At 64.4% G+C, this 113,607-nt stretch carries 104 protein-coding genes and 1 pseudogene (1 of these 105 only partly in view); 56 read left to right on the top strand and 49 right to left on the bottom strand.

The features are described 5' to 3' along the window. Positions 1-1,251: the 3' portion of an ExeM/NucH family extracellular endonuclease gene (locus FVD38_RS10345; RefSeq protein WP_147934740.1), read on the top strand. It extends 1,704 nt beyond the left edge of the window; the window shows 1,251 of its 2,955 coding nt (coding positions 1,705-2,955); the start codon falls outside the window, past its left edge; the stop codon is at positions 1,249-1,251. 11 nt (positions 1,252-1,262) lie between these two features. Further along, on the top strand, positions 1,263-1,859 hold the full coding sequence (locus FVD38_RS10340) for an NF038129 family PEP-CTERM protein (protein ID WP_147934739.1): 597 nt from the start codon (positions 1,263-1,265) through the stop codon (positions 1,857-1,859). A gap of 1 nt (position 1,860) precedes the next feature. On the opposite strand, the gene FVD38_RS10335 is transcribed toward FVD38_RS10340, so the two are convergent. Beyond that, positions 1,861-2,169, bottom strand: a complete 309-nt coding sequence (locus FVD38_RS10335) for a hypothetical protein (protein ID WP_147934738.1) — start codon at positions 2,167-2,169, stop codon at positions 1,861-1,863. A gap of 303 nt (positions 2,170-2,472) precedes the next feature. On the opposite strand from FVD38_RS10335, the gene FVD38_RS10330 reads away from it, so the two are divergent. Further along, positions 2,473-2,886: a hypothetical protein gene (locus tag FVD38_RS10330; RefSeq protein WP_147934737.1), complete on the top strand. Its 414-nt coding sequence runs from the start codon at positions 2,473-2,475 to the stop codon at positions 2,884-2,886. Between the two features lie 82 nt (positions 2,887-2,968). On the opposite strand, the gene FVD38_RS10325 is transcribed toward FVD38_RS10330, so the two are convergent. Next, positions 2,969-6,115 (bottom strand): S8 family peptidase, encoded by a 3,147-nt coding sequence (locus FVD38_RS10325; protein WP_147934736.1) that lies wholly within the window; start codon positions 6,113-6,115, stop codon positions 2,969-2,971. 51 nt (positions 6,116-6,166) lie between these two features. Beyond that, complete coding sequence (locus FVD38_RS10320; protein WP_187271538.1) at positions 6,167-6,910, bottom strand: NF038120 family PEP-CTERM protein; 744 nt, start codon at positions 6,908-6,910, stop codon at positions 6,167-6,169. A gap of 394 nt (positions 6,911-7,304) precedes the next feature. Here FVD38_RS10320 and gspG point away from each other — a divergent pair, with 394 nt between their 5' ends. Genes gspG through FVD38_RS10265 form a run of 11 tightly spaced genes read left to right on the top strand, consistent with a single transcriptional unit; the run spans position 7,305 to position 16,665 of the window. Continuing rightward, on the top strand, positions 7,305-7,748 hold the full coding sequence (gene gspG / locus FVD38_RS10315; protein ID WP_147934734.1) for a type II secretion system major pseudopilin GspG: 444 nt from the start codon (positions 7,305-7,307) through the stop codon (positions 7,746-7,748). Positions 7,749-7,804: 56 nt separating this feature from the next. Next, a complete protein-coding gene (locus FVD38_RS10310; protein ID WP_147934733.1) occupies positions 7,805-8,992 on the top strand; it encodes a type II secretion system F family protein in 1,188 nt (395 codons plus the stop codon). Continuing rightward, complete coding sequence (locus FVD38_RS10305) at positions 8,989-10,674, top strand: GspE/PulE family protein (protein WP_147934732.1); 1,686 nt, start codon at positions 8,989-8,991, stop codon at positions 10,672-10,674. The genes FVD38_RS10310 and FVD38_RS10305 overlap by 4 nt, the downstream gene beginning before the upstream one ends. Then, entirely contained in the window at positions 10,667-11,482 is an 816-nt protein-coding gene (locus tag FVD38_RS10300; protein WP_229493566.1) for a hypothetical protein, read from the top strand. Before FVD38_RS10305 ends, FVD38_RS10300 begins: the two co-directional genes overlap by 8 nt. Then, positions 11,479-12,024: a PilN domain-containing protein gene (locus FVD38_RS10295; RefSeq protein WP_147934731.1), complete on the top strand. Its 546-nt coding sequence runs from the start codon at positions 11,479-11,481 to the stop codon at positions 12,022-12,024. The genes FVD38_RS10300 and FVD38_RS10295 overlap by 4 nt, the downstream gene beginning before the upstream one ends. Then, entirely contained in the window at positions 12,021-12,581 is a 561-nt protein-coding gene (locus FVD38_RS10290) for a hypothetical protein (protein WP_147934730.1), read from the top strand. Before FVD38_RS10295 ends, FVD38_RS10290 begins: the two co-directional genes overlap by 4 nt. After that, positions 12,578-13,141 (top strand): hypothetical protein, encoded by a 564-nt coding sequence (locus FVD38_RS10285; protein ID WP_147934729.1) that lies wholly within the window; start codon positions 12,578-12,580, stop codon positions 13,139-13,141. Before FVD38_RS10290 ends, FVD38_RS10285 begins: the two co-directional genes overlap by 4 nt. 29 nt (positions 13,142-13,170) lie before the next feature. Next, a complete protein-coding gene (locus FVD38_RS10280) occupies positions 13,171-15,168 on the top strand; it encodes a secretin GspD/PilQ domain-containing protein (RefSeq protein WP_229493564.1) in 1,998 nt (665 codons plus the stop codon). Then, complete coding sequence (locus FVD38_RS10275; protein ID WP_147934727.1) at positions 15,165-15,653, top strand: type II secretion system protein; 489 nt, start codon at positions 15,165-15,167, stop codon at positions 15,651-15,653. The genes FVD38_RS10280 and FVD38_RS10275 overlap by 4 nt, the downstream gene beginning before the upstream one ends. 5 nt (positions 15,654-15,658) lie before the next feature. Beyond that, positions 15,659-16,033, top strand: coding sequence for a type II secretion system protein (locus tag FVD38_RS10270; RefSeq protein ID WP_370660634.1), 375 nt, complete (start codon positions 15,659-15,661; stop codon positions 16,031-16,033). Further along, entirely contained in the window at positions 16,033-16,665 is a 633-nt protein-coding gene (locus FVD38_RS10265; protein WP_147934725.1) for a type II secretion system protein, read from the top strand. The genes FVD38_RS10270 and FVD38_RS10265 overlap by 1 nt, the downstream gene beginning before the upstream one ends. Before the next feature lie 6 nt (positions 16,666-16,671). On the opposite strand, the gene FVD38_RS10260 is transcribed toward FVD38_RS10265, so the two are convergent. The 3 genes from FVD38_RS10260 to FVD38_RS10250 form a co-directional block, all read right to left on the bottom strand. Then, on the bottom strand, positions 16,672-17,304 hold the full coding sequence (locus tag FVD38_RS10260; protein ID WP_147934724.1) for a response regulator: 633 nt from the start codon (positions 17,302-17,304) through the stop codon (positions 16,672-16,674). Then, complete coding sequence (locus FVD38_RS10255) at positions 17,301-18,560, bottom strand: sensor histidine kinase (RefSeq protein ID WP_187271537.1); 1,260 nt, start codon at positions 18,558-18,560, stop codon at positions 17,301-17,303. Before FVD38_RS10255 ends, FVD38_RS10260 begins: the two co-directional genes overlap by 4 nt. Before the next feature lie 74 nt (positions 18,561-18,634). Then, positions 18,635-19,210: an outer membrane beta-barrel protein gene (locus FVD38_RS10250; protein ID WP_187271536.1), complete on the bottom strand. Its 576-nt coding sequence runs from the start codon at positions 19,208-19,210 to the stop codon at positions 18,635-18,637. A gap of 246 nt (positions 19,211-19,456) precedes the next feature. Between FVD38_RS10250 and FVD38_RS10245 the strand changes: the two genes are divergently transcribed. Then, the gene (locus FVD38_RS10245) at positions 19,457-21,517 is read left to right on the top strand and encodes a protein-disulfide reductase DsbD family protein (protein ID WP_229493562.1); all 2,061 of its coding nucleotides are present in this window, start codon (positions 19,457-19,459) and stop codon (positions 21,515-21,517) included. A gap of 21 nt (positions 21,518-21,538) precedes the next feature. Further along, a complete protein-coding gene (locus tag FVD38_RS10240) occupies positions 21,539-22,174 on the top strand; it encodes a redoxin domain-containing protein (protein WP_222706913.1) in 636 nt (211 codons plus the stop codon). Here the strand turns inward: FVD38_RS10240 and murJ are convergent, their stop codons facing one another. After that, positions 22,175-23,731 carry a murein biosynthesis integral membrane protein MurJ gene (gene murJ, locus FVD38_RS10235; RefSeq protein ID WP_147934720.1) on the bottom strand — a complete coding sequence of 519 codons (1,557 nt, stop codon included), beginning with the start codon at positions 23,729-23,731 and terminating at the stop codon, positions 22,175-22,177. It lies immediately after the preceding gene. 259 nt (positions 23,732-23,990) lie between these two features. Here murJ and rpsT point away from each other — a divergent pair, with 259 nt between their 5' ends. Together rpsT and FVD38_RS10225 are read left to right on the top strand one after the other, a co-directional pair. Further along, complete coding sequence (gene rpsT / locus FVD38_RS10230) at positions 23,991-24,257, top strand: 30S ribosomal protein S20 (RefSeq protein WP_005669248.1); 267 nt, start codon at positions 23,991-23,993, stop codon at positions 24,255-24,257. Between the two features lie 393 nt (positions 24,258-24,650). Beyond that, a complete protein-coding gene (locus tag FVD38_RS10225) occupies positions 24,651-26,882 on the top strand; it encodes an NADP-dependent isocitrate dehydrogenase (protein ID WP_147934719.1) in 2,232 nt (743 codons plus the stop codon). 51 nt (positions 26,883-26,933) lie between these two features. Here FVD38_RS10225 and FVD38_RS10220 read toward each other — a convergent pair whose 3' ends face one another. Continuing rightward, complete coding sequence (locus FVD38_RS10220) at positions 26,934-27,479, bottom strand: pseudouridine synthase (protein ID WP_147934718.1); 546 nt, start codon at positions 27,477-27,479, stop codon at positions 26,934-26,936. A 128-nt stretch (positions 27,480-27,607) separates the two neighbouring features. On the opposite strand from FVD38_RS10220, the gene icd reads away from it, so the two are divergent. Beyond that, positions 27,608-28,861 (top strand): NADP-dependent isocitrate dehydrogenase, encoded by a 1,254-nt coding sequence (gene icd, locus FVD38_RS10215; protein ID WP_147934717.1) that lies wholly within the window; start codon positions 27,608-27,610, stop codon positions 28,859-28,861. Positions 28,862-28,890: 29 nt separating this feature from the next. Then, positions 28,891-29,199, top strand: a complete 309-nt coding sequence (locus FVD38_RS10210) for a hypothetical protein (RefSeq protein ID WP_147934716.1) — start codon at positions 28,891-28,893, stop codon at positions 29,197-29,199. Positions 29,200-29,251: 52 nt separating this feature from the next. On the opposite strand, the gene cspE is transcribed toward FVD38_RS10210, so the two are convergent. Continuing rightward, positions 29,252-29,455, bottom strand: a complete 204-nt coding sequence (gene cspE / locus FVD38_RS10205) for a transcription antiterminator/RNA stability regulator CspE (protein ID WP_005669258.1) — start codon at positions 29,453-29,455, stop codon at positions 29,252-29,254. A gap of 319 nt (positions 29,456-29,774) precedes the next feature. Between cspE and clpS the strand changes: the two genes are divergently transcribed. From clpS to FVD38_RS10180, 5 genes are all read left to right on the top strand, one after another. After that, the gene (gene clpS / locus FVD38_RS10200) at positions 29,775-30,077 is read left to right on the top strand and encodes an ATP-dependent Clp protease adapter ClpS (RefSeq protein ID WP_020653505.1); all 303 of its coding nucleotides are present in this window, start codon (positions 29,775-29,777) and stop codon (positions 30,075-30,077) included. Beyond that, on the top strand, positions 30,074-32,374 hold the full coding sequence (clpA, locus tag FVD38_RS10195) for an ATP-dependent Clp protease ATP-binding subunit ClpA (protein WP_123068716.1): 2,301 nt from the start codon (positions 30,074-30,076) through the stop codon (positions 32,372-32,374). Before clpS ends, clpA begins: the two co-directional genes overlap by 4 nt. A gap of 190 nt (positions 32,375-32,564) precedes the next feature. Next, positions 32,565-32,918: a type II toxin-antitoxin system RelE/ParE family toxin gene (locus FVD38_RS10190; RefSeq protein ID WP_147934715.1), complete on the top strand. Its 354-nt coding sequence runs from the start codon at positions 32,565-32,567 to the stop codon at positions 32,916-32,918. Next, entirely contained in the window at positions 32,908-33,222 is a 315-nt protein-coding gene (locus tag FVD38_RS10185) for a helix-turn-helix domain-containing protein (RefSeq protein WP_147934714.1), read from the top strand. The genes FVD38_RS10190 and FVD38_RS10185 overlap by 11 nt, the downstream gene beginning before the upstream one ends. A gap of 149 nt (positions 33,223-33,371) precedes the next feature. Further along, entirely contained in the window at positions 33,372-34,967 is a 1,596-nt protein-coding gene (locus FVD38_RS10180; protein WP_147934713.1) for a methyl-accepting chemotaxis protein, read from the top strand. A gap of 7 nt (positions 34,968-34,974) precedes the next feature. Here FVD38_RS10180 and FVD38_RS10175 read toward each other — a convergent pair whose 3' ends face one another. The 3 genes from FVD38_RS10175 to prpR form a co-directional block, all read right to left on the bottom strand. Next, on the bottom strand, positions 34,975-36,156 hold the full coding sequence (locus tag FVD38_RS10175) for a trans-sulfuration enzyme family protein (protein WP_187271535.1): 1,182 nt from the start codon (positions 36,154-36,156) through the stop codon (positions 34,975-34,977). Next, a complete protein-coding gene (locus FVD38_RS10170) occupies positions 36,153-37,532 on the bottom strand; it encodes a pyridoxal-phosphate dependent enzyme (protein WP_147934712.1) in 1,380 nt (459 codons plus the stop codon). The genes FVD38_RS10175 and FVD38_RS10170 overlap by 4 nt, the downstream gene beginning before the upstream one ends. Before the next feature lie 154 nt (positions 37,533-37,686). Further along, a complete protein-coding gene (gene prpR / locus FVD38_RS10165) occupies positions 37,687-39,288 on the bottom strand; it encodes a propionate catabolism operon regulatory protein PrpR (protein ID WP_147934711.1) in 1,602 nt (533 codons plus the stop codon). Between the two features lie 164 nt (positions 39,289-39,452). Here prpR and FVD38_RS10160 point away from each other — a divergent pair, with 164 nt between their 5' ends. Further along, positions 39,453-39,761: a DUF485 domain-containing protein gene (locus FVD38_RS10160; RefSeq protein WP_147934710.1), complete on the top strand. Its 309-nt coding sequence runs from the start codon at positions 39,453-39,455 to the stop codon at positions 39,759-39,761. Continuing rightward, on the top strand, positions 39,761-41,419 hold the full coding sequence (locus FVD38_RS10155; protein WP_147934709.1) for a cation acetate symporter: 1,659 nt from the start codon (positions 39,761-39,763) through the stop codon (positions 41,417-41,419). The genes FVD38_RS10160 and FVD38_RS10155 overlap by 1 nt, the downstream gene beginning before the upstream one ends. A gap of 49 nt (positions 41,420-41,468) precedes the next feature. Here FVD38_RS10155 and FVD38_RS10150 read toward each other — a convergent pair whose 3' ends face one another. The 3 genes from FVD38_RS10150 to FVD38_RS10140 all read right to left on the bottom strand — a co-directional run bounded on the left by FVD38_RS10150 (position 41,469) and on the right by FVD38_RS10140 (position 43,180). Continuing rightward, positions 41,469-41,795, bottom strand: a complete 327-nt coding sequence (locus FVD38_RS10150) for an antibiotic biosynthesis monooxygenase family protein (protein WP_147934708.1) — start codon at positions 41,793-41,795, stop codon at positions 41,469-41,471. A 29-nt stretch (positions 41,796-41,824) separates the two neighbouring features. Beyond that, on the bottom strand, positions 41,825-42,814 hold the full coding sequence (locus tag FVD38_RS10145; RefSeq protein ID WP_147934707.1) for a zinc-dependent alcohol dehydrogenase family protein: 990 nt from the start codon (positions 42,812-42,814) through the stop codon (positions 41,825-41,827). Positions 42,815-42,877: 63 nt separating this feature from the next. Further along, positions 42,878-43,180, bottom strand: coding sequence for an ArsR/SmtB family transcription factor (locus FVD38_RS10140; RefSeq protein WP_123071318.1), 303 nt, complete (start codon positions 43,178-43,180; stop codon positions 42,878-42,880). Between the two features lie 270 nt (positions 43,181-43,450). On the opposite strand from FVD38_RS10140, the gene prpB reads away from it, so the two are divergent. From prpB to FVD38_RS10115, 5 genes are all read left to right on the top strand, one after another. After that, positions 43,451-44,341 carry a methylisocitrate lyase gene (gene prpB, locus FVD38_RS10135; RefSeq protein ID WP_147934706.1) on the top strand — a complete coding sequence of 297 codons (891 nt, stop codon included), beginning with the start codon at positions 43,451-43,453 and terminating at the stop codon, positions 44,339-44,341. A 12-nt stretch (positions 44,342-44,353) separates the two neighbouring features. Further along, positions 44,354-45,514 carry a bifunctional 2-methylcitrate synthase/citrate synthase gene (gene prpC / locus FVD38_RS10130; RefSeq protein WP_123071316.1) on the top strand — a complete coding sequence of 387 codons (1,161 nt, stop codon included), beginning with the start codon at positions 44,354-44,356 and terminating at the stop codon, positions 45,512-45,514. Between the two features lie 160 nt (positions 45,515-45,674). Continuing rightward, positions 45,675-48,281, top strand: coding sequence for a Fe/S-dependent 2-methylisocitrate dehydratase AcnD (acnD, locus tag FVD38_RS10125; RefSeq protein ID WP_147934705.1), 2,607 nt, complete (start codon positions 45,675-45,677; stop codon positions 48,279-48,281). 14 nt (positions 48,282-48,295) lie between these two features. Next, a complete protein-coding gene (gene prpF / locus FVD38_RS10120; RefSeq protein WP_147934704.1) occupies positions 48,296-49,486 on the top strand; it encodes a 2-methylaconitate cis-trans isomerase PrpF in 1,191 nt (396 codons plus the stop codon). Positions 49,487-49,629: 143 nt separating this feature from the next. Beyond that, positions 49,630-52,245, top strand: coding sequence for a bifunctional diguanylate cyclase/phosphodiesterase (locus tag FVD38_RS10115; RefSeq protein WP_147934703.1), 2,616 nt, complete (start codon positions 49,630-49,632; stop codon positions 52,243-52,245). Positions 52,246-52,362: 117 nt separating this feature from the next. Here the strand turns inward: FVD38_RS10115 and xth are convergent, their stop codons facing one another. Together xth and FVD38_RS10105 are read right to left on the bottom strand one after the other, a co-directional pair. Then, positions 52,363-53,130: an exodeoxyribonuclease III gene (gene xth, locus FVD38_RS10110; protein ID WP_147934702.1), complete on the bottom strand. Its 768-nt coding sequence runs from the start codon at positions 53,128-53,130 to the stop codon at positions 52,363-52,365. A gap of 185 nt (positions 53,131-53,315) precedes the next feature. Beyond that, entirely contained in the window at positions 53,316-53,711 is a 396-nt protein-coding gene (locus FVD38_RS10105; RefSeq protein ID WP_147934701.1) for an SEN1984 family lipoprotein, read from the bottom strand. A 484-nt stretch (positions 53,712-54,195) separates the two neighbouring features. On the opposite strand from FVD38_RS10105, the gene FVD38_RS10100 reads away from it, so the two are divergent. From FVD38_RS10100 to FVD38_RS10090, 3 genes are all read left to right on the top strand, one after another. Then, the gene (locus FVD38_RS10100; RefSeq protein ID WP_147934700.1) at positions 54,196-54,540 is read left to right on the top strand and encodes a phiTE_015 family protein; all 345 of its coding nucleotides are present in this window, start codon (positions 54,196-54,198) and stop codon (positions 54,538-54,540) included. Positions 54,541-54,550: 10 nt separating this feature from the next. After that, positions 54,551-54,757 carry a DUF1653 domain-containing protein gene (locus tag FVD38_RS10095; RefSeq protein ID WP_147934699.1) on the top strand — a complete coding sequence of 69 codons (207 nt, stop codon included), beginning with the start codon at positions 54,551-54,553 and terminating at the stop codon, positions 54,755-54,757. 142 nt (positions 54,758-54,899) lie between these two features. Further along, complete coding sequence (locus FVD38_RS10090; RefSeq protein ID WP_147934698.1) at positions 54,900-55,286, top strand: hypothetical protein; 387 nt, start codon at positions 54,900-54,902, stop codon at positions 55,284-55,286. Between the two features lie 209 nt (positions 55,287-55,495). Here the strand turns inward: FVD38_RS10090 and FVD38_RS10085 are convergent, their stop codons facing one another. Then, positions 55,496-56,989, bottom strand: a complete 1,494-nt coding sequence (locus FVD38_RS10085) for a leucyl aminopeptidase (protein ID WP_147934697.1) — start codon at positions 56,987-56,989, stop codon at positions 55,496-55,498. A gap of 64 nt (positions 56,990-57,053) precedes the next feature. Here FVD38_RS10085 and lptF point away from each other — a divergent pair, with 64 nt between their 5' ends. The 3 genes from lptF to FVD38_RS10070 are packed head-to-tail and all read left to right on the top strand — an operon-like array spanning position 57,054 to position 59,772. Next, positions 57,054-58,211: an LPS export ABC transporter permease LptF gene (lptF, locus tag FVD38_RS10080; protein WP_147934696.1), complete on the top strand. Its 1,158-nt coding sequence runs from the start codon at positions 57,054-57,056 to the stop codon at positions 58,209-58,211. After that, complete coding sequence (lptG, locus tag FVD38_RS10075) at positions 58,208-59,392, top strand: LPS export ABC transporter permease LptG (RefSeq protein WP_123071084.1); 1,185 nt, start codon at positions 58,208-58,210, stop codon at positions 59,390-59,392. Before lptF ends, lptG begins: the two co-directional genes overlap by 4 nt. After that, complete coding sequence (locus FVD38_RS10070; protein WP_147934695.1) at positions 59,392-59,772, top strand: sirohydrochlorin chelatase; 381 nt, start codon at positions 59,392-59,394, stop codon at positions 59,770-59,772. Before lptG ends, FVD38_RS10070 begins: the two co-directional genes overlap by 1 nt. Positions 59,773-59,786: 14 nt before the next feature. Here the strand turns inward: FVD38_RS10070 and FVD38_RS10065 are convergent, their stop codons facing one another. From FVD38_RS10065 to FVD38_RS10030, 8 genes are all read right to left on the bottom strand, one after another. Next, on the bottom strand, positions 59,787-60,218 hold the full coding sequence (locus tag FVD38_RS10065) for a MarR family winged helix-turn-helix transcriptional regulator (protein ID WP_147934694.1): 432 nt from the start codon (positions 60,216-60,218) through the stop codon (positions 59,787-59,789). Then, positions 60,215-61,120, bottom strand: a complete 906-nt coding sequence (locus FVD38_RS10060) for an alpha/beta hydrolase family protein (RefSeq protein ID WP_147934693.1) — start codon at positions 61,118-61,120, stop codon at positions 60,215-60,217. The genes FVD38_RS10065 and FVD38_RS10060 overlap by 4 nt, the downstream gene beginning before the upstream one ends. Before the next feature lie 93 nt (positions 61,121-61,213). Further along, positions 61,214-61,933 (bottom strand): uroporphyrinogen-III C-methyltransferase, encoded by a 720-nt coding sequence (cobA, locus tag FVD38_RS10055; protein WP_147934692.1) that lies wholly within the window; start codon positions 61,931-61,933, stop codon positions 61,214-61,216. Positions 61,934-61,951: 18 nt separating this feature from the next. Further along, complete coding sequence (locus FVD38_RS10050) at positions 61,952-63,268, bottom strand: sulfate adenylyltransferase subunit 1 (protein WP_147934691.1); 1,317 nt, start codon at positions 63,266-63,268, stop codon at positions 61,952-61,954. Then, a complete protein-coding gene (gene cysD / locus FVD38_RS10045) occupies positions 63,268-64,203 on the bottom strand; it encodes a sulfate adenylyltransferase subunit CysD (protein WP_147934690.1) in 936 nt (311 codons plus the stop codon). Before cysD ends, FVD38_RS10050 begins: the two co-directional genes overlap by 1 nt. Positions 64,204-64,234: 31 nt before the next feature. Continuing rightward, positions 64,235-64,951, bottom strand: coding sequence for a phosphoadenylyl-sulfate reductase (locus tag FVD38_RS10040; protein ID WP_147934689.1), 717 nt, complete (start codon positions 64,949-64,951; stop codon positions 64,235-64,237). Positions 64,952-64,962: 11 nt separating this feature from the next. Then, complete coding sequence (locus FVD38_RS10035) at positions 64,963-65,520, bottom strand: DUF934 domain-containing protein (protein ID WP_147934688.1); 558 nt, start codon at positions 65,518-65,520, stop codon at positions 64,963-64,965. Beyond that, entirely contained in the window at positions 65,513-67,201 is a 1,689-nt protein-coding gene (locus tag FVD38_RS10030) for a nitrite/sulfite reductase (protein WP_147934687.1), read from the bottom strand. Before FVD38_RS10030 ends, FVD38_RS10035 begins: the two co-directional genes overlap by 8 nt. A gap of 182 nt (positions 67,202-67,383) precedes the next feature. On the opposite strand from FVD38_RS10030, the gene FVD38_RS10025 reads away from it, so the two are divergent. The 4 genes from FVD38_RS10025 (at position 67,384) to FVD38_RS10010 (ending at position 70,423) form a co-directional block, all read left to right on the top strand. Further along, positions 67,384-68,322, top strand: coding sequence for a CysB family HTH-type transcriptional regulator (locus tag FVD38_RS10025; protein ID WP_147934686.1), 939 nt, complete (start codon positions 67,384-67,386; stop codon positions 68,320-68,322). 17 nt (positions 68,323-68,339) lie between these two features. Next, positions 68,340-69,008, top strand: a complete 669-nt coding sequence (locus tag FVD38_RS10020; RefSeq protein ID WP_147934685.1) for a class I SAM-dependent methyltransferase — start codon at positions 68,340-68,342, stop codon at positions 69,006-69,008. Positions 69,009-69,019: 11 nt separating this feature from the next. Further along, positions 69,020-69,484 (top strand): YaiI/YqxD family protein, encoded by a 465-nt coding sequence (locus tag FVD38_RS10015; protein WP_147934778.1) that lies wholly within the window; start codon positions 69,020-69,022, stop codon positions 69,482-69,484. 273 nt (positions 69,485-69,757) lie between these two features. Further along, positions 69,758-70,423 carry a GNAT family N-acetyltransferase gene (locus FVD38_RS10010; protein ID WP_229493560.1) on the top strand — a complete coding sequence of 222 codons (666 nt, stop codon included), beginning with the start codon at positions 69,758-69,760 and terminating at the stop codon, positions 70,421-70,423. Positions 70,424-70,448: 25 nt separating this feature from the next. Here the strand turns inward: FVD38_RS10010 and FVD38_RS10005 are convergent, their stop codons facing one another. From FVD38_RS10005 to FVD38_RS09980, 6 genes are all read right to left on the bottom strand, one after another. Beyond that, entirely contained in the window at positions 70,449-70,922 is a 474-nt protein-coding gene (locus tag FVD38_RS10005; protein ID WP_147934684.1) for an RES family NAD+ phosphorylase, read from the bottom strand. Further along, complete coding sequence (locus FVD38_RS10000; protein WP_147934683.1) at positions 70,919-71,485, bottom strand: Xre family toxin-antitoxin system antitoxin; 567 nt, start codon at positions 71,483-71,485, stop codon at positions 70,919-70,921. The genes FVD38_RS10005 and FVD38_RS10000 overlap by 4 nt, the downstream gene beginning before the upstream one ends. Before the next feature lie 225 nt (positions 71,486-71,710). After that, entirely contained in the window at positions 71,711-72,739 is a 1,029-nt protein-coding gene (locus FVD38_RS09995; protein ID WP_147934682.1) for a porin, read from the bottom strand. Positions 72,740-72,901: 162 nt separating this feature from the next. After that, the gene (locus FVD38_RS09990; RefSeq protein WP_147934681.1) at positions 72,902-74,080 is read right to left on the bottom strand and encodes a PAS domain-containing sensor histidine kinase; all 1,179 of its coding nucleotides are present in this window, start codon (positions 74,078-74,080) and stop codon (positions 72,902-72,904) included. Between the two features lie 117 nt (positions 74,081-74,197). Next, complete coding sequence (locus FVD38_RS09985) at positions 74,198-74,965, bottom strand: LytR/AlgR family response regulator transcription factor (RefSeq protein ID WP_147934680.1); 768 nt, start codon at positions 74,963-74,965, stop codon at positions 74,198-74,200. 83 nt (positions 74,966-75,048) lie between these two features. Then, positions 75,049-76,332 carry a sensor histidine kinase gene (locus FVD38_RS09980; protein ID WP_147934679.1) on the bottom strand — a complete coding sequence of 428 codons (1,284 nt, stop codon included), beginning with the start codon at positions 76,330-76,332 and terminating at the stop codon, positions 75,049-75,051. Between the two features lie 256 nt (positions 76,333-76,588). Here FVD38_RS09980 and FVD38_RS09975 point away from each other — a divergent pair, with 256 nt between their 5' ends. Then, positions 76,589-77,527: an exopolyphosphatase gene (locus tag FVD38_RS09975; RefSeq protein WP_147934678.1), complete on the top strand. Its 939-nt coding sequence runs from the start codon at positions 76,589-76,591 to the stop codon at positions 77,525-77,527. Between the two features lie 112 nt (positions 77,528-77,639). Here the strand turns inward: FVD38_RS09975 and FVD38_RS09970 are convergent, their stop codons facing one another. The 3 genes from FVD38_RS09970 to FVD38_RS09960 all read right to left on the bottom strand — a co-directional run bounded on the left by FVD38_RS09970 (position 77,640) and on the right by FVD38_RS09960 (position 83,282). Further along, on the bottom strand, positions 77,640-80,000 hold the full coding sequence (locus tag FVD38_RS09970; protein WP_147934677.1) for a sensor domain-containing protein: 2,361 nt from the start codon (positions 79,998-80,000) through the stop codon (positions 77,640-77,642). A 94-nt stretch (positions 80,001-80,094) separates the two neighbouring features. Then, positions 80,095-80,976, bottom strand: coding sequence for a formate dehydrogenase accessory sulfurtransferase FdhD (gene fdhD, locus FVD38_RS09965; protein ID WP_147934676.1), 882 nt, complete (start codon positions 80,974-80,976; stop codon positions 80,095-80,097). Continuing rightward, positions 80,973-83,282, bottom strand: a complete 2,310-nt coding sequence (locus FVD38_RS09960) for an FdhF/YdeP family oxidoreductase (RefSeq protein WP_147934675.1) — start codon at positions 83,280-83,282, stop codon at positions 80,973-80,975. Before FVD38_RS09960 ends, fdhD begins: the two co-directional genes overlap by 4 nt. Positions 83,283-83,532: 250 nt before the next feature. Between FVD38_RS09960 and FVD38_RS09955 the strand changes: the two genes are divergently transcribed. Next, a complete protein-coding gene (locus FVD38_RS09955; protein WP_147934674.1) occupies positions 83,533-85,080 on the top strand; it encodes a catalase in 1,548 nt (515 codons plus the stop codon). A gap of 198 nt (positions 85,081-85,278) precedes the next feature. Here FVD38_RS09955 and FVD38_RS09950 read toward each other — a convergent pair whose 3' ends face one another. Then, entirely contained in the window at positions 85,279-86,547 is a 1,269-nt protein-coding gene (locus FVD38_RS09950) for a nitronate monooxygenase (RefSeq protein WP_147934673.1), read from the bottom strand. A gap of 176 nt (positions 86,548-86,723) precedes the next feature. After that, positions 86,724-87,209: a YajQ family cyclic di-GMP-binding protein gene (locus FVD38_RS09945; protein WP_123070872.1), complete on the bottom strand. Its 486-nt coding sequence runs from the start codon at positions 87,207-87,209 to the stop codon at positions 86,724-86,726. Between the two features lie 301 nt (positions 87,210-87,510). Here FVD38_RS09945 and murB point away from each other — a divergent pair, with 301 nt between their 5' ends. The 6 genes and pseudogenes from murB to blaOXA all read left to right on the top strand — a co-directional run bounded on the left by murB (position 87,511) and on the right by blaOXA (position 93,035). After that, positions 87,511-88,539, top strand: a complete 1,029-nt coding sequence (gene murB / locus FVD38_RS09940) for a UDP-N-acetylmuramate dehydrogenase (RefSeq protein ID WP_187271534.1) — start codon at positions 87,511-87,513, stop codon at positions 88,537-88,539. A gap of 10 nt (positions 88,540-88,549) precedes the next feature. Beyond that, positions 88,550-89,257 (top strand): SDR family oxidoreductase, encoded by a 708-nt coding sequence (locus FVD38_RS09935; protein ID WP_147934671.1) that lies wholly within the window; start codon positions 88,550-88,552, stop codon positions 89,255-89,257. 62 nt (positions 89,258-89,319) lie between these two features. After that, positions 89,320-89,703, top strand: coding sequence for a BlaI/MecI/CopY family transcriptional regulator (locus FVD38_RS09930; RefSeq protein ID WP_147934670.1), 384 nt, complete (start codon positions 89,320-89,322; stop codon positions 89,701-89,703). Next, the gene (locus tag FVD38_RS09925; protein ID WP_147934669.1) at positions 89,700-91,415 is read left to right on the top strand and encodes a M56 family metallopeptidase; all 1,716 of its coding nucleotides are present in this window, start codon (positions 89,700-89,702) and stop codon (positions 91,413-91,415) included. Before FVD38_RS09930 ends, FVD38_RS09925 begins: the two co-directional genes overlap by 4 nt. A gap of 21 nt (positions 91,416-91,436) precedes the next feature. Next, positions 91,437-92,279 (top strand): annotated as a pseudogene (gene bla, locus FVD38_RS27190) (subclass B3 metallo-beta-lactamase); the annotation flags it as partial. Then, positions 92,268-93,035 carry a class D beta-lactamase gene (gene blaOXA, locus FVD38_RS27185; protein WP_147934776.1) on the top strand — a complete coding sequence of 256 codons (768 nt, stop codon included), beginning with the start codon at positions 92,268-92,270 and terminating at the stop codon, positions 93,033-93,035. The pseudogene bla and the gene blaOXA, both read left to right, overlap by 12 nt. 9 nt (positions 93,036-93,044) lie before the next feature. Here the strand turns inward: blaOXA and FVD38_RS09915 are convergent, their stop codons facing one another. From FVD38_RS09915 to FVD38_RS09890, 6 genes are all read right to left on the bottom strand, one after another. Continuing rightward, positions 93,045-93,338: a GIY-YIG nuclease family protein gene (locus FVD38_RS09915; RefSeq protein WP_147934668.1), complete on the bottom strand. Its 294-nt coding sequence runs from the start codon at positions 93,336-93,338 to the stop codon at positions 93,045-93,047. A 264-nt stretch (positions 93,339-93,602) separates the two neighbouring features. Continuing rightward, on the bottom strand, positions 93,603-94,835 hold the full coding sequence (locus FVD38_RS09910; protein WP_123072145.1) for an argininosuccinate synthase: 1,233 nt from the start codon (positions 94,833-94,835) through the stop codon (positions 93,603-93,605). Between the two features lie 114 nt (positions 94,836-94,949). Then, positions 94,950-95,873: an ornithine carbamoyltransferase gene (argF, locus tag FVD38_RS09905; RefSeq protein WP_147934667.1), complete on the bottom strand. Its 924-nt coding sequence runs from the start codon at positions 95,871-95,873 to the stop codon at positions 94,950-94,952. Positions 95,874-95,951: 78 nt separating this feature from the next. Continuing rightward, positions 95,952-96,866, bottom strand: coding sequence for a ribosome small subunit-dependent GTPase A (gene rsgA, locus FVD38_RS09900; RefSeq protein ID WP_147934666.1), 915 nt, complete (start codon positions 96,864-96,866; stop codon positions 95,952-95,954). Beyond that, entirely contained in the window at positions 96,863-97,195 is a 333-nt protein-coding gene (locus tag FVD38_RS09895) for a 4a-hydroxytetrahydrobiopterin dehydratase (protein ID WP_147934665.1), read from the bottom strand. The genes rsgA and FVD38_RS09895 overlap by 4 nt, the downstream gene beginning before the upstream one ends. Next, entirely contained in the window at positions 97,192-98,454 is a 1,263-nt protein-coding gene (locus tag FVD38_RS09890; protein WP_147934664.1) for a M48 family metallopeptidase, read from the bottom strand. The genes FVD38_RS09895 and FVD38_RS09890 overlap by 4 nt, the downstream gene beginning before the upstream one ends. A gap of 60 nt (positions 98,455-98,514) precedes the next feature. On the opposite strand from FVD38_RS09890, the gene orn reads away from it, so the two are divergent. The 3 genes from orn to FVD38_RS09875 all read left to right on the top strand — a co-directional run bounded on the left by orn (position 98,515) and on the right by FVD38_RS09875 (position 102,790). Next, on the top strand, positions 98,515-99,099 hold the full coding sequence (orn, locus tag FVD38_RS09885; RefSeq protein WP_123072140.1) for an oligoribonuclease: 585 nt from the start codon (positions 98,515-98,517) through the stop codon (positions 99,097-99,099). A gap of 64 nt (positions 99,100-99,163) precedes the next feature. Next, complete coding sequence (locus FVD38_RS09880; protein ID WP_147934663.1) at positions 99,164-101,680, top strand: hybrid sensor histidine kinase/response regulator; 2,517 nt, start codon at positions 99,164-99,166, stop codon at positions 101,678-101,680. Between the two features lie 39 nt (positions 101,681-101,719). Next, positions 101,720-102,790: a glycoside hydrolase family 43 protein gene (locus FVD38_RS09875; RefSeq protein WP_147934662.1), complete on the top strand. Its 1,071-nt coding sequence runs from the start codon at positions 101,720-101,722 to the stop codon at positions 102,788-102,790. A gap of 203 nt (positions 102,791-102,993) precedes the next feature. On the opposite strand, the gene FVD38_RS09870 is transcribed toward FVD38_RS09875, so the two are convergent. From FVD38_RS09870 to FVD38_RS09855, 4 genes are all read right to left on the bottom strand, one after another. After that, positions 102,994-103,821 carry an HNH endonuclease family protein gene (locus tag FVD38_RS09870; protein ID WP_147934661.1) on the bottom strand — a complete coding sequence of 276 codons (828 nt, stop codon included), beginning with the start codon at positions 103,819-103,821 and terminating at the stop codon, positions 102,994-102,996. 202 nt (positions 103,822-104,023) lie between these two features. Further along, complete coding sequence (locus tag FVD38_RS09865) at positions 104,024-104,383, bottom strand: hypothetical protein (RefSeq protein WP_147934660.1); 360 nt, start codon at positions 104,381-104,383, stop codon at positions 104,024-104,026. 538 nt (positions 104,384-104,921) lie between these two features. After that, the gene (locus FVD38_RS09860; RefSeq protein WP_222706912.1) at positions 104,922-105,509 is read right to left on the bottom strand and encodes a Swt1 family HEPN domain-containing protein; all 588 of its coding nucleotides are present in this window, start codon (positions 105,507-105,509) and stop codon (positions 104,922-104,924) included. Continuing rightward, a complete protein-coding gene (locus FVD38_RS09855; protein WP_147934659.1) occupies positions 105,502-106,113 on the bottom strand; it encodes a DUF5343 domain-containing protein in 612 nt (203 codons plus the stop codon). The genes FVD38_RS09860 and FVD38_RS09855 overlap by 8 nt, the downstream gene beginning before the upstream one ends. A 332-nt stretch (positions 106,114-106,445) precedes the next feature. Between FVD38_RS09855 and FVD38_RS09850 the strand changes: the two genes are divergently transcribed. Then, positions 106,446-107,618 (top strand): HPP family protein, encoded by a 1,173-nt coding sequence (locus tag FVD38_RS09850; RefSeq protein ID WP_147934658.1) that lies wholly within the window; start codon positions 106,446-106,448, stop codon positions 107,616-107,618. Positions 107,619-107,754: 136 nt separating this feature from the next. Here the strand turns inward: FVD38_RS09850 and FVD38_RS09845 are convergent, their stop codons facing one another. Both FVD38_RS09845 and FVD38_RS09840 read right to left on the bottom strand, forming a co-directional pair. After that, positions 107,755-108,447 carry a UPF0149 family protein gene (locus tag FVD38_RS09845; protein ID WP_147934657.1) on the bottom strand — a complete coding sequence of 231 codons (693 nt, stop codon included), beginning with the start codon at positions 108,445-108,447 and terminating at the stop codon, positions 107,755-107,757. Between the two features lie 152 nt (positions 108,448-108,599). Beyond that, positions 108,600-109,640 carry an alpha/beta hydrolase gene (locus tag FVD38_RS09840; RefSeq protein WP_187271532.1) on the bottom strand — a complete coding sequence of 347 codons (1,041 nt, stop codon included), beginning with the start codon at positions 109,638-109,640 and terminating at the stop codon, positions 108,600-108,602. A 156-nt stretch (positions 109,641-109,796) separates the two neighbouring features. Between FVD38_RS09840 and FVD38_RS09835 the strand changes: the two genes are divergently transcribed. Continuing rightward, a complete protein-coding gene (locus FVD38_RS09835; RefSeq protein ID WP_147934656.1) occupies positions 109,797-110,804 on the top strand; it encodes a serine/threonine protein kinase in 1,008 nt (335 codons plus the stop codon). A gap of 104 nt (positions 110,805-110,908) precedes the next feature. Further along, positions 110,909-113,347: a coiled-coil domain-containing protein gene (locus FVD38_RS09830; protein ID WP_147934655.1), complete on the top strand. Its 2,439-nt coding sequence runs from the start codon at positions 110,909-110,911 to the stop codon at positions 113,345-113,347. Positions 113,348-113,607: the final 260 nt, after the last annotated feature.

The raw sequence follows: 113,607 nt of genomic DNA, 5'->3' as shown, positions 1-113,607 counted from the left end.
ACCTTCACGAATGGCGGCGATGCCTGGGGCAAGTCGGGGCAGGGTTGCCAACTGGGCAGCAATTCATCCGCCGGCAATTGCCGTGGCGCCGACAATGCGGCCGAGTTCGTCCGCCAGCGCGACAAGATCGTCGCCTCACTGGCCGCGCTGGACGCCGACGTGGTCGGCCTGATGGAAATCCAGAACAACGGCGATATCGCAGCCAAATACCTGGTCGACGAGATCAACCGCGTCACCGCGCCGGGCACCTACGCCGTGGTGCCGGCGCCGGTCGGACTGGGCACCGATGCGATCCGCGTCGCCATGATCTATAAGCCGTCGAAGCTGACCCTGGTGGGTGGCGCACTGTCCGACCCGCACGAGATCAACAACCGTCCGCCGATGGCGCAGACCTTCATGGCCGGCAACGGCGGCAAGTTCTCGGTCATCGCCAACCACCTGAAGTCGAAGGGTTGCGGCGGCGCCAGCGGCGGCGATGCCGACCAGGGCTATGGCCAGGGTTGCTACGACGCCACCCGCGTCCAGCAGGCCCAGCGCCTGACCAGCTTCTTCATCCCGCAAGTGGTGGCGGCGGCGAAGGATCCGGACGTGCTGGTGCTGGGCGACCTGAATTCGTATGCCTTCGAGCGCCCGATCAATCACCTGACCGGCGCCGGCGCGATGGTCAATGTGATCGAGCAGTTCGTGCGCCCGCATGCGATGCCGTATTCCTATGTGTTCAATGGCCTGGCCGGCTCGCTCGACCACATTCTGGCCAGCAGCTCGCTGGCGTCGCAGGCGGTGGGTGCGGCCGAATGGCATAACAATGCCGACGAGCCGAAAGACATCGACTACAACCTGGAAAGCACCGGCACCGATGTGTATCGCAAGAACGCCTATCGCGCTTCGGACCACGATCCGCTGGTGGTCAGCCTGAACCTGACCGGTTCGTTCACCGATGTCACGACCTCGAGCAAGATTGTGATCGGCGGCTTCAGCACCAACCGCGCGACCGGCAAGACCACCAGCAACGTCACCATCACCAATACCGGCGACAAGCCGCTGGCCGGCCTGCTGCACCTGGTGCTCAACGGCCTGCCGACCGGCATCACGCTCGACAATCCGGCCGGCATGCACGGTGGCGCGCCGTATATCACCTTGCCGCAGGCCGGCATTGCCCCCGGCGCCACAGTGGCCGTCGCCACCTCGTTCACCAATAGCGCCAAGCGGAACTTCATCTACACACCGCAGCTGGTCTCCGGCTCGTTCTAAAGGAAAGCACCATGACCCATTTCACCAATATGTTGTTCCGCGTACTGCTGGCGCTGTCGATCGCGATCGGCGCCCCGGCAGCCCTGGCCGGTCCGATGTTCCGCGTCTCGCTCGACACCGCGGCCCTGGCCGGCACGGTCGGTTATCTCGACCTGGGCCTGAACGGCCCGCTGGACGCGGCGCCGACCGTGGCCCGCGTCAGTAATTTCAGCGGCGCCTTCCTGGACGGCGGCATCCTGGCGCCGTCGGGCGACGTCAGCGGCGACATCGTCAACGGTGTCGTTCTGCGCAATAGCGCCGACCTCAACTACTTCGACCAGCTGGTCACCTTCGGCGGCCTGTTCAGCTTCGACGTCAGCTTCGACCTGGGCGGCGGCGATCATGGCACCTTGTTCAGTGTCGGCTTCATCGACGATGCGTATAACTTCCTGGGCGCCGTCGGCAATGTGATCGAGATGAACCTGGTCGCGGGCCAGCCTGTCGAGTTGCAGCTGGTGGATGGCGCGTTTGCCGGCGTGGCCGAGGTGCCGGAGCCGGGCGCCTGGCTGCTGCTCGCGAGCGGCCTGTTCCTGCTGGCCACGACACGCCGCCTGCGCCAGCGCCCTTGAATCAGGTCTGAGGCAGGCTGGCCTCGAGCGCGGCGCGGCGCTGGGCATCGATGCGCCAGGCCTCCGCATTGCCGTCGATGATGCGCAGGCTGGCGCAGCCTTCGGCGGCGCAGTCGGGCGCCGGCATCGTGGCCGAGGCGACGGTGGCGACAGTGGCGACGGTGGCCGCTGCTGCGCTCACCGAGGCTGGCCTAATTTCGATCATGGTGGTCGACGCGGTCTGGACGGTCGTGTCGATATCGTACTGGCCGCCGCAGGCAGCCAGGGCGGCGGTCAGGGAGAGGGCGAGGATGGTGCGCAGGAAGGTCATGTATGAACTCGAACAAGCTCGTCTGTAATGAAGCTATTGTAGTGAGTAAATTTTCCTACGCTCAATTTTTTACATTTGCGAACGTCCAAGTTTGCATTTGAAGTGGATAGGATGCGCGACGTTCACGCCATTTGTCTGCAAATGAGAAATATATCCATACGGAAACTTAAGATGTTCTGATGCAAGCTCGTCGGACATCTGCGTGTTCCGTAAGGTGGGCGCAACATGAGGTCGACACATTTGGTAACAGTTGGTTAATGTTATTCACTTGACCAGTCATAGCGTGCGCGCGAAGATGGCGGCATGAAAAAACTCATCCTCATCCTCCTGTTCGGCGCCACCGCCGCCTGCACCACCCAGGCCCACGATCCGGCCCAGCCGCCCGTGAAAGACGGCGCGCCGCCGGTGGTCGCGCTCCAGCCCGGCGCCACCGTCTCCGAGATCAAGCGCCTGATCGGCACCCCCGCCTGCAGCGACAATGCGCAATGCCGCTCGCTCCCGGTCGGCGCGCTGGCCTGCGGCGGCCCGCAGGAATACTTGCCGTACTCGACCGCGCAGACCGACGAGAAGGCCTTGCTGGCCCTGGCCGAACGCTCGAAGACCGAGCGCCAGGCCGAGATCCAGCGTACCGGCGAAATGTCGATCTGCATCCACCGCCCCGATCCGGGCGCCGTCTGCTTCGCCGGCGCCTGCCAGCTGGGTTTGCCGGCAGCCTGATCCTTTTTTCCTTCCCAAAAGACAAAGCGCGCCGAGGCGCGCTTTGTCGTTCACATCGGGGCTAGCGGCCCCGTCCTGTCAATTACACACCGACGTCCTTCGCCTTGACGCGCTGTGGACGCTCGGCCTTCGGCACCGGCTGGTTGGTTTCGACCTGCAGCACGGTGGTCGAGCCGACCGCACCGCTGGCGTCCAGCAGGCGCACGCCGCCCAGGAAGCGCTTGCCGGCCGGCAGGCCGGACCAGCTCACCGCCACGGTCGCCTTGCCGCCGGCATACACGTTGGCCGGCAGCATGGCCCGCAGGTTGCCGCCCTTGTCGCTGCTGTTCACGACCACGGCGTGCAGGCCAAACGAGGTGGCGCCACCGGAGGCGGTGCTGTAGCCCAGCGTGCAGACCTTGTAATTGCCGGCCGGCGGGGCCGCCAGCGCGATCGTCTCGTCCGAGCCGTAGGTGGCCGAGTAGGCGACCAGTTGGCCGGCCGCGTTCACCATCACCAGGTCGAGGTCGTCGCCACCATTGCCGCCCGTATCGCGGTCGAACAGCTCGAACTGCGCCGCCATGGTGTCCGCGGTGAAGGTCACCGGCAGCACGCGGGTGCCGTACAGGCCGCGGTGGCAGACGTCGGCCATCAGTTCCAGCGTGTCGAGGCTGCCGTCCGGCGCCGGGGCGATCGTGTTTGCGGTGCGCACGATTTCCTTCAGGCCGCCGACAGTCGAACCCATCTTGCCGGCGAAGCCGGTGGTGACGGACAGGGCCTTGCTGCCGCTGGCGCGGTCGCTGGAGAAGAATACCGGCGCGATGACCGGCTTGCCGGAGCGGGCCACGACCGGGCTGCGCACGGTATGGCCGCCGCCGGTCCAGGTCAGCGTGCCGTACTGCCAGGTGTTCTCGGACGCGCCGGCGTGGGTCAGCTTGACGGTGAACGACCTGGTCTGGCCCGGCTCGATCGCCAGCGTGGCCGGGGTCACCACGGCGTCATAGCCCGGCACCGAGATCTGCGCGTTGAAGCTCGAGGCGGTGGCGCTGACGTTGGTCACGGTACGGTTGATGACCACCGAGCCGAGCACGTTGCCGACGGTGATCGACGGCAGGTTCAGCTCGTAGCCGGGGATCTGGCCGCCCGCGCACTGGGAGCTGACGCCGGCGCCGCACAGGTATTTGCGGTAGTCGGCTTCGCCGATGTCGTACACCAGGCCCGGGTCGAGCGCGGCGGTCGGGTTGACGTGGCCGGCGCCCTGCGCGAACGGCAGGTGGCCGCGGATGTCGCCGGTCAGCGTGTCCGGGAAGGTGTTGGTCGCGGTCGTCATCAGGGCCGACTTGATCATCGCCGGCGTCCAGGTCGGGTGTTTCTGGCGCACCAGGGCGCTGACGCCAGCCACGTGCGGCGCCGACATCGAGGTGCCCTGCATCGACACGAACTCGACCGGCGGCACCAGGGTGCCGTTGAGGATGTCGGCATGCTGCTCTTCGGTCAGGCCCGGGGTGCCGCCGGCGATGATGTCCACGCCCGGCGCGGTCACGTCCGGCTTGAGCACGTTGGGGTCGGCGCGGTTCGGGCCGCGCGACGAGAAGTTGGCCATGATCGGGGCATTCAGCCGCGAAACGCCGACCACGAACTTGCTGATCGCGGCGGTGGCGCTGGCGGCGCCGGCAGCCGCATAGCTGCGGATCGCCTGGCCGTCGGCCTGGGTGACGTGGACCGAAGGCACCGAGTGCATGTCGGCCACCAGGCCGGTGCCGTTGTCGACCTGGATCATGCCGACGCCGCCGGCTTCGCGCACCGCGCGGCTCTTGTCGACGCGGTCGTTCTCGCCGCGATTGCAGATCACGACCTTGCCGGCCACCTTGGCCGGATCGAGCAGGGCCTGGCCGCCGTTGAACGAGGCGCTGTAGCAGAAGGCGAGGCGGGCGGCGTTGGCGCCCGCCAGGCCGACGGTCGATGCATCGACCACCGGTTCGGCCGGCAGCGGCGTGGTATTCATCGAGGCGCCGGTGTATTTCTGGTTATTGCCCAGGGTGACGGTCGCCTGGAACTCGCGGTTATGGGTCGAGGCGCCGACCGTGGTGTGCCAGGGGCTGATGTGGGCCACCTGGTTGCCGGGGCCGTCGTTGCCGGCCGAGGCCACGGCGATGACGCCGGCATTGGCGGCGCCAAAGAACGCTTGCTCGACCGGGTCGGTCAGGGTGGTGCCGCCGCTGATCGAGAAGTTGATCACGTGCACGCCGTCGGCCACGGCCTTTTCGATCGCGGCCACGCTGTCGCCGACGTAGCAGCTGTTGCGGCGGCCGATGGCCAAGCTGGGGTCGACATAGGTCCAGCACACCTTGTACGACGCGATGCGCGCGCGCGGGGCGACGCCCGACATCTCGCCGATGTTGACGCCGGCCATGGTCACGTCCACGCCGTAGTTGCCGCCGGCGGTGGTCGAGGTGTGGGTGCCGTGGCTGCCTTCGCCGGCGTCGCCGCCCAGCGAATCGCGCGGCGAGGAGCGGAATTCGCTCCAGTGGCTGGTGCGGCCGGTGGTCTTGTAGATGTCGTCGAAGTATTGCGCGCCGATCAGCTTGTTGTTGCAGTGGGCGGTGGTGAAGCCTTCGCCGGTCTGGCAGTCGCCCTGCCAGCGCGCCGGCGGCGCCGAATAGACCAGGCTGCCGCTGCTGTCGTGGGTCGGCTTGCCGTTGCTGTCCAGGCGATCGGCGTAGGACAGGTGCTCCGGCCACACGCCGCCGTCGACGATGCCGATGATGACGTCTTCGCCGGCCTCGGCCAGGCCGCCCAGCTTGGACCAGGCGCCGTTCGGGCCGGAGAGCTTGAGGAAGTCGCGGGTCGAGACGGTGGTCAGTTCGCGCGGCACGTCGGGCGTGACCGCCAGCACGTCGGTGCGGCCGATCAGGGCGCGCACTTCGGCATCGGTCAGCATGGCCGAGAAGCCGTTGAGCACCACCTTGTAGTCGTGCACCAGCGGGGCGCCGCCGATGGCGGCGCGCACGGCGGCCTTCTTCTGGTCCAGGTAGCCGCTGTAGAGCTGGACGCTGGCGCTGTTCAGGTCGAGGCGCTGGCCGGAGCGGGGTTGGGTGGCGGCGAGGCCGTTGACGCCGCCGTCATAGGAGGCGATCGGCTTGTCGGTCAGTTGCACGACGTAGGGGCGGCGGACGTCGTCGGCCTGGACTGCCAGCGACATGCCGGTCAGTGCGAACAGGATGGCTGCGGAAATTGGGCGGAGTTTCATGGATGCGTGTCCTTGGGTTCTGCGGAATTCGACTGTGATGGAGTGGCGTGCTCAGGCATTGCGGCGGCGGGCGCGGGCGGCCAGACCCAGGAAGCCGAGGCCGAACAGCGCGAGACTGGCTGGCTCAGGCACTTCGGCCAGCGCGTCATCCAGCACCAGGTTGTCGATCGCGAACTGGCCGCGGTTGTTGTCGAAGGCCACGCAGTCGCCCGCGTCGTCGCAGGTAAAGCCGAACATGGCCATGCTCACGAAGGCGGTGTTGGCGAAGGTCTCGAATGGCGAGTAGCTGCCGAACAGGAAGCCTTGCGAGCTGGGGCCGTCGAGCAGCAGGTCTTGCAGGATATAGCTGCCGTCGGCCAGGAAGCCCTGCATCCGCAGCAGGCCGGAATAGATCGGATAACCGCCCAGGGCGGCGTCGAGGCCGATGAAGCTGGCGTCGATCGACTTCACCATGAACGAGGCGCCGGCGGTCTCGGACTGGACCCACACGATGCTGTCGTTGAAGGCGCCGTAGTAGCCGCCCTGGCCGTTGATGGGGCACGCCATGTCGATGCAGTAAGTCGGATCGCTGGTGTCGACGATGGCGCCGACCAGGCTGTCCACGTCCGCCGGATCGTAGGCCTCGAAGGTCAGGTTGTACCCTTGCTCCTGCCAGCTGTCGCCGCTGCCGAACACCATGCCCGCGCCGGCGTCGAAATTGATCGTCGCGCCTTGGGCCGGCGCGGCGATGGCCGCGGCGCCAAGAGCCGCGGCCGCGAACTTGGCCAGCGGACTGGTCAGGGAGGGTAATGCCATCTGCGATTTCCGAGTCATGATTTGCCTTTGTGGTTGGGATTTCTCTCGCCTGGGTAGGGCGGGGCACTGCGCTTGGCACCTGAGTTTCAGGTTGCCAAGAAATATATCAATGGAATTAATAAAAGTGTAAAAAAGTTTAACAAGAAATATTTTGAGTTTTCACAACTTGCATTGATTAAATTTGGTTTTAGCTATGAACAATCATTATTTCTAGCAATTTGTCACCTGTTTGAAATATGCATCATTGCAATATGGGAAAGTTTGTTACATGTAATCAAAGTCCATGAGTCTTGCATCAGACGGTGTTTTTTTGAAAAGAAGAGTTGTCGTCGCGCTCAGCAGCGTGTTACCTTTCACGGGCAGCATTTCAAAGAAGCAATCTAGGAGTCGCTTGATGGTTTTTGCTATGAAACAGGGCGCCGTCGTCCCTGCCGGGCGCAGCGCGGGCTTCACGCTGCTGGAGCTGCTGGTGGTGATCGTCATCATCGGCCTGCTCGCCGCCTATGTCGGCCCCAAGTACTTCTCGCAGCTCGGCAAATCCGAAGTCACCGCCGCCCGCGCCCAGATCGACGCCTTCGACAAGACCCTCGACACCTACCGGCTCGACGTCGGCCGCTATCCGACCACCGACGAGGGCCTGGCCGCCCTCATGACGGCGCCACCGAGCGCCGGCGCCAAGTGGAACGGCCCCTATCTGAAGAAGGCGATTCCGCCCGACCCGTGGGGCAATCCCTACCAGTACCGTGCGCCGGGCGCCCGCGGCGACTACGAAGTGCTGTCCCTGGGTAAGGACGGGCAGCCTGGTGGCAGCGGCGACAACGCCGACATCACGAACTGACCGAACACGCAGCAAGCTTTCCCTTTTCGCTTCACCCCAACCTGGCCGGGCATCCCATGCAGTTCGCCGTTCGCACCCTTGCGCCCGATATGTCGATCTCCAACGTCGTCGTCGACGCGCTCGACGCCCAGGACGCGCGCCGCCAGGTCGAGGCGCGCGGCCTGTTCGTCAGCGCCGTCGAACCGGCGCGCGGGGCGGCGCTGGCGCGTCCCAAGGGCGGCAAGCTGTCCCTCGTGCTGTTCAGCCAGGAGCTGCTGGCGCTGCTCAATGCCGGCCTGGGCATCGTCGAAAGCCTCGAAGCCCTGCTCGAAAAGGAAGGCGCGCCGTCCACCCGCGGCGTGCTGGAACGGTTGTTGGGCGGCCTGCGCGAAGGCAAGCGTTTTTCCAGCGTGCTGGCGTCTCAACCGGCGCTGTTCCCGCCGCTGTACGTCGGCATCGTGCGCGCCGCCGAAGGCACCAGCGACCTGCCGCGCGCGCTGGCGCGCTACATCGACTACCAGCAGCGCATCGATACCGTGCGTTCCAAGATCGTCAGCGCCTCGATCTATCCGGTGATCCTATTGATGGTCGGCGGCGGCGTCAGCGCCTTCCTGATCGGCTACGTGGTGCCGAAGTTCGCCGAGGTCTACCACGGCGCCGGCCGCGACCTGCCGTGGATGTCGCAGCTGCTGCTGGACTGGGGCCAGTTCGCGGCCGGCCACGGCAGCGCGATCCTGGTCGCCGCGGCGTTGCTGGTCGCCGGCGCCGTTGCCGGCGTGCGCCATCTGCTGCGCAGCGGCGGCATGGCGCGCCTGCTGGCGAAACTCCCCGGCATCGGTGAACGGGCCCGCGTGTATGAGCTGTCGCGCCTGTACCTGACGCTGGGCATGCTGACCGAGGGCGGCATCACCATCGTGGGCGCGATCGAGACCGTGCAGCCAATGGTGACGGGCCACCTGGCGCGCAACCTGGCCGCGGCGCGCGCCGCGATCGAGGCCGGCCAGCCGCTGTCGAACGCCTTCGAGACGCATGGCCTGACCACGCCGATCTCGCTGCGCATGCTGCGCGTGGGCGAGCGCACCGGAGAAATGGGGCCGATGCTGACCCAGTCGGCCGCCTTCTACGATGGTGAGATCGGGCGCTGGATCGACCGCTTCACGCGCACCTTCGAGCCGCTGTTGATGGCGGCCATCGGCCTGGTGGTGGGCGCCATCGTGGTGCTGCTGTATATGCCGATCTTCGACCTGGCGGGAGACATGTCGTGAGTGCGGAACCCTTCGACACCGCGCTGCTGGCGCGCGCCCGCGCGGCCGCCACCGTCTCGCGGCGCGGCCTGGTGCTCGAGCTCGAGGCCCTGACCGGGCGCGATCCGCGCGAACTGGTGAACGAACTGGCCGCGCCCTTTGGCCTGGCGGTGATGGAGACCGGCGCCATGCTGGCGCTGGCGCCGGCCTTCGAACTGTTGCCGCTGGCCCAGGCGCTGTCGCGCCACTGCGCGCTGCTGCGCCATCCGGATGGGCGCCTGACCGGGGTGTTGTCCGATCCCTTCGACCTCGACCTGCAGACCTGGCTCGGGGCCCAGGCGCGCGCCAGCGCCAGGAACCCATTGGAGTTGTGCCTGGCGCTGCAATCCGACATCCAGGCCTATCTGTCGAAGCAGGAAGAGTCGGCGCGCGCCGTCGACTCGCTGGTGGGCGGCGCCCAGGACGCGCGGCGCGACGGCAAGTCGGGCACCGTGCTGTCCTTCGCCTCGGTGTCGGAAGCGGGCAGCCCGGCCGTCAAGCTGGTCAACTCGACCCTGTACGACGCGCTCAAGGCCGGCGCCTCGGACATCCACCTGGAGAGCACCGCCGGCGGCCTGGCGGTGAAGTACCGGGTCGACGGCGTGCTCGATCATGCCACCACCGTGGGCGGCATCGAACTGGCCGAGCACATCATCTCGCGCCTGAAGGTGCTGGCCGAACTCGACATCGCCGAGCGCCGCGTGCCGCAGGACGGCAGCTTCCGGGTCGAGGCGGGCGGGCGCGACATCGACCTGCGGGTCTCGATCATGCCCAGCATCCACGGCGAGGACGCGGTGATCCGTATCCTCGACAAGCGAGCCATGATCGAGGCCTATGGCTCCCTGACGCTGGAGGCGCTGGGTTTCGATGCGCCGTCATTGGTCACCTTGCGGCACCTGGCCCAGGAGGCGTACGGGATGCTGCTGGTGACCGGTCCCACCGGCTCGGGCAAGACCACGACCCTGTACGCGGCGCTGACCGAGATCCACAACGGGCGCGAGAAGATCATCACCATCGAGGACCCGGTCGAATACCAGCTGCCGGGCATCCTGCAGATCCCGGTGAATGAAAAGAAGGGCCTGACCTTCGCCAAGGGCCTGCGTTCGATCCTGCGCCACGACCCGGATAAAATCATGGTGGGCGAGATCCGCGACCGCGAGACCGCCGAGATCGCGGTGCAGTCGGCCCTGACCGGTCACCTGGTGCTCACGACGGTCCACGCCAATAATGTATTCGACGTATTCGGCCGCTTCACCCATATGGGGATCGATCCGTATGCCTTCGTCTCGGCCCTGAACGGCATCTGGGCCCAGCGCCTGATCCGCATGTGCTGCCCGCGCTGCGCCGAGCGCTATGAACCGGGCGAGCAGGAGCTGGCCTCGGTGCATCTGCGGCGCGAGGAAGTCGCGGACTACGTCTTCATGCGCGGCAAGGGGTGCGGCGACTGCCGCGGCACCGGTTACAAGGGCCGCCGCTCGATCGCCGAGATCCTGACCCTGAACGACGAGATCCGCGAGCTGATCGTCGACAAGCAGCCGATCCGCCAGATCAAGGCCGCGGCCCACGCCAACGGCACCCGCAGCCTGCGCCTGGCGGCGCTCGACCTGGTGCGGCGCGGCGCCACCACGATCGACGAGATCAAGCGGGTGACCCTGCATGCGTAGATTGCATTTCCCTCCCATCGGACAAGCCCTGCGCCTGGGCGTGGCCGCCAACGGCCTGGCCCTGGTCAAGCATCGCCGCCTGTTCGGCGGCGCGCCGCTGGCCCTGGCGGAGCAGCCGCTCGACCTGTTCGCCCCCGACGCGCTGGCGCCCGGCCTGCGCATGCTCTTCTCCGACCTGCCGGTCAGGGGCTGGCCTGTGAGCGTGGTGCTGGCCGACGAGCTGGTGCGCCTGTGGCAAGTGCCGCCGCCGCCCGGCGCCACCCGCATGGGCGACCTGGAGGCGGCCGCCGCGCTGCGCTTCCAGCACCTGTTCGGAGCCGCCGGCGCCGAGTGGAAGATCAGCGCCGACTGGGATGCGGTCGATCCCTTCCTGGCCGCGGCTGCGCCAGTGGCCTTGCTCGACGCACTGGCCGCTGCCGCCCGCGAACACGGCTTCCACCTGGTCGAAATCGGCCCGCAATTCGTCGCCGCCATGAACGCCTGGCGCCGTGAGCGCAGGAGCGGAGCCTGGTTCGGCCTGGTCCATGGCGGCGTGCTGTCGCTGGCGGCCTACGATGGCCGCAAGCTGGCGGCGGTGAGAAGCGCCCCGATCCCGGCGGGGGCCGACCGCGACTGGCTCGATTCGCATATTGCGCGCGAAGCGCTGCGGGTCGGGATCGCGCGGCCCGAGCGCCTGCAGTTGAGCGGCGCCGCGCCCGCCGCCTGGGCCAGCAGCCCGGGGCGGCTGAAATTCGCCTGCAGCCTGCTCGAGCAGGCCGACGAGTGGTCGGAACTGGCACGCCTGGCCCGCACCGGAGTGCCGGCATGAAGCGCACCCGCATCGACTTTGCGCCGCCCGGCCTGCGCCGCACGCTGTTCCGTGCGCCGCCGACCCTGATCTATGCCGTACCGGGCGTGCTGGCGCTGTGCATCCCGGCGCTGTTCATGACCCAGCGTTACTTCGAGCAGCAGGAAGAAGTGCGCGATCTGCAGGCCGCGCTGGCCGCGCGCAGCGCGCCGGCGCCCGTGGCCGCGCCGCCGGCGCCGAAAGTTGCCGTGGCGCCGGCCCAGGCCGGCGCCGTCAATGCCGCCATCCTGCAACTGAACCTGCCGTGGCGCGACGTGGCCGCGGCCCTGGGCGAAGCCACGCCGAACACGATCGCACTGCTGGCGCTGGAGCCGGACGCGAAACGGCGCACGGTGCGCATCAGCGCCGAGGCGCGCTCGAGCGACGAGATGCTGGCCTATATCACGCGCCTGCAGGCCGAGGAATGGTTCAGCAGCGTGGTGCTGCTGCGCCACGAGGTGATGGAGCAGGATCCGAACCGTCCGCTGCGGTTCCAGGTCAGCGTGCAGTGGGAGGCGTCATGAAGGCGGGCGCCTTCCTGCTGCGCGCGCGCCTGCTGCTGGCGCGCATCGATCCGCTGGTAGCCCTGGTGCTGGCGCTGCTGCTGGCCGGGGCCGCGGCCCAGGTAGCGCTGCTGCCGGCGCGCGCGCAACTGAATGAAGAATACGAGGCGGCGCGCCGGGCGGCACGTACGCCGCTCCCGCCGCAGCCAGTCCCGGCGGCGCAGCCGCCCAGCAGCGACCAGAATCTGCAGCACTTCTATGCCACCCTGGGCGAGCGCCGTGGGGTAGAGCGCCAATTGAAGGAAGTGTTCGCGCTGGCCGAGCGCCACGGGCTGGCGCTGCGCCAGGGAGAGTATCGGGCCACCAACGACCGCAACGCGCAGCTGATTGCCTACCAGGTCAACCTGCCGGTGAAGGGGAGTTATGGCGCGATCTGGCAGTTCGCGATGGACGTGCTGCGCGCGATCCCGCACGCCTCGCTGGACGACGTGGCCTTCCGCCGCGACAGCGTGGGCGAGGCCGGGGTCGAGGCGCGCCTGCGCCTGACTTTCTATTTAGCCGAAGGAAGCAAGCCGTGAAGCCGCGCCACATTGTCATGGGCGTGGCGCTGGCGCTGGCCGCCGGCCTGGTCGTCTTTGGCGACAGGACGCCAGAGGCGGAGCTGGCCGAGCCGGTCGAACGCGCGGCCGCCACGACTGCAATGACTGCGACGGCGGCCACCGAGCCGGTGCGCAGCCCTGCGCCATCCATCAGGAAAACCGGCGACGACGTCGCCATCGCGCGCCTGATCCCGCGCGAGACCTTGATCGGCGCCAGCGGCGAGCGCTTCGGGGAAGGCGACAATAGCCTGTTCGCGCGCCATGACTGGACGCCGCCGCCACCGCCGCCATCGAACGAGCCGCCACCCCCGCCGCCGCCGCCGAGCGCGCCGCCGCTGCCGTTCACCTACATCGGCAAGTCGCTGCAGGACGGCGTGTGGCAAATCTACCTGGCGCGCGGCGAACGCACCTATCTTGTGAACGATGGCGACACCATCGACGGCACCTACCGCGTGGACGCGATCCGTCCACCGGTGCTGACCCTGACTTACCTGCCGCTGGAACAACGACAGCAGCTCAATATTGGAGTATTCGACTGATGGTGCGAACCCGGATTCAAGGCTTGGCCATGCTGTTGCTGCCACTGCTGCTGGCAGGGTGCGCGGCCCAGCGCGCCTACCAGGAAGGCAATGCGCTGGTGGCCCAGGACCAGGTGGGCGCCGGCCTCGCCAAATACCAGGAAGCGCTGGCGTCCGAGCCGGACAATCCGGTCTACCGGGCGGCCTTCCTGCGCGCGCGCGACAACGCCACCGCGCGCCTGGTGGACCAGGCCGAGCGCGCGCTGGCGTCCGGCCAGGCCGAGCTGGCGACCCAGGATTTCCGCCGCGTGCTGGCGATCGACCCCGTCAACGACCGCGCCCGCGCCGGCCTGCGCCAGGTCGATGCCGAGCGCCGCCACGCGCTGGCCATCGGAGAGGCTCGCGCCGCCTTCGACAAGGACGAACTGGAAACGGCGCGCCAGAAGCTGGCGGCGGTGCTCACCGAACGCCCCGCGCACGAGGCGGCGCGCCAGCTGATGCAGGAAGTCGAAGAGAAGGCGGCGGCCGCGCCGAAAGGCCAGGCGGCGCTGGCGGCCAGCTACCGTAAACCCATCAGCCTGGAATTTCGCGAGGCGCCACTGAAACAGGTATTCGAGGTGATCGCGCGCCACTCGGGCCTGAACTTCATCTTCGACAAGGACGTCAAGGCCGATGCCCGCACCTCGATCTTCCTCAAGAACAGCACGGTCGAGGCGGCGGTGTACTACCTGTTGATGACCAACCAGCTCGAACGCCAGGTCATGGACGGCAACACGGTCCTGATCTATCCGAACGTGGCGGCCAAGGTGCGCGAATACCAGGAGATGACGGTCAAGACCTTCTTCCTGGCCAATGCCGAAGCCAAGAGCATCGCCAACACGTTTAAAACCATCCTCAAGGCGCGCGACGTGGTGGTGGACGAGAAGCTGAACCTGGTGATCCTGCGCGACAATCCGGAAGCGATCCGCATCGCCACCCAGCTGGTGGCCCTGCAGGACGTGCCCGAGCCCGAGGTCATGCTCGACGTCGAGGTGCTTGAGATCCGGCGCAGCAGCGTGATGGACCTGGGCATCGCCTGGCCGACCAACCTGTCGTTCGCGCCGCTGCAGACCCTGGACGGCTTCCCGCTGACGATCGACGACCTGCGCACTTTCAACAGCAGTAATATCGCGGTGAGCGACATCAGCGCCACGATCAACGCCAACAAGACCGACGGCGACACCAATACCCTGGCCAACCCGCGCATCCGCGTGCGCAACAAGGAGAAGGCGAAGGTCGTCATCGGCGACAAGATCCCGAACATCTCGGCCACCGTATCCTCGGGCATCGGCGGCTTCGCTTCCGAGAACATCAACTATATCGACGTCGGCCTGACCCTGAACGTGGAGCCGACCATCTACCTGAACAACGAGGTGGCGATCCGCATCGGGCTCGAGGTCAGCAGCCTGGGCGAATCGGTGCGCACCACCAGCGGCACCGTGGCCTACCGCATCGGCACCCGTTCGGCCACCACCCTGCTGCAACTGAAGGATGGCGAGAACCAGGTGCTGGCAGGCCTGATCAACCACGAAGACCGCAGCAGCGGCAGCAAGGTGCCGGGCATCGGCGACCTGCCGATCGTCGGCCGCCTGTTCGGCAGCCAGCGCGACCAGCGCGACCGCACCGAGATCGTGTTGTCGATCACGCCGCGCATCGTGCGCGCCATCCAGCGTCCGCCGGCATCGGCGTCGGAATTCGGCGCCGGTACCGAGGCCAGCTTCCGCCGCCGTCCCGACAACGGGGTGCGGGTACAGGTGACGGGATCGCCGATCCGCGCGCCAGCGCCGGCGCAGGCGGTCGAGACGACCCCGGTCGCGCCGCCGCCGGATGCCACCCCCAGTTTCTCGGTGCCGCCGTCGGCGCTGCCGGCCACGCCGCAACTGGGTTCGCCGCCATCGGCGCCGCCAGGCGCGCCGGCGCCACAGCCCGAACCGGCACCGGCGCCCGAACCCGAAGTCGTCCCGGCCGCCTATCCGCCGGGCGTCAATCCGCCGATCCCGCAGCGATGAACTTCCAGGCCCAGCGCGCGCGTACCGGCTTCACGCTGATCGAGTTGCTGGTCACGCTGGCCATCCTCGCGCTGCTGGGAACCCTGGTGCTGCCGGTGGCCGAGGTCACGGTGCAGCGCCGCGACGAGCAGGAGCTGCGGCGCGCGCTGCGCGAGATCCGCGCCGGCCTGGACGCCTTCAAGAAGGCTGGCGACGAGGGCCGCGTCAGCAAGGCCGCCGACGCCAACGGCTACCCGGAGCGGCTGGAGTTGCTGGTCGAGGGTGTACCCGACCTGCGCAGTCCCAAACAAGCCAAGATTTATTTCTTGCGGCGCCTGCCGCGCGACCCCTTCAATCCCGATCCCGAATTGTCGGACGCTGCCACCTGGGGCAAGCGCAGCTACGCCAGCGAAGCCGACGAGCCGAAGGAGGGCGACGACGTGTATGACGTGTACTCGACCTCGCAGCGGATCGGCCTGAACGGCATCCCCTACAACAAATGGTGAGCCCGATGAGAACACGACGCGGCTTCACGCTGATCGAACTGCTGGTGGTACTGGGCATCGTGGCCCTGCTGCTCACGCTGGCCGTGCCGCGCTTCTTCCCCAGCATCGACAGCGCGAAAGAGACCATCCTGGCCGACAATCTGCGCAACACGCGCGCCGTGGTCGACCAGTACCGCTCCGACACGGGGCGCTATCCGGAATCGCTCGAACAGCTGGTCGAGCAAAAATACCTGCGCGAGATTCCACTCGACCCGGTCACCGAAAGCCGCGAGACCTGGGTGCTGGAGGCGCCGCAGGACGGCGAGCAGGGGGGCTTTTCCAACCTGCGCAGCGGCGCGCCCGGCAACGACCGGCGCGGGCGTCCCTACCTGGAGTGGTGATGCGTGCGCGGCGCCAGGCCGGTTTTACCTATCTCGGCCTGATCATCTTCGTGGCCATCATCGGCCTGGTGGGCGCGGCCACGCTCAAGATCGGATCGCTCCTGCAGCGCGCCGCGGCCGAGGAAGAATTGCTGGAAATCGGCGCCGCCTTCAGCGCGGCGCTGGACAGCTATGCCGCGGCCACGCCGCGCGGCGCCTCGCCATATCCGCCGTCGCTGGCCGAACTGCTGAAGGACCCGCGTTCGCCCGCCGTGCGGCGCCACCTGCGCAAGGTCTACGTCGATCCGCTGACCGCCAAGGCCGAGTGGGGCATCGTCTACCTGGGCGACGGCGAGACCGGCGTGGTGGCCATCCACAGCCTGTCGACCGCAAAGCCGCTGAAGATCGCGAACTTCGACAGCCGCTTCAAGGGCCTCGACAACAAGGAGATGATCTCGGAATGGCGCTTCAGCGCGGGCGAGCGCAGCCTGGCGCCTGCCGTCACCAGCACACAGTCCGGCGGCCCCGGCGCGCCGCCCGTCCCGCAACCGGCGCCGGTCGTGGTGCCTCCTCCGCCCGAGCCAGACCCCGGGCCAGAACCCGAGCCCGAGCCAGAACCCGAGCCAGTGCAGGAGACCGCGCCGCCCGCCTAGGCGACGTCAGATGAGTTCGAGCTCGATGCCGCGCAGGACCGCGCGCACGCGGTCGCGTACGCCCAGCTTGGACAGGATGCTCGAGACGTGGTTCTTGACCGTACCCTCGCTCACGCCCAAGGCTGCGCCGATCTCGGCGTTACTGAGCCCGCCGGCCATCAGGGCAAGGATCTCGATCTCGCGGCGCGTCAGGCCGGCCGCACCGGCGGGCGCCGGCGCCGCCAGGGCGGGCTGGTAGGATGCGCGTACCCGCTCGGTCAGGCCGGGCCGGAACAGGGTGGCCCCGCCGGCCACGGCGCGCACGCCCTCGGCCAGCCGTTCCAGCGAAATGTCCTTCAGCAGGAAGCCGCGCGCGCCGGCGCGCATCGCTTCCAGCAGCGCCTCGTCGTCGTCGAAGGTCGTCAGCATGATCGTCGGCGGAAGCTGCGCGGGCGGACGGCGCAGCAATTCGAGCCCGTCGCAGCCGGGCATGCGCACGTCGAGCAGCAGCAGGTCGAGGCTGTGCGTGGCCAGCATCGCGCGCGCCGCTTCGGCGTCCGCTGCTTCCGCGACCACGCGGATGTCGGCGGTCAGGTCCAGCAAGCCGCGGATGCCGCTGCGCACCAGGGTCTGGTCGTCGACCAGGCCGACGCGGATCATGGGTTGCTCCAGGCCTGCGGCACGCGCATCTCGAGCGCGAACCCGCTGCCGTTCCCAGGCCCGCAGGTCAGCGTGCCGCCCAGTTCGGCCAGGCGCTCGCGCATGCCGCGCAGGCCGTTGCCTTCGGCGGCGCCGGGCCTGCCGCAGCCGTCGTCGGATACGCGGACAACCGTCATGCCGTCGTGGATACCGATGACGATGTCCAGTCGCCTTGCCTGCGCGTGGCGCAGCGTGTTCGTGATGGCTTCCTGGATGCAGCGGAACAGCGCGTGCGCCGCCGGTGTCGGCTGGCACGCGGCCCCGGCGTCGATGCGCAGGTCGACGGTCAGGGCGGGAAGCCCCGCGCACAGCATCCGCAGGGCGTGCCCGAGGTCGATCGGACGGTCGTCGCGCGTGCTGGTGACCACGCTGCGCACCTGGGCCAGCAGGTCCTGGCTGACAGTGCGCGCCGTCGGCAGGGCGGGTGGCACGGCGTCGCCGGCCTGGCGCAGCGCCAGGTCGAGATGCAGGTTCAGCGCCGTCAGGTGGTGGCCGATCGTGTCGTGCAGATCGCGTGCGATGCGCAGCCGCTCGCCGCTGCGCACGGTGTCGGCCAGCAGCGACTGGGTGGCCAGTACCTGGGCATGGGCGGCGGCCAGCGCCTGGCGCGTGCGGCGCTCGTACAGGACCAGGCGGCCGACGGCGGCGAAGCCGGCCACGACGACGGCGCGTTCGGCGCACAGGTAAGCCAGCAGCGGCCATTGCGGCGGCTGCGCCTGGCGCTGCGCGAAGTCGAGCACCAGCAGGAAATCGATGCCGGCCCCCAGCAGATACTGGATGGCCAGCCACGCCAGCGCCGTGCGCAGCGGCAGCAGCATGCCGATCTGCACGGCCACGAGCAGGTGGAAGGGCGTGGAATCGAGCGCCAGTGCGCACGCCATCTGCAGCGCCAGCAGCGCCGCGCGCCGCCGGGGCAAGCGGGTCGCACAGGCGGCGGCCGCCGCCGCCACCGCAATGAGGGCGACGGCGGTCTTCGCGATCGCATAGGACTGGAAAACCGCCGGCCGCTGCACGCTGCCAGTCCAGGCCTGCCAGTCCTGCATCCCGACGCTAGCTGCCAGCGCGGCCAGGCCGATCGGGTTATGCAGCGACACCCGGTCCACGCCGGCGCTCAGGACAGCGCCGATGTCGAGACCCGCGAACAGCAGTGCAGCGGCGAACGCGAACGTCCAGGGAGGGATGTGCGGCATGCGGTTGGCGGTGGGCGCGGGCGTCATGGTGTGCAGTGGGCGAGGGGAGCCGCATTTTCGCAGATGCATTGTGGAAAGTCTGCTCGTTCTTGCCGATCGCGTCAGAAGCCGAACTGGACGCCGACCTGCGCGCGGTTCTGGACGAAGCGGCGGTTCCCTTCGCGCACGCGGCCGTAGTGTTCCAGTTCGACCGTCAGCGCCACCTGCTCGGACACGCGCCAGGCGACGCCAGCCCCCAGCATCGGCTTGACGCCGGTCACGCGAAAGTCCTGGGCGCCGAGGCCGGACAGTTCGAAGCGGTTGCGCGCTACGCCGAGCCTGGCGAACAGGTCGACCGATGCGCCGACGGCGACCGTGCCGCGCAGCGCCGCATAGAAGGCGCTCATGTCGGCGCGCGGATCGGTGGCGGCGCCCAGGCGCGCGCCGTCGAAGCGGAGCTTGCCCGTCGTGCCCGCATAACCAGCCTCGATGGCGAAGTGCCGGTTCAGGGCGTAGCCGACATAGCCCTTGAACGCGACGACGTTGTTGTCCTGCCTGACCCGCTGGCCGTCGCCGTTCTTGATGCTGCCCTTCGAGGGCCCGAGGGCGAGGCCGATGTAGCCGCGCTCCTGGGCTTGCGCGGCGCCGGCGCCGGCGAGGATGACGATGATGGCGGCGGCATGGACGATCTTTTGCATGGTTGTTTTTCCGTTTCTGGTTGAATCGCGGCGCCCCCAAGGCGCTGCGAGTGGAGCGATTATCGGAAGCCGGGCCATTACGCGCATGTGCCGAAAGTCAGGATGCCGCCCGCTGTCTTTACGGCGCCCATAGTGATTGCCCGGGGATGCAGGAACGTGTTAGTTTTGTCACCGACCGTCGGACCTACTCATCTACCACTCATGCCCGGATCTTTTCCAACCGCCGCCTGGTCTTGCTGGCGCACCTTGACCACTGCACTGCTGCTCGTATTGACGCCGATGCTGGCCATGGCGGCCGAGAGCAATGTGCAGCAAAGCCCGCGCGCCACGGTGTCGCTGGTGAGCGAATACGCCGCCGTGAGTCCCGGGCAGCAGTTGCGCATCGGCCTGCGCCAGCGCCTGGCGCCGCACTGGCATACCTACTGGAAGAATCCCGGTGACGCCGGCTCGCCGCCGAGCATCGCGTTCAAGGCGCCGGACGGCGCCACGGTCGGCGAGATCGCCTGGCCGGGTCCTGACCGCTTCATCATTGGCCCGGTCGCCAGCTATGGCTACGAGAACGAGATCGTGTTCCCGATGGCCCTGACGGTGCCGAAGGATGCGCGGCCCGGCAGCCAGTTGGTGCTCGAGGCCGATGCCGACTGGGTGGTGTGCGAGAAGGAGTGCATTCCCGAGGAAGGCAAGTTCCGCCTGGCCTTGCCGGTCGAGGCGGATGCGCGTCCCGCAAGTGCGGAGATCCTGTCCGCCTTCAAGAACGCCGACGCGCGCCAGCCGCAGCCATCTCCATGGCGCGCCTCGGTGAGCGCCGGCGAATCGACCTTGCAACTGGCGGTCGAGGGCGAAGGCATCGCGCCGGCCTCCGTGCAATCGGCCCTGTACTTCCCGGACAGCTGGGGCATCGTCGATCACGTGGCGGACCAGATACTGACAGTGGAAGCGGGCAGGCTGACGCTGGCGACGACCAAGGGCCAGGGCTACACCCCCGGACCATCCGCCGGACTGCTGGCGATCACGGACGGCGGCGGACAGAAACGCTGGTTCGCGCTCGAACTCACGCCCGCTGCCACCACTGCGGCCACCACCGGGGCGCCGGCCACGCTGCCCCTGTGGCAGATGGCCTTGTTCGCCTTCCTGGGCGGCCTGATCCTGAACCTGATGCCCTGCGTGTTCCCGGTGCTGGCAATCAAGGCCACGGCGGTGGCCGGCATGTCGGGCGGCGACCGGCGCGAGGTCCGCTTGTCCGGCCTGTTCTACACCCTCGGCGTGCTGGCCGCCTTCATGGCGCTGGCCCTGGCCCTGCTGGCCGTGCGCGCCGGCGGCAGCGCGGTCGGCTGGGGCTTTCAGTTCCAGTCGCCGCTGTTCGTGGCGGCGATGTCCTGGCTGATGCTGGCGATCGGCCTGAACCTGTCCGGCGTGTTCGAAGTAGGCGGCGCGCTGGCCGGCGCGGGCCAGGGCCTCGCCGAGCGCAAGGGCCATGCCGGTAGCTTCTTCACCGGCCTGCTGGCGGTGGTGGTGGCCACGCCGTGTACCGCGCCGTTCATGGGCGCCGCGATCGGTTCCGCGCTGGTGGCGCCTGCGTATGTCAGCCTGGTGGTGTTCGCGATGATGGGCCTTGGCCTGGCCCTGCCGTTCCTGTTGCTCGGCATCTTCCCGGCCGTCGCCCGGCGCCTCCCGCGGCCCGGCGCGTGGATGGTGACCTTGCGCCAGGCGATGGCCTTCCCGATGTATGCAACCGCCGCCTGGCTGCTGTGGGTGCTGGCCCAGCAGGCGGGCGAGGCCGGCCTACGCATGGCGCTCGCGGGGCTGGTGCTGGTGGGCCTGGTGGCCTGGCTGGTCGGTCTGGGCCAGTATGGGACCGGAAAGCGCTGGTGGCCGCGCGGCGCGGCGGTGGCCGGCGTGGCCGGGATTGCCGGCTTGATGGTCATGCTGCATGGCGCCGAGCCGCAGGCCGCCGCAGCCCCTGCGCAATCCACGCAGGCCGAGCCCTATAGCGCCGAGCGCTTGGCCGCCTTGCGCGCCGAAGGCAAGCCGGTGTTTGTCAACATGACGGCCGCCTGGTGCATCACCTGCCTGGTCAACGAGCGCACGACCTTGTCGACCGCCGCCGTGCAAGAGGCGATGCGCGAACACGATGTGGTCTACATGAAAGGCGACTGGACCAACCGAGATCCCGCCATCACGGCATTTTTACAATCGTTCCAGCGCGACGGCCTGCCGTTCTATGCCTTCTATCCGGTCGGTAAAGAAGCGGTGGTCTTGCCGCCGGTGCTGACCCAGGCCATCGTCACCGAATCATTCAAGCAGTAATCATTCACAAGGAGATTTCATATGAACGGTTCTTCTCGTCGCGCCATGCTGCGCACCACCGCATCGGCCGCCGCCCTCGTTGCAGCGGGCTTCCTGGCCGCCGCGCCGGCTTTTGCCGCGCCAGCCGTCGGCCAGCCGGCGCCCGCTTTCACGGCGGTCGACAGCAAGGGCAAGCAGCACAGCCTGGCCGACTACAAGGGCAAGGTCGTGGTGCTGGAATGGACCAACCACGATTGCCCTTACGTGAAGAAGCACTACCAGGCGAACATCCCCGCCTTGCAGAAGCAGGCGCAGGATGCGGGCGTGGTGTGGCTGAGCGTGATCTCGTCGGCGCCGGGCGAGGGTCATGTGGATGGCAAGAAGGCCGATGAACTGACGGCCAGCCGCAACGCGGCGCCAGGCGCCGTCCTGCTCGACCCGCAAGGCACCGTCGGCAAGGCCTATGACGCGCGCACCACGCCGCATATGTACGTGATCGACGCCAAGGGCGTGCTGCGCTACGCGGGCGGCATCGACAGCATCGCCTCGGCCAAGCTCGAAGACATCGAGAAGGCCAGCCCGCTGTTCAAGACCGCGATGGAAGCGGTGGTGAAGGGCCAGAACGTGGCCCAGGCCACGACCCGTCCTTACGGCTGCAACGTCAAGTACAAGTCTTGATCAATTTGCGCGGCGCCGGAAGTCGCGCGGCCTGAAGCCCAGTACCGCCAGCACGGCGAAATAGGCAAAGGCGCAAGCGGTGATGATGCCAAGCAGGGCGCCGATGCGCAGCGCCGGCGTGGCCTTCATCGCCGCCCAGTCGAACTGCGCCTGACCGAACCAGGCCAACGCACCCATCACGCCGACCGCGACGGCCAGCTTGATGAAGAATGCCAGCCAGCCCGGCTGCGGCGTGTAGATGCCGCGCCGGCGCAGGCCCACATACAGGCAGGTGGCGTTGATGCAGGCGCCCAGGCCGATCGACAGGGCCAGGCCCGCCACACCCAGGTCGAGCCAGAACACGAACAGCACGTTCATCAGCTGGGTGGCGAACAGCACCATGATCGCGATGCGCACCGGCGTCTTGACGTCCTGGCGCGCATAGAAGGCCGGCGCCAGGATTTTCACGAGGATGATGCCGAGCAGGCCCGCGCTATAGGCCATCAGGGGCATGGCCGAATTGGCCAGCGCCGCATCGTCGAATTTACCGTAGTGGAAGAGGGTGGCGATCATCGGCTCGGCCAGCGTCGCCATGCCCACTGCTGCCGGCAGCGCCAGCAGGAAGGTCAGGCGCAGGCCCCAGTTGAGCAGCGCCGCATACTCCTCGGTATTGCCTTCGCTATTGGCTTTCGACAGCGACGGCAGCAGGATGGTGCCCAGGGCTACGCCCAGCATCGCGGTCGGGAATTCCATCAAGCGGTCGGCATACTGCAGGGCCGAGACGGCGCCGGCCGCCAGGCTGGCGGCGATGCCGGTATTGATCAAGAGGCTGATCTGGGCCGCCGACACGGCGAACACGGCCGGGCCCATTTTTCTCAGCATGCGCCGCACGCCGGCGTCGCGCAGGCCGTGCAGCGGATTGATGGAGATGCGCGGCAGCATGCCGATCTTGACCAGGGAAGGGATCTGGATCGCCACCTGCAGCAGGCCGCCGACGCAGACCGCGATCGCCATCGCATAGATCGGCTGCTCCAGGTAGTTGACCAGCACCAGCGAGGCGAAGATGAAGGACAGGTTGAGCAATACCGGGGTAAAAGCGGGAATCTTGAACTGGCGCCAGGTATTGAGGATGCCGCCGGCCAGGGCCACGAAGGACATGCAGGCGATATACGGGAACATCATTTGCGTCATGACCACCGAGGCGTCGTAGGCGCCGGGCGTGTCGCGCAGGTCGCCGGCGAGCAGCGTGATCAGGAGCGGGGCGCCGACGATGCCGACGATGCTGGTCAGTACCGTGGCCCAGATCAGGGCGGTGGCGACGTGGTCGACCAGGGTCTTGGTGGCCGCCTCGCCGTGCTGGGTTTTATATTCCGACAAGATCGGCACGAAGGCCTGCGAGAACGCACCCTCGGCGAACAGCCGGCGCAGCAGGTTCGGCAGGCGGAAGGCGATGATGAAGGCATCGGTATAGGCCGAGGCGCCGAAGGCGCGCGCGAACAGGCTTTCGCGCAGCAGGCCGGTGACGCGCGACAGCATGGTCATGCTGGAAATGGCGGCGAGGGTTCTGAGCAGGTTCATGGCGCAAGATTATACTTGGGCAACTCGTTCGTACGGACACGAATGGCAGGTGCCGGATAATGCCCCGCAAGGCGCGGTAAACCGACAATCTTTGAATTATGAATTGCTCGGAATTGAAACCTTCGCTATAATCGTGGGCTGTACTGAATTCTGTTAGCAGACACTAATCGTTGGGCAGGCATCGCATCGCTAACCCCGGCGCCAGTTTGACCGTCGCTAATGTTTGCAAACGCAACTTGACCCCGATTTAGGAAATTCCATGGCAAATACCGCACAAGCGCGCAAACGCGCTCGTCAAGCAGTTAAGCAAAACGCACACAACTCGTCGCAGCGTTCGACCCTGCGCACCGCAATCAAGGCCGTTCGCAAAGCCATCCAGGCTGGCGACAAGGCAGCTGCGACCACCATCTTCCAGCAATCCGTGTCGAAGATCGACAGCATCGCTGACAAGAAGATCATCCACAAGAACAAGGCAGCGCGTCACAAGAGCCGCCTGGCTGCAGCCCTGAAAGCACTGTCGGCTTAATAGCCGTTTGCGACGCGGCCCTCAGGGCCGCGACGGCAAAGTTCTGTGCAGTTGGAAAGACCCGCCCGACTTCGGTCCCGGCGGGTTTTTTTGCTTGGCGCTTCACTTTCCTCACTGCGGCGCTTCAAACTTGTCGAACGCTTAAAAACTGGTAAGCCGACCAAAGCTCGGGCATAATATGGCGCGTCTTATGTCTTATAGAAGACTTCGGCGCTGACCGCGACGCCGCAGGGTGAGGTGATCACTCTTTTGCGATCTGCCATCCCGGAGTCGGGAGGGGTAGAATGTCCGGCATCAGCGCGGTGCGCCAAGGCGGAGCGCCATAGTCTTGCCTGTGGCCAATTGTCAGTTTTATACTCGCGACAGCGTTCGCGACTACCGAGGAAAATGTGCATGAGCAGTGATCAGACCATCATCTACACCCTGACCGACGAGGCGCCGCTGCTGGCGACCCACGCCTTCCTGCCTGTGGTCAGCACCTTCACCAAGCCGGCCGGCATCACGGTCGAGGCCAGCGACATCTCGGTCGCGGCCCGTATCCTGGCCGCCTTCCCGGAGAAGCTGACTCCGGAACAGCGCGTGCCCGACGCGCTGGCCGAACTGGGCAAGAAGACGCTCACGCCGGAAGCCAACATCATCAAGCTGCCGAACATCAGCGCCTCGGTCACCCAGCTGACCACCGCGATCAAGGAACTGCAGGACAAGGGCTACAACATCCCTGACTATCCGGCCGATCCGAAGACCGACGAAGAAAAAACCATCAAGGCCAAGTACGGCAAGTGCATCGGCTCGGCGGTGAACCCGGTCCTGCGCGAAGGTAACTCGGACCGCCGCGCACCGCGCGCCGTCAAGGAATACGCACGCAAGAACCCGCACTCGATGCAGCCATGGTCGCAGGCGTCGCGCACCCACGTGTCGCACATGACCCACGGCGACTTCTACCACGGCGAGAAGTCGATGACCCTCGACGCGGCGCGCGAAGTCAAGATGGAACTGGTCACCAAGAGCGGCCAGACCATCGTCCTGAAACCGAAGGTTGCCCTGCAGGCCGGCGAGATCATCGATTCGATGTTCATGAGCCGCAAGGCCCTGCTGGACTTCTACGAAGCCCAGATCGAAGACGCACACCAGACCGGCATGCTGTTCTCGCTGCACGTCAAGGCGACCATGATGAAGGTCTCGCACCCGATCGTGTTCGGCCACTGCGTGCGCATGTTCTACAAGGATGCTTTCGCCAAGCACGGCGCCCTGTTCGACAGCCTCGGCATCAACGTCAACAACGGCATGGCCGACCTGTACAACAAGATCGCCGACCTGCCGTCGTCGCAGCGCGAAGAAATCATCCGCGACCTGCACGCCTGCCAGGAACACCGTCCTGAACTGGCCATGGTCGACTCGGCCAAGGGCATCACCAACTTCCACTCGCCGAACGACGTGATCGTCGACGCATCGATGCCGGCGATGATCCGCGCCGGCGGCAAGATGTACGGCGCCGATGGCCGCCTGAAAGAAGTGAAAGCGGTTATCCCGGAAAGCACCTTCGCCCGCATCTACCAGGAGATCATCAACTTCTGCAAATGGCATGGCGCTTTCGATCCGAAGACCATGGGTACCGTGCCGAACGTCGGCCTGATGGCCCAGCAGGCCGAAGAATACGGCTCGCACGACAAGACCTTCGAGATCACCGAAGCCGGCGTGGCCAACATCACCGACCTCGCCACCGGCGAAGTGCTGATGTCGCAGAACGTCGAGCAGGGCGATATCTGGCGCATGTGCCAGGTCAAGGACGCGCCGATCCGCGACTGGGTCAAGCTGGCCGTGACCCGCGCCCGCAACTCGGGCATGCCGACCGTGTTCTGGCTCGACCCATACCGTCCGCACGAGAATGAGCTGATCAAGAAGGTCAAGGTCTACCTGAAGGATCACGACACCAGCGGCCTGGACATCCAGATCATGTCGCAGGTGCGCGCGATGCGCTACACGCTGGAGCGCGTCAAGCGCGGCCTGGACACCATCTCGGTGACCGGCAACATCCTGCGCGACTACCTGACCGACCTGTTCCCGATCATGGAACTGGGCACGTCCGCCAAGATGCTGTCGATCGTGCCGCTGATGGCCGGTGGCGGCATGTACGAAACCGGCGCCGGCGGTTCGGCACCGAAGCACGTGCAGCAGCTGGTCGAAGAAAATCACCTGCGCTGGGATTCGCTGGGCGAGTTCCTGGCCCTGGCCGTCTCGCTGGAAGACCTCGGCATCAAGACCGGCAATAACAAGGCCAAGGTGCTGGCCAAGACCCTGGATTCGGCCACCGGCAAGCTGCTGGACAACCGTAAGTCGCCATCGCCGAAGACCGGCGAACTCGACAACCGCGGCAGCCAGTTCTACCTGTCGATGTACTGGGCGCAAGAGCTGGCCGCGCAGACCGAGGATGCCGAACTGGCCGCCAAGTTCGCGCCGCTGGCCAAGCAGCTGGGCGAGAGCGAAGCCAAGATCGTCGCCGAACTGCTGGAAGTGCAGGGCAAGCCAGCCGACATCGGCGGCTACTACAAGCTGGACGAAGCCAAGGTGGGCGCCGTGATGCGTCCGAGCGCGACCTTCAACGCTGCGCTGCAATCGCTGGCGTAATCCGGAGCGTCAATAAAAAACCCGCCGTACCGTGAGGTCGGCGGGTTTTTTTTACATCCTTACCTCGGTATATTCCCCAGGCATCAATGGGTGCGTCGCCAGCGAAAACGGCCCGATACTGCTGCGCACCAGGCGTAGGGTAGGCAAGCCCACCGCCGCCGTCATCCGCCGCACCTGCCGGTTCTTGCCTTCTTCGAGCGTGATCGCGATCCACGCAGTGGGCTTGTCCTGGCGCGCGCGGATCGGCGGATTGCGCGGCCACAGCCATTCGGGCTCGGCGATGCGCGCCGCGCGGCAGGGCTTGGTGACGAAGTCGCCCAGGTCGAGCGGGGCCTGCAGCCGCGCCAGCGCGGCGGCGTCCGGCACGCCATCGACCTGCACCAGATAGGTCTTGGCTTCCTTGAGGTCGGGATGGGCGATCTTGTGCTGCAGCTTGCCGTCGTCGGTCAGCAGCATCAGGCCCTCGCTGTCGGCGTCCAGCCGGCCAGCGGGATAGATGCCTGGGATGTCGAGATAATCGGCCAGCGATTCGCGGCCCTCCTGCGGCGAGAATTGGCACAGGACCTGGAATGGCTTGTTAAAGAGAATCAGGGGCATGGGAAGCGTGTGAGCGGATGAGGATAGCTGAGGCATAATGCATGGCAAGCCGATGCATCGTGGCGGCATGCCGGGCGTCATTGTAAGCGAGTTCGCGCCGCAGGCCGCCGCCCTACCTGGAGGAATGGATGGTCCAGCATATCACCGTCCCGGCCGCTGGCCGGAAGATCACTGTCAACGCCGACTTCACCCTGAACGTCCCGGATAATCCGGTCATTCCCTATATCGAGGGAGACGGCACCGGCGTGGACATCACGCCGGTCATGATCAAGGTGGTCGACGCGGCGGTGGACAAGGCCTACGGTGGCGCGCGCAAGATCAGCTGGATGGAAATCTTCGCCGGAGAGAAGGCGACGCAGCGCTACGGCGCAGACACCTGGCTGCCGGACGAAACGCTCGCCGTGCTGAAGGACTACGTGGTATCGATCAAGGGCCCGCTGACGACGCCGGTGGGTGGCGGCATCCGCTCGCTCAACGTCGCGCTGCGCCAGGAACTCGACCTCTACGTGTGCCTGCGTCCGGTGCGTTACTTCGCCGGCGTGCCGTCGCCGCTCAAGCAGCCGGAAAAGACCGATATGGTCACCTTCCGTGAGAACTCCGAAGACATCTACGCCGGCATCGAATGGCAAGCCGGCTCCGACGGCGCGAAGAAGCTGATCGCCTTCCTCTCCCAAGAAATGGGCGTAAGCAAGATCCGCTTCCCGGATACCTCGGGGCTGGGCATCAAGCCGGTCTCGCGCGAAGGGACCGAGCGCCTGGTGCGCAAGGCGATACAGTACGCCATCGACAATGACAAGCCTTCGGTGACCCTGGTTCACAAGGGCAATATCATGAAGTACACCGAAGGCGCGTTCCGCGACTGGGGTTACGCGCTGGCGCAACAGGAATTCGGCGCCGAGCTGTTCGATGGCGGCCCGTGGTGCAGGATTAAAAATCCGAAGACGGGGCGCGACATCATGATCAAGGATTCGATCGCCGACGCCTTCCTGCAGCAGATCCTGCTGCGCCCGGCGGAATACAGCGTGATCGCCACGCTGAACCTGAATGGCGACTATATCTCGGACGCGCTGGCCGCCCAGGTCGGCGGCATCGGCATCGCGCCGGGAGCGAATATGTCCGATTCGGTGGCGATGTTCGAAGCCACCCACGGCACGGCGCCGAAATACGCGGGCAAGGATTATGTGAATCCGGGTTCGCTGATCCTGTCGGCCGAGATGATGTTGCGCCATATGGGCTGGAGCGAGGCGGCCGACCTGATTATTTCGGCGATGGGCCGGGCGATCGTCTCGAAGACCGTGACCTATGATTTTGCGCGCCTGATGGAAGGGGCGACCCAGGTGTCGTGTTCGGGATTCGGCGAGGCCATGATCGACAACATGTAGGCGTCATTTAAATCGCATAAGGAGGGACTGTGAGCGAAGAATCAATCACGCAAGCCAGATACGAGAAAATCGGACGTTTTATCTACGCTTTCCAGCGGCATGCCGATCCGGAGCGCTTGCGCGCGGCGGCCGCAACGGCTGAATTGGCTCCCGACCTGGCCGAACGTGCGGCGTCGCTGGTACGCCGTTATGACGAGGCGCTGGAGGCGCTCCAGCGCAACAGCCCGCAAGCCATGCCCGATTCGGTTGACGACGATCAGTTGAATGCGATTCTGGCCGACGCGGAGGCTTTCGTCCGGGAGAGTGGCTGGACCCAGGAAGATGGACCAGGCCAATAGTCGAAAAAAAACCCCGCATGCGCGGGGTTCTTTGCTTCCGGGAGGGGAGAGATTACAGACCCTGGATGTTGGAAGCTTGCTTGCCTTTAGGGCCTTGCGTGACTTCGAATTGGACTTTTTGACCTTCTTTGAGGGTCTTAAAACCGTTCATGTTGATCGCGGAGAAGTGAGCAAACAGATCCTCGCCGCCGTCATCAGGAGTGATGAAGCCAAAACCTTTGGAATCATTGAACCACTTAACAGTACCAGTTGCCATAAAAGAACTTTCAAATTTAACAAATCACACGAGCCATAAAAGCAAGAAGCTTCTTGCCCCCTCCTCAGCCTTGCTCACTTCTTATCAACAAGTACATAAGTACAATGTCAATAACTGCATTGTTGGTGGAATAATCACTGAAGTCAAGCGCTTTTACATGCCTATTGCCAAATATTTCAGGCCTAAGTCATCTACGCTCTTGATTTCCTCAATCGGAACGCCATCTGCGCAAATATCCGAAAACGCGTAAGATGGAAGCACCAGAAAACGAGCTGATGTTTACGCTTGGCACCAACCTCGGAAGTATTAGAATAACCCCATGGCAACGAAGCACGATACTGAACAGCTGCTTGAGCGGCAGACCGTCAAACCGCCTCCGCTGTACCAGGTGGCGCTACTGAACGATGACTACACGCCGATGGAGTTCGTGGTCGCCGTGATCCAGGAGTACTTCAACAAGGATCGCGAAACCGCAACCCAGATCATGCTCTCTGTTCACCGTCATGGTAAGGGTGTGTGTGGGGTGTTTTCCAAAGATATAGCGTGTACCAAAGTGGAGTTTGTCTTAACGCATGCGCGCAAGGCCGGGCACCCCCTGCAGTGCGTGATGGAGGAAGTATGATTGCGCAGGAACTTGAAGTATCCCTACACATGGCCTTTGTCGAGGCTCGCCAGGCACGCCACGAGTTCATCACCGTGGAGCACCTGCTGCTCGCGCTACTCGATAATCCATCGGCCGCCGAAGTCCTGCGTGCGTGCGCGGTCAATATCGAAGACCTGCGCAAGACCTTGACTAATTTTATCGGTGATAACACCCCGACCGTGCCTGGCACGGGCGAGGTCGACACCCAGCCGACGCTCGGTTTCCAGCGCGTGATCCAGCGCGCGATCATGCACGTGCAGTCAGCTTCGAACGGCAAGAAAGAAGTGACCGGCGCGAATGTGCTGGTCGCGATCTTCGGCGAGAAGGATTCGCACGCCGTCTACTACCTGCACCAGCAGGGCGTGACCCGTCTCGACGTGGTCAACTTCATCTCGCACGGCGTGCGCAAGGACCAGCAGATGGACACCCAGAAGGCGTCCGAAGGCGTGGAAGAAGCGCAGGTCGAAGGCCAGGCGAAGGAATCGCCGCTGGACCAGTTCACCCAGAACCTGAACAAGGCGGCCGCCGACGGCAAGATCGATCCACTGATCGGGCGCGAGGAAGAAGTCGACCGCGTGATCCAGATCCTGTGCCGTCGCCGCAAGAACAACCCGCTGCTGGTGGGCGAGGCTGGCGTGGGCAAGACCGCGATCGCCGAAGGCCTGGCATGGCGCATCGTGCAAGAGGACGTGCCCGAGATCCTGCAGAACGCCGTCGTGTTCTCGCTCGACATGGGCGCGCTGCTGGCCGGCACCAAGTACCGCGGCGATTTCGAGCAGCGCCTGAAGGCCGTGCTCAAGCAGATCAAGGATACCCCGAACGGCATCCTGTTCATCGACGAGATCCATACGATCATCGGCGCCGGCTCGGCCTCGGGCGGCACGCTCGACGCGTCGAACCTGCTCAAGCCAGCACTGGCCAATGGCCAACTGAAGTGCATCGGCGCGACCACGTTCACCGAATTCCGCGGTGTGTTCGAGAAAGACCATGCACTGTCGCGCCGCTTCCAGAAAGTCGACGTCAACGAACCGACCGTCGAGCAGACCGTGGCGATCCTGCGCGGCCTCAAGTCGCGCTTCGAAGAGCACCATGGCGTGAAATATTCGGCGTCGGCGCTGTCGACCGCGGCCGAGCTGGCGGCGCGCTTCATCAACGACCGTCACCTGCCAGATAAAGCGATCGACGTGATCGACGAGGCCGGCGCGGCCCAGCGCATCCTGCCGAAGTCGAAGCAGAAGAAAACCATCGGCAAGACCGAGATCGAGGACATCATCGCGAAGATCGCGCGGATTCCCCCGCAAACGGTCAACCAGGACGACCGCAGCAAGCTGCAGACGATCGACCGCGACCTGCGCAACGTCGTGTTCGGGCAAGATCCTGCGATCGAGGCGCTGTCGGCCGCGATCAAGATGGCGCGCGCGGGCCTGGGCAAGACCGACAAGCCGATCGGCTCCTTCCTGTTCTCCGGTCCGACCGGCGTCGGCAAGACCGAAGTGGCCAAGCAGCTGGCCTTCATCCTGGGCATCGAGCTGGTGCGCTTCGACATGTCCGAGTACATGGAGCGTCACGCCGTGTCGCGCCTGATCGGCGCGCCGCCGGGCTACGTCGGCTTCGACCAGGGCGGCCTGCTGACCGAGGCCATCACCAAGAAGCCGCACACCGTGCTGCTGCTGGACGAGATCGAGAAGGCGCATCCGGACATCTTCAACATCCTGTTGCAGGTGATGGACCATGGCACCCTGACCGACAACAATGGCCGCAAGGCGGACTTCCGCAACGTGATCATCGTGATGACCACCAATGCGGGCGCCGAGAGCCTGACCAAGCGTTCGCTGGGCTTCCTCGATTCGAAGGCGGCCGGCGACGAGATGGCCGACATCAAGCGCATGTTCACGCCGGAGTTCCGCAACCGCCTGGACGCGATCATCAGCTTCCGTGCGCTGGACGAGGACATCATCCTGCGCGTGGTCGACAAGTTCCTGATGCAGCTCGAAGAACAGCTGCATGAGAAAAAGGTCGAAGCGATCTTCACCGAGAAGCTGCGCAAGTTCCTCGGCACCAAGGGCTTCGATCCGGCGATGGGCGCGCGTCCGATGTCGCGCCTGATCCAGGACATGATCCGCAAGGCGCTGGCCGACGAGCTGCTGTTCGGTCGCCTGACCAGCGGCGGCCGCGTGACGGTCGACCTGAACGAGAAGGACGACGTGGTCCTCGAGTTCCCGGAAGGCGACGCACTGCCGCCACCGGCGCCGGCGGAGACGGTCGAGATCGAGTAATCGCGATCGGTTGAATCACATCAGGCGGCATCCTGCCGCCTCGCCAAGAACCCGCGCACAAATGTGTTGCGGGTTTTTTTATGCGTCGCTACATGACATCACGATTTGTCGGTGTAGCGCAATGAAGCTCGGAAGGACGCCGTTAAAGTTTAAAAATTAAACTCAAACATCCCCAACTTGGGTACACTAGATGAAAGCCACCTTTATCGAACTGCCCCCGTTCGAGCGGCTGCGCAACGAGTACTTCGACGACGACTCGTTCAAAGACTTTCAAAACGAAATGATGAAGGAGCCCATCGTTGGCGCTGTCATCAAGGGGACCGGGGGACTGAGGAAGGTCAGGTACGGCGACGAGCGGCGCGGCAAGGGGAAGCGTGGTGGCTTGAGGGTGATCTATTTCTGGAAGGATGCCGACGACCAGTTCTGGCTATTCACCGTCTACGACAAGGATCAGGCTGACGATCTTACGGCGGCCGAACGTAAGGCGCTGAAACAGCGTCTGGAGTCGGAAATCAAGGCAAGGATGAGCAAAAATGACCGATAGAAATATTTTTTCCGAATTAATGGAAGGCTTCGACGCCCTCGAAGATGCACGTCACGGAAAAGTGACACTCAAAACGTCGGAAGTGGAAATCAAGGCGCCGCCTGTCATGGACGCGGCAAGGGTAAGGGCGGTGCGGGAAAAGCTGCGTGTATCGCAGCCGGTATTCGCGCGCAAGTTGCGTACCAATCCTCAGACCATCAAGAACTGGGAGCAGGGTACGGCGAAGCCGAACGCGCAGGCCGCCATTCTCTTGAGCCTGATTGATCGCAACCCCAAGCTGATTGAGGAAATCGCAGCGCTTTGATCGGAATGGTATTCCTGATAATGGAATTGCCATTATTGCAGCATAGTTTTCAAAGAGTTATGGTAGTTCTTGAAATGTGAGTTCATGACTGTGTCATATAACATTTCTAGAATGCACGCATCGTTGTCCCACCTCATCACGGACTACCCATGCGACTCCCACAGCTCAACACCTCCGCCAAGCTCATCGGCGCCTTCGGCATCCTCTCCCTCGTCATCGTGATCATTGCCGCCGTCGCGGTATGGCGCATGCACGCGGCGGATGTCATCACCTCCAACCTGGTCGACGACAAGCTGGCCAAGCAGCAGCTGGTATCCGACCTGCTCGGCATCGAACGCCTGAACGGTTCGCGCACGGTCTCGATCGCACGCAGCGACAGTCTGGAACTAGCCGACTACTTCCAGGCCCAGCTGGCGGAAGGCCGCAAGAACATCGCCGCCATAGAAGAGAAATTGGCCAAGCTGCCCGTGTCGGAGCGCGAGCGCGCGATGCTGCAGGATGCGGCCCGCCACAAGGCCGCACTGGGCACGGTCCAGGAAGCGCTGTTCAAGGCCAAGGACCTGGGCCAGACCGGCCTGGTCGAGGAAATCCTGACCAAGCAGTGGGAACCGGGCTACAAGGCCAAGGTCGGCGCGTTCGAAGCCTTGCTTGCCTATGAGAGTAGCGAAGCACACCGCCTGGCCGACGAAACGACCGCCTCGTCGAGCTTCAGCAAGATCCTGCTGCTGGGCCTGGGCGGCGCGGCGCTGCTGGTGGGCGCGGGCCTGGCCTGGGCCTTGAGCCGCAACCTGGTGGTGCCGCTGCAGCAGGCCGCGATGCTGGCCGAGCAGGTGGCCCATGGCGACCTGCGGCCGACCATCAGCCACCAGCGCAGCGACGAGATCGGCCGCCTGTTCGACGCCCTCAACGGCATGACCCACGGCGTCTCGAATACCGTATCGCAGGTGCTGGTCGGCGCCCAGGCGATCGACTCGGCCTCGAACGAGATCGCCGAAGGCAACCAGGACCTGTCGAACCGCACCGAGCGCCAGGCCGACGCGCTGCGCCAGACCGTGAGCGCAATGGATGAACTGAGCGAGGCGATCGCCAGCAACAACGCCAATGCGAAGAACGCCAATGCCCTGGCCCAGACCGCGTCCGGTGTGGCCACCGAAGGGGCGCGGGCGGTCGAGCAGCTGGTGGCGCGCATGGGGGCGATCAAGGCCTCGGCCGCGCGCATCGTGGACATCACCGGCATGATCGACAGCATCGCCTTCCAGACCAATATCCTGGCGCTGAACGCGGCGGTGGAGGCGGCGCGCGCCGGCAGTGAAGGCCGCGGCTTCGCCGTGGTGGCCAGCGAGGTGCGCAACCTGGCCCAGCACTCGGCCGGGGCGGCCAAGGAAATCAAGAAGCTGATCGGCGAGTCGTCGAGCGAGATCGAGGCCGGCACCGGCATGGCCGAATCGGCCGGCTCCACCATGCGCGCGATGCTGCAGCATGTGCACGAGGTAGCCGGCATCCTCGGTCAGATCCACACCGCCAGCGCGGGCCAGGCCATTGGTGTCACCCAGGTCAGCAAGTCGATCGCCGAGATCGACATGTCGACCCAGCAGAGCGCGGCGATGGTGGAAGAAGCCGCCGCAGCGGCGGCCTCGATGCGCCAGCAGGCGGCCGAGCTGTCGGCGCTGGTGGCGACGTTCAAATTGCGCAGCGCGCTCGCCGCGCCGGAGCAGCCACATCGGCGCCTGCTCGAAGCGGCTTAACCGGCGTTCAGATCGCCGCCAATGCGCGGCGCAGATCCTCACGCTGGTCGTCGACGTGCTCGATGCCCACCGACAGGCGAATGAGCCCGTCGCCGATACCGAGTTCGGCGCGCTGCTCCTGCGGAATGGTGGCGTGGGTCATCAGGGCCGGATGCTCGATCAGGCTTTCCACGCCGCCCAGGCTTTCGGCCAGGGTGAACACCTCGCAGGCCTCCAGGAAGCGGCGCGCGCCGGCGGTGTCGGTGTCGAGGTCGATCGACACGATGCCGCCGTAGCCGTGCATCTGGTGGCGCGCCAGCGCGTGCTGCGGATGGGATTCCAGGCCCGGGTAGTAGACCTTTGCTACCCGCGGCTGTTGCTCGAGCCAGCTGGCCAGCAGCAGGGCGTTGGCATTGCTGCGTTCGACGCGCAGGGCCAGGGTCTTGATCCCGCGTAGCACCAGGAAGCTGTCGAACGGCCCCTGGATGGCGCCCACCGCATTCTGGATGAAGCCGAGCTTCTCGGACAGGCCGGTCTGGGCGTCGCCGGCGCCGACCACGGCCACGCCGCCGATCACATCCGAGTGGCCGTTCATGTACTTGGTGGTGGAGTGCACGACGATGTCGAAGCCGTGCTCCAGCGGACGCTGGTTGATCGGGCTGGCGAAGGTGTTGTCGCACACGCTGATGATGCCGCGCGCGTGGCAGATCCCGGCGATGGCGGTCAGGTCGGCCAGCTTGAGCATCGGGTTGGTCGGGGTCTCGACCCACACCATGCGCGTCTCGGGCTTGATGGCGGCGGCCAGCGCGTCGGGGTCGGACAGGTCGACGTAGGTGAACGACAGGCCGGCGCTGTCGCGGCGCACGCGTTCGAACAGGCGGTAGGTGCCGCCATACATATCGTCGCCGGCTACGATGTGCGAGCCGGCCGGCAGCAGTTCGAGCACCGCCGCAATGGCAGCCAGCCCGGAAGCGAAGGCGAAGGCGGCGCGGCCGCCCTCGATGTCGGCCACGCAGCGCTCGAGCGCCCAGCGCGTCGGGTTGTGCGAGCGTCCGTAGTCGAGGCCCTTGTGCACGCCGGGGCTCTCCTGGCGGAAGGTCGAGGTGGCGAAGATCGGCGGCATCACGGCGCCGGTGGCCGGTTCGGGCGACTGGCCGCCGTGGATGACGCGGGTAGCCAGGTGCCGTTTGAATTCGATTGGATTGGTCAAGACAGGGTCCTTCGCAGATGGTTGAGCAGGTCGTAGCGCGTGATCAGGCCGTAGAAGGTTGGCCCGTCGGCAATGACGGCGGTCAGGCCGCGGTCGAGGATCTCGCGCAGCTGGCCCATGCTCGCCGCCGGATGCAGGGTTTGCAGGTCGGACGTCATGGTGCCGGACACCGGCCCATTGAAGCGCGCGGTATCTTGCGTCACCTGGTACAGCAGGTCGGATTCGTCGATCAGGCCCAGCAGCCGGCCGCCGGCGTCGACCACCGGCAGCTGCTGCACGTCGCTCGAGCGCATGCGGTTGAAGGCGGTGAGCAGGGTGTCGTCGGGCGAGAGCGTGATGACTTCTCCGGCGTCGTGGCGGCGGCCGATCAGGTCGCGCAGGTCGCCTGTCTTAGGCCGCGTGATCAGGCCCTGGTCGACCATCCAGCCGTCGCTGTACACCTTGGAGAGGTAGCGGGTGCCGGTGTCGCACACGAAGGTGACCACGCGCCTGGGGCGGGTCTGGGCGCGGCAGTAACGCAGCGCGGCCGCCAGCAGGGTGCCGGTGGAAGAACCCGCCAGGATGCCTTCCTGCTGCAGCAGCAGGCGCGCAGTCGAGAAACTTTCTTCATCGCTGATGGTGTAGGCGGTTTTTACGCGCGACAGGTCGGCGATGCCGGGGATGAAATCCTCGCCGATGCCCTCGACCGCCCACGAGCCCGCATGTTGCGAGACGTGGCCGGTCTCGACGTACTCGGCCAGGATCGAGCCTTTCGGGTCGGCCAGGACGAATTCGAGCAGGGGCTGGGTCTTTTTAAAGTAGCGCGACAGGCCGGTGAGGGTGCCGCTCGATCCGACCCCGACCACGATGGCGTCGAGCTTGTGGTTGGTCTGGTCCCAGAGTTCAGGGCCGGTCGTCGTTTCGTGGGCGCGCGGATTGGCCGGATTGTTGAACTGGTCGGCGAACCAGGCGCCGGGGATCTCCTTCGCCAGGCGCGCGGCGTAGTCCTGGTAATACTCGGGATGGCCCTTGCCGACGTCGGAGCGGGTCAGGTGGATCTCGGCGCCGAGCGCCTTCAGGTGCAGGACTTTTTCGGCCGCCATTTTATCGGGCACGACCAGCACCACGCGGTAGCCCTTGATGCGCGCCACCAGCGCCAGGCCGAGGCCGGTATTGCCGGCCGTGGCCTCGATCACGGTGCCGCCGGGCTGCAGCAGGCCGTCGTGCTCGGCCTGCTCGATCATGGTCTTGCCGATGCGGTCCTTGATGGAGCCGCCCGGGTTCTGCGATTCGAGCTTGAGGAACAGCTGGCAGGGGCCGGTATCGATCCGGGTGACTTCCACCAGCGGGGTATCGCCGATCAGCGAAAACAGTGCAGCTTGCGACGCGTGTTGCATATTGCCTCCGTTAAGCCGGCCAGCCGGCGCGGGTAGCGCAAGGGAACCGCGGCGGGCAGGCGTGCTACGACGACTGGCGCGGATCGGCGCCAGCTCTGAAGGATCATGATACGAGTTTTTGTCGAGCGCTGCTTTGGAGAAGCTTAAAGTTTTGCTAAGGCTCGGTTTTGAGGCGGCGCCACAAGGTGGTGCGGCTGATGCCAAGGTGCTGCGCGGCAAGATCGCGCTGTCCGCCGAAGCGCGCCAGCACCGCCGCCGTCGACTCGCGCGCCGGCCCAGGCGCGGACAATGCGTCGACAGGTGGCGCCGCTTGCCGTCCCAGTTCCGGCGCCACCGACAGCATGAAGGCCGGCGTCAAGGCCTGCAGCGGCTCGGCCGCCAGGAACAGGGCGACCCGCTCCATCAGGTTGCGCAGCTCGCGCACATTGCCCGGCCAGGCATAGGAAGCGAGCAGGGGCGCGCAAGCCTTGACCTCGGCCGCCAGGTTCGGATGCGGGCGCGCATCGAGCGCGGCCAGTGCATGCTTGAGCGACCATTCGGCCAGCTGCGCGATGTCTTGCGCGCGGGCGCGCAGCGGCGGCAAGGCCAGGCGCAGCACCGCCAGCCGATAGAACAGGTCGGCCCGAAAACGTCCCTCGCGCATCCGCGCTTCGAGGTCGCAGTGGGTGGCGCTGATCACGCGCACGTCGATCGGCACCGGGCGCGTGCCGCCGACCCGCATTACCTCGCGTTCTTCCAGCACGCGCAGCAGACGGGTCTGCAGGGCCAGCGGCATTTCGCCGATCTCGTCCAGGAACAGGGTGCCGCCATTGGCGGCCTCGAACAGGCCGGCGTGGCCGCCGCGGCGCGCGCCGGTGAACGCGCCTTCCTCGTGGCCGAACAGTTCCGATTCCAATAATGACTCGGCGATCGCGCCGCAGTTCACCGCCACGAAGGGACGGTTGGCGCCACGGCGCGGACTTTCGCGGTGGATCGCCTGGGCCACCAGTTCCTTGCCGCTGCCGGTCTCGCCCTCGATCAGGACGGTGCTGGGCGAACGCGCATACAGCACCACGGTCTGGCGCAGGCGCTCCATCGCGGGGGAGTCGCCACGCAAGTCGTTCATGCCGCGCTGCGCGCGTTGTTCGGCTCCCTTGCGCCGTCCACGGCCGGCTTCGAGCCGGGTCAGGCGCGCCAGTTCCAGCGCGTCGTCGAAGGCCTGGCGGATCGAGGCGGCCGAATACAGGAACACGCCGGTCAGCCCGGCTTCCTCGGCCAGGTCGGTGATCAGTCCGGCGCCGACGATCACGGCGATGCCCTCGGCCTTGAGCTCGTGCACCGCGGCGCGCGCGTCCTCGCGCGTCACGTAGGTGCGCTGGGCCAGGTCGAGGCCGAAGGTGGCGGCGAAGTCGCCCAGTTCCGGCAGCGGCGCCTGGTAGCTGATCACGCCGATCCGGTTCGAGACCCGGCGCGCCCGCGCCAGCGCTTTCAATACGTCGAAGCCGCTTGCCTTGGCCGCCACCACCGGCACCGACACCCGGCCCTTGAGCCAGGCGGCATTCGAGCCGGCCGCGATGACCACGTCACAGTGCTCAGTAGCCAGGCGCTCGCGGATATGTTTCGCAGCCTCGTCAAAACCAAGATGCAGCGGTTCGATCAAAGCTAGATGGTCGTATTCGACGGTGATATCCCGGAACAGCTCGGACAGGCGCGAGACGGAGACGGTCCAGATGACGGGCTTGTCGCCGGCGTCGAGCGGAGAGCGGGGTGCATTCATGTTTCAAGTTTAGTGCATTTTTCAGCGCCAAGTTTCAATTTGAAACGCCGCGGCGTAATCGAACGAGCGGTCAATTACTTTTATGCCGTAAGAATCCGGTAAGGGGCCGCCCGTAGGATGGGTCTCAGCCGCAAAGGCAACACCAGAAAAATCAGGAGACAAAAGTGGATCAAGACGTTGTACAAAGGGTCAAGAGCGACCCGAATTACCAAAAGCTCAAACAGACCCGTTCCAAGTTCGGCTGGACGCTGACCTGGGCCATGATGATCGTGTACTACGGCTTCACGCTGCTGGTCGCCTTCAACAAGGAGTTCATGGGTTCCCGCATCGGTGAAGGCGTCATGACCTGGGGCATTCCCCTGGGCCTGTTCGTCATCGTGTTCACCGTCGTCATCACCGGCATCTATGTGCGCCGCGCCAACCGCGAATACGACGAACTGAGCGACGCCATCAAAGCGAAAGTGGGTGCCTGATGAAACGCTTCCACACCTCAGTCGCTCTGGCCCTGCTGGCTGCCGCCGGCATCGCCCACGCTGCCCCTGACCTCGGCCAGGGCGTCAAGCAAGCCACCAACTGGACCGCCATCATCATGTTCGGCGTGTTCGTGCTCGGCACCCTGTACATCACCAAGTGGGCCGCCGCCAAGACCCGCTCGGCATCCGACTTCTATACCGCCGGCGGCGGCATCACCGGCTTCCAGAACGGCCTGGCGATCGCGGGCGACTTCATGTCGGCCGCTTCGTTCCTGGGTATTTCCGCCGCCGTGTTCCTGGACGGCTTCGATGGCCTGATCTATGCGATCGGCTTCCTGGTCGGCTGGCCCGTCATCACCTTCCTGATGGCCGAGCGCCTGCGCAACCTGGGCCGCTTCACCTTCGCCGACGTGGCCTCGTACCGCTTCGCCCAGAAGCCGATCCGCGTGTTCGCGGCCTCCGGCACGCTGGTCGTGGTTGCCTTCTACCTGATCGCGCAGATGGTCGGCGCCGGCCAGCTGATCAAGCTGCTGTTCGGCCTGGACTACTGGATCGCGGTGGTGCTGGTTGGCGCACTGATGATGGTCTACGTGCTGTTCGGCGGCATGACCGCCACCACTTGGGTGCAGATCATCAAGGCCGTGCTGCTGCTGTCGGGCGCCTCGTTCATGGCGTTCTCGGTGCTGGCCCAGTACAACTTCAGCCCATCGCTGCTGTTCCAGACCGCGACCGAACTGCACGCCAAGGGCGATGCGATCATGGGTCCGGGCAGCTTCATCAAGGATCCGATTTCCGCGATATCGTTCGGCATGGCGCTGATGTTCGGCACCGCCGGCCTGCCGCACATCCTGATGCGCTTCTTCACCGTCCCGAGCGCCAAGGAAGCACGTAAATCGGTGCTGTGGGCGACCACCTGGATCGGCTACTTCTACATCCTGACCTTCATCATCGGCTTCGGCGCGATCGTGCTGGTGGGCACCAACCCTGCCTTCAAGGATGCTGCCGGCGCGCTGCTGGGCGGTAACAATATGGCGGCGGTCCACCTGGCGCAAGCCGTGGGCGGCGACGTGTTCCTGGGCTTCATCTCGGCCGTGGCCTTCGCGACCATCCTGGCGGTGGTGGCCGGCCTGACCCTGTCGGGCGCCTCGGCGGTCTCGCATGACCTGTACGCTACCGTCTTCAAGAAAGGCCAGGCGACCAGCGAGAACGAACTGAAAGTGTCGAAGATCACCACCATCTGCCTCGGCATCATCGCCGTGTTGCTGGGTATTGCCTTCGAGAAGCAGAACGTCGCCTTCATGGTGTCGCTGGCCTTCGCAATCGCCGCGTCGGCCAACTTCCCGGTGCTGTTCATGTCGGTACTGTGGAAAGACTGCACCACCCGCGGGGCCACCGTGGGCGGCTTCCTGGGCCTGACGACCGCGGTCGTCCTGACCATGCTGTCGAAATCGGTGTGGGTCGATGTGCTGGGCAATAGCGCAGCGATCTTCCCTTACGCGTCGCCGGCGATCTTCTCGATGGCGGTCGGCTTCTTCGGTATCTGGATCTTCTCGATCACCGACAAGGGCCCACGTGCCCGTATCGACCGCGCCGGCTTCGAGGCGCAGGAAGTGCGCGCCGAGACCGGTATCGGTGCGGCGGGTGCGTCGGCGCACTAAACCGACCTTAAGCAGGTAGAAGGGGGCGGCCTGTGAAGGCCGCCCTTTTTTATTTCGCTGCCGTCGCATCCCATGGGCCGATGCTGAAAGCCGCACCTTCGATGTGGCGAACGGCGGGTTCGCCGGCGAGAAAGTCCTGCAAGCCCGCCATGAACGTCTGGTGGTCGTCGCTCGTTTCGAAGTTCGGGGTGTGATCTTCCAGCGTCTGCCAGCGCACGATGAGCGTGAACTGTTGCGGCAGCTCGATCCCGGGCGCCAGCAAATGGCCCCGATAACCCTTTGCGCGGGTGAGCAGGTGAGCGACGTCGGCAAATGCATGCCTGAATGCGTCGGTGCGGTCGGGCCGGACGAGCAGGGTGGCGATTTCGTAAACCATGATATTCCTTTCGAAGTGAATGGAGCGACTCAGGCTTGTGCGCTGGTGTGATCGGCCAGCGGTCCCACCGCGATCGCGATCTTTCCCCTGAGGCCATTGTCACGGCTTTCCAGCCGCGCATGGGCAAGCGGGATGTCGGCCAGCGAATAGACGGCGCCGACATGGGGTTTCAGCTGGCCGCGCTCGATCAGGGCGCTCAGTTCGTCGAGCTTGCCGCGGTTCTGGCGGGTGAAGACGAAGTGGTAGCTGGCATTCTTGCCCCAGGCCTGGATCAGGTTCTGCGGCGCCGCGATGTCCACGATGGAGACGACGCGGCCGAGTTGCGCCAGCACGTCCGGGCTACGCGTCAGGGTGTCGCCACCGATGGTGTCGAATACCACGTCGACGCCGTGGCCGCCAGTTTCGCGCTGGATGGCTTCGACGTAATCCTCTTTCGTGTAATCGATGACGACGTCGGCGCCCAGGGAGCGTGCGAACTCGAAATTGTCTTCCTTCACCGTGGTGAACACGCGGGCGCCCATGGCTTTGGCGACCTGGATCACGACGTGGCCCACGCCCCCCGCGCCGCCATGGATAAGGATGCTTTCCCCGGCTTTCAGCTGTGCGCGCACGGCGAGGGCTTCCCAGGCGGTGCCGCCGACAAGGGTCAGGCTGGCGGCTTCGAGATGGGTCAGCGACGCCGGTTTCTTGCCGACGATGCTCTCGGCGGCGACATGGTATTCGGCATAACTACCGGGGCCATCGAAGATTTGCGGGGTGTACCAGACTTCGTCGCCTGGCGCGAACGCGGTCACGCCGGGACCGACTTCCTCGACCACGCCCGAGACGTCGTGGCCGGTGATGCCCGGCAGCGGCACCAGGTCGGCATAGTCGCCGCGGCGGACCTGGTAGTCCAGGGGATTGATGGAGGTGGCTTGCACCCGGACCAGCACCTGGCCGGCCTGCGGTACGGGTTTCGGCACGTCGCGCAGTTCAAACGATTGCGGGCCGCCAAAAGAAGTGAGCACTTGAGCTTTCATGATTGTTCCTCGTTTCGTTAAAAAGGGATATCGGGAATTACCGATATGTAGTGGTAAAAAAATTTACAGCTCTTTGCCAATGATCTCGGCGAGCGCACTGATGGCTGCTTCATTGCGCTTGTAGTACGTCCACTGTCCAATGCGCCTGACTTCCACCAGGCCGGCTCTTTGCAGTGTTGCGAGATAATCGGACACGGTCGACTGTGACAAGCCGACACCTTCCTGGATGCTGCTGACACAGACGCCAACCGTGTGGACATCGCCCTCATCCTGCGGAGGGAAATGATTCTCGGGATCCTTCAAGCCTTTCAAGATGTCAAGGCGTGTGCGGTTCGAGAGGGCTTTGAAGATGTCTAGCAGTTCCATGGATTCCAGTATATCGGGATATCCCGATATGTCAAGCGACGCGTTTGGAGCGCATTAGCGTTTTAAGCTGGGCTTAATTGTTTCAGTTGTTGCATCTTATTGTTTCAGTATGAAACGATGGGGCGCAAGAGGAATGCCGGGGCGCTCACCGTGATGTACGCTAAGTGTTTGAATATAGTGAAAAATTACTGTCAAGTGCCGGAAGGATCAGGGCTGGCACGCGGTTTGCAATAGCAGGTTCGACACCCACCGCATCTGAAAGGACACCGCATGACCAAGCTCTCCGCCGGCGCCGCATTCCGCAAGGCAATGCAGGAAGAATCCCCATTGCAAGTGGTCGGCGCAATCAACGCCAACCACGCCCTGCTGGCCCAGCGTGCCGGCTTCAAGGCGATCTACCTGTCCGGCGGCGGCGTGGCGGCGGGTTCGCTGGGCTTGCCGGATCTTGGCCTCTCGAACCTGGACGACGTCCTGATCGACGTGCGCCGCATCACCGACGTGTGCGACCTGCCGCTGCTGGTCGACGTCGACACCGGTTTCGGCGCCTCGGCCTTCAACGTCGCGCGCACCGTGCGCACCCTGGCCAAGGCCGGCGCCGCCGCCTGCCACATCGAAGACCAGGTCGGCGCCAAGCGCTGCGGCCACCGTCCGGGTAAGGAAATCGTCAGCAAGGACGAGATGGTCGACCGCATCAAGGCGGCGGCCGATGCCCGCCCATACGACGAGTTCGTAATCATGGCGCGCACCGACGCGCTGGCCGTCGAAGGCCTGGATGCCGCCATCGAACGCGCCGTGGCCTGCGTGGAAGCCGGCGCCGACATGATCTTCCCCGAGGCGATGACGAGCCTGGAGATGTATAAACAGTTCGCCGACGCGGTCAAGGTGCCGGTGCTGGCCAATATCACCGAGTTCGGTTCCACGCCGCTGTTTACCGTCGATGAACTGAAAGGCGCCGGCGTCGGCCTGGTGCTGTATCCGCTGTCGGCCTTCCGCGCGATGAACAAGGCGGCCGAGAACGTGTACAACGCGATCCGCCGCGACGGCACCCAGCAGAACGTGCTCGACACCATGCAGACGCGCGCCGAACTGTACGACCGCATCGACTACCATAGCTATGAACAGAAGCTCGACGCGCTGTTCGCCCAGAACAAAGCGAAATAAGGAGAACCGAGGATGACGACCCAGAACAACGAGACCCCAACCTTCAAGCCGAAGAAATCCGTGGCCCTGTCCGGCGTCGCCGCCGGCAATACCGCGCTGTGCTCGGTCGGCAAATCGGGCAATGACCTGCACTACCGCGGCTACGACATCCTGGACGTGGCCGACGCCTGCGAATTCGAGGAGATCGCCTACCTGCTGGTGCACGGCAAGCTGCCGAACGAGGCCGAGCTGCGCGGTTATAAAGCCAAGCTGCGTTCGCTGCGCGGGCTGCCTGCCGCCGTCAGGAGCGCGCTCGAGGCGGTGCCGGCCGGCGCCCATCCGATGGACGTGATGCGTACCGGCGTGTCGGTGCTGGGCTGCACCTTGCCCGAGAAGGACGACCACAATCTTGCCGGCGCGCGCGACATCGCCGACCGCCTGATGGCCTCGTTCGGCTCGATGCTGCTGTACTGGTACCACTACAGCCATGCTGGCCGCCGCATCGAAGTGGAAACCGACGACGACTCGATCGGCGGCCACTTCCTGCACCTGCTGCACGGCTTCAAGCCGAGCGAATCCTGGGTGCAGGCGATGCACACCTCGCTCATCCTGTATGCCGAGCACGAATTCAATGCCTCGACCTTCACCGCCCGCGTGATCGCCGGCACCGGTTCCGACATGCACTCGGCCATCACCGGCGCCATCGGCGCGCTGCGCGGTCCGAAACACGGCGGCGCCAACGAAGTGGCGCTCGACATCCAGAAGCGCTACGAAAACGCCGACGAAGCCGAAGCCGACATCCGCAACCGCGTGGCCAACAAGGAAGTCGTGATCGGCTTCGGCCACCCGGTGTACACGATCTCGGACCCGCGCAATAAAGTGATCAAGGAAGTGGCGCGCTCGCTGTCTTCCGAGGCCGGTTCGATGAAGATGTTCGACATCGCCGAACGCCTGGAGTCGGTGATGTGGGATGTGAAAAAGATGTTCCCGAACCTGGACTGGTTCTCGGCCGTGTCGTACCACATGATGGGCGTGCCGACCGCCATGTTCACGCCGCTGTTCGTCATCTCGCGCACCTCGGGCTGGGCTGCCCACGTCATCGAGCAGCGCATCGACAACAAGATCATCCGCCCGAGCGCGAACTACGTCGGTCCGGAAGACCTGCAGTTCGTGCCGCTGGCCGAACGCAAGTAACTTATTCAGCACCACAGCATCTCGCACGTCGTTCCCGCGTAGGCGGGAACCCAAGTTGGTATGCAGGCCACAAGCACATTCGTGGCTACGCACCTAAACTTGGGTCCCCGCCTTTGCGGGGACGACGGTTTTACGGCTAACTTATGGATCGAGCCGCATCATGAATTCGAATCACCTGAAACCGCTGCCGGGCACCGACCTGGAGTACTTCGACACGCGCGCCGCGGTCGACGCCATCCAGCCCGGCGCCTACGACACCTTGCCCTACACCTCGCGGGTGCTGGCCGAGAACCTCGTGCGCCGCTGCGATCCAGCTTGCATGACCGACTCGCTCAAGCAGATCATCGAACGCAAGCGCGAGCTCGATTTTCCCTGGTTCCCGGCGCGCGTGGTCTGCCACGACATCCTGGGCCAAACCGCCCTGGTCGACCTGGCCGGCCTGCGTGACGCCATTGCGCTGCAAGGGGGCGATCCGGCCCTGGTCAATCCGGTGGTGCCCACCCAGCTGGTGGTCGACCACTCGCTGGCCGTCGAATGCGGCGGCTTCGATCCGGACGCGTTTACCAAGAACCGCGCGATCGAGGATCGCCGCAACGAAGACCGCTTCCACTTCATCGACTGGACCAAGAAGGCCTTCCAGAACGTCGACGTGATCCCGCCCGGTAACGGCATCCTGCACCAGATCAACCTGGAACGCATGTCGCCCGTGATCCAGGTGGAGAACGGCGTGGCCTATCCGGACACGCTGGTCGGCACCGACTCGCACACGCCAATGGTCGATGCGCTGGGCGTGATCGCGATCGGTGTCGGCGGCCTGGAGGCAGAAAGCGTGATGCTGGGCCGCGCCTCGTACATGCGCCTGCCCGACATCGTCGGCGTCGAGTTGACCGGCCGGCCCAGTCCCGGCATCACCGCCACCGACACCGTGCTGGCGCTGACCGAGTTCCTGCGCAAGTCGAAGGTCGTCTCCGCCTACCTCGAGTTCTATGGCGAGGGCGCAGCCGCACTCACCCTGGGCGACCGCGCGACCATCTCGAATATGGCGCCGGAATTCGGCGCCACCGCCGCGATGTTCTACATCGACGAGCAGACCATCAAGTACCTGCGCCTGACCGGCCGCGAGGACGAGACCGTGCACCTGGTCGAGACCTATGCGAAACAGGCCGGCCTGTGGGCCGACAGCCTGCGGAATGCCCAGTACGAACGTACCCTGAGCTTCGACCTGTCCAGCGTGGTGCGCAATATCGCCGGCCCGTCGAACCCGCACAAGCGCGTACCGACCTCGGAACTGGCGGCGCGCGGCATTGCCGGTAAAGTGGAAAACGAACCAGGCCTGATGCCCGACGGCGCCGTGATCATTGCCGCCATCACCAGCTGCACCAACACCAACAACCCGCGCAATATGGTCGCCGCCGGCCTGCTGGCGCGCAACGCTAACCGCGCGGGCCTGCTGCGCAAGCCCTGGGTCAAGAGTTCGCTGGCGCCGGGTTCGAAAGCCGTGGCCCTGTATCTGGACGAAGCCGGCCTCACGCCCGAGCTGGACAAGCTTGGCTTCGGCGTTGTGGCGTTTGCCTGCACCACCTGCAACGGCATGAGCGGCGCGCTCGACCCGGCCATCCAGCAAGAGATCATCGCGCGCGACCTGTATGCGACCGCCGTCCTGTCGGGCAACCGCAACTTCGACGGCCGCATCCACCCGTATGCCAGGCAGGCCTTCCTGGCGTCGCCGGCGCTGGTGGTCGCGTATGCGATCGCCGGCACCATCCGCTTCGACATCGAGAAGGACGTGCTGGGCTTGGACGCCGCCGGCAAGGAGATCCGGCTGGCCGACCTGTGGCCATCGGACGACGAGATCGATGCCGTGGTCGCCGCCAGCGTCAAGCCCGAGCAGTTCCGCAAGGTCTATACGCCGATGTTCGCGCGTGTCGTCGACGATGGCGCCGCGGTCAGCCCGCTGTACGACTGGCGTCCGATGAGTACTTACATTCGTCGGCCGCCGTACTGGGAAGGCGCGCTGGCAGGCGAGCGCACCCTCTCCGGCATGCGCCCGCTGGCGGTCCTGGGCGACAACATCACCACCGACCACCTGTCGCCGTCGAACGCGATCATGCTCGATTCGGCCGCCGGCGAATACTTGGCGAAGATGGGTTTGCCGGAAGAAGACTTCAATTCCTACGCCACCCATCGCGGCGACCACCTCACCGCGCAGCGCGCGACCTTCGCCAATCCGACCTTGAAGAACGAGATGGTCAAGGATGGCCTGGGCAATGTGATGGCCGGCTCGCTGGCGCGCATCGAGCCGTCGGGCGAAGTGACCCGCATGTGGGAAGCGATCGAGCATTATATGGAGCGCAAACAGCCGCTGATCGTGGTGGCCGGCGCCGACTATGGCCAGGGTTCGTCGCGCGACTGGGCGGCCAAGGGCGTGCGCCTGGCGGGCGTGGAAGCGATCGTGGCTGAAGGTTTCGAGCGCATCCACCGCACCAACCTGGTGGGCATGGGCGTGCTGCCGCTGGAGTTCAAACCGGGTATGAATCGCATCACGCTCGGCATCGACGGCACCGAGACCTTCGACGTGGTGGGCGAGCGCACGCCGCGCGCCGACCTGACGCTGGTGATCCACCGCAGGAACGGAGAACAGCTCGAGGTCGTGGTGACCTGCCGCCTCGATACGGCCGAGGAACTCGCCATCTATGAAGCGGGCGGGGTGCTGCAACGCTTCGCCCAGGACTTCCTTGAATCGTCGGCGCCCAAGGCGGCGGCCTGATGGAGAACCGCACCATGTCCCACGTCCCCCAAATCAGGATCCCCGCCACCTATATGCGCGGCGGCACCAGCAAAGGCGTGTTCTTCAAGCGCGAAGACTTGCCGGCGTCGGCTCGCGAAGCCGGCGCCGCGCGCGACGCGCTGCTGCTGCGCGTGATCGGCAGCCCCGACCCTTACGGCAAGCAGATCGACGGCATGGGCGGCGCCACTTCCAGCACCAGCAAGGCCGTCATCGTCGAGCGCAGCACCCGTCCCGGCCATGACGTCGACTACCTGTTCGGCCAGGTGGCGATCGACAAGCCTTTCGTCGACTGGAGCGGCAACTGCGGCAACCTGTCGGCCGCGGTCGGGCCCTTCGCCATCGCCAATGGCCTGCTCGACCCCGCGCGGGTGCCGCAGGATGGCATCGCAGTCGTGCGCATCTGGCAGGCCAATATTGGCAAGACCATCATCGCCCATGTGCCGATGACGGATGGCCAGGTCCAGGAAACGGGCGACTTCGAGCTCGATGGCGTGACCTTCCCGGCGGCCGAGGTGCAGCTGGAATTCATCGATCCGGCGGCCGAGGAGGAGGGGAGCGCCGGTGCTATGTTCCCGACCGGGAACCTGGTCGACGAACTGGACGTGCCCGGCGTCGGCACCCTGAAGGTGACCATGATCAACGCCGGCATCCCGACCATCTTCGTCGAGGCGGGTGCGGTCGGCTATGACGGCACCGAGCTGCAGGACACGATCAATGGCGATGCGCGCGCGCTGGCCATGTTCGAGACCATCCGCGCCCACGGCGCGCTGCGCATGGGCCTGATCGCGAGCATCGAGGACGCCGGCAAGCGCCAGCACACCCCGAAGGTCGCCTTCGTCGCGAAAGCGGCGGGCTACCTCTCGTCCGGCGGCAGGCAGGTGGCGCAGGGCGACATCGACCTGCTGGTGCGCGCGCTCTCGATGGGCAAGCTGCACCACGCGATGATGGGGACGGCGGCGGTGGCGATCGGCACCGCGGCGGCGATTCCCGGCACCCTGGTCAACCTCGCGGCCGGCGGCGGAGAACGCAGCGCGGTGCGCTTCGGCCACCCTTCCGGCACCCTGCGCGTGGGCGCCGAAGCGGTGCAGCGGGACGGCGCCTGGAGCGTCAGCAAGGCCATCATGAGCCGCAGCGCGCGAGTCTTGATGGAAGGGCGGGTATGCGTGCCGGGTGACGCCTTTTGAAGTTTTGGGACGACGTCCGCGCGGTGTCGCTTTCTTGCCGCAAGCAGTTCAATTGCAGGCCGGTTTCGGGTTATGATGATCGCCCTTGTTGCCACTCGGCAACTCAAGGCAACCATGAGTATTAGCCGCGACTGCAACAACCGATGGATGGATTTTCGAACCTGCAATTAGCTGACGTTGCGGACGCCGGTGGATACGACGCGGACCTGGCGCAGCTGGCGGACCTGTCCGCCTTGCGGCGCATGGTGCGCGAGCAGCGCGCCGTGTTCGAGAACGCGCCGGTCGGCATCGCCGTCACCCAGCCCGACCGGATCCGCTCGTTCAATCCGCGCGCGGGGGAGATGTTCGGCTTCGCGCAGGACGAGGTCGGCAGTATCGCGCCGGCCGAGGTCTGCGCCTCGCCCGAGGATTACGAGGCCTTGATCCGGGAAGCGTTCGCGGTGCTGGCCGGGGGCGGCCTGTTCGAGAAGAGCGAGCAGCAGTTCCGGCGCCGCGACGGCAGCAGTTTCTGGGCCCGCCTGCGCGGCTGCGCGGTCGAACCGGGCAACCGCGACGCCGGCACAATATGGATCGTCGAGGACGTGACCGAGGCGCGCCAGGCGATGAGCGAGGTGCAGGCGATCATGACCAATGCCTCGATCGGCATCATGTTCACCCGCAACCGCGTGATCCGCCGCGCCAACCCCGCCTTCTGCCAGATGTTCGGCTATGCCGAGGACGAGCCGCTCGGGGTGTCCACGCGCGTGATCTATCCGGACGAAACCGCCTATCGCCAGCTCGGCGCCGAGGCCTATCCGCAGCTGGCCGATGGCCGGCCGTTCACGACGTCGCGCACCCTGGTGCGCAAGGACGGCACGCCGGCCTGGGTCCAGATGATCGGCTACCAGGTCAATGCGAAAGACCCCGACAAGGGCACGATCTGGATGCTCGAAGACCGTACCCGCGAGCGCAGCGACGAGCAGTCGCTGCGCGAGGCGCTGATGGAAAACCGCGCCATCCTCGACAACGCGGTGCTGGGCATCGCCGTGGTCGAGGGCGGCCGCACCCTGCACTGCAACCGCAAGATGGAAGAGCTGTTCGGCGCGCCGCCGGGCGGCATGGACGGCATCGCGGTGCGTTCGCTGTATCCCGGCCACGCCAGCTGGAAGGAGGCGCGCGAGCTCTCCGGACGCCAGTTCGCATCAGGACAGGCCCACATGGCCGAGCACGAGATGGTGCGGCGCGACGGCAGCCGCTTCTGGGCGCGCCTGTCGGGCCGCCTGTTCGACCTGGCGCAGGCGAGCGGCAGGAGCGTGTGGCTGGTGGACGACGTCACCGCCCAGCGCGAGGCGGCCGACGCCATCCTGCGCGCCCGCGACGAACTCGAAGTGCGGGTGGCCGAGCGCACCGCCGAACTGGCCGGCGCCAACGCCCTGCTGCAGGAAGAGATCAACGAGCGGCGCCAGGCCGAGGCGCGCGTGCACCACATGGCCTACCACGACAGCCTGACCGGCCTGCCCAACCGCGCCATGCTGTCCGAGCGGCTCGATGCGGCGATGCGCGTCGTGGCCTCGGGCGACGCGCCGCAGCAGGGGCAACAGTTGGCCCTGATGTTCATCGACCTCGACCGCTTCAAGAACATCAACGATACCCTCGGCCACATGGTCGGCGACCAGTTGCTGCGCAACGTCGCCCTGCGCCTGGTGACGGCGGTGCGGCCCAGCGACCTGGTGGCGCGCCTTGGCGGCGACGAGTTCGTGGTGCTGATGCCGGGGATCGCCGGCAAGGGCGATGCCGCGGCGGTGGCCGACCGCATCATCGACGCGTTGTCGCTGGCTTGCCAGATCGACGGCCACAGCCTGCACATCTCGCCCTCGATCGGGATCTGCCTGTATCCGGACGACGGGGTCGACGTCGAGACCCTGATGCGCCACGCCGACGCCGCGATGTACCAGGCCAAGGCGGCCGGCCGCAACAATTACCAGTTCTTCACCGAGCGCATGAACCTGGCGGCGGCGCGCCATTTCGAGCTCGAATCGAGCCTGCGCGGCGCCCTGGCGCGGGAAGAGTTCGCGCTGTATTTTCAACCGATCATGTGCACCGAAACGCGCCGCCCGCGTGCGCTGGAAGTGCTGCTGCGCTGGCGCCGCGACGGCGCGCTGGTGGGACCGGACGAATTCATCCCGATCCTGGAGGAGAGCGGCATGATCATGGAAGTGGGCGAGTGGGTGATCCGCAGCGCCTGCGTCCAGGCCATGCAGTGGCAGCGCGAGGGGCTGGAGGTCGTGCCGCTGGCGATCAACCTGTCGGCGCGCCAGTTTACGCACCAGGGCCTGGTCGACTCGATCCGCGCCATCGTCGACGAGACGGGGATCGCACCGGGCCTGGTGGAGTTCGAGATCACCGAGACCGCGCTGATGCAGCACGGCGGCCAGACGCTCGAGATCCTGCGTCAGATAAACGCGATTGGGATGTGCCTGTCGATCGACGATTTCGGCACCGGGTATTCGAGCCTGGCCTACCTGAAGCGCTTCCCGGTCCGCAAGATCAAGATCGATCGCGCCTTCGTGCGCGAGCTGGAGGCCAGTACCGAGGACCGCGCCATCGTGGCGGCGGTGATGGCGCTGGCCAACAGCCTTCAGTTGTCGGTGGTGGCCGAAGGGGTGGAGACCGAAGGGCAGTATGCCTTGCTGCGCTCCTTCGGCTGCCAGTATGCGCAGGGCTATCTGTTCGCGCGGCCGTTGCCGGCGGAGCAGGTGGCTAGCTTGCTGGCGGGGTGATTCCAGCGTACGCTGGACGCGTGGACGGACAAGCCGTCCACCCTACGTGTGTGCGGTAGGGTGGAAGGCTCGCCTTCCACGCGTTCAACCACCGTCAAACGATCGGGCCGCCCGCTGTCAATCCGCCAAGGTCGCCACCACCGGCGCATGATCCGACGGCTGCTCCCACTTGCGCGTCTCGCGGTCGATATGGCAGGCGGTGCAGCGATCGGCCAGTGTCTTCGATAGCAGGATGTGGTCGATGCGCAGGCCGCGGTTGCGGCGGAAGGCCATCTGGCGGTAGTCCCACCAGCTGTATTGCTTCTCGGGCTGTTCGAACAGGCGGAAGGCGTCCGACAGGCCAAGCGCCATCAGCTCCTGCAGCGCGGCGCGCTCTGGCAACGAGAAGTGGATGCGGCCTTCCCATTCGGCCGGGTCGTGCACGTCGCGCGCTTCGGGCGCGATATTGTAGTCGCCCAGGATCGCGAACTGCGCGTGCGCTGCCATTTCCGCCGCCACCCAGGTGCGCAGTGCGTCCAGCCAGGCCAGCTTGTACGTATATTTGTCGGAACCGACTTCCTGCCCGTTCGGCACATAGGCGCAGATGAAGCGCACGCCCCCGATCGTGGCCGCCAGCAGGCGCTGCTGGGGGTCTTCATAATGCGGGTTGTTCCTGACCACGTCCTGGATCGGAAGCTTCGACAGGATGGCCACGCCGTTATAGGTTTTCTGGCCCGAGAACGCGACCTGGTAGCCGGCGGCGTTCAGCTCGGCCAGGGGGAATTTGTCATCCGTGAGCTTGGTCTCTTGAATGCAGACCACATCGACCGGATTGGCTTCCAGCCATTGCAGGAGATGCGAGAGTCGGACTTTCAGGGAGTTTACGTTCCAGGTGACGATCTTCATGTGTTTTCTACTTGTTTGAAAAGATTGCGCTGGCTGGCTCTTGGGGGAGATGCTCTGCCGGGCGAGCGAAACCCGACAGTATAGGTGCTTGCATTGAACCGCGTACAGCACCAGACCAGTATCCATCGACAGAAACAAAAATGCCGCCAGGACGGCGGCATATCGGCCATTCGACGGGGAATGGCTTAGTTATTGAAAAGGCCCGTTTTCTGGGTAACGTCCGCTTCGCTCATGGCATAGCGGCGCACGATGTTCTTGTCGTCATACATCACAACGAGTTCCTTTTTCTTGCCGCTGGCGCTGGCGCCGAACAGGTTCACAATTGGCACGTAGCTGATGGCGTCGGCAGACACGTTCGAGAAGTCGTAGTTCCAGACTTCCAGGCCGCCATCGGTGAAGGTGGTCTTGGTAGGGGAGCCGAACATGGCCCGAACTTCCGACTTGGTGGTTTTGCCTTGGACAATTTTTTGTGCTACGGACGATTCTGTTTCCTTGCGAAGCGACTCGTTGCCCACGCTCTGGCAGCCGGACAGCGTCAAAGCGGCGAAGATGGCGCCGCAGATCAGGAAGTTCTTTTTCATTTCAACCCTTTATTATCGTTTTCGTTAATAGCGCCGCGAAACAATGCTTATTGCGCCATCAATACAATAATTGAACGTAAATAACATTTCAATGAGGAAATAGTAGATGTGCCTTAATAACAACGTAGATATGCATCCGAAATGACGACGTCTTCCGTATTTACGAAGGTGTGTCAGAAAAATTGTTACCAATGTAACTTCATGTAGGGGAATGGATTAATAGACTGTTAAAATCCCTTTCCTGGACATGCCTCGGACACGAGAAGTAGTCGCGGCGCCACACAATGAGATCGGCGAATCGTTGCTATACGGCAATAATAAAATTGCGCCTGTGCAACTTCCGATGTACTATTGGTGCCAAGATGCAGGACGGGGAGAATCCGTTACACAGTCGTCACAAACTATCAAAGCGTGATAGTGGTACTATTGTGAAATATTCGGTTCACGAGTTAATAATCCGAACGCAGATTTGAAAAGGACAGAAATGCGCAGTGCATTTGAAGCGTGGGCTCAGCGTGAGGGCCACATTGTTCGCCGCCGCGAAGACAAGCCCGAGGAATACCTCGTTTTTGAAACCCAGCGCCGTTGGGTGATCTGGCAGGCAGCGCTGGCGCATGGCGCCAAGGCCGCCGCCGACGCGCCGTCGAAGTTCGCCAAGGATGGCGCAGCGCCGGCGATCGCCCAGGACGAGGCTGCCGTGCGCAACCGCGTGCTGAACGAAGTGCTGGACGCCTTCAGCGAACTGGACGAGACCGCCGGCATGGAAGGCGTGCTCAAGGTCATCCAGGGCCTGAAGAAAAAGCAGAAGGCCGAGGCCGAAAAGGTCTGAGCTCGTCCGCATGCCGACGCGTTACCGCCATTACAAGGGCGGCATCTACGAGCTGGTGTGCGAAGCAGTGCTGGAAGCCGATCACACACCCGTGATCGTCTATCGCGGCCAGGATGGTGTCGTGTGGGTAAGGCCCCGTGACGCCTTCTTCGAGACGGTGACGGTCGACGGCAGGATCCTGCCGCGATTCACCCTGCTCGACGCGACGCCCGCTTGACCTGCAGGGCAGGGCTTCAAGAACGGCGCAATGCTGCCGTTAAAGAGGCATCTGCCTCTTGATGGTCGCTATGTCGTTTCTCCTCCGTCCGTTTGCCGCCGCCGTGTTGCCCGCCCTTGCCTTGCTGGGTGGATGCGCGACCATGTCCGAATCGCCCGTGCAGCAGCTCGAGGTGCGCGCCGTGCTCGATTACCTTGAGATCGGCGGGGTCGGTTGCATCCTCAGCAATGACGTTGGCCGCTGGTATATGATCGCCCCGGGGCGCGTGACCATCACCCGCAGCAGCCAGCCGATCTCGATTAGCTGTAAGAAGGGCTCGGCCGCCACTGCCGCCGAAGTCGTCCAGGCCAGGCTCGATACCAGCAACCTGATGGGCAACCTGGTCATCAGCGCGGGGCTTGGCTACTTCGTCGACCGTCATTCGGGGGCGGGTTATGGCTATCCGGCCATCCTGACCGTCGTGATGCAGCCGTCCGCACCGCCAGCCGAGGCGGCGGGCGCGAATCCGCTCGATACGCGGGTGTTCTGAGTTAGCCGGCCCAGTCTCGATTTCCGTTAGCCCCAAAACGTCGTCCCCGCGAAGGCGGGGACCCAAGTTTGCATACGCGGCCACTAAAATTAACTTAAGTGGTTTGCATGGGAGCTTGGGGCCCCGCCTGCGCGGGGAGTCGTTTCTGCCAGTGGCAGAAACGACGTGTATGCGCTGACGAAAAAACCACACGTCAGCGTTCGATCAGCTTAAACCCGATTCATCAGGAACGTGGTCAGCAGCGGCACCGGACGGCCGGTCGCGCCCTTGTTCGCGCCCGATTTCCAGGCGGTGCCGGCGATGTCCAGGTGGGCCCAGGTGTACTTGCGGGTGAAGTTCTCCAGGAAGCAGGCCGCGGTGATCGAGGCCGCGCCCGGGGTGCCGATATTGGCCAGGTCGGCGAAGTTCGACTTGAGCTGGTCGTTGTAGATGTCGCCCAGCGGGAAGCGCCATGCCACGTCGCCGGCCTGCTTGCCGGCGTCCAGCAGCTCCTGGGCCAGGCCGTCGTGGGCCGCGTCGTCGCGCGTGAACAGGCCGCTGGTGTGGTGGCCCAGGGCCACGATGCAGGCGCCGGTCAGGGTCGCGATGTCGACCACGGCGGCCGGTTTGAAGCGCTCGGCGTAGGTGAGGGCGTCGCACAGGATCAGGCGGCCTTCGGCGTCGGTGTTCAGCACTTCGATGGTGGTGCCGTTCATCGCGGTGACGATGTCGCCCGGCTTGGTGGCGCGGCCCGACGGCATGTTCTCGCAGGCGGCGACGATGCCGACCACATTCAGTTTCAGGCCCATCTCGCCGATGGCGCGGAAGGTGCCCAGCACCGAGCCGGCGCCGCACATATCGTATTTCATCTCGTCCATGCCTGGACCAGGCTTGAGCGAGATGCCGCCGGTGTCGAAGGTGATGCCCTTGCCGACCAGGACCACCGGCGCGTCTTTCGACTTGCCGCCGTTGTGCTTGAGGACGATGAACTTCGGCGCTTCATCGCTGCCGCGCGTCACCGACAGGAAGCTGCCCATCTTGAGCGCTTCGAGCTGCTTGCGTTCCAGGACCTCGATCTCGAAGCCATAGTCGTCGGCCAGCTTGCGCGCGGTAGTGGCCAGGAAGGTCGGGGTGCAGACGTTCGGCGACAGGTTGCCCAGTTCCTTCGTCAGGTTCATGCCGTTGGCAATGGCCGCAGCCTGGGTCAGCGTGGCCTTGTCCAGGCCGGCGGCTGGCGCCGCAACGACGATCTTGCGCACACCGGTCAGGGCCGGATCCTTCTTGCTCTTCTGGCCGTCGGTACGGAATTCCGCTTCGCTGGCGCCGATCACCAGGGCGCGCAGCGCCCAGTTTGCGTCGCGCTCTTTCACGCTGTCGAGCGGGAATGCGATAATGGCATCCGCCGCGCCGAGGGTGGAGAACACTTTCAGTGCGGCAGTGACGCCAGTGGTGAAGCTTTTTTCGCTGGCGACGTCGTCGCTACCCAGGCCGACCAGCAGCACGCGCGCGGCGGCCACACCGGCCACGCCGCGCAGCAGCAGGGTCGAACCCGGCTTGCCGCTGATGTCGCCCGACTTGAGCGCCGCGCTGATGTCGCCGTTCACATCGAGTGCTTTTGCCGCAGCCGACAGTTTCTTGTTTTCGTACACCGCAACCGCGATGCAGCCGGATTTCGCAGCGGCCAGGGTGTTTTTTGTGTCGAATGCTTTTATGCTAAAGTCCATTTGGTTCTCCGTTTCGATGTTTGGCGGCGGACTGCCTAATCTGCAATTATAACTACTCTATTGAATGATTTTCCGACGTTCCCTGCAACGTGAACTGGCGAGCTCCGCGGGCGCCACTTTCACGGTGCTGTTTTCCATCCTCGTCACCTGGACCCTGATCGCCATCCTGGGCCGGGCGGCGGGCGGCAAGGTGGCATCCGGCGACGTGCTGGCGCTGATCGTATTCCGCAGCGCCGAGCTGTTGCCGATCATTCTTATCCTGACGTCCTTCATCGCGGTGGTCGCGACCATCACGCGCAGCTATCGCGATTCCGAGATGGTGGTCTGGTTCGCCTCGGGTCAATCCCTCCTTGGATGGATCCGGCCGGTGCTGGTCCTGGGCCTGCCGATGGTGGCCCTGGTCGGCGCGCTGTCCTTCGTCGTCACGCCCTGGGCCAAGATGAAGAGCGCCGAGTTCGTCGAGCGCTTCCAGAAGCGCGAAGACTTGCAGCGCGTGGCGCCGGGCCAGTTCCGCGAATCGAGCTCGAGCGACCGCGTGTTCTTCGTCGAACGCAGCGCCGAGGGTTCGACCGTGGTGCAGAACGTGTTCGTCGGCGGCGTCGACGGCGACAGCCACTCGGTGGTGGTGGCCAAGCAGGGCGTGATCGAATCGGACGGCAAGGGCGGCCAGTTCCTGGTTCTGAGCAATGGCCGCCGCTACGAGGGCGTGCCTGGCCAGGCCGATTTCCAGACCATGGAATTCGAGCGCTACAGCATGCGCGTGGCGACCCAGGCGCCGATGATCGGCGCCGACGTGCCGGTATCGGCGCTGTCCACGCCGGCGCTGCTGATCGCGCCCAACCGCTTTACCCAGGCCGAGCTGCTGGCGCGTATCGCGGCGCCGATCACCTGCCTGGTGCTGATGCTCCTGGCCATCCCACTTGGATTCGTCAATCCGCGCGCGGGTTCGTCGGCCAACCTGATCATCGCCTTGCTGATTTTCTTCACCTATAACAATCTGGTGCGCCTGTCCGAGGCCAGCGTCAAGCAGGGCAAGCTGGCCTTCGCCATGGGCTGGTGGCCATTGCACCTGGCCGCGCTGCTGGTGGTGGTGGGGCTGTTCGCGTGGCGCCTGAACGTGAACCACCGTTATCATCCGCTGGTCCTGATCAGCGCCTTCAAGCGCCGCCGTCACCTGAAGAAAGCGCCGACCGCCAAGCGCGAAGAGGCGCGCGCAGAATGAAAATCCTCCAACGCTATTTCGCCGTCAATATTTTCCAGGCGGTGGCCTTCGTGTTGGCCGCCTTCCTGGCCCTGGTTGCCTTCATGGACCTGACCAGCATCCTGCCGTCGGTCGGCAAGAACGACTTCGGCATGCAGCACGCCTTGCTGTACGTGCTGCTGCTGGTACCGGGCAATGTCTATCAGGTGATGCCGGTGGCCGCCCTGATCGGCACCATCTATACGATGGCGCAATTCGCCTCGAGTTCCGAATTCACCATCATGCGCGCCTCGTCGATGTCGACCCGCCAGGCCGCCATGATGCTGTTCAAGATTGGCGCGGTATTCGTCCTGATCGCCTTCGTGTTCGGCGAACTGATCACGCCGCGCACGGCCCCGATCGCCGAGCGCATGCGCCTGACAGCCAAGGGCGGTTCGGTGTCGGCCGAGTTCCGCTCGGGCATGTGGACCAAGGACAGCGTGCACGCGGACGGCGTGCGCGGCAACATCACCGGCTCGCGCTTCTTCAATGTGCGCCGCATCGCGCCCGATGGCCAGCTCGAAGACGTGCGCCTCTACGAGTTCGACAACAATATGCGCATGCGCTCGATCGTCACGGCGGCGCGCGGCACCTACGGCGGCAACAATACCTGGCGCCTGTCCGACGTCACCGAGACCATGTTCGCCAATAGCCGCGAGCTGGCGGCACCCGGTTCCGCGGTGCCGGCCGGGCAAACCATCCAGAGCACCTATGGCCACGAAACGGCCTCGGTCTCGACCCGCAAACTGGACAGCTACGTGCTCGCGTCCGAGATCACGCCCAAGATCCTGTCTGTGTCTCGCTCCGATCCGGAACGCATGTCGGCCGCCGAACTGGCCGTCTACACGCGCCACCTGGCGGAGAACCGGCAAGAGACCGAACGCTTCAAGGTCGCGTTCTGGAAGAAGGTCGTCGATCCGTTCTCGATCTTCGTGCTGATGGCGCTGGCGCTGCCGTTCGCCTACCTGCACACGCGCAGCGGCGGCGTCAGCCTCAAGATCTTCATCGGCATCATGATCGGGGTGAGCTTCCTGCTCATCAATTCGCTGTTCTCGCACCTGGGCGTGCTGACCATCCTGCCGGCCTTCCTGACGGCGGTGGCGCCGAGCCTGCTGTTCCTGCTGATGGCGCTCGGGGCGCTGTGGTGGGTGGAAAGACACTGATGAAGCACGGACTGATCCTGTTCGCCCATGGCGCGCGCGCCGCTTCCTGGGCCGCGCCGTTCGAGCGCCTGCGCGACGCCACGCAAGCCCGGACGCCGGATGCCGAGGTGGCGCTGGCCTTCCTGGAGCTGATGACGCCCAGCCTGCCAGACACGGTGGCGGCGATGGTTGCGCGCGGCATCGACCAGGTTACCGTGGTGCCGGTATTTTTGGGGCAGGGCGGCCATCTGCTGCGCGACCTGCCGGCCCTGTGCAACACGATCCGCGCCGCGCATCCCGGCCTGCACCTGGACGTGGTCGGCGCCATCGGCGAAGATCCAGGCGTGCAGCGTGCCATGACCGATTATTGCGTGGCCTCGCTCGGTGCCCGGGGCGATTGAACGCCCCGCCGTCGCTACAGCGCCAGGTTGCCGACATGTGACAGCCAGCGCGCAACGACCGCTAGTTCTTCGTCGGAGAAGCCGTCGCTGATCCGGAGGTTCAGCTCCTTGAGCATCTCGCTGCTTTGTGCGCTCGCCTCCGCGCCGGCTTGCGTGAGTCGCAGCCGGGTTACGCGTCCGTCATCGTGGTCGGCAATTCGTTCAATGAGCCCGGAAGCTTCCATGCGCTTGGACAGATTGGTGGTCGCCGCCGGCGCTACCTGCAGTGCTTGCGCAATGTCGCCAACGGTGGCCTGGTTGCGTGACGCCAGCAGAAAAAGAAGCCCGACTTGGGCGGTGCTGATGCCTTCCCACGTTCCAGGCCTGGTTTCGGTCCAGCGCTGCAGTCGTCGCTGCGCTTGATTCAGTAGAAAAACAAAGCGAGGGGACTTGACCTGCTTGCTCATTTTGCACCCTTATTCGTTTCCAGATCATCGCCGAGGTCGCCATGCTCGAGTTGTTCCAGCAGCCAGGATCCGACCCGAGGCCATAAGCGCTCTTCCGAGCGTTTGCGGAAGAATCCCATGTGCCCAATGGCTCGCATGTCAGCCTGGCGCGGTGCAATCTGATGCCGCTCGATCTTCGCGTTGGTCAGCGGTGCAATGAGCATACTGATCGCCGCTGGATTGGCCCAGGGATCGTCGTCGAAGCCCAGCACCAGCAGTGGTATCCGCACACGAGACATGCGCCGCGCGGCATCCACGGCAGGATCATCGAAAAAATAGCGAGGAAGCGTCGTCCAGCGGCTCCACTGGAGCATCACATCGCGCGGCAAGTCCTCGCCGAGTCCGAGCTTGCGTCCTGGCATATAGCCCAGCACCCTGCACAGCAGCGGGGCCAGGACGCGCATGATGACCCAGACCTTGGTTCGTTCTGCAGCTCCATTGATGGTCGCAGTCACGCCGGCATGTGATGCGACGAGCACGGCTGCGCGAAGCGAATTCGTATCCGCTGACAGAGCCAGGGCGTGTCCTCCCAGGCTATGTCCGACAGCCAGCATCGGTAGCGCCGGAAAGCGTGTGATCGCCCACCGTGTGACTGCGCCCACATCATCATCCATCCAGTCGGACATCGACACAGTCGAGCCGCGCAAACTGGCAGGCCGCGACCGTCCCGTGCCGCGGTAGTCGTAAGTTACGACATGCAGACCAAGTTCCACCAGATAGCGTGCGAAGGGCTCGTAATAGCGTTGCGTGACTGCTGTTCCGGGGTGCAGCAGCACAACTGCCTTCGCTCTCGTCGAGGTCCACAAGCTACCTTCGATATTGCCATGGACGGGAAGCGGGATTTGGAACGGTTCTGGATACATCGCATTCGCCACTTAGTTAACGTGTTAACTAAATTAGCATGACTGAGAGCCTGGTACAAGTCACGGAGCAAATGGAAGGTCTTGTAAAGCGTGCTAGGCCGTCTGGTGCTCGCGCCTGGCCAGCGCCTCGCCCATCATCACCAGCACCGGCCCATGGCCCGGCTCGAGGCCGCGCGCAAGGTCGGTGAGCGTCAGGCGCAGGATGCGCTCGTCGGCGCGGCTGCAGTTTTCCACCACCACCACCGGCAGGTCGGCGCGCCGCCCTTCGGCCAGCAGGCGCTCGGCGGTGGCGGCGGCTTCGCGGCCGCCCATGTACTGGACCAGCGTGTCGGTTTCGGGTAATGCGGGATGGTCCGGTTCGTCCGGCGCGGTGCTCGAGGTGAAGAAGGCGACGCTGCGCGCCAGGCCACGTTTCGTCAAAGGCTGCTTGGTCGCGGCGGCGGCGGCGACGGCGGTGGTGATGCCGGGGACGACCTCGACCTCGATCCCTTCGGCCTCCAGCGCGCGCAACTCTTCGTCGGCGCGGCCGAACAGCATCGGATCGCCGCCCTTCAAACGCACGACCAGCGCGTATTTTCGCGCGCACTCGACCAACTGTTCGTTGATCAGGGTCTGCGCCATCGAGCGCTGGCCCGAGCGCTTGCCGACCGAGATCTGGACGGCCCGCACACACAGCTCCAGCATCTCGGACGTGACGAGGGCGTCGTAGAGGACGACATCGGCCTGGGCGAGCAGGCGCGCGCCGCGCACCGTGATGAGATCAGCCGCGCCGGGACCGGCTCCTACCAGATACACTTTGCCCAGCGCCGCCATACTTCCCTCTAGTAACGATTAGTCTTCGATGCGGATCATACCCGCTGCGACGGTCTGGTGGGTCACTTCATCGATCAGGATGAAGGCGCCGGTGGCGCGGATGTCGGCGTAGGCGTCGGCTGCCAGCGGCTGTTGCACGGTCAGCTGCACGCGCGCGATGTCGTTCAGCTTCAGGCCTTCAGCGGGATGGCGTTCTTGCGTGTTCACGTCCAGGATGGTGTCCAGGCGCGCCACCTTGGCCGCCGTCTGGCGCGTGCCGTGCTTGATCCAGTACTTGCGGCGCAGGTCGAGCGGCTCGTCGGCCATCCAGCACACATCGGCCGTCACCTGCTTGAGCAGGGTCGCCGGCTGCTCGCTGCCGGCCAGCATGTCGCCGCGCGAGACGTCCACGTATTCATTCAGCACCAGGGTCACCGACTGGCCGGCCACGGCCGATTCCAGCGAACCGTCAAAGGTGACGATCTCTTTCACCGTCGCGCTCTGGTTCGAGGGCTGCACGGTCAGCTTGTCGCCGACCTTGACCACGCCCGATTCGATGCGGCCCATATAGCCGCGGAAGTCGTTCGCCTCGTGGCCGTTGTGGCGCGCCACCAGCTGCACCGGGAAACGGAACGGCGCGGCGTGCGACTGGTCATAGACCGACAGCGATTCGAGCAACTCGATCAAGGTCGGGCCTTCGTACCAGGCCAGTTTGTCCGAACGGTCCACCACGTTGTCGCCGGCCAGCGCCGACAGCGGTATCGCGGTGATGTCCTTCAGGCCCAGCGATTGCGCGAATTTTTCATATTCGGCCACGATGCGCTCGTAGACGCTGCGGTCGTATTCGACCAGGTCCATCTTGTTCACGGCCACCACCACGTGCTCGATCTGCAGCAGCTTGGCGATGGTCGAATGGCGCTTGGTTTGCGTCAGCAGCTGCACGCTGCCATCGTCGCCCAGCTTCACCTTCGACACGTCGATCAGGATGATCACGGCGTCGGCGGTCGAGGCGCCGGTGACCATATTGCGGGTGTACTGCTCGTGGCCCGGGGTGTCGGCGATAATGAACTTGCGCTTCGGCGTGGCGAAATAACGGTAGGCCACGTCGATTGTGATGCCTTGTTCGCGCTCGGCTTCGAGGCCGTCGGTCAGCAGCGACAGGTCGATGGTGTCGCCCACGGTGCGCTTGTGCTTGGCGCGCGAGACGGCGGCCAGCTGGTCGGCGAAGATGCCCTTGCTGTCGAACAGCAGGCGGCCGATCAGGGTGCTCTTGCCATCGTCCACCGAGCCGGCGGTGATGAAGCGCAGCAGGGTCGAGCCTGCCTGTTGGTTCAGTTTGTCTGTCATGGCGTTCATCAGAAATATCCCGCTTTTTTACGTTTTTCCATCGAGGCTTCCGAGGTCTGGTCGTCCATCCGGGTCGCGCCGCGCTCGGTCACATCGGTGACGGCGGTTTCGGCGATGATGCCGGCCACGGTATCCGCATCGGACGCCACGGGGCAGGTGCACGAGATGTCGCCCACGGTCCGGAAGCGCACGGTGCGCGTTTCGACGGTCTCGCCCTCGCGCGCCGGGGTCAATGGGGTCAGCGGCACCAGCAGGCCGTTACGCGGAATCACTTCGCGCTGGTGGGCAAAATAGATCGGCGGCAGCGCCAGTTTTTCGCGCGCGATGTACTGCCACACGTCCAGCTCGGTCCAGTTCGAGATCGGGAACACGCGCATGTTCTCGCCCGGGTGCACGCGGGTGTTATACAGGTCCCACAGTTCGGGGCGCTGGGCTTTCGGATCCCACTGGCCGAACTCGTCGCGGAAGGAGAAGATGCGTTCCTTGGCGCGCGCCTTTTCTTCGTCGCGGCGGGCGCCGCCGATGCAGGCGTCGAAGCCGTGTTCGGCGATGGTTTCCAGCAGGGTCACGGCCTGGGCCGCATTGCGCGAATCCGTCTGCGGATTGCGCAGGCGCACGGTGCCGCGCTTGATCGAGTCTTCGACGCTGCCGACGATCAGGCGCTCGCCCAGTTCAGCGGCGCGCGCATCGCGGAAGGCGATCACCTCGTCGAAATTGTGGCCGGTGTCGATGTGCACCAGCGGGAAGGGGAATTTGCCCGGGCGGAAAGCCTTCTCGGCCAGGCGCAGCAGGACCACCGAGTCCTTGCCGCCCGAGAACAGCAGGGCGGGATTGCTGCATTCGGCCGCCACTTCGCGCAGGATGTGGATCGCTTCCGATTCCAGCGCGTCCAGGTGGGCGGCGTTCACGTCGCTCAGTACTACATTGTCGCTAACAGTTGTCATCGCTATGCCTGTTCTTTTCTCGGTTCGTGGCTCAAGCGGCCACGGATTTGATGCGAATAAGTTTGCCGTCCACCACATGCAAGCCGCATTCCTTGGATTCCGGGTTTTCCCACCACCAGCGGCCGGCGCGCACGTCCTCGCCCGGCTGGATGGCCCGGGTGCAGGGTTCGCAGCCGATCGACGGGTAGCCGCGGTCATGCAAGGCATTGTAGGGCACGTTGCTGCTGCGCAGGTAGTCCCAGACGTTCTGCTCGCTCCAGTCGGTCAGCGGATTGAACTTCTGCATGCCATGTGCATGATCGTCTTCCTGCACCGCCAGTTCGGCGCGCGTGCTGGACTGGGCGCGGCGCTGGCCGGTGATCCAGGCGCGCTTGCCGGCCAAGGCGCGGCCCAGCGGCTCGACCTTGCGGATACGGCAGCATTCCTTGCGCATCTCGACGCTGTCATAGAAAGCGTTCAGTCCGTGGTCCGCCACGTAGCGCTCGACCGCTTCGGGCTGCGGGCGGTACAGGGCGATATCGTAGTCATACGCCTCCTTGACGCGCTCGATCATCGACAGCGTCTCGGCATGCAGGCGGCCGGTCTCGAGCGAGAAGATCGCGATCGGCAGTTTGGCCTTCAGGATCAGGTCGGTCAGCACCATGTCTTCGGCCGCCAGGCTCGATGCGAACACGGCGGGCGTGAAATCGCGGGCAATACGGGTCAGTATCGCGTGGGTTTCATCCACGCGATGATGCAGGTCGCTCATGCGTAAAGCTCCTAGATGCCGGCGCCGATGTCGCGGTGTTCGGCCGGGGTATCGCGTGGGACCCGGCGGAACAGCGGGATCGGATTGTCGACCGTCGCCTGGTAGGTTTCCGAGAACACCGACAGGCCCTTGAGCGCATCGTGGATACTGCGATCCTGGCGGGTGGCGTAGGCGTCGAAGCCGCAGCGCGCCATCTGGAACAGCTGGTCGCGCAGCACGTCGCCGATCGCGCGCAGTTCTCCGGTCCAGCCCAGGCGCTTGCGCAGGTTATAGGCGATCGAATAGCCGCGGCCATCGGTGAATTTCGGGAAGTCGATGGCGATCACGGCAAAGCGCTGCAGGTCGTCCTTCAGTACGGCGGCGCTCTCGTCCGGCGCCAGCCAGACACCCAGTTCGGCGCGCCCGAGCAGCGCATCGCGCTGGGCCTGCCATACGGTCAGCGGCACGATGATCTTGCCGGCCGGAACTTCCACGGTGTCTGCCGTTTGTCCCTCGTCGAGTTTGAGCACGCTCCAGTCGTCATTGACCACTTCGCGACCCTTGATGATCTGTGGGTGTTGATTAAGCATAGTGGTCCTCTCCAACCAGTTCTTCCGCCGCGATCGGCGTGGCATACACGTGTTCCTTGAATGGGGCGATGCCCAGGCGTTGCGCGGTGTCGACGAAGCGCTCACCTTCGATGCGACAGCGGACATAGACTTCGAGCAGGCGTCCGATCACCTCCGGCATCTGCACCGCCGAGAACGACGGGCCGATGATCTTGCCGATGGCGGACTCATTGCCCTGGGCGCCGCCGATCGACACCTGGTACCACTCGCTGCCGTCCTTGTCCACGCCCAGCACGCCGATATTGCCGACGTGGTGGTGGCCGCAGGCATTGATGCAGCCCGAGATATTCAGTTCGATGTCGCCGATATCGTGCTGGAAGTCCAGGTCGTCGAAGCGCTCGGCGATGGCGGCGGCGATCGGCAGCGATTTCGCGTTCGCCAGCGAGCAGTAGTCGCCGCCGGGGCAGGCGATAATGTCGGTCAGCAGGCCGATATTCGGCGTCGCCATGCCTTTCGACTTGGCCAACTGCCACACCTCGAACAGTTTACTTTGCTCGACGTCGGCCAGCACCAGGTTCTGCTCGTGGGTCACGCGCACCTGGCCAAAGCTGAAGCGGTCGGCCAGCTCGGCCACGAAGTCCATCTGCTCGGCGGTGGCGTCGCCCGGCGGCACGCCGGTCTTCTTGAGCGACAGCACGACGGCGGCATAGCCCGGCACCTTGTGCGGCTTCACGTTGCGATTGAGCCAGTTGGCGAAGGCACGATTATCGGCTTGCGCGGCGCCGACGTCGGTGTCGGCCAGCTCGCGGTAGGCGTGCGGCTGGAACCACTTGGCGACGCGCTCGAACTCTTCTTGCGTCAGGGTCTCGGGACCATCCTTCAGGTCGGCCCATTCCTGCTCGACCTGGCGGGTAAACTCTTCGACGCCGAGAGCCTTGAGCAGGATCTTGATGCGGGCCTTGTACTTGTTGTCGCGGCGGCCGTGGGTGTTATACACGCGCATCACGGCTTCGGTATAGGTCAGCAGGTGCTGCCACGGCAGGAAGTCGCGGATCACGCTGCCCAGGATCGGGGTGCGGCCCATGCCGCCGCCGGCCATGAACTTGAAGCCCACTTCGCCGGCCTCGTTATGGACCACGGTCAGGCCGATATCGTGCACGGCGATCGCGGCGCGGTCTTCCAGGGCGCCATTGATGGCCACCTTGAACTTGCGCGGCAGGGCCAGGAATTCAGGGTGGAAAGTACTCCACTGGCGCAGGATTTCGGCGAAGGGACGCGGATCGATGATCTCGTCGGCCGCCACACCGGCGAACTCGTCGGTGGTAATGTTGCGGATGCAATTGCCCGAGGTTTGGATGGCGTGCATTTCGACCGAGGCCAGGTCGGTCAGGATGTCCGGCGTCTGCTCCAGCTCGATCCAGTTGTACTGGATGTTCTGGCGCGTGGTGAAGTGGCCATAGCCGCGGTCATACTTGCGGGCGATATGGGCGAACATGCGCACCTGGCTCGACGACAGCAGACCATACGGCACGGCGACGCGCAGCATATAGGCGTGGCGCTGCATGTACAGGCCATTCTGCAGGCGCAGGGGCAGGAATTCTTCTTCCAGCAGCTCGCCGGAGAGGCGGCGGGCGACCTGGTCGCGATACTGGGCGATGCGCTCGCGCACGATGAGGTGGTCGTAGTGGTCGTAGCGGTACATGTGCAGGGTCCGTAGGCAGAGGCGGATGGTGTTCGCCCATTAAATAATGTCCCGATGATACGGAGCTAAGCTTATATTCCAAACTACGGATAATTTATTTGCTTATATACGTAACCCGAATAAGCATCTTAGAATGTCGTTCGTTACCGGCTTGCTGTCTATTTAACAACAATAATTATCAAATGAATCTCCATCAACTACGCTTCGTGCGCGAGGCCGTCCGCCAGAACTACAATCTGACCGATGCCGCCAAGGCACTGTTCACCTCCCAGCCCGGGGTCTCGAAGGCCATCATCGAGCTGGAAGAAGAGCTCGGCGTCGACATCTTCACCCGCCACGGCAAGCGCATCCGCGGCCTGACCGAGCCGGGACGGCTGGTGCTGCAGTCGGTCGAGCTGATCATGCAGGAGATCGACAGCCTGAAACGCATCGGCAAGGAGTACGCCGCCCACGACAGCGGCAGCTTCACCATCGCCACCACCCACACCCAGGCGCGCTATATGCTGCCGAAGGTGGTGCAGGGCTTCATGCAGAAGTATCCGAAAGTACGCCTGTCGCTGCTGCAGGGCAATCCGAAGCAGATCGCCGACATGGTCAAGAACGACCAGGCCGACCTGGCCATCGCCACCGAATCGATCGCCGCCGTCGACGGCCTGATCACCTTGCCCGCCTACCAGTGGGAGCACGTGGTGGTGGCGCCGCCGGACCACCCGCTGTTCAAGTCGCGCGCCATCTCACTGGAAGAGATCGCTACTTACCCCGTGATCACGTATGATGCCGCCTTCGCCGGGCGCAGCAAGATCGACCACGCCTTCGGCCTGCGCAACCTGAAGCCGGACGTGCTGCTGGAAGCGATCGACGCCGACGTGATCAAGACCTATGTCGAGCTGGGCATGGGCATCGGCATCATCGCCGGCATGGCCTTCGACCCCGAGCGCGACCGCAACCTGCGCGCGCTGCCGGTCGGCCACCTGTTCGGCATGAACACGTCGCGCGTGGCGATCAAGCAGGGCGCCTACCTGCGCAGCTATATCTATACCTTCATCGAACTGCTGACGCCGACGCTCAACCGCAAGATGGTGGAGTCGGCGATGCGCGGTGGGGAAAACTACGAACTTTGATGGTCAAGGAATTAAAGATGGACAAAAACCCGGTCATTGCCTACTACGACAGCATCGCCGCCCACTACGACAACGCGTCCGCCGAGTATTCGGAAGAGCAGCAGGAAGACCTGGACGAGGCGCGCGAGCAGATCGCCACCTTGCTCAGCGGCCACCGCATCCTGGAACTGGGTTGCGGCAGCGGCGCCTGGACCGACGTGCTGGCCGAAACCGCCGAATCGGTGCTGGCCACCGACGCCAGCACATTCATGCTTGACCTGGCGCGCATGCATGGCGAAGACCTGGACAATGTCGAATATCGCCTGGTCGATGCGCTGGCGCTGCCGGATGATCTCGGCAGCGGCGACGAAAAAATCACCGCCGTGTTCATGGCCGGCCTGTGGGCCCACCTGACGCGTGAGCAGGGGGATGCACTGCTGGTGTCCCTGAAGAAGAAGTTGGGCAAGGACGTGCTGCTGGTGATTTTCGACGACGCCTATGTGGAAGGCGAGAGCGCCACGACCGTGCGCACCGACCTGCTGGGCAATACCCATGAATTCCAGCTCGACGCCGACGGCACCCGCCACGAACTGGTCAAGAACTACCCGACCGACAGCACGCTGCGCAAGCGCCTGGACAAGGTTGGCCGCGAAATCAAGATCGCGCGCTGGGAGTTCTACTGGGTGCTGACCTGCCGGCTGAAGTAATGTCCCAGGATCTGCATATCTGGGTCGACGCCGACGCCTGTCCGGCCGTCATCAAGGACATCCTGTTCCGGGTGGCCGAACGTTTGCAGCTCAATGTCACGCTGGTGGCGAACCAGCTGATCCGGGTGCCCGGCTCGCGCTTCATCCGCGCGCTGCAGGTGCCGGCCGGGCCGGACGTGGCCGATGCCGAGATCGTCGAACGCGTAAATCCTGGCGATATCGTCGTCACCGGCGACATCCCGCTGGCGGCGCTGGTGCTGGACAAGGGTGGCTTGCCGCTCAATCCGCGCGGCGAGTGGTACACCAAGGACACCATCGCGCAGCAATTGACGATGCGCGCCTTCATGGAAGAGTTGCGCGGCAGCGGCGTCGACACCGGCGGGCCGGCTGCCTTCAATCAGGCCGACCGCCAGAACTTCGCCAACGCGCTCGATCGCCAGCTGGCGCGGTCCAGGCCGCGCGCGGCGGATCGCTAGACCGAGGCCGCTGCGCCCGGTGGCAACACCTATTGACCTGCGCACGATACAGTTGCGTCGACGATAACAATGTTGTTCTTGTTATAATTGGTCAAGGGTGCACGCGCTATTGAAAGCGCGGCAGGATGCGCGATGGTCGGGCCGCCACGCGTAACCGTTCACGCCCATGTCAACCGGACGCAAGCGTGAACGTTGAGAGCTTGCCATGCACGCCAACGTCCCACGCGATCACCGCACCGAACCACTATCGTCAGCATTCCCGAGGGTGGCCGCATGACGCGCACCCGCTATGGCCTGCGCTCGCCCGACAGCCCCGACGGCCGCAGCGGCGCCAGCCTGCTGATCGAGCGCATGTACTCCTGGCGCGGCTACCAGGGGGCAGGGCTCGACGCCGACGACCCGCACCGCATCACCCTGACCGCCTCCGACCAGGGCGAGGTGGTGGGCACCCTGACCATCGGGATCGATGCCGGCCGCGGGCTGATGGCGGACCATATGTACAAGGAAGAACTGGATGCCTTCCGGCGCGAGGGCGGGCGCCTGGCCGAGGTCACCAAGCTGGCCTTCGACCATTCGGTCCAGTCCAAGCATGCGCTGGCCAGCGTGTTTCATCTGGCTTTTATCTACGCGCGCGAGATGCATGGCTGTACCGATGCCGTCATCGAAGTCAATCCGCGCCATCGCCGCTTCTACGAACGCATGCTTGGTTTTCGCCGGGTAGGGGAACTGAAGGTGAATCCGCGGGTGAACGCGCCATCCTTTCTGCTGCACGTCAGCCTGGCCTATGTGGCGCAACAGGTCGAGGCGGTGGGCGGCGCGTTCAAGCGCGGCATCGACACCGGCGAGCGTTCGTTCTATCCCTATTTCTTTTCGCCGGAAGAAGAGCGCGGTATTGCGGCCCGGCTGCTGCGCACCGAGGCTGCCGAGGCCGATCGCTGAGCCCGCGCAGGCTTCGGTGGTGGACTCAGGAAAAGAGTCTTGGATCGTAGTGCCAGCGCTTGAGCGTGGTGGCGCCGATCCCGGCGGCGCCATCATGCCGCGGATTGATCAGCACATTGTATTCGTCGGGCACGATCACGGACGGGACGAGCAGAAGCGCCGTTGTGCGCGCCATGACCCAGGCGTCGCCGACGGTCCTGGAGGTGAGCCCGGCCGGGATCGCGTCCCATCCCACAGGCGGTGGATCGAGCACCCTGCGCGCAGCCCACAGCGCATCGGGGATGTCGATCCTGACCAGGTAGCGGTTGTAGGGCAAGCCTTCGCCGCTGAAGTAATGCACCGTTTCGAGCGTGGCCAGGGCGATGCTGCTGGCGCAATAGACGACGGGTGTGCCCTTGCTGTTCCATCGTCCTCCTGTCGTCCTGGCGCCGATGCCCTGCATATCATGCGCGTTGTAGTACGGCGTTTCGCTTGCGATGCGCCAGGCCGTGACGGTCACGCGTAGACCCCGCTTTGCGTCCTTGCGAGCAGTTCGGCCACCAGGCGCTGGCCTTCGATGGTGTCCATATAGCTGGCAGGCGTGGCGCCAGCCAGCGCCGGAACCGGACTGGCGAGCCAGCCGGCCACCCAGCGCGCCGCATCGAAGCCGGCCGGATCGCCCGATTGCTGCACCATGGTGTGCACCATGCCGATCAACATGCCCACCCCGAGCACGCGCTCCGACTCGTCCCTGGACAGGGGCGTGGCATTTCTTTCCTTGCGATTGATCGTGGCCCGCGACAGGCCGAGGCTCGCAAGCAGGTTTTCCTTGCTGATGCCCATGTGCGTGGAAAGCTCGCCGATGCTGGCGGCGGGAACGCCTTCGCGGATAAGCGCGATCCTGGCTTGTGGGTCAACGTGGTAGAGCTGGCTCGCCTCGGCGACAAAATGGGTGGATTCGCCAGTGGGGGCAGCGCTGGGATAGGTGACGGCAACGGCCAGACCGGATGCTGCGCCGCCATGGCCGGACTTGCGGGTATGCGCTGCCGTTGCGCTTGCTTTCACTTTTCTCGACTTGGACATGATCGTCTCCTTTGATCCTTCACTCTACTTCAGGTGAGACAAACAGTCGTTGGAGTATGGCCGCTGATTGATCGGTCGCAAGCGATGGCCCGACACGGCTGCGGAAATCATTGTGGGCGCCATGAAAAACGCCGGCATGTGCCGGCGTCAAGCGTTCCCGCGGACGCGGCAACGAAGAGGAAACCGTCACAGGTCGCCGTAGGCGACCTGTGCGGCCCTGCGTGATTAGAACGAGTGACGCAGGCCGACGGTGAACACCGAAGGATCGGCGCCCAGCGCGGTGGCTGGCGGGGTCACGTTGTTCGACGAGGCGTTGATGCCGAAGGCGCCGCGGCCGTTGTTGCGCAGTTGGGCGTAGGTCGTGTAGATGTTGGTGCGCTTCGACAGCGAGTAGGTGTACGACACCGACACGGTGTTGCCCTTGGCATCGGTATTGTCCAGCTTCTGCTGCTGGAAGTTCAGGAAGAACTTGTTCGCGCCGACGGCGTACGAGGCGCCGATGTTGGCGTTGGTGTATTCAGGATTGACAGCGGTGCCGGTGCCTTCCAGCTCGGCCTTCATCCAGTTACCCTTGATCTCGAACGCGCCGAAGTTGTAGCCGGCGCCGAATGCCATTTCCTTGTCGTCGCCTTCGGCCAGGCGCTCGATGGCGTGGTAGCCGGCGCCCAGGTACAGGCCGCCGTTCTTGTATTCCACCGATGCGCCGATCAGGTCGCCCGATGGGTCGACGGTCTTCTCGCCGGTCGAGTAGGCGGCGTTGACGACGAAGCCCGACAGCGAGTTCGATTTGTAGTTGACCGAGTTGGCCAGGCGGCGGGTCAGGCGGTTGGTGCCGAAGGCCGACAGGTTCGAGCCGTACAGGCCCTGGCCGTTGATGTCCGATGCGGCGGCGACGGCGGCGATCGGCGAGTATTCGCGGCCGACGGTCAGGGTACCGAAGTTGCCTTGCAGGCCGACCACGGCGCGGCGGCCGAAGGTCTGGGAGTCGGTGGCGCCGGTGTCGAGCGACACGCCGGCTTCGATGTTGAACAGGGCTTTCAGGCCATTGCCGAGATCTTCGGTACCGCGGAAGCCCAGGCGGCTGCTCGACTGGTTGCCCGAGCTGACGGTGGTGCGGCGGTCTTCGCCCGGTGCATCGGTGTCTTCCAGGGCGATGGCAGCGTCCATGACGCCGTAGATCTGGACGTTGGTCTGGGCTTGGGCGAACAGTGGCAGGGACGACAGCACAGCGGCAGCCAGGAACTTATACTTCATGAAGATCTCCAGTTTAGTTTCGACAAGATGTTGAGTTATCAATCAACTCAGATCGACAGCGATCTTATCGAGCCAATATGTCGAGTTCATGACATCCTGACTATGTTGTTTTTACGCAATAGCCCGAATAATATTCTTTACTTTCGGCATCCGTAGAAAACTTTAGACGACATGTCCACTCAACGGCAGCACGATGTCGATGCGGGTGCCGGGCGGTTCGTCGCTGGCGATGGTGATGTCGCCGTGCATGGCCCAGACCCGCTCGCGCATGCCGACCAGGCCCAGCGACTGGGCTTTTTCCATGTCTTCGGCGCGGATGCCGCGGCCGTCGTCCTGGATCGTCACCAGCAGCTCGCCGTTGGTGCGATACAGATTGAGCAGGACGTTCTGCGCCCCGGCATGGCGCGCGATATTGGTCAGCGCCTCTTGTACGATGCGAAACACCGCCGTGCTGGCGGCGTCGTCCAGGCGCAGCTCGGCTTCGTCGGCCAGTAGGGTGCAGCCGATCCCGTGGCGCTCGACGAATTCGTCGCGCAAGCCCTGCAGCGCGAAATACAGGCCGCCTTCGTCGAGGGCGCGCGGGCGCAGGTTGGTGGCGATCCGGCGCAGCGAGGCGATGGCGGTGAGCAGGTTGGTTTCCATGCCGGACAGCAGGCGCACGCTGGCATCCGGCAATTCGTCGATACGGACCAGCAAGGTCAGGTCCATGCGCAGCGAGGCCAGCAACTGGCCGAGGTCGTCGTGCAGCTCGCGCGCGATATGGGTGCGTTCTTCTTCGCGGATGCTTTGCAGGGCCGAGGACAACTGGCGCAGCTGGTCGTGCGAGCGCGCCAGCTTTTGCTGCACCAGGTGGCGCTCGGAGACGTCGCGCAGGATCACCGTAAACACGAGGCGGCCCTCATGCTCGACGCTCGAGATCGATCCCTCGACGGGAAACAGCTGGCCGCCGGTGCGGATGCCGGTGACGGCGTAGTCGGTGGCGCGCCGTCCCGCGCGACCGCCGCCGGCCGGGAAAAAATCGAAGGGGGTGTGCGCTTGAGGCGAGGGCGGCTGGATGAAGCGCGACAGGCGGTTGCCCTGCATGGCGCTGACGCTGGAATTGAACATCTGGGCCGCGGCCGGGTTGGCCAGCAGGATGGTGGCGTCCTCGTCGACCGACAGGATGGAGTCGCTGGCGCTGTGGACGATGCGGCGGCTGTCGACGCCGCGCCCCTTGCGCTGCGGACTGCGGGCCCGGCTCAGGGCTGCGGCCATGTTGCCAGCGCAATAGCCGCCCAGAAAGCCGGCCACCAGCACGGCCGGACCGGAGCGGCGACTGCGTGCCCTGCGCTGAGATCTCATGCGGGATAGAAGAGGAAGGCCGCGGACGCGGACCGGGTCCTCTACATTACGCGCATGGAGACATGCCGGCGTTGAGACCAGACAAGGCGCCGGCGCTGGAACGCGCCGGCGCCGGCTTCACATCTGCTTGAACAGGTGCAGGAAGCTGCGGCTGACCTCGAGCTTTTCCGGGCGGCCCTTGACCAGCACGAGGTGACGACCGCGGATGTCGCGCGTCACGCCCTCGATCGCATTCACGTTGACCAGGGTCGCGCGGTGGATCTGCCAGAACAGCGAGGGATCGAGCTCATCGGCCAGGTCGCGCACCGGCTTGCGGATCAGGGCTTCGAAGCCGGCCGTCTGCACGGCCGTGTATTTCTCGTCCGAACGGAAGAACAGGATCTCCTCGACCGGGATCATGCGCAGGTCCTGGCCGATGCTGGCCTGGATCCATTGCAGGTGTTTTTGCTTCGGCGCGGCGATCTTCTCGGCCAGCTGGCTCAGCATGGCTGACACGCTGTCGTTGACGCTGCCGGCGACCTGCGGCTTGTCCAGGCGCTCCTTGAGGCGGTCGACCGTGATCTTCAGGCGGTCGGGCTCGGTCGGCTTGAGCACGTAGTCGATCGCGCCGCGCTCGAAGGCTTCCACCGCGTACTGGTCGTAGGCGGTGACGAACACGATCTGGCTACCGTCGCCGATCTCGCGCGCCGCTTCCATGCCGGTCTTGCCCGGCATGCGGATGTCGAGGAAGGTGAGGTCGGGATTGAGCTCTGCGACCAGTTGCACGGCTTCTTCGCCATTCTTCGCTTCGCCGACGATCTGCAGTTCGGGCCAGGCTTCCTGCAGGCGCATGCGCAGCTGGTCGCGCATCAGTCTTTCGTCATCGGCAATAATCGCGGTAGGCATGGTGAGTCTCTTCTCAGGTTTATTATTCAATGATTATTCAATGAAACCGGGCGCCAGGCAAGCCGGGCCGCCAGCTCTCGGCCTCAAGCCTGTTTCGACAGCTGATAAGGCACTTCGATCGTCGCGATCACGCCGCTCGGGCTATTGGCGCCGATGTGCAGGCGGGCGCTGTCGCCGTGCAGCAGCTTGAGGCGGTCGCGGATCGTCTGCAGGCCCAGGCCGGTGCCGTCGCTCGGCACCACGCCAAAGCCCACGCCGTCGTCGGTCACGGTCACGCGCAGCTTGCTGTCGGCCACCTCGGCCACGATCCTGAGGGTGCCGCCTTCGGGCTTGCACTCCAGGCCGTGCTTGATCGCGTTCTCGACCATCGATTGCAGCATCATCGGCGGGAAGGCCGCGCTGCGCAGGCCGTCCGGGATCTGCAAATCGACCGTCAGGCGCTCTTCCATCCGCATCTTGAGCAGGACGAGATAGGCGCTGACCATGTCCACTTCGCGCCCAAGGCCGGTAAGCACCGCGTTGTCGCGCATCTGCGGCAGCACCGCCCTCAGGTACTGGATCAGGCTGCGCTGCATGGCCGAGGCGCGCGGCGGGTCGACCCGGATCAGGTGCTCGACCGAGGCCAGCGTGTTGAACAGGAAGTGCGGCTCGACCTGGGCCTGCATCATCTGCATCTTGGTTTCCGACAGCTGGCGCTGCATGGCTTCGCGCTCGGCGGCGGCGTTGGCGACCTGGGCCTCGGCATCGGCGCGCTTCTTGCCGCCGACCAGGGCCTTGGTGCCGAACAGCGCCAGCAGGAGCAGCAGCACGAAGTTCATGAACCAGGTCGAGGCCTGCTTGTGGTAGCGCGACACCTTCTGCTCGGCGGCGTCCTCGACCGCCGCTTCGATGGCGTTGGACAATTCTTCGCCAATCTGGGGCGGCAGCTCGATATGGACCGAATCGTCGCCCGGATGGATATTGATGCCGCTGCCGCCGATGGCGGGCGGCTTGGGCGGCAGCGGCGGATGAGGCGCCTCTGGTGCATCCGGATCGGCTGGCGGAACCGGTTCGGCAGGTTCCGCCGGCTCGGCCGCGCCGCTGCGCGCACGGGTGCGCGGATTGAAGCGGATGCCGCTCTCGTCGATCAGGATGCTGGCTTCGCTGCGCCGCCCGGCATCGCGCTCGGCGCGGGCGATCTCTTCCTGGGCCGGGCCGTTGAACAATTCTTCTTGCAAGATGCCGGCGGCTGTCAGGGTCAGGCAGGCGAATAGCAGGAACTTCCACCACGATAGCTGGGTAACCCAGGTCGCCACCGCGTCGAAGGCCCGGTAGAGCCAGGACAGGATGCCCGTCAAATACTGTTGTGTCGAACTGCGTGCTTGCATGGTCGTCAATTTTGTATGTCCGCCATCATCGATCGTCGCGGATGGAGCGTTGGAATGATGCAACTTTAACGCGCCAGACGCGTCAGGGCCAGTCCCCTGCGACAGCCTGCAGGATTCGGGGAATGGACGGTACTCATGCGCTGGAAATGATCGAACTCAACAGCTATTAATTAGAAACATTGCAAGGTATGATGATCTTCTCCGATGGCCGGGCCATGCCGGGACCAATCACAACCGATGACGAAAGGGTGTGCCGATGTCCGCTATTCCCCACAAATTCCGCCTCGTGACCCGCAGCGACTTCGACGGTCTCGTGTGCGCCGTGCTGCTCAGGCATCTCGAACTGATCGACGACATCCTGTTCGTCCATCCCAAGGACATGCAGGACGGCAAGATCGTGATCACCGCGCGCGACATCACGACCAATCTGCCTTACGTCGCCGGCGCCCACCTGGTGTTCGACCACCACCTGTCGGAAACCATCCGCAATACCGGCCGCCGCGAAAACCACATCATCCACCCCGAAGCGCCGTCGGCGGCGCGCGTGGTGTACGACCACTACGGCGGCGCGCGCACCTTCCCGGCCGCCTGGAACACCATGATGGCGGCGGTCGACAAGGGCGATTCGGCGCGGTTTACACGCGACGAGGTGCTCGATCCGCAAGGCTGGGACCTGCTCAATTTCCTGATGGATGCGCGCACCGGCCTCGGGCGCTTCCACGATTTCCGCATCTCCAACTACCAGCTCATGATGGACCTGATCGGCCACTGCGCCACCCAGGACGTCGAACAACTGATGGTGCTGCCGGACGTGGTCGAGCGCAGTGACCTCTACCGCGAGCACAGCGAGCGCTGCAAGGAACAGATCCGGCGCTGCGCCAAGGTCGAAGGCAACCTGGTGGTGCTCGACCTGCGCGAAGAGCCCGTCATCTATGCCGGCAACCGCTTCATCATCTATGCCCTGTTCCCCGAGACTAATATCTCGATCCACGTGCTGTGGGGCGTCAAGCAGCAAAACACCGTGTTCGCCACCGGCAAGTCGATTCTCAACCGGACCTCGAAGACGAATATCGGCGCGCTGATGCTGGAATACGGCGGGGGCGGGCACGAGAATGCCGGCACCTGCCAGGTGGACAACGAATTGGCCGAGGACGTGCTTGGAGCGCTGGTCAAGCGCATTACCAGCGAAGGCTAGTTGACACGTCATTCCCGCGCAGGCGGGAATCCAAGTCTTCTGGCGTCACCGCATAAGTATCTGTTCACGGCTGCGCATCGGCCTTGGATTCCCGCCTACGCGGGAATGACGGCTAAGCAGTATGCTGCCGCTGCGCCAGCAAATGCCGCGCCGCGTCGGCCGACAGCGGTTCGGAGAACCATTGGCCCTGCATCTGGTCGCAGCCGTGGTTGCGCAGGAACTCCACCTGGGCCTCGGTCTCGACCGCTTCGCCGACCACCGTGATGTCGAGGTTGCGGCCGATGTCGATCAGGGCCTTGGCCAAAGACCCGCCGCGACCGTGGTCGGCGATATTGTGCACCGCCGCCTTCGACAGCTTGACCTGGCGCACCGACAGCTGCTGCAGGAAGTTCAGGTCGGAGATGCCGCGCCCGAACTGGTCGATCGACAGCATGGCGCCGACGTCGCGCAACTGGGCCGCCAGGTCGCGTCCCAGTCCTGGATTCCTGATCAGGTCGGCCTCTGGGATCTCGATCTCGATGGTGCCGGGCGGCAGGCCGTAGCGTGACATGCGCTCGGCGATGCCTGCGATGAAGGTGGGCCGGCTGTACTCGCGGTGCGAGACGTTGACCGCCACCGGCAGCGCCGTATAGCCGGCATGGCGCAGGTCGCGCGCGAAGGCGCAGGCCTGGTCCAGCACCCGGTTGCCGATCTCGACGATCTGTCCACTTTCCTCGGCCTCGGACAGGAAGGCCGCCGGCAGCATCACCCCGTTGACCGGATGGCGCCAGCGCAGCAGCGCCTCGAAGCCGCGCACCTTGCCGCTGCGCGCGTCCATGCGCGGCTGGAACAGCAGGAACAGTTCGTCGTCGTCGAGCGCGCTCTTCATGCTGCCGGCCAGGCTTGCGCGCGCCTCGCTGGCCAGGCGCATCTCGCTGGAATAGAAATGCACGCCGCCGCCAGTGTTCTTGGCCCGGTACATGGCCATGTCGGCCGCCCGCACCAGGTCGGCCGGGGTGTGGCCGTCGTGCGGAAAGGCGGCCACGCCCAGGCTGGCGCCGACCGGGATTTCGCTGCCGCGGAAGGCCACCGGCATGGTCAGCGCGCGGCGCACGCGCTCGACCATGCGCAGCGTGAAGCGCAGGCTGGGCTGGTCGACCAGCACCATCACGAATTCGTCGCCCGACATGCGCGCCACCGTGTCGCTGTCGCGCACGGTGGCCTGCAGCCGCCGCGCCACCACCTTCAGTACCGCATCGCCGGCGTCGTGGCCGAAGGTGTCGTTGATGGCCTTGAAGTTGTCGAGGTCGATCAGCACGGCCGCCACCAGCGTCTGATGGCGCTGGGCCAGGTGCACCGCGTGGTCGAGCCGGTCCCACATCAGGGTGCGGTTGGCCAGGCCCGTCAGGCTGTCGTGGTTGACCTCGTGCTCCAGGCGGTCGGCGCGCTGCTTGCTGGCAGTGACGTCGACCAGGATGCCGACGAAGTGCGATACCTGGCCATTGTCGTCGTGTACCGGCGTGATGTGCAGGTCGTTCCAGAACACTTCGCCGTTCTTGCGCAGATTGCGCATCACCACGTGCACCGAGCGGTGCGCGTGCAGCGCCTGGCGCATGCGGCTGCGCTCGTCCGCGTCCATCCCGGGCGCTGCCATGAAGCGCGAGTCGCGGCCGATGACCTCGTCGGCCCCGTAGCCGGTGATGCGTTCGAAGGCCGGGTTGACGTATTCGATCGGATGGTCGGCGCCGCCGTTATGGGCGATGATCACGCCGTTGCTGGCGGCGTTCAGGGCGCGCTTGTACAGGTTCAGCTGACGCTCGTGCGCGCGGCGCCTGGAGATGTCGATGCCCATGCCGAACAGGTACTGGCCACCGGTGCAGTCGATGCGGGCGCCCCGCAGCAGGACGGGGGTCTCGCGGCCGCTGCGCGCGACGTAGTCGACTTCCATCTCGAGTTCGGTATTGTCCTCGAACATGCGATGGACCTTGTCGGCGAATTCGACCCGGTCGCGCGCGTCGAGCATCTCGAAAGCATTGGCTGTCGCGAGTTCCTCGGGCATCATTTCACAAACGCGCTCGAGGTTATGGTTCCACATCAGGATGCGGCCCTCGGGGTTCAGGATGTAGAAGGTGCCGGGCAACAGGTCGACCACGTCCTTGAGCGCGGTGGCGCCGAGGCGTTCGCTTTCGGACGGCGCGCCGGAGACCGGGATGACGGTGACGCTGTAGCCGCGCGCGGCGCCGCTCGCATCGAGCTGGGCGGCCAGCGCGACGATGGCCATACGCGGCGCAGGCGCCGGCAAGTCGACCCGGGCCGCGCCATCCTCGCGCAGGGCCAGCCATGGCGGCGAACCCAGCAACTGGGCGGCTTCCCGGCCGAGGGCGTCCGCGGCGGGAAGACCGAATAGTGTGGCGCACTGGGGATTCCAGGTAATGATCGTACCAGCCTCATCGGCCAGGAAGCTGACCTGCTCGGAGGGGTCGAACGCTGACATGGCGGGCCGCCTTTCTCGCTTCCATGCACGTGCTGCAGCAGCTCGTGCCTGTGTGAAGCCAGCTTACACCTGTTCCGAATTCACTTGGCAAGCGTTACGTACCGTGCGCAACAGCATCAGGCCGCAGGCGGCGCGGATGGGTATAGACCACGTGACGGCCTCCGCGCACGAAACCGGCCAGGGTCAGTCCGGCGCGGTCCGCCAGCCGCACCGCCATCGCGGTCGGGGCCGAGATGGCGGCCAGCAAGCCAATGCCGGCGCGCGCCGCCTTCTGCACCATCTCGAAGCTGGCACGGCTGGTGACGAGGGCGAAGCCGTCGCCGGCGTCGATGCCGGCGCGCGCCAGCGCCCCGACCAGTTTATCGAGCGCATTGTGGCGGCCCACGTCTTCGCGCACCAGCAGCAAGTGGCCGTCGCGGTCGGCCCAGCCCGCCGCATGCATGGCGCCGGTGGCCTGGTGCAGGCGCTGCTGGCCGGCCATGGCCGCCATGGCGCGCTGCAGCGCCTGCGGCGTGAACGGGCTGCCGGTCTCGTGGACGCCGCCGTCGCGCGGGTCGTCAAGCTCGGTCTCGCGCTCGAACCACGCCAGGCTGTCGATGCCGCACAGGCCGCAACCGGTCTGGCCCAGGCGTGCGCGCCGCGTCGCTTTCAGGCGCGCCATGGCGCCGGGCGCGATGTCGATGGCGAGCGCGATCCCGTGCGGGCCGGCCTCGACTTCGACTTCGCGTACGTCTTGCGCCGCGCGGACGATGCGTTCGGACAGCGAGAAGCCGACGGCGAAGTCTTCCAGGTCTTGCGGCGACGCCAGCATCACGGCGTGGCTGATGCCGTTGAAGACCAGGGCCACAGGTACTTCCTCGGCCAGCAGCTCGCTGCCGTCTTCGATCAGGCCATCGTGCCAGCTTGACGCCGGCACGCTGCTGGCGAGCGCGAACGTCTCGTCGCCGACCCCGGCGAACGGCGCGCGCGCGTTCATGGCGCGGCCACGGCGGCACTGCGTTCGAGCAGCACGTCGATCGACTTCGCCGCCGGCACCTTGCTTTCCTTGGCGTGGTGCCACAGCGGAATCAAGGGATTGCACTCCGGGTAGTAACCGGCGATGCAGCCGGGCGGCACGTCGTAGGGCACGATCTGCAGGCCGTCGACGCGGCGCTCGACGCCGTCGTCGGCTTTGGTGCGCAGCGTCACGACGTCGCCCTTGTCCAGGCCGTAGCGCGTCATGTCGGCTTGACCCATGAACAGCACCATTCGGCTGCCGTGCACGCCGCGGAAGCGGTCGTCGTGACTATAGATCGTGGTGTTGAACTGGCCGTCGCTGCGGATCGTGAACAGACGCAGCACCTCGGGGCCGCCGTCCATGTCCGGGTTGCCGGGCAGCTCGTCCGGCGCCGTGAATTCGGCCTTGCCGCTCTCGGTCTTCCAGATCCGTTCGGCGGCGCCGAGCGGCTTGCGGAAACCGCCCGGTGTCCACATGCGCTCGTTGAAGTCGTGGAAGATCTCGGGGAAGGTGACGCCCATGGCGTCGCGGATGCTGCCGTAGTCCGCCACCCAGGCGTCCCAGTCGACGCGTGGGTTCGGATCGAGCGTGGCCTTGGCGATGCCGGCCACGATGGCCGGTTCGGACAGCAGGGTAGGGGCGGCCGGCTCGGCCATGCCGCGCGAACCGTGCATGCACGAGGTGCTGTCCTCGACCGTCACCGCCTGCTCGCCCGTGCGCTGGCGGTCGATCTCGATCCGTCCCAGGCAGGGCAGCAGGTAGGCAGCCTTGCCGTGGATCACATGGTTGCGATTGAGCTTGGTTGCGACCTGCACCGTCAGCGGCAGTTCGCGCCAGGCCGCTTCCATCAGGCGCGTCTCCGGCACGGCGCGCAAGAAGTTGCCGCCCAGGCCTATGAAAGCTTGCAGCTCGTGCTTCAGGATCGCCTCGCAGGCATCGACCGTGGTCAATCCTTCGTCGCGCGGCGGCTCGAAGCCGTACTGCTCCTTGAGTTTGTCGAGCGGGGCGAGTTCGGGCTTTTCGGTGATGCCGACCGTGCGCTGGCCCTGCACGTTCGAATGGCCGCGCACCGGGCAGATGCCGGCCCCGGACTTGCCGATATTGCCGCGCAAGAGCAGCAGGTTGACCAGCATCGTCACGTTCTGCACGCCGTTGCGATGCTGGGTCATGCCCATGCCGTAGACACCCATCGCGGCGCCGGCCTGGCAATAGACCTCGGCCGCCTGTTCCAGCGCGGCGCGCGGCAGGCCCGATTCGCGCTCGATCGCCTCCCAGCCGCAGGCGCGCACGGCGCGCTCGAATTCCTCGAAGCCGTGGGTGTGCTCCTGGACGAAGGCGACGTCGATCACACGTTGCGCGCCGCTTTCCCTGGCGACGTCGTCCAGCGCGAAGACGGTCTTGCACATGCCCATGATGGCGGCCGTGTCGCCGCCCGGCCTGATCTGGTGGTACTGGGTGCTGATCACGGTCTCGTGCCCGGTCAGCATCTCGACCGGCGATTGCGGATTGGTGAAGCTCACCAGTCCGCGTTCGCGCAGCGGATTGAAGGTGACGATCGGCACGTCGCGCTCGCGCACTTCCTGCAGCTGGTGCAGCATGCGCGGGCTGTTCACGCCCACGTTCTGGCCGAAGAACAGGATGCAGTCGGTGTGCTTGAAGTCATTGAGCCCCACGGTGCCGACGCCGACGCCAATGGTCTTTTGCAGGCCGACCGAGGTGCTTTCGTGGCACATATTCGAGCTGTCCGGCAGGTTGTTGTTGCCGTACATGCGCGCCAGCAGCTGGTACATATACGAGGTTTCCAGCGAGGCGCGGCCGGAGGCATAGAACACCACCTGCTTGCGCTCGCAGGCGCGCAGCCGGGCGCCGATCTCGGCGAACGCCACGTCCCAATCGACCGGGCGGTACTTGTCGCTGGCGGCGTCATAGCGCAGCGGCACCGTCAGGCGGCCATGGTCTTCCAGTGCGTGGTCGCTCCAGCTTTCCAGTTCGGTAAGCGTGTGGCGGTCGAAGAAGTCGGGGCCGATCGCACGGCTCGTGGTTTCCCAGGCGGTGGCCTTGGCGCCGCTGGAACAGAATTCGAAAGGATGCGGGTCGGCCGGCTTGGCCCAGGCGCAGCTGACGCAGGCATAGCCGTCGGTCTTGTTCTGCTTGAGCAGCAGGCGCGTGTCTTTCAGCACCACGTGCTGGCCGCTCAGGGCTTTCTTGACGTCGTCGACCGACCCCCAGCCGCCGGCGGGCATGGTGGCGGCTTCGATGCGGACGGGTTTTTCTTGCTGGCTCATCGGGCTCTCCCTGCAGATGGAGGGTCTACCGTAGCCGCCACTTCCGCCGACTCTCGGTGCGAGCGCGCACATTGGCCGGGAATCATGAACAAATGACGGGTCATTAGAAGGGCGACGCACTCGGGTTGAAATAACCGCGAATAGTGCATTAGTCAAATACCTATCGTTTCAATAAAGATAATTGATTTCATAAATGACATACTCATCTATAAGATAGCTATCTCTACTTGGACTTAAATAGGTTTTGACTATGAGTTTTGCTTTACCTTCTTCCGGGCGTCTGGCCTTGTGCGCACTGACCCTGACCGCCGGCGCCATGGCGCTTGCCCAGGGCGCTTATGCCCAGACCCTGACCAAGGACAATGGCGCCCCAGTCGGCGACAACCAGAACAGCCAGACCGCCGGTCCCGGTGGCTCGACCTTGCTGCAGGACGTGCACCTGATCCAGAAGCTGCAGCGCTTCGACCGCGAGCGCATCCCGGAACGCGTGGTGCACGCGACCGGCACCGGCGCCCATGGCAGCTTCGTCGTCACCGATGACTTGTCGGACCTGACCCGCGCAAAGATGTTCAAGCGCGATACCGTGACCCCGGTGTTCGTGCGTTTCTCTACCGTGATCCCGAGCCGCTCGGGCGCGGAAACCACGCGCGATCCGCGCGGCTTCGCTACCAAGTTCTATACCCAGGAAGGCAACTGGGATCTGGTCGGCAATAACCTGCCGATCTTCTTCATCCGCGACGCGATCAAGTTCCCGGACATGATCCATGCGCTGAAACCTGACCCGGTCACCAATGTGCAGGAACCCGAGCGCGTGTTCGACTTCTTCTCGCACGTGCCGGAATCGACCGCCATGCTGACCCGCGTGTATTCGAACTACGGCACGCCGGCCAACTACCGCCAGATGGATGGCAGCAGCGTGCATGCGCTCAAGCTGGTCAATGCCAAGGGTGAATACGTATACGCCAAGTTCGCCTGGAAATCGCGCCAGGGAGAGCGCAACCTGCGTCCGCAAGAAATCCCGCTTGTGCAGGGCAAGAGCACGGCCCACGCCACCGTCGACCTGTACGAATCGATCAAGGCCGGCAAGTTCCCACGCTGGGACCTGACCGTGCAGGTGCTCAAGCCGCAAGAGCTGGGCAAGTTCGACTTCGATCCGCTGGATGCAACCAAGATCTGGCCCGGCATCCCGGAGCGCAAGGTCGGCACCATGACCCTGGACCGCGTGCCTGACAACTTCTTCGAGGCGACCGAGCAAGTCGCGCTGGCGCCGGGGAACCTGGTGCCGGGCATCGAGGCGTCGGAAGACCGCATGCTGCAGGGCCGCCTGTTCTCGTACATCGACACCCAGCACCACCGCCTGGGCGCCAACTTCCAGTCGCTGCCGATCAACAAGCCGCTGGTGCCGGTGCGTAATCACCAGCAAGATGGTCAGGGCAATATCGATGGCCGCAAGGGCAGCGTGAACTACCAGCCGAGCCGCCTGGCGCCGCTGGTCGAAGACCCGAATGCCCGCTCGAGCAATCTGCCGCTGACCGGCACGACCCAGCAGCAGCGCATCGCCAAGACGCTGAACTTCCGCCAGGCCGGCGAGTTCTACCGCTCGCTGAGTGCCCAGGACCGTGACGACCTGATCGCCAACCTGTCGGGCGACCTGAAGCGTGTGCAGAACGTGGACAGCCGCGACACCATGTTGTCGCACTTCTGGAAGGCCGATGCCGACTACGGCAAGCGCCTGGTGAAGGCGGTGGGTGGCGATGCGGCGAAGATCGCGGCGCTGGCTGCGGCGCTGAAGGAGTAATCCCGCTGAAGGAGTGATCCGCTAGCAGGCGATGTCTCCCGCTAGCGTAAAAAAGTCGTCCCCGCGGAGGCGGGGACCCAAGTCTGCAAGCTTCACCACATGAATGTGCATGAGTGGCTGTGCTGAGTAACCTGGGTCCCCGCCTGCGCGGGGACGACGTCTTTTGCTAGTAGCAGAAACGACGCGACTTGGCGGCGCTCAGGCCGCTGCGACTTCCTGCTTCACCGGCAGCGCGATCTCGTTGTTCACGCTGAACTGGTAATCCTTGAACACGTGTTCCGCACTCAGGATCTGGTAATTGCCGTCCGCCAGCAGGTGGGTGGTGTCCTTCAGGCGGTAGGTGTAGTGGCCGCAGGTCCAGCAATTGAAGTTGCGCATGTGCGTGCACAGGCAGGTCTTGTCCATCACGACCACTTTCTTCTGGTCGGGATGGGCCTGCACCTCGCGGTTGTACGAGTTGATGTAGGCGCAGTTACCGGTGGCGTCGAGCAGGTAGCCGTAGGATTCGCAGCCCGGACGGATGCCGGAGCCGATCGCCGGGGTATTCTTGAGCATGCGCATCGGATAGCCGGTCGGCGACACGCCGTTGACTTCGATGTCTTCTTCGCTGGCGCGGAAGTATTCCTGCTTGACGCTGTCCGGCAGGCCGCACTCGTGGGTGACGGTGAAGCGGGTCGCCACCTGCACGCCGGCGGCGCCTTTTTCCATGAAGCCGGCCGCGTCCGAACCCGTAAACACGCCGCCGGCCGCGATCACTGGAATGCCCAGTTGCTCGGCCTGCATGAAGGCGTGGATCTCGTCCATGATGGTGTGCAGGTCATACTGCTTCCAGTCATCGAGGCCGAAGCCCAGGTGGCCGCCGGCCAGCGGGCCTTCGACGATGACGAAGTCCGGCTTGCGATCCAGGCGCGACACCTTCTTGAGGAACAATTGCAGCGCGCGCACCGAGGACACGATGATGCCCAGGTGGGCGTCGCGGAAGCGCGGGTGATCCTTGATCAGCTCGAACGAACCCAGGTGCAGGCCGGCCGACAGGGTGATGCCGTCGATGCCGGCGTCCAGCGCCGCACCCAGGCGCACGCGCAGGGTTTCCTTCGGCGCGTTCATGGTCAGCTTTTCCATGCAATTGACGTAGATAAGGCCATCGCCTTTCTTCGCTTCCATGGTCGAACCGACGTGGCGACGGGTCGCCTCGGCCAGGTGATCCAGGTCGAACTGGACCACCGCCTTGTTCATATTGTTGATGTTGAACTTGTAGGTCTTCGTCTTGTCTTTAACGAAGGTGGTGTCGAACTTGCGGTCGGACACGTCCTGGGACATGGCGTCGGAGATATGACCGATACCACCGAGGCGGGCCGCTTCGAGGGCCAGCTCGGACGTCGAAATGTCCACACCCATTCCGCCAATCATGATGGGCACATATTCCTTGTTGCCCATACGTAGGCGGAAATCATCAACACGTTTCATTGCTATCCTTAGACTACCTAATCTGCCCGGGTTTGCGGCGGCGCACAGCGTCACGAAAACGCATGAATTTCAAGGCGCCATTCTACTCCAAGCGGGGCAAGGCGCCGCGGATCGCGTCCGCGTGCGCCTCGCTTTTCAAGCCGGTCGTGCCGGCCACATGCGACTCTGCGTAGCGATCAGTCGCGGAAATTATTGAAGGCCAGCGGCAGCTCCTGCACGTCCTTGCGCAGCATCGCCATCGCCGTTTGCAGGTCGTCGCGCTTGGCACCAGTAACGCGCACCGACTCGCCCTGGATGCTGGCCTGCACCTTCATTTTGCTTTCCTTGATCAGTTTGGTGATCTTTTTCGCGTCCTCGGTCTCGATACCGTTGCGCACCTTGATCACCTGCTTGACCTTGTCGCCGCCGATCTTCTCGACCTTGCCTTCGTCGAGGAAGCGTACGTCGACCTTGCGCTTCGACATCTTGTTGATGAGCACGTCCTTGACCTGGCTGAGCTGGAAATCGGAATCGGCCAGCAGCGTCAGTTCGCGCTCTTTTTGTTCGACATTGGCCGAGCTGCCCTTGAAGTCGAAACGGGTCGTGATTTCCTTGTTCGATTGCTCGACCGCGTTCTTGACTTCGACCATGTCTGCTTCGCAGACCACATCAAACGATGGCATGGAGTGTCCTTATTTTATAAAGCATTAGAGCCTGTCCCGGTAGGTGGGAGTCGCTCCTGGCGCGCCTGGCAGGCGTGTGCTGCGTTGCTCGTCGTTGCATGGCGCGCCATGCGGCCTCCTCGCGCCTTGCCCACGCCCGCCATGCATCGCCATGAGCTTCCCCCCACCTACCGGGACAGGCTCTTAGATTAATCCCTCTATTTTAGCGGACAACGGCCCGAATCGCGACCGTTTTGCCCGACTGGAAAGTAGGGAATGCGTGAACCACTATAATGAAACGACATTTTTTATCCCACACGTCATGCATCCAGACCTGCCCATCGTCCACGACCAGCCGCTCGCCGGGCTGAATACCTTCCGCATCCCCGTCACCGCCCGTCAATACCTGCGGGTCACGGACGCCGGGCAATTGACGGCGCTGCGCGCCGATCCTTCTCTCGCGAATCTGCCGCGCCTGGTGCTGGGCGGCGGCAGCAACCTGCTGTTCACCCAGGACTTCGAGGGCCTGGTGCTGCACATGGCCGGCCAGGGACGGGAGATTCTGGGCGAGCAGGGCGACAAGATCCTGGTGCGCGCCCAAGCCGGCGAGAATTGGCATGCCTTCGTCGGATTCACCCTGGAGCAGGGGCTGGGCGGGCTGGAGAACCTGTCCCTGATCCCCGGCACGGTCGGCGCTGCACCCATCCAGAACGTGGGGGCGTATGGCGTCGAAACCAAGGATGTGTTTCACAGCCTGACGGCCTTCGACATGGCCAGCGGCCAGATCCTCACCCTGGACGCCGCCGCCTGCCGCTTCGGCTACCGCGACAGCATCTTCAAGCACGCCATTGGCCGCGATCTGATCGTGCTGGACGTCACCTTCGCCCTGCCGGCCGCCTGGCAGCCGAACCTGCGCTATGCCGAACTGGCCAATGCGGTGCAGGAAGCGGGGCTGGCGGCGCCGACGCCTGGCGATATCGGCGCCATCGTGGAAGCGATCCGACGCCGCAAGCTGCCCGATCCACTGGAGATCGGCAATGCCGGCAGTTTCTTCAAGAACCCGGTGGTGTCGGGCGAGGAATGCCGGCGCCTGCTGGAGATGTATCCGAACCTCGTCCACCATGCCCAGCCGGACGGCAGCGAGAAGCTGGCGGCGGGCTGGCTGATCGATCAGTGCGGCTGGAAGGGGAAGAACATCGGCCCGGCCGGTGTCTACCACAAGCAGGCGCTGGTCCTGGTGAACCTTGGCGGCGCGCTGGGGACCGATGTGGTTCGCCTGGCCCAGGCCATCCAGTCCGACGTGGCGGCCCGCTATGGCGTGGCGCTCGAACCCGAACCCGTTTTCATTTAAGGACTTGCATATGAAGAAGGCAATCGTCACCGGCTACACCCGCGGTCTCGGGGCCGCGGTCGCGGCCGAATTGCAGGCGCGCGGCATTGCCGTGCTGGGCCTGGCGCGCGGACGTTCGTCACTGGCCGGCATCGAGCAGATCGAGCTCGACATGGCCGATCCGGCCGCCCTGCAGGCCTGGCTCGCGGGCGATGCGCTGCGCGATTTTCTGCAGAATGCAGGCGATGCGCTCCTGGTGAACAATGCCGGCGTCGTCACGCCGGTCGGTCCGCTGGCCGCGCAGGATCCTGCCGAGGTGCTGCGCGCGGTCGCGCTCAATGTGGGCGCGCCACTGGCGCTGGCCGCCGCCTTCGTGCGGGCCGCGCCAAAGGCCCAGCGCCGCATCCTGCACGTTTCGAGCGGCGCGGCGCGCAATGCCTATCCCGGCTGGGCCGTGTATTGCGCGACCAAGGCGGCGCTCGACCAGCATGCGCGCGCGGTACTGCTCGACGGTGACACGGGCGTGCGCGCCTGCAGCCTGGCGCCGGGCGTGATCGACACCGATATGCAGGCCGCGATCCGCGCCACGCCGGACGCCGATTTCCCGATGCGCGAGCGGTTCGTCGCGCTGAAGGAGGGCGGCGCGCTGGATTCGCCCGAGGCATGCGCCAGCAAGCTGGTCGATTATCTGCTGGCGCCAGGATTCGGCAGCGAGCCGGTGGATGACTTGCGTAGCTAGTTGACAGCCTTGCGACATTTGTCGCATGATTGTGGCTACCGTCGCAATCTGGAGTGTTGTTCATGGCTGTCCCCTCGATCACCGAACTGAGCCTGCTGAAAGCCCTGTGGCGCCGGCAGCCACTGAGCGCCCGCGAAATCCATGACGCCGTGGTCGAGGAACTGGCCTGGTCATATTCTTCGACCCGCAAGACGCTCGAACGCATGCTGGAGAAAAACATGGTGCGCCAGGAGCTGCGCCATGGCGTGCAGGTGTACGAGGCGGTGAGCGACAAGGTCGACACCCTGGCCGCCTTCGCCCATGACTTCGGTCGGCGTGTGATGGAAATCGATACGCCGCTGCCGGTCAATATGTTCACCGGCAGCAAGCTGGTCGACAATGCGGAGCTGGCCCGCCTGGAGCAGCTGCTCAATGACTGGCCCGACGACAAGGGCGATGCGCCATGAGCGCGCTCGACCAGCTGGCCATCCGCTTCCTGTTCGCCAGCGCGGGCTGCCTGGCGGCTGGGCTGGCGGTATGGGGCGCGACCCGGCTGGCGCGGCGCGCGCTGCCGGCGCTGGGCATGCAGCGCTCGACCTGGCTGCTGGGACAGGCCGCGATCGCGGCCACCTTCCTGCTGCTGCTGATGCCTCCTGCGCGGCAGGCGAATATGCAGCCGGTGTTCGAAGTCGATGTGAGCGCCGCGGCAACGACACTGCCCGTTGTCGACATGGCCCCCGAGACCGTCGCCGGCATGCTGGCGGCCGCCGTGGAGGGGCGTTCCCCGCTGGCATGGCTGGCCTGGGCCTGGGTGCTGGCCTATGCGCTTGGCCTGGCATGGATGCTGGGCCGGCTCTGGCGCGGCCAGCGGACGCTGAACCGGCTGATGCGAGGCGGTGCGCGCCAGCCAGCTGCAAGCGGGCCGGGCATCGTCGAAGTCGACGCCCCGATCCCGCCCATGCTGGTCGGACCATTCAGGCCGCGGCTGCTGCTGCCGCTATCGTTGCGCGACATCGATCCGCTGCAGCGCGAGCTGATCGTGGCCCATGAACTGACGCACTGGCGTCGCGGCGACCTGTGGTGGCTGACGGCGGGCGCCATGCTGCAGGCGCTGTGCTGGTTCAATCCCGCCATGCGCCTGCTGCGCGAAAAACTCAGCTGGGCGCAAGAACTCGGCTGCGACCGCGACGTGTTGCGCGGCCGGCCGCCGCGCGAGCGCCGCGCCTACGCCGCCGCACTGGTCGCACAGTTGCGCATGCAACATCATGGGGTGCACGGGGCCTTGGCATTCGGCGGCGTCAGTCCCGATACGCTGGCGGCCCGGGTCGAACTGATCCGCGTCCCGGGCGCGGCGCGCTATGCCGTACTGGCGCGCGGCGCCGGACTCGCGATCCTGGCGCTGGCCTTCGCCGGCAACCTGGCGCTGCAGCCCGCGCTGGCCTGGAGCAGCCATCCCAAGACGCTCGATTGCACCCTCATGCTCGACGCCGCGAGCGGCGCGCGCCTGGTGGAGCAGGGCGATTGCGGCGTGCGCGCCACGCCGGCCTCCACGTTCAATATTGTCGTCAGCCTGATGGGTTATGACGCGGGCATCCTGCTCGACGCCCACACGCCGGCGCTGCCTTTCAAGAAGGGCTATATCGACTGGCTGCCGGCCTGGCGCACCACCACCGACCCGACGAGCTGGATCCGCAACTCGACCGTGTGGTATGCGCAGCAGGTGACCTCGCGCCTTCGTCTCGATGGCTTGCAATCGTATCTGCAGCGCTTCGATTACGGCAACCGCGACCTGTCGGGCGGCGTCACCGATGCCTGGATCGGTTCCTCGCTGCAGGTCTCGCCGCAAGAGCAGGCGGCTTTCCTACGCAAGGTCGTCAACCGCGAGCTGGGTTTGAATCCGCACGCCTATGACATGACGGCGACCCTGCTGCGGCTACCCACGTTGCCGAATGGCTGGGACGTCTACGCCAAGACCGGCACCGCCGTGCTGGAGCAGCCGAAGGGTTCGCAAGATCCGCCGCGCTCCTATGGCTGGTTCGTCGGCTGGGCCAGCAAGGAAGGGCGCACGATCGTGTTCACGCGCCTGACCCTCGACCGGCAGCACCCGGAGCGCGCAGCCGGTCCGCTATTGAAAGAAGCCTTCCTGCGCGAACTGCCGTCAAGGCTGGACGCGCTCTAAACCTTATTTGAGGAACCCTTCATGAAGATCACAAGCCTGGCATTGGCCGCGGCAGGACTCGTCACGTGCATGCCTTTCGCATCCGCCGACGACTGGAACACGCCGCAGGAACCCTTCGCCCTGTCCAGCGACAGCTATTACGTTGGCACGCGCGGCCTCAGCGCGGTGCTGATCGCCTCGAAGCAGGGACACATCCTGATCGATGGCGCCATCCCCGAGGCGGCAAGCCAGATCGCGGCCAATGTCCGCAAGCTCGGTTTCAAGGTCGAGGACATCCGCATCATCCTCAATTCGCACGAGCACTTCGACCACGCGGGCGGGATCGCCGAGTTGCAGCGGCTGTCCGGCGCCGAGGTCAAGGCGACCGCCGCCGCAGCGCCGGTCCTGCGCTCCGGCAAGGCCAGTCGCGGCGATCCGCAATATGCCGGCCTGCTCGAACACGACATGGCGCCGGTGGCCAAGGTCGGCATCGTGCGCGATGGCGAAACGGTCAAGGTTGGCCCGTTGGCCGTTACCCTGCACGCGACGCCCGGCCACACCCAGGGCGGTTCGACCTGGACCTGGGTATCGAACGATGGCGGCAAGCGCGTGAACATGGTGTACGCCGACAGCCTGAACGCCATCGGCGCCGGGGCCTTCCGCTACAGCGGCGACCCGGCCTATCCGAACGCGCGCGGCGACGTCGAGCGCTCGATTGCGAAAGTCGCGGCGCTGCCTTGCGACGTGCTGGTCTCGGCCCACCCGGAAGGGAGCGACTTGTGGAAGCGCCACGCGCAGCGCGCCAAGCTGGGTAACGCGGCTTTCGTCGACAAGACCGCTTGCCGTACCTACGCCGACAAGGGCCGCGCGCGGCTGCAGAAAACGCTGGCGGCGGAAGCGAAGACCCCGGCGATCGTCTGGCGCGACAATGCGAAGATCACTGAACTGTTCGAGAAGGCAGGCGTCACCGGCACCTTCGTCGTGCATGATGTCGCCACCGGTGAATTCACGGGCCACGACCGCCAGCGCGCGAGCATCCGCTACGTTCCGGCGTCGACCTACAAGATCCCGAATTCGCTGATCGGCCTAAGTACCGGCGCAGTCTCCAGCGTTGACGAAGTGCTGCCGTATGGCGGCGGGCCGACCTACCTGCCGGAGTGGGCCAAGGACATGCCGCTACGCGAGGCGATCAGGATATCGAATGTCCCGGTGTACAAGGAGCTTGCGCGCCGCATCGGCATGCCGCGCATGCGGGAAGGATTGCACCAACTTGATTATGGAAATATGAACGCGGGCGCGGTCATCGACGCCTTCTGGCTCGAGGGGCCGTTGAAGATCAGTGCGGTCGAGCAGACGCGCTTTTTGGGCCGACTTGCGCAAGGCAAGCTGCCGTTCCCGGAGCCGGCGATGGCGGCGGTGCGCGAGATCGTACGCCAGGAGGATAACCCGAACCTGTACGCGAAGACTGGATGGTATATGCCAGACGATCGCAAGAACCAGATCGGCTGGTGGGTGGGCTGGGTCGAGAAGGACGGCAAGATGTATGCGTTCGCGCTGAATGCTGACATCACTGACGATACGGTTGGCGCAAAGCGGGTGCCGCTGGGGAAGGCGGCGTTGCAGGTGCTGGGGCTTTTGTGAACGAGGGGGCTAGGCGCAGATCTCGTGAAAGAGATCGCGCCAGGATGGGTTAAGTGACTGGATCAGGTTGATCTTCCAGTCGCGGTTCCAGCGTTTGAGTTGTTTTTCGCGGGTGATGGCAGCGGTGATGTCGGTGTGGATTTCGTACCAGACCAGGTGTTTGACGTCGTACCTCTTCGTGAAGCTGGCGACTGCGGCTTCCTTATGCTGCCAGATACGTTTGATCAGGTCGGACGTGACGCCGATGTACAGGGTGCCGTACGGACGGCTGGCGAGCATGTAGACGTAGGAGGGCTTGTCCATGGGGGCCAGTTTGTGCTGGCGGTCATGGGTAGCGTTTGTGGCTGGTCAAATGGACTTGGGTTCCCGCCTGCGCGGGAACGACGTCAATGCTGGCTGCATTGTGCCGACAACGCGATTCCTGCCACGTACTCGAACACGTCGTTCCCGCGAAGGCGGGAACCCAAGCCCGCAGCACACCACCACAATCCCCGCCCACAAAAAAAGCCGCCCAAAGGCGGCTTCCCATCGCAGCCGAAACCAGCTATCAAGCCGGTTCCAACCGCCTTACTGCCCGCGCTTCGCGCGCGCCTTGGCGGCGATGCGCATGCGCAGCGCGTTCAGTTTGATGAAGCCGCCCGCATCCGCCTGGTTGTAGGCGCCGCCGTCTTCGTCGAAGGTGGCGATGTTCATGTCGAACAGCGAATCGGTCTTCGAATCGCGCGACACGACGATCACATTGCCCTTGTACAGCTTGATGCGTACCCAGCCGTTGACGGTGGCCTGGGTGTGGTCGATCAGGGTCTGCAGCGCGACGCGCTCCGGCGCCCACCAGTAGCCGTTATAGATCAGCGACGCGTAACGTGGCATCAGGTCGTCCTTCAGGTGCGCCACTTCGCGGTCCAGCGTGATCGATTCGATCGCGCGGTGCGCGCGCAGCATGATGGTGCCGCCCGGGGTTTCGTAGCAGCCGCGCGACTTCATGCCGACGTAGCGGTTTTCCACCAGGTCCAGGCGGCCGATGCCGTGCTTGCCGCCCAGGCGATTCAGCTCGGTCAGGACGGCGGCCGGCGACAGGCGCTTGCCGTTCAGGCCGACGATGTCGCCTTTTTCGAATTCGACATCGAGGTACTCGGCTTCGTCCGGCGCCTGCTCGGGCGACACGGTCCAGCGCCACATCGATTCCTCGGCTTCGGCGCTCGGGTTTTCCAGGTGGCGGCCTTCGAACGAGATGTGCAGCAGGTTGGCGTCCATCGAGTACGGCGCGCCGCCGTTCTTGTGTTTCATGTCGACCGCGATGCCGGCGTCTTCCGCGTACTTCAGCAGTTTTTCGCGCGACAGCAGGTCCCATTCGCGCCATGGGGCGATGATCTTGACGTCGGGTTTCAGCGCATAGGCGCCCAGCTCGAAGCGCACCTGGTCGTTGCCCTTGCCGGTCGCGCCGTGCGAGACGGCGTCGGCGCCGGTCTCGTTGGCGATCTCGATCAGGCGCTTGGCGATCAGCGGACGCGCGATCGAGGTGCCCAGCAGGTATTCGCCTTCATACACGGTGTTGGCGCGGAACATCGGGAACACGAAGTCGCGCACGAACTCTTCGCGCACATCGTCGATATAGATATTCTCTGGCTTGATGCCGAATTTCAGCGCCTTGGCGCGCGCCGGTTCCAGTTCCTCACCTTGGCCGAGGTCGGCGGTAAAGGTGACGATTTCGCAGCCATAATTGTCTTGCAGCCATTTCAGGATGACGGAGGTGTCGAGGCCGCCGGAATAGGCAAGTACTACTTTCTTGATGTCGCTCATGGGAGTTCCAGTGATGGAGGGATGGTAGAGGAGTAATGGTCAGCTGGCGCGCAAATCCATCCTGTCATTACAACAGGACGGATGGCCAACGATCAAGCTTCGGGGGTAAAAAAATTAATCTTCAATGCGACCGAGCAGCAGGTATTCGATCAGGGCTTTTTGCACGTGCAGGCGGTTTTCGGCTTCATCCCAGACCACCGATTGCGGGCCGTCGATGACGCCGGCCGAGACTTCCTCGCCGCGGTGCGCGGGCAGGCAGTGCATGAACAGGGCGTCGCTGGCCGCGCGCGCCATCTTGGCTTCGTCGACGATGAAGCCGTCGAAGGCTTTCAGGCGCTCAGCGTTTTCCTTCTCGTAGCCCATGCTGGTCCAGACGTCGGTATTGACCAGGTGGGCGCCGGCGCAGGCGTCCGACGGGTTGTCGAACAGCGTGTAGCGCGTGGTGTTGACGAGGCTCGGATCCATCTCGTAGCCCTTCGGCGTCGAGACGTTCAGGTGGAAGCCGAACACTTCGGCCGCCTGCAGCCACGAGTACAGCATATTGTTGGCGTCGCCGATCCAGGCCACCGTCTTGCCGGCGATCGAGCCGCGGTGTTCCCAGAAGGTGAACACGTCGGCCAGCACCTGGCAGGGATGGTGTTCGTTGGTGAGACCGTTGATGACCGGGACGCGCGAATTGGCGGCGAAGCGGTCGATGATGTCCTGGCCAAAGGTGCGGACCATGATGATGTCGCACATGCGGCTCATCACCTGGCCGGCGTCTTCGACCGGCTCGCCGCGGCCCAACTGGCTGTCGCGGGTGTTCAGGTAGATGGCGGCGCCGCCCAGCTGGTGCATGCCGGCCTCGAAAGAGAGGCGGGTACGGGTCGAGCTCTTTTCGAACACCATCACCAGGGTGCGGTCGACCAGCGGATGATAGACCTCATAGGCCTTGAACTTGCGCTTGATGATCGCCGCGCGCTTGATGACGTATTCGAACTCGTCGCGCGTGAAGTCGGAGAATTGCAGGAAGTGCTTGATCGGAGTGGTGCCTGGCATAATCTGGTCTACTCGTTTGTTGTCCCTTGAATTATAAGGGCTTTTTCTTTCCGTTAGGGAAAGTGACGGTTTCTATTCCTAATATAGCGTCTGGGCCGATTCGTGCAGCAACTGCCCATACAGCTCGTGGCGCATGCGCGCGATCTTGCCGTCGGCGACCGCGTCCAGCACGGCGCACTGCGGTTCGGCCAGGTGGCGGCAGTTATAGTACTTACAGCCGCCCAGGTAGGGCTTGAACTCGACGAAGGCGCGCTCGAGCATCCCTTCCGTCAGGTGGTACAGGCCGAACTCCTGGAAGCCGGGCGAATCGATGATCGCCGAGGTCTTGCCGTCGACTTCCGGCAGCCAGTACAGCCTGGTGAACGTCGTGGTGTGCTTGCCGGTGTCGAGGGCGGCCGAGATTTCGCGCACCGCGATGTCGGCGTCCGGCACCAGCAGGTTGATCATCGACGACTTGCCCATGCCGGACTGGCCGATGAAGATCGACGAGTGGCCTTCGAGCAGCGGGGCCAGGGTGGCCACGGTCTGTTCGGGGTTCCCGGTGGCCGATACCTCGTGCACCGGATAACCCAGCGCGGCATACGGCGCAACGCGCTCGCGTGCGCGCGGCAGCAAGTCTTCGACGTCGGTCTTGTTCAGGATGAGGTGGGCCTCGATGCCGGCCGCCTCGCAGGCAACCAGCGCGCGCGACACCAGGTCGTCGGTAAAACCGGGCTCGGTGGCGACGACGATGAACAGGCGCGAGATGTTCGCCGCCAGCAGCTTCGATTTATATTGGTCGGAGCGATAGAGCAGGGTGGTGCGGTCCGCGATCTTTTCGATCACGGCCTGGTCGTTCGAGGTGCGCTTGAGGTGCACCACGTCGCCTACGGCCACATTGGTCTTCTTGCCACGCGTGACGCATTGCAGCTTTTCGCCGCCGGCGTCGGCCAGGTAGTGGCGGCCGTGGGCCGCGATGATGGTGCCGGTCAATTCACTGTTCTTGTCGCTCATGCGCTGGTCATTCCAAGGTAAAGCGCATTCACTTTCGCGGCGCAGATAAAATCGTTTTCAGTCAGGGCGCCGCCGGCCGAGTGGGTGCTCCAGGTCACGCGGCAGGTGGCGTATCCGACCGTCATGTCGGGGTGGTGATCCTGCGTGTCGGCGACCTGCGCCACCGCGTTGACGAAGGCGATGGTGGCGCGGTAGTCCGGCAGCTTGAATTCGCGCGACAGGATGCCGTCGATCGCGGTCCAGTCGGGTACGTCGGCCAGCAGGGCGTCGATCACCCACGGATCGAGCGCCCTCGCGTTGTGGATGCAGTCGCGATGCTCCAGCTTCATGCGCCCGCCATCGTCAGGTGTTTCACGCGCACCGAGGCCGGCGGATGCGAATCGTAGAAGGCCGAGTGCAGCGGGTCCGGGGTGAGCGTGGAGGCGTTGTCCTCGTACATCTTGACCAGGGCCGATACCAGGTGGCGGCTATCGGTATGCTGGGCCGCGAAGGCGTCGGCCTCGAATTCGTGCTTGCGCGAGCTGATCGACGACAGCGGCGCCAGCGGGAAAGTAAACACCGGGAGTACCAGCATGAACAGGATCAGGGCCATGCCGTCGTTCGAGACGTTCATGAAGGGCAGCACGCCCAGGCCCGTATAGAACCAGGCCTGGCCTTTCAGATAGCCGAGCAGGGCCAGGAAGGCCAGTGACATCGCGAACATCACGGCAACGCGCTTGACGATGTGGCGCAGCTTGAAGTGGCCCAGTTCGTGCGCCAGCACGGCTTCGATCTCTTGCGGCTCGAGTCGCGACAGCAGGGTGTCGAAGAACACGATGCGCTTGGCGCGGCCGAAGCCCGAGAAATAGGCATTGCCGTGGGCGCTGCGCTTGGAGCCGTCCATCACGAACAGGCCGCGCGATGCGAAGCCGACGCGCGCCATCAGGCTCTCGATGCGCTGCTTGAGGCTGGCGTCTTCGAGCGGGCTGAATTTATTGAACATCGGCGCGATCACGCTCGGGTAGATCGCAATCATGAGCAACTGGAAGCCGCTCCACACCAGCCAGGTATAGAACCACCACAGCTCGCCCGACTTGTCCATCAGGGTGAGCACGACCCACAGCAGCGGCAGGCCGATGACGGCGCCCACGATCGTGCTCTTGACCAGGTCGCTGAACCACAGGCCCGGCGTCATCTTGTTGAAGCCGAAGCGCTGCTCCAGCACGAACTGGCGGTACCAGTCCAGCGGCAGGTCGAGCAGGCTGGAAATCACGCCGAACGCGATCACCAGCGCCATCTGGTGCCACAGCCCCGGACCGGTCAACGGCAGCAGGGCCAGCGACAGCAGCTGCAGGCCGCCCAGCAGGGTAAAGCCGATCAGGACCGCGCCGCCCCACAGCATGCCCACCAGGCCGAGGCCGGTCTTGGCAACGGTATAGTCGGCCGCTTTCTGGTGCGCCGCCAGCGGCACCTTTGGCGCAAACTCGGCCGGCACGCTGGCGCGATGGCGCGCGATGTGCCGGATGTGGCGCGCGGCCAGCCAGGTGCGCAGCACCATGGTGAGCGCGAAGAAAACGACGAACAAAACCGAAAACCCGAATGATGACATTCTGTGCCTGTGAGAAAATGCAGGATTAAGTGTAAAACACGACTAGGCAAAGAGAGAATTATGTCACAAGCTACACCAACCACCGAGTCCGCCGCAGCCCAGCGTCCAAACGAGTTCAACCTGGTCTGGGTGGACATGGAAATGACCGGCCTGGACCCGGACAACGACCGCATCATCGAAGTGGCGGTGGTCGTCACCGACCCAGAGCTGAACATCATCGCCGAAGGCCCGGTATTCGCCATCCACCAGTCGGACGCAACCCTCGACAAGATGGATAACTGGAACAAGGGCACCCACGGCAAGTCGGGCCTGATCGACCGCGTGAAAGCCTCGACCGTGACCGAAGCCCAGGCCGAGCAGGAACTGATCGCCTTCCTCAAGCAGTACGTGCCCTCGAACAAATCGCCGATGTGCGGTAACTCGATCTGCCAGGACCGCCGCTTCATGGCGCGCGGCATGCCGAAGCTGGAGGCGTTCTTCCACTACCGTAACCTGGACGTGTCGACCCTGAAGGAATTGTGCCGCCGCTGGAAGCCAGAGGTTGCCACCGGCTTCAAGAAGCACCAGAAGCACACGGCCCTGGCCGACATCACCGAATCGATCGAAGAACTGCGCTATTACCGCGAGCACTTCATCCAGAAGTAATGTTGCAAAAATCGCAGCAAAAAACTGCGATGTATTGACAGGAAGGTATGCGACAATCGGCGGTATGGTTCCGCTCCCGCATACCGCTTTCTCGAGTGACGGCCAGGTAGCTTCGCGCATGCGCGGCCACGACTGGCAGGCGTCCAGCCTCGGCCCGGCCGACGGCTGGCCGCCATCCCTGCGCACCGCAGTGGACATGATGCTGCATTCGTCCTTCCCGATGTTCATCGCGTGGGGACCGCAGTTCGCCTTCCTGTTCAACGACGCCTACATCCCCATCCTGGGCGAGCGCTATCCGTGCGCGCCCGGCCTGCCGTTCGCCGAGGTGTGGCCCGAAGCCTGGCCCGACCTGCGGCCGCTGCTCGAGCGCACCATGGCGGGCGAGGCGGTGTTCTTCGAAGACCTCGAGCTGAACCTGCAGCGCAACGGCTATCCCGAGCGCGCCTGGTTCACCTTCTCGTATGCCCCGCTGGTCGACGCGGCCGGCCAGGTCGGCGGCCTGTTCTGCACCTGCATGGAAACCACCGGCCGCGTGCTGGCCGAGCGGCGCGCCGCCTTCCAGCTCAGGGTGTCCGATGCGCTGGGCCCGATCGACGATCCGGGGGAGGTGATCGCCACCGCCAGCGCCTTGCTGGGCGTGGAGCTCGGCGCCGCCCGGGTGCTGTATGCCGAGATCGATCCGCTCAGCGGCCAGCTGGACGTGCCGCGCCTGTGGTCCCAGGATGGCGCAAATGCGCCGGCCGCGCTGCGCTCGCCGCTGCACGATTTTAGCCCCGCAGTGGTGGACGAGCTGCGCAGCGGCGCCGTGGTGCAGATCCACGACGCGGCCAACGACCCGCGCGCGCAAGGCCTGCGCGCCGCCTGGCGCGACGAGCGCATCGGCGCCCTGCTGGTGGTGCCGCTGGTGAAAGCCGGCCGCCTGATCGCCTGCCTGGGCGTCGATGCGCCGAACCCGCGGTCCTGGACCGCCCACGACGTCCAGCTCGCGCGCGACGTGGCCGAGCGCACCTGGGCCGCGGCCGAGACCGCGCGCGCCCAGGCGCTGCTGCGCGAAGAGCGCGACCGCAGCCGTGACATCTTCGACAATATCTCCGAAGGCTTCGCACTGTTCGACCGCAACTGGATTATGCTGCGCATGAACGCCGAGGGCCTGCGCATCTGCGCCGTCACGCGCGAGGAAGTCATCGGCCGCAACCACTGGGAAGTGTTCACCTCCATGGCCGACAGCGAGGCCGGCCGCATGTACCACCGCGTGATGGAAACGCGCCGCGCCGGCGCCGCCGAGCAATGCCACACCTTCCCCGACGGGCGCCGCATCTGGACCGATATCCGCGCCTATCCGACTCAGGACGGCGGCATCGCCAGCTTCTTCCGCGACATCACCGACCGCAAGCTGGCCGAAGAAAAACTGATGGACGCCGACCGCCGCAAGGACGAATTCCTGGCCATGCTGGCGCACGAGCTGAGGAACCCGCTGGCGCCGATCAGCGCCGCCGCCGAGCTGCTCCGTATGGGCAATATGGACGAGCGCCGCGTGCACCAGAGCAGCACCATCATCGGCCGCCGGGTGCGCCACATGACACGCCTGGTGGACGACCTGCTCGACGTGTCGCGCGTCACGCGCGGCCTGATCACGCTGGGCCAGGCGCGGGTGCCGGCGCGCGCCGTGGTCGAAGAAGCGGTGGAGCAGGTGCGGCCGACGATCGACGCGCGCTCGCAGCAGCTTGGCGTGCGCCTGCCTCCCGAACACGCCGCAGTGCGCGGCGACAAGGCGCGCCTGGTGCAGGTGGTGGCCAATGTGCTGGGCAACGCCGCCAAGTACACGCCGCCGGGGCGCGGCATCGACCTGCGCGCCGAGGTGCTCGGTACGCGCCTGGTGCTCAGTGTGCGCGACGAGGGTATCGGGATGGACCGTGAGCTAACCGGGCGCGTGTTCGACCTGTTTACCCAGGCCGAGCGTTCGTCTGATCGCTCGCAGGGCGGGCTTGGGCTGGGGCTGGCCCTGGTCAAGCACCTGGTCGAGCTGCATGGCGGCACGGTGGGCTGTTCCAGCCCGGGGCTGGGCAAGGGCAGCACCTTCGTGATCAGCTTGCCGCTGCTGCAGGAAGAAGAAACGTCGGCGCCTTCACCGGGGGCCGCTTGCCCGGCCGGCGCCGCGTCCTTGCGCGTGCTGGTGGTGGATGACAATCACGACGCCGCCGAGACGCTGGGTCTGTTGTTGTCGGCGCAGGGGCATGAGGTGGCGATCGAGCATGCGTCGCTGCCGGCGCTCGAGCGCGCGCGGGGCATGCGGCCGGATGTTTGCCTGCTCGATATCGGGCTGCCAGAGATGGATGGGCGCGAACTGGCGCGCCGACTCAAGGCCGATCCAGCGACGCGTGACGCGACGCTGATCGCCATTACCGGGTACGGCCAGCAGCAGGACCGTGATGCGGCGTTGGCCGCGGGCTTCGCGCATCATCTGGTCAAGCCGGTCAATGTCGACGTGCTGCTGCGCGTGCTGGACGGCGTGCGCACAAAGGAACATTCCAATCAGTCCGAGACGTTTGCCGACGTCGTTCCCGCGCAGGCGGGAACCTAAGTAATTGGAGTAGCCACAAGAATAATCGAAGGAGACTACATGAAAACAAAACGCACTGTCATCGCAGAATCACTGGCGCTTGTATTACTCTCCACCCTGGGCGTTGCCTCATACGCCGCCAACCCGATCGTCCCCGGCTGGTACGCCGACCCAGAAATCCGCATCTACGGCAACAAATACTGGATCTATCCCACCTATTCGGATCACTACGGCGCCCCGCGCAAGTCGCGCGGATTCACTCCAGAGCAGGACGCCATGCGCGCCAAGTCCGACCTGATATGGGAACCCTACCTGAAGCAGACCTTCCTCGATGCCTTCTCGTCGACCGACCTGGTCAACTGGACGAAACACACCCACGTACTCGACGTCGAGAACGTCTCGTGGGCGGCGTATGCGGTGTGGGCTCCATCCGCCATCGAGCACAACGGCAAGTACTACCTGTTCTTCGGCGCCAACGACATCAAAGCCAATGGCCAGCTGGGCGGCATCGGCGTAGCGGTCAGCGACCGGCCCGAAGGCCCGTTCAAGGATGCGCTCGGCCGCCCGCTGATCGACAAGATCCACAACGGGGCCCAGCCGATCGACCAGATGGTGTTCAAGGACGACGACGGCCAGGTGTATATGTATTACGGCGGCTGGAAGCACGCCAACGTCGTCAAGCTGGCGCCGGATCTGCTGAGCGTCGTGCCGTTCCCGGACGGGACCACCTATAAGGAGATCACGCCCGATCCGGCTTATGTGGAGGGGTCGTTCATGGCCAAGCGCAATGGCGTGTACTACTTCATGTGGTCGGAAGGAGGGTGGACGCGGCCGGATTATCGCGTTGCCTATGCCATGAGCAAGTCGCCGTTTGGGCCGTTCAAGCGTATTGGCACGATCCTGCAGCAGGATACGACTATCGCCAATGGGGCGGGGCATCACTCGGTGGCCAATATTCCGGGCACGGATGACTGGTATATCGTCTACCACCGCCGGCCGTTGGGGGATAAGGACGGCCATCACCGCGAGACGGCGATCGAGCACTTGTACTTCAATGCGGATGGCACGATCAAGCCGGTGGTCATGACTAAGGAGGGTGTGGCGCCGCGGCCGATCGTGCCCGGCGGATGAACGTGTCAAGCGGTTGACAAGACCGCTCGACGGTTCTGCTGGACATGAGAAAGCAGCCGAGCAATGGCGCCAGTCCCGCCAGAACATATTGGCTCAGGCGCCTTGTATGACGGCTTCCGACCCAAATCGGACTTTCGCTCTCATTATCGGTCTCTCAGTAAATTGGAAATTTTATTAATAGATTGCTCATAGCACCCAAAGGGTTATCTTAGCCAACGATTTGCAGCGCGCCGATCAGTTTCAACCAAATCAATTTCCTGAAATCGCGTTTTAATCTCGCCAATTAGATCATCCATGGCGTAAATAAAATCGCTGCTGGCCTGCTCAATCTCACCCCAAGGACCTTGTTGCTCGGGAGATAGTGGTGCGTCTCCGGGGTTGGAAAAAAAGCGTCGCTCATCAGATGCTCGATACTGCTCCAAGTGATCATAACAACGATTCCATGCCTCTTGCGCGCGCAGAACTATGTCATTTACTGTAGTGTTGAATAGATGAAAGCTAGGCGCGTTAATTGCATTGTTGAACAACTCGTTAAAATATAAGTCTCGTTGCAAAATCTTTCTCGGAAGATCGTTGTAGATCCGGCATAAGTCTGCGGTATAAACGTTCGACATTAAGTCTTCTAGAGTTCGAAGGTCTCTATGGCGAAATACGTTGTTTAGGTTTTGGAACTGAGTGCGCACCCATGACTCATGGTCTGCCTTCAGCTTGTGTAGTCGAGATGGAGGCCAAGCGTCTTCATTCTTGTCTACTTCGCCATGATGGTTTCGACAGAGAAGAATTAGGTTGGCATAACTGTTTACATAAGTTGGGCTCAAGGTGACATCATAACGAGCGGAACCAGGATTTTCCCCCGCAATGTGGGCTTGCTCCCCCAAAACATACGAGTCAGCACCAGCAGTCTCGCCATCAGCAGTTAACTCACTCTGACAAATCGCACAACGCTGCGCTGCTCGCCCCCAAAGGAGTTTTATATGCCTAACCCCTAACTGTTTCTTTGTTGCCGTATTGTTTTTCTTCTGGTCGCTCATGGTTATCTTTATTAGCTAATGCAAGTTTCAAAAAATCATCCAGCTATGCCCTAAGGCGCACGTTCGAATTAGGACAACAGGTCATGGGACCAAAATCGCATAGTCTCGTGAATGACCGGAGCCGACCGATTGCGGAAATTTGAACTAATGGCAGACTGGGGGTGATAGCTAACAACCGTAGGACGAGTAAACCGACAAAACCTCATCTGCTGTTATTTTGAGCATTGATCACGGTTATCATCAAATCTGCTTCAGTGATTGCCTTCCAAGTTTTTCTAAAATCCTGGAATTCTTGTGCATCCGCAAATGAGATGGTTCTATCGCCAAAGTCGTACACCGATTCGAGGATCGGCGGATTCTCCGCGATGTCGGATAAATAAAACAAATCAAGTCCGGCTCTATTTGTCGAATGTTCGAGCGCGAACTGTTTAAACCTGCTTGTTAAATTTTGGAAGTCATCGGATTTTCCACCGGCTGCTTCTACCACCACAACATCGATATCCGAATCAAGTTTGAAGCAATTGCTAGGTCCGCGACTTCCGAAAATATAAATTTCCATCATGTATTAGGTGTACGATTAAGAATTAAGAGAAGAAAAGAGCACCCGATGTTGCCAACTGTGGCCGGGAAGCCAGAGCATGTTGCTGCGTAAACAAGGTTCTCCGGATGTCACAATGGGCAACTCCCGGCCCAAAGCGGACATTAAGTCACACGCACCGAACGATTATTTCTTACTGTCTAGCTGCTTGAAAGAGTGACTTTTTCATAATTGGTGGAACTTTAGTCGTAATTTCGTATTTCTCAAATCTGTAATTGGGGCTCACACTATCGCAGTTGTCTGACTAAATTCAGAATGGCTTGAGGTCCAATCCAGTGCATGTTATGGCGCAGCGTTTGGTTCTCTAAAAAAAAGAAAAAATGGTTGGAAAATCAAAGTGTGAGCTGGAATGGAGCTCGCCTGGGTTTGAAAAGCTTCCGTCCGTATGATCGATTGGATGTGACAATTAGCGAACTCCGGAGATCATGGTGACTCCTATACTTGTTGCACTTGTAATACTACAAGTTTACAACAAACTATAGCAGTCTAGAAAGTGTTAGCCCTACAGACCTACGGCCGCATTCCAATCAGCAACGTACATATAGACACGTTGGTACTCGGACGGCAGGAGTACGCGGTTGTGAGCAATGAAATGTCGCACTTTTTCGAGCTCGTCCATTCTCTGCTTAAGCCAATGCTGGGAAGGAATAACTGCCTCAAAATGCTTCCAATTTTCTGAAATAATTGCAGCTAAATTCCCAAAATCTACGAAGCCTAGTATGTCAGACTTTTCTCCTTCAAGCCATGAATCGTCGACTGCGGTTTTCTGGCGCGATTCAGCAAAAATCTTAATTTTATTTGGCAGCTTGTCTACCCAATCAGTTCGTTCTTTTTCTTCCAGCGTCTCACGGATTAATGCCCTGACCTCGTTCTCAAAACAGTGGAGCACAGCGTATAATCTGGCCATATTGAGTGCGTTATTGCGTCTTGATACGCCAAATGCCGAAAGAGCGGTTGATAAAAGACGTTCTTCGACTTCGCTCTGATCAGCTCCGACTTGGATGCCCGCGCTTTGGAACTGATCGGCCTCGGACTCAAACATCAGGCCGCGAAACATAAAGTCACGAATATCCTTTCGTTGATTAATCAAGGAGATGTTCCTTCAGCGATTTGAAGATCGCGTTAAATACCTCAACATCCTTAGTTGCTGGAAGATGAATCTGTATGTTGTAGTGCAGAGTAGTACGCCCATGCGACCTCTCTGATGCTGGCGGTGGGATAATTATCGCCTGATTATTTGGCTCATTAACATCCGTACGTTTTTCGGCAGGCGTATCAGAAAAGTCTGCAAGATCTAATAGCGCAAAAAAAGTACTTGCCATTAGTTTTGCTACTTGCGGGCTAGCATTATGCATGCTTTTGAACTTGCCTTCGATAAGAGGGCGGTCGTTCGGGGTAGGCTTCGCGCGAATTGTGAAGAGATCAGAATACGCCTCACGAACAGCATCGCCCATTATTTTTCGGCTCTGTGCAGAGTTGCGATAATCGTGGTAACGAGTACTTGGCGAGCCATCAGTGTTCAAAAAACCAAGAGACTTTAATAGTGGGATTACTGCACGGTAGCTTGACGACAAAAAGCCCCAATCTTTTAAATGCTGTTGTGAGAATCTCTCGGGTGCAGCGCCGTCACAAATTTTCGAAAAAACCTCAGGGAGCTGTCCATAGTTCTGTACGTAACTACTTGTAAGCGCCACAGGTCACCTCTATTTTATGTTGTCTGAGCAACAAGTGTACATCATGTTTGAACGTAGTAGTCAATTCCTCCCGGTATTTCTGAGGCCCCAATAAGGGTTTAAGTAGGTGCTTTCTTCACACGGGACATTTTCAAAGATTTGTCCTTCTTGAGGGCTTTGTAACTCAGCGACGCTTCGCTAAATTTGTTTGCTTCTGGCCGACAGAAGCCGTTCTGATAGGGAGCGAATGTAGTTGTTGATCGCGAAACAACTTGACCTAGAGCTATGCGCTCCGCTTGATTGCTGCACTATTTTTGGATGGCGTCGCACTCATTTCGTGCAAATGTGCTGTAATGACGCTCTCTGCGCTCATCCTTGGTGCAATGCCATCCTTTCTTCTTTCTATCTTACGGCGGCCACACCCGGTCGTCTTACCGCCCATCGGCCAGGCGCGGGCCGCGTTCGGCGCATTGTTCGGCCTGGCCCTGTCCGGCGTGCTGAGCCAGGTCGTGCTGGCCTGGAGCGCCCCCGGCGCCCACGTCGCCTGGCTGGTCGCTCCCATGGCCGCCTCCGCCGTGCTGTTATTCTGCGTCCCCGCCAGCCCCCTGGCCCAGCCCTGGCCCGTCATCGGCGGCAATGTGGTCTCGGCCCTGGTCGGCGTCAGCTGTGCCCAACTGCTGCCCGACCCGATGTTCGCCGCGCCACTGGCCGGGGGGCTGTCGATCGCCATGATGTTCCTGCTGCGCTGCCTGCATCCGCCGGGCGGGGCGGTGGCGATGACGGCGGTGCTGGGCGGGCCGGCGGTGCACGAGGCCGGCCTGTCGTTCGCGCTGGCGCCAGTGGGCCTGAACACCGTGCTGCTGGTGCTGGCGGCGCTGCTGTACAACCGGGTGACGGGCGCCCACCACGTGCATAAAGCCGCTCCGGCGCCGCTAGATGTGGCGGCCGAGGACATCGACGCCGCGCTGGAACACTTCGGTGAAGCGCTCGACGTGTCGCGCGAAGACCTGGCCGTCATCGTCAACGATGCCGAGCACCATGCGGCCGAGCGCCGCGTGCGTCGCCTGCATGCCGGCGACGTCGTGGTGCCGCCGCTGGCGCTGCTCGAACCGGACATGCCGCTGGCGACGGCGCGCGCCATCCTGCTCGAACATGGCTTGCCTTCGCTGCCGGTGGTGGATGGGGAAGGGCGGCTGCTTGGTGTACTGACCCTGAAATCCCTGCTGCGGGCGGCGGCCGAGGCCGAAGCGTGGAGCATCAAGGCGAGGGCGCTGATCGTGCTGCGCGGCCGCAAGGATGCCGAGCGGGTGGCTGAGCTCATGATTGCCGGGATCGCGGTGCAGGCGGGGCAGCCGGCGAGCGACGTGGCCTCGCTGGCGGGCCGCCATGGCCTGGCGCGGGTGCCGGTGGTCGATGCGGCGGGAATGCTGGTGGGGATGGCAGGGCCGGTCGAAGTGCTCGATGCCTTGCATGGGGTGGCGTTGGCGACGCAGGGGTGGCGGTTGCGGCGTCGGCGCGGGGATTGATGCAGTCGCGGCGCCGATGTCGTATGCGATGATCCGGCCGCCAACGATCACCGCGTCGGCGGCATAGCGCGGGGCCGCCGAGGCCGACCCTACAGGTGAATCACCGATACAAACAATTCAGGCCGATCCAGGTGAATCAAGCCGATTCAGCCCCGCAGCACTTCTTGTACTTCTTGCCGCTACCGCAAGGGCAATCGTCATTGCGGCCGACCTTCGGCTCCTCGCGCACCACGGTCTCGACCGCGGCCTTGCGTAGCGGCAGCCAGTAGCGGTAGATGTCCGGCACGTTGGCCTCGATCTGCAGCGCCAGGGCGTGGATCTGGTGCGGACTGTCGACCAGGTCCAGCTCTTCTTCCTCGATCTCGTCGGCGCCGAGCAGGTAGATCGGGCGGATCAGTTCGGCAACGTCCGAGTTCTTGATCGGATCCCAGGAGCCGGCGCGCAGTTCGACGCCTTCCCAGAAGCCCCAGCACCAGGCTTCCGGATCGATCAGCACCTTGCCTTCGAATTCATGTTCGACGAACAAAGGCTCGAATTCCTTGGGCGAGACTTCGAACGTGATCAGGATTTCGTTCATGAACCGCATAATCAGGTTCATGATCTTTTCCAACTCGCGCGGATTCTTCCACTTCGGCGCATCCGCCTCGCTTTCGCCCCACACCTTCGGCAGCCATTCGGAAGGCATGATGGTTTCCGGACCGATCGCGATCGCGGTCAGGTAGCCGTGCAGGGTGTCCATCGTCATCGCGTCGTCGGAGCAACGGTCGGACAAGAGGAACTGGTCGAGTTCGTCGAATTCTTTTTCGGAGAGGGGCTGTTCGAGATGCATGGGAGTGTCTGGTGATGGCGCCCGGGCGCCGGTTTTGCGTAAAGGCGCCAGTGTAACCCCTGCGCCGCCGGGCGGCAGCAAAAACCTCGATTGGTATGGCAAGCGGCCCGGAGATGGCGCTGCGGCGCAACGGCCGCGGCGCCGGGACGGCATCAACGCTTGGCGGTAAAGGCCTTGGTCAGCTCGTCGGCCGCGAACTGCTGCGCTTCCTTGGCTTTCGGCACCACCGCGCCCATGCCGAAGAACTCGTGGGTCACGCCGGTGAAGTGGCGGTAGTTGACGGTCACGCCTTCCTTCTTGAGGCGGTCGGCGTAGGCCTTACCCTCGGTCATCAGCGGGTCGATCTCGGCCGTGATCACGGTCGCCGGCGGCAGGCCCTTGAGCGAGGTGGCCTTCAGGGGCAGGGCGTACGGGCTCTTCGGATCGGCGCCGTAGTGCTTGAAGAACCAGCCCATCATTGCCTTGTTGAGCGGCTTGGCGTTGGCGTTCTTCTTGTACGACGCGTTGTTCATGTCGTTGTCGACCACCGGATACACCAGCAGCTGGTGCACCGGCAGCTGGGCTTTCTGGTCGCGCGCCATCATCGAGACCACGGTCGCCAGGTTGCCGCCAGCCGATTCGCCGGCCACAGCCACGCGGGTGGCGTCGCCATTGAAGCTCTTGGCGTTTTCGATCGCCCATTTATAGGCGGCGAAAGCGTCTTCCGGCTGGGTCGGGAACTTGTGTTCCGGCGCCAGGCGGTAGTCGGCCGAGACGACGATCGCCTTGGCCCCCTTGGCCAGCGCGCGCACCGACGCTTCATAGACCTTGGTGTCGGCGATCACGAAGCCGCCGCCGTGGTAGTACACGATGACGGGGAACGGCCCCTTGCCTTCAGGGGTGAAGATATGAACCGGGAAGCTGCCGCCCTTGCCCTGGACCGTCTGGGTCTTCATGGTCACGCCCGGTTCCGGCGCAGTGCTCTGGCCGGCATCTTGCAGCACTTTTTTCACCGCATCGGCGGCCGACGGCTGCTTGCGCGCTTCTTCCGGGCTCAGGGTCTCGATCGGCTTCGGTTTCAGCGATGCCATTGCGTCGAGCACCTTCTGCATGCTCGGCTCGGCCTTCGGCGGCTGGGCGGCGGTCTGGGCAATCGCGGTGCCGGCCAGCATGCCGGCGGCCAGTGCAACCATGGTCAGGGTCAGTTTTTTCATGTTTTTCCTTATCGGGTTTCTCGCCCGGCGCGACATGCGCCTGGGGTTTCTGACATGAGACCGTGTAACAATGCCGCACTCCGTGCGTAAACGAACTCAGCGCGGGTGAAATGCGGGCCTTTCCCGCTTCGCCGTGCGCCGCCGTACAATAGGCACATGGATAACTTAACCACCGACAACGAAACGCCCGAGCATCCGTATGCGCGCCTGGATCCCGCCCTGGTGCTGGACGCGCTCGACAGTGTCGGCATGCATGGCGACGGCCGCCTGCTGGCCCTGAACAGCTACGAGAACCGCGTGTATCAGGTCGGCCGCGAGGAGGGCGGGCCGGTGGTGGTCAAGTTCTACCGTCCCGAACGCTGGAGCGACGCCGCCATTCTCGAGGAACACGCCTTCGTGGCCGAACTGGTGGAGCGGGAAATCCCGGTCGTGCCCGCGCTGCAGATCGATGGCAAGACCCTGCATGCCTTCGAAGGCTTCCGTTTTTCGGTCTTCCCGAGCCGCGGCGGACGCGCGCCCGAGCTCGGCGACCCGGCGGTGCTGGAGTGGATCGGCCGTTTCATCGGCCGTATCCACGCCCAGGGCGCGGTCAAGGCCTACGAACACCGGCCGGCGCTCGATCCGCTCACGTTCGGCCGCCAGCCTTACGACTACCTGCGCCAGCACGATTTCATCCCACCCGAGCTGATGGCGGCCTGGTCGAGCGTGGTCGAACAGGCGCTGGACGGCGTGGCGCGCTGCTACGAGCGCGCCGGAGAACTGCCGCTGCTGCGCCTGCATGGCGACTGCCATGGCGGTAACGTGCTGTGGACGCCGGATGGGCCGCACTTCGTCGATTTCGACGACAGCCGCATGGGCCCGGCCGTGCAGGACTTGTGGATGCTGCTCTCGGGCGAGCGTCACGAGATGGTCGGCCAGATGGCCGACGTGCTGGCCGGCTATGAGGACTTCTGCGATTTCCACCCGCGCCAGTTGTACCTGGTCGAGGCGCTGCGCACCCTGCGCCTGATCCATTACGCGGCGTGGCTGGCGATGCGCTGGAGCGATCCGGCTTTCCCGGCCGCCTTCCCCTGGTTTAATACCCAGCGCTACTGGCAGGACCGTATCCTGGAGCTGCGCGAGCAGGTGGCCCTGATGGACGAGCCGCCCCTGTGGCCGGTGTGAGGGGCCGAATGGATGAGCAGAGCCAATATTGCCGTCCAGTTCCGCGTAGCATACTGAACGGATTTGCCGGATAATCGAACCGACCGCCGCCATTGAGACCTCGCATGGAACCAAACCCAGCCAAGCAAGACGAAGCCGACTTCTCGATCGACCTGTCGCAGGCCGCCGGCATGGCGCAGCCCGACGTGCCGCCCGAATCCGCTCCCGAATCCGCCTCCGAAGTCGTGCCCGAAGCCCCTGCGGCCACCCAGGCCGCTCCGGCCCCAGCCGCGCGCAAGCCCCTCGAGATGCGCGAAATCCAGGAAGCGATCGCGCGCGTCGAAGCCGAGGCCAAGGCCAACGTCGCCTCTGAAAACCGCCAGACCGCCGAATCGCGCGCCCGCACGCTGGCCGACGAGCGCGCCGCCATCGATGCCGCCGCCGCAGCCGCTGCGGTGGCCAATTCACAGGCATCCGAAGACGCGATCGCGGCCAACCGCGACCGCCTGGAATCCCTGCGCGCCGCCTCGAAGGCATCCGCCGAGCGCCTGGAAGCGATCCGGCAAGAGACCGCCGAGCTGCGCGCGCGGGTCAAGAGCGATACCGAGATCCGCCTGGCGCTGGAGGCCCGTTCGCGTTCCGAAGAAGAAGCGCGGCGCCGTGCCGCGGTCCAGATGGAAGCCGAGGCAGAACTGGCGGCCAAGGCCGCGCGTGCCGCCGACGAGCTGGTGGCGCATACCGAACAGGCCAGGCTGCAGGCCGCCGAGCGTATGGCGGCGGTGGAGGCGGCCAAGGAAGAAGTGCTGCATAACGCCAGCGCCGACGCCCGCATCGCGATCCTGGCGCGCGAGCGCGAGCGCGCCGAAAAGGCCGCGCGCCAGACCGCCGAGAAACTGGCCGAGGCCGAAGCCGAGGCGCTCGACCTGACCCAGCAGCGCGAACGCGCCGACCAGGTGGCCCTGGCCTCGGCGTTCCAGCGTGCGGCAGCCGAGGCGCGCGCGCTGGAAGAAGCGCGCGCCATGGCCCATATCGAACAGGAACGCGAGGCGATCGCGCTGGCCCAGGCCGAGTCCGAGCGCGTCGCGGCCCAGTCGCTGCGCATGCGCCTGCAGACCGAAAAAGAATTGCGTGACGCCGCCACCCACCGCGAGCGCCTGGAGCAAATGGCGGCCGCCAGCGCCGAGGCGCGGCGCGAGGCCGAGACGCGCATCCTGGCCGCCACCGAGGCCCGGATCGAGACCGACCGCAGGCTGCGCCTGGTGGCCGAAGACCGCGTCCGCGCAGAGGAGGAAGCGGACGAGCAGGTGCAAGCCCGGCTCGAGGCCGAGGCCGAAGCGGCGCTGGATGCGCGCGCGCGCGCCGCGGCCGACGAGGCGGCGGCGGCGGCGGCACTGCGCGAAGCCGAGGAGCACCGGCGCGAGCGGCTTCTGGCCGAAGAAAAAGCGGCGCTGGCCCAGGCTGCGGCCGAGGTCCAGGCCGCGCGCAATGCCGACGAAGCCGAAGCGGTCGCATTCGAGGCCGAACTGGTCGAACTGCAGCGCCAGGCGGCGCAACTGGCGGCGAGTAAGCGCGAAGAAACCGAACGCCTGGCCCAGCTCGAACGTGAGCGGGTGGCCGCCGAATCCCAGGCCCTGGCCGATCTCGAACAGAAAGTGGCGGCCGAGCGCGAATTGATGCTGGCGGCCCAGGCGCGCAGCGAAGCCGAGGCTGCAGCCGCGGCGGCGCTGGCCGCCAAGGCGCAGGCCGAGCGCCGCCTGGAAGAAGCCCAGCGCGCGACCTTCGAAGCGCAGCAGACCCAGATGGATGCGGTGGCGGAAGAAGCCACGCAAGCCGAAGCGACGCGCGACGCCCAGCAGGCGCATGCGCGCCGGGCGCAAGAGCTGGCCCAGGCCCAGCAGGAACGCACCGAAGTCGAGCGTCAGCAGGTGACACTCACCGAGCAGGCGATCGGCGCCGAACGCGAAGCCACGCAAGCCGCGCGCGAATCGCTGGCCCTGGTCGAGCGCAAGCTGGCCGCCCAGCGCGCCCAGGCCACGGCCGACGCGCGCGCCAACGAGGCGCAGGCGGCGCGGCTGGCGTCGGAACACGCCGCCGCCCAGGCCGCCGAAGCGCGGGCCGAGGCCGAGGAAGCACAAGCCCGGCTGGCGCGCGAGCGCGAGCTGGTCGAGCACGCGGCGGTGCAGGCGGCGGTCGAGAAACGCGAAGCCCAGCGCGCGCTGCTGGAACACGCCCAGGCCCACGCCGAAATGCAGCGCAAGGCGGCGCACGCCACCCTGCAGATGGCCGATGCGCGCAAGCACCTGGTGAATTTGGAAAGCAAGCGCCAGGACGAACAGGCCGCCGAACTGGCGGCCACCGAGCGCGTCATCGGCGAGCGCAAGGTCGAAGCCGGCCAGCGTTCGGTGTCGGCCGACCTGACGCGCGAGGTATTGGGACGGTTCAAGCAGTCGCAGGCGAGGGCCGGCGACACCTCGGCCGCGCAGGCGGCGGCGAGGTTGGCGGAAGTGATTGCGGCTCAGCGCGAACTGGACCGGGATCTGGATGGTAAAACGGACCGGGACTAACGGAGTGGTCTGCGCCTGCGTTTAACTGCGGCCCGCACCCTCAACTCGTCGTTCCCGCGAAGGCGCACTGCTGTCCGGAATAATCTTCTTGATTTTTCCATCAGAATAGGCGTCCTTGTTTGAGTGCCAAGTCCTCTCGATATCGACGCTGTCGTCGGTATCGAGAGAGTTCGGTGGCGCCGCGTTGAAACAGGGTTTCCCGTACCTGCACCAAACACTCCCACAATGTGCCTTTGACGGCATTTCGCTGCTTGTAGAGG

The sequence above is a fragment of the Massilia arenae genome (genome assembly GCF_008014745.1).
Classification (GTDB): Bacteria; Pseudomonadota; Gammaproteobacteria; order Burkholderiales; family Burkholderiaceae_D; genus Telluria; species Telluria arenae.
This window is presented reverse-complemented; position numbering and strand designations above follow the sequence as displayed.

Bases quoted from the DNA above. Each gene is read 5' to 3' on its own strand.
- FVD38_RS10340 (WP_147934739.1), top strand. From the start codon at position 1,263: ATGACCCATTTCACCAATATGTTGTTCCGCGTACTGCTGGCGCTGTCG.
- FVD38_RS10335 (WP_147934738.1), bottom strand. From the start codon at position 2,169: ATGACCTTCCTGCGCACCATCCTCGCCCTCTCCCTGACCGCCGCCCTG.
- FVD38_RS10330 (WP_147934737.1), top strand. From the start codon at position 2,473: ATGAAAAAACTCATCCTCATCCTCCTGTTCGGCGCCACCGCCGCCTGC.
- FVD38_RS10325 (WP_147934736.1), bottom strand. From the start codon at position 6,115: ATGAAACTCCGCCCAATTTCCGCAGCCATCCTGTTCGCACTGACCGGC.
- FVD38_RS10320 (WP_187271538.1), bottom strand. From the start codon at position 6,910: ATGGCATTACCCTCCCTGACCAGTCCGCTGGCCAAGTTCGCGGCCGCG.
- gspG (WP_147934734.1), top strand. From the start codon at position 7,305: ATGGTTTTTGCTATGAAACAGGGCGCCGTCGTCCCTGCCGGGCGCAGC.
- FVD38_RS10310 (WP_147934733.1), top strand. From the start codon at position 7,805: ATGCAGTTCGCCGTTCGCACCCTTGCGCCCGATATGTCGATCTCCAAC.
- FVD38_RS10300 (WP_229493566.1), top strand. From the start codon at position 10,667: ATGCGTAGATTGCATTTCCCTCCCATCGGACAAGCCCTGCGCCTGGGC.
- FVD38_RS10295 (WP_147934731.1), top strand. From the start codon at position 11,479: ATGAAGCGCACCCGCATCGACTTTGCGCCGCCCGGCCTGCGCCGCACG.
- FVD38_RS10290 (WP_147934730.1), top strand. From the start codon at position 12,021: ATGAAGGCGGGCGCCTTCCTGCTGCGCGCGCGCCTGCTGCTGGCGCGC.
- FVD38_RS10280 (WP_229493564.1), top strand. From the start codon at position 13,171: ATGCTGTTGCTGCCACTGCTGCTGGCAGGGTGCGCGGCCCAGCGCGCC.
- FVD38_RS10275 (WP_147934727.1), top strand. From the start codon at position 15,165: ATGAACTTCCAGGCCCAGCGCGCGCGTACCGGCTTCACGCTGATCGAG.
- FVD38_RS10270 (WP_370660634.1), top strand. From the start codon at position 15,659: ATGAGAACACGACGCGGCTTCACGCTGATCGAACTGCTGGTGGTACTG.
- FVD38_RS10265 (WP_147934725.1), top strand. From the start codon at position 16,033: ATGCGTGCGCGGCGCCAGGCCGGTTTTACCTATCTCGGCCTGATCATC.
- FVD38_RS10260 (WP_147934724.1), bottom strand. From the start codon at position 17,304: ATGATCCGCGTCGGCCTGGTCGACGACCAGACCCTGGTGCGCAGCGGC.
- FVD38_RS10255 (WP_187271537.1), bottom strand. From the start codon at position 18,560: ATGACGCCCGCGCCCACCGCCAACCGCATGCCGCACATCCCTCCCTGG.
- FVD38_RS10250 (WP_187271536.1), bottom strand. From the start codon at position 19,210: ATGCAAAAGATCGTCCATGCCGCCGCCATCATCGTCATCCTCGCCGGC.
- FVD38_RS10240 (WP_222706913.1), top strand. From the start codon at position 21,539: ATGAACGGTTCTTCTCGTCGCGCCATGCTGCGCACCACCGCATCGGCC.
- murJ (WP_147934720.1), bottom strand. From the start codon at position 23,731: ATGAACCTGCTCAGAACCCTCGCCGCCATTTCCAGCATGACCATGCTG.
- rpsT (WP_005669248.1), top strand. From the start codon at position 23,991: ATGGCAAATACCGCACAAGCGCGCAAACGCGCTCGTCAAGCAGTTAAG.
- FVD38_RS10225 (WP_147934719.1), top strand. From the start codon at position 24,651: ATGAGCAGTGATCAGACCATCATCTACACCCTGACCGACGAGGCGCCG.
- FVD38_RS10220 (WP_147934718.1), bottom strand. From the start codon at position 27,479: ATGCCCCTGATTCTCTTTAACAAGCCATTCCAGGTCCTGTGCCAATTC.
- icd (WP_147934717.1), top strand. From the start codon at position 27,608: ATGGTCCAGCATATCACCGTCCCGGCCGCTGGCCGGAAGATCACTGTC.
- cspE (WP_005669258.1), bottom strand. From the start codon at position 29,455: ATGGCAACTGGTACTGTTAAGTGGTTCAATGATTCCAAAGGTTTTGGC.
- clpS (WP_020653505.1), top strand. From the start codon at position 29,775: ATGGCAACGAAGCACGATACTGAACAGCTGCTTGAGCGGCAGACCGTC.
- clpA (WP_123068716.1), top strand. From the start codon at position 30,074: ATGATTGCGCAGGAACTTGAAGTATCCCTACACATGGCCTTTGTCGAG.
- FVD38_RS10190 (WP_147934715.1), top strand. From the start codon at position 32,565: ATGAAAGCCACCTTTATCGAACTGCCCCCGTTCGAGCGGCTGCGCAAC.
- FVD38_RS10185 (WP_147934714.1), top strand. From the start codon at position 32,908: ATGACCGATAGAAATATTTTTTCCGAATTAATGGAAGGCTTCGACGCC.
- FVD38_RS10180 (WP_147934713.1), top strand. From the start codon at position 33,372: ATGCGACTCCCACAGCTCAACACCTCCGCCAAGCTCATCGGCGCCTTC.
- FVD38_RS10170 (WP_147934712.1), bottom strand. From the start codon at position 37,532: ATGCAACACGCGTCGCAAGCTGCACTGTTTTCGCTGATCGGCGATACC.
- prpR (WP_147934711.1), bottom strand. From the start codon at position 39,288: ATGAATGCACCCCGCTCTCCGCTCGACGCCGGCGACAAGCCCGTCATC.
- FVD38_RS10155 (WP_147934709.1), top strand. From the start codon at position 39,761: ATGAAACGCTTCCACACCTCAGTCGCTCTGGCCCTGCTGGCTGCCGCC.
- FVD38_RS10150 (WP_147934708.1), bottom strand. From the start codon at position 41,795: ATGGTTTACGAAATCGCCACCCTGCTCGTCCGGCCCGACCGCACCGAC.
- FVD38_RS10145 (WP_147934707.1), bottom strand. From the start codon at position 42,814: ATGAAAGCTCAAGTGCTCACTTCTTTTGGCGGCCCGCAATCGTTTGAA.
- FVD38_RS10140 (WP_123071318.1), bottom strand. From the start codon at position 43,180: ATGGAACTGCTAGACATCTTCAAAGCCCTCTCGAACCGCACACGCCTT.
- prpB (WP_147934706.1), top strand. From the start codon at position 43,451: ATGACCAAGCTCTCCGCCGGCGCCGCATTCCGCAAGGCAATGCAGGAA.
- prpC (WP_123071316.1), top strand. From the start codon at position 44,354: ATGACGACCCAGAACAACGAGACCCCAACCTTCAAGCCGAAGAAATCC.
- acnD (WP_147934705.1), top strand. From the start codon at position 45,675: ATGAATTCGAATCACCTGAAACCGCTGCCGGGCACCGACCTGGAGTAC.
- prpF (WP_147934704.1), top strand. From the start codon at position 48,296: ATGTCCCACGTCCCCCAAATCAGGATCCCCGCCACCTATATGCGCGGC.
- FVD38_RS10115 (WP_147934703.1), top strand. From the start codon at position 49,630: ATGGATGGATTTTCGAACCTGCAATTAGCTGACGTTGCGGACGCCGGT.
- xth (WP_147934702.1), bottom strand. From the start codon at position 53,130: ATGAAGATCGTCACCTGGAACGTAAACTCCCTGAAAGTCCGACTCTCG.
- FVD38_RS10105 (WP_147934701.1), bottom strand. From the start codon at position 53,711: ATGAAAAAGAACTTCCTGATCTGCGGCGCCATCTTCGCCGCTTTGACG.
- FVD38_RS10100 (WP_147934700.1), top strand. From the start codon at position 54,196: ATGCGCAGTGCATTTGAAGCGTGGGCTCAGCGTGAGGGCCACATTGTT.
- FVD38_RS10095 (WP_147934699.1), top strand. From the start codon at position 54,551: ATGCCGACGCGTTACCGCCATTACAAGGGCGGCATCTACGAGCTGGTG.
- FVD38_RS10090 (WP_147934698.1), top strand. From the start codon at position 54,900: ATGTCCGAATCGCCCGTGCAGCAGCTCGAGGTGCGCGCCGTGCTCGAT.
- FVD38_RS10085 (WP_147934697.1), bottom strand. From the start codon at position 56,989: ATGGACTTTAGCATAAAAGCATTCGACACAAAAAACACCCTGGCCGCT.
- lptF (WP_147934696.1), top strand. From the start codon at position 57,054: ATGATTTTCCGACGTTCCCTGCAACGTGAACTGGCGAGCTCCGCGGGC.
- lptG (WP_123071084.1), top strand. From the start codon at position 58,208: ATGAAAATCCTCCAACGCTATTTCGCCGTCAATATTTTCCAGGCGGTG.
- FVD38_RS10070 (WP_147934695.1), top strand. From the start codon at position 59,392: ATGAAGCACGGACTGATCCTGTTCGCCCATGGCGCGCGCGCCGCTTCC.
- FVD38_RS10065 (WP_147934694.1), bottom strand. From the start codon at position 60,218: ATGAGCAAGCAGGTCAAGTCCCCTCGCTTTGTTTTTCTACTGAATCAA.
- FVD38_RS10060 (WP_147934693.1), bottom strand. From the start codon at position 61,120: ATGTATCCAGAACCGTTCCAAATCCCGCTTCCCGTCCATGGCAATATC.
- cobA (WP_147934692.1), bottom strand. From the start codon at position 61,933: ATGGCGGCGCTGGGCAAAGTGTATCTGGTAGGAGCCGGTCCCGGCGCG.
- FVD38_RS10050 (WP_147934691.1), bottom strand. From the start codon at position 63,268: ATGAACGCCATGACAGACAAACTGAACCAACAGGCAGGCTCGACCCTG.
- cysD (WP_147934690.1), bottom strand. From the start codon at position 64,203: ATGACAACTGTTAGCGACAATGTAGTACTGAGCGACGTGAACGCCGCC.
- FVD38_RS10040 (WP_147934689.1), bottom strand. From the start codon at position 64,951: ATGAGCGACCTGCATCATCGCGTGGATGAAACCCACGCGATACTGACC.
- FVD38_RS10035 (WP_147934688.1), bottom strand. From the start codon at position 65,520: ATGCTTAATCAACACCCACAGATCATCAAGGGTCGCGAAGTGGTCAAT.
- FVD38_RS10030 (WP_147934687.1), bottom strand. From the start codon at position 67,201: ATGTACCGCTACGACCACTACGACCACCTCATCGTGCGCGAGCGCATC.
- FVD38_RS10025 (WP_147934686.1), top strand. From the start codon at position 67,384: ATGAATCTCCATCAACTACGCTTCGTGCGCGAGGCCGTCCGCCAGAAC.
- FVD38_RS10020 (WP_147934685.1), top strand. From the start codon at position 68,340: ATGGACAAAAACCCGGTCATTGCCTACTACGACAGCATCGCCGCCCAC.
- FVD38_RS10010 (WP_229493560.1), top strand. From the start codon at position 69,758: ATGACGCGCACCCGCTATGGCCTGCGCTCGCCCGACAGCCCCGACGGC.
- FVD38_RS10000 (WP_147934683.1), bottom strand. From the start codon at position 71,485: ATGTCCAAGTCGAGAAAAGTGAAAGCAAGCGCAACGGCAGCGCATACC.
- FVD38_RS09995 (WP_147934682.1), bottom strand. From the start codon at position 72,739: ATGAAGTATAAGTTCCTGGCTGCCGCTGTGCTGTCGTCCCTGCCACTG.
- FVD38_RS09990 (WP_147934681.1), bottom strand. From the start codon at position 74,080: ATGAGATCTCAGCGCAGGGCACGCAGTCGCCGCTCCGGTCCGGCCGTG.
- FVD38_RS09985 (WP_147934680.1), bottom strand. From the start codon at position 74,965: ATGCCTACCGCGATTATTGCCGATGACGAAAGACTGATGCGCGACCAG.
- FVD38_RS09980 (WP_147934679.1), bottom strand. From the start codon at position 76,332: ATGCAAGCACGCAGTTCGACACAACAGTATTTGACGGGCATCCTGTCC.
- FVD38_RS09975 (WP_147934678.1), top strand. From the start codon at position 76,589: ATGTCCGCTATTCCCCACAAATTCCGCCTCGTGACCCGCAGCGACTTC.
- FVD38_RS09970 (WP_147934677.1), bottom strand. From the start codon at position 80,000: ATGTCAGCGTTCGACCCCTCCGAGCAGGTCAGCTTCCTGGCCGATGAG.
- fdhD (WP_147934676.1), bottom strand. From the start codon at position 80,976: ATGAACGCGCGCGCGCCGTTCGCCGGGGTCGGCGACGAGACGTTCGCG.
- FVD38_RS09960 (WP_147934675.1), bottom strand. From the start codon at position 83,282: ATGAGCCAGCAAGAAAAACCCGTCCGCATCGAAGCCGCCACCATGCCC.
- FVD38_RS09955 (WP_147934674.1), top strand. From the start codon at position 83,533: ATGAGTTTTGCTTTACCTTCTTCCGGGCGTCTGGCCTTGTGCGCACTG.
- FVD38_RS09950 (WP_147934673.1), bottom strand. From the start codon at position 86,547: ATGAAACGTGTTGATGATTTCCGCCTACGTATGGGCAACAAGGAATAT.
- FVD38_RS09945 (WP_123070872.1), bottom strand. From the start codon at position 87,209: ATGCCATCGTTTGATGTGGTCTGCGAAGCAGACATGGTCGAAGTCAAG.
- murB (WP_187271534.1), top strand. From the start codon at position 87,511: ATGCATCCAGACCTGCCCATCGTCCACGACCAGCCGCTCGCCGGGCTG.
- FVD38_RS09935 (WP_147934671.1), top strand. From the start codon at position 88,550: ATGAAGAAGGCAATCGTCACCGGCTACACCCGCGGTCTCGGGGCCGCG.
- FVD38_RS09930 (WP_147934670.1), top strand. From the start codon at position 89,320: ATGGCTGTCCCCTCGATCACCGAACTGAGCCTGCTGAAAGCCCTGTGG.
- FVD38_RS09925 (WP_147934669.1), top strand. From the start codon at position 89,700: ATGAGCGCGCTCGACCAGCTGGCCATCCGCTTCCTGTTCGCCAGCGCG.
- FVD38_RS09915 (WP_147934668.1), bottom strand. From the start codon at position 93,338: ATGGACAAGCCCTCCTACGTCTACATGCTCGCCAGCCGTCCGTACGGC.
- FVD38_RS09910 (WP_123072145.1), bottom strand. From the start codon at position 94,835: ATGAGCGACATCAAGAAAGTAGTACTTGCCTATTCCGGCGGCCTCGAC.
- argF (WP_147934667.1), bottom strand. From the start codon at position 95,873: ATGCCAGGCACCACTCCGATCAAGCACTTCCTGCAATTCTCCGACTTC.
- rsgA (WP_147934666.1), bottom strand. From the start codon at position 96,866: ATGAGCGACAAGAACAGTGAATTGACCGGCACCATCATCGCGGCCCAC.
- FVD38_RS09895 (WP_147934665.1), bottom strand. From the start codon at position 97,195: ATGAAGCTGGAGCATCGCGACTGCATCCACAACGCGAGGGCGCTCGAT.
- FVD38_RS09890 (WP_147934664.1), bottom strand. From the start codon at position 98,454: ATGTCATCATTCGGGTTTTCGGTTTTGTTCGTCGTTTTCTTCGCGCTC.
- orn (WP_123072140.1), top strand. From the start codon at position 98,515: ATGTCACAAGCTACACCAACCACCGAGTCCGCCGCAGCCCAGCGTCCA.
- FVD38_RS09880 (WP_147934663.1), top strand. From the start codon at position 99,164: ATGGTTCCGCTCCCGCATACCGCTTTCTCGAGTGACGGCCAGGTAGCT.
- FVD38_RS09875 (WP_147934662.1), top strand. From the start codon at position 101,720: ATGAAAACAAAACGCACTGTCATCGCAGAATCACTGGCGCTTGTATTA.
- FVD38_RS09870 (WP_147934661.1), bottom strand. From the start codon at position 103,821: ATGAGCGACCAGAAGAAAAACAATACGGCAACAAAGAAACAGTTAGGG.
- FVD38_RS09865 (WP_147934660.1), bottom strand. From the start codon at position 104,383: ATGATGGAAATTTATATTTTCGGAAGTCGCGGACCTAGCAATTGCTTC.
- FVD38_RS09850 (WP_147934658.1), top strand. From the start codon at position 106,446: ATGACGCTCTCTGCGCTCATCCTTGGTGCAATGCCATCCTTTCTTCTT.
- FVD38_RS09845 (WP_147934657.1), bottom strand. From the start codon at position 108,447: ATGCATCTCGAACAGCCCCTCTCCGAAAAAGAATTCGACGAACTCGAC.
- FVD38_RS09840 (WP_187271532.1), bottom strand. From the start codon at position 109,640: ATGAAAAAACTGACCCTGACCATGGTTGCACTGGCCGCCGGCATGCTG.
- FVD38_RS09835 (WP_147934656.1), top strand. From the start codon at position 109,797: ATGGATAACTTAACCACCGACAACGAAACGCCCGAGCATCCGTATGCG.
- FVD38_RS09830 (WP_147934655.1), top strand. From the start codon at position 110,909: ATGGAACCAAACCCAGCCAAGCAAGACGAAGCCGACTTCTCGATCGAC.